This is a genomic window from Bacillus sp. PK6-16 (assembly GCF_056530295.1).
On record NZ_CP096511.1, the window covers coordinates 2,557,538 to 2,672,558 of the forward strand.

Genomic DNA, 115,021 nt, shown 5'->3' on the forward strand with positions numbered 1-115,021 from the left:
CGTATAGTATTTATAATGATGGGATTGAAATTGAAGTTGCGACTGATCACAATCATAGAAGAGGGGGCTTGGCAACTGTAGTAAGTGCAGCTCTTATATTGGATTGCTTAGAAAATGGAAAGTATCCAAACTGGGACGCAGCGAATACTACATCTGCTAAACTAGCAGAAAAGTTAGGATATGAATTTGATAAGGCATATGATACTTATTTTGTGGATAATAGATGAGTGAAGGAGTTACATACTAAAAAATAAATGCGCCCTAGTACGTAAGTCTAGGGCGCATTTATTAGTTGGTAAATATCTTCATAACAATCATATCATATTTCATCTTTTGAATGTTTGGAATTAAAGATATTTATGTGACTTTTTGAAAAAATAAAAGAGCAGCTAGCAAAAGCCAACTGCTCCTCTCTCAGGGGGAATGGAGAAATACAATCATATTATCTATAGTATTGACGGAACATAGAGTTTTAATCAAAGCCCGATTGGTGAGGGGTTTGATTAAAACTCCCACTGGTTAAAGTTTCACTTTATTACATTTACAATTTAAATAGTAGAACGTGTTTATCGTAGTTCTCCAAACACCAATTATATTTTTTTAGAATAATTGGATGGACTGCTTCTGTCGTAGTATCGACTTCAGTATATCCATATTTCTTATAAAAGTTTTCTAATTCCTCAAAAGGAAGACAATATACATTTTGTATTTGTGATTTTTTCGCAGTTTCTACTAAAAATGAAACAAGCTCACCAGCTAATTGAAGCCCTCTAAATTGAGGCAGAATAAAAATCCCGCCCATTTCTAAAGTATCTTCATTTATTTGGACTAATCGGCCAACACCTGCATACTCGTTGTTATATGTAATAATTGCAACTTTATCTCTTTTTAAATCACTTCGTACAAATCCTATTAAGTCATATTGACTATTAATCCATTTTAAATCGTTAGATGTGGCCAATTGAATACTCATATACATCCTCCTTGGAAATACTAGCGCTTTCTTCATTATATAGAACATAAGATACTATATCAAAGGAACCTTGAGGTAGCCCATTTGTTTAAGTTATTAGTTAAAAGTGTGGGGTTGCTGGCATTGAAATGATGGCTTCACCAAACATAGGATAATAATCTTGTGAATTTAGTGTTACATAGTCAAAATAAAAATTAGTTCATGCGTTCGGTAATGCACGATGGTTTAAGTGTAGAGAAGATCATAGGGGTATTTTAATTAGTAGCTACTGTATTCATTGAAGTTATTAAGGAAATGTCGTAATCCCTAGCCTTAGTGATACAAATCATATTATGGTTTAGTAAAAAAACTCTTCCTGAAAAAGAGGGGGATTAAAGATAAGAGCACTTCGAAAAGTGCCCTTCAGTAAACGACTACTTATTCTAAAAAGAAAGGATGCAATATATTATATGAAGTTTAGTGTATTTAAGTATGGGTCTTTTATATAAAAGTTTTATTTTGTTCCGAATAAAAAGGCGGTTGTTTCCGCAACCACCTTTCAGTAAAACAAAGCACTTTTTATGAAATAAATTATGGATGGTCCCTAAAAAAGGTTATAGGATATACCCACATTTTTATAACTAAAGTGACGAACTCAGGTTATAAGGAAGGAACAATTATATTGTATGAAATCTATTCTAGAGTAGTCACAAAGAAAGTTGTCTTCTTATTAGAAGGCAGCTTTTTTTATTAGAAAAAGAAGTAGAAGATTAAGTTACTTGTCCAAACAAATTTTAAAAAAATACATAAAATGCTATTAGTTAGTCAATATTTTAATATTGCTAATTTTTAAGACTAAAAGGGGTGATTTTATGTGTGAATGTGAAGTTTGTAGACGAAAGAAAAATCGGGATCCATTAAACCGGGAGTTTGAGCCGAAAAAACGAGTTCATGAGCCAAAAAAAGAGGATTGTGAGCCAAAAAAAGAAGATTGTGAGCCAAAAAAAGAGGATTGCGAATCATTAAATGATTATTCGTTTAGTAAAAATGCAAATTTTTTAGAGGCAGCTATACAAACAGATGAAATCGATCAAATTTCTGAGGAATATATTGAAATAGTTGATTCAGCAGATGTACAAGTTACTACTACAGATACAAAAGCTGCGCTATCTATCCAAGCGGCATTACAAGCAGCTATCGTAGTTGTAGTAAGTATTTCTATAGCAGATAGTGAAAAGGCAGATAAAATAACACAAGAATTATTTCAAAAATCAGCTATTAAACAAATTAATAGACAAAAAACATTTATTAAAAATTCTAGAAACGTAACCGTAACAACTACTGATACAGATATTGCAGTGAATATTCAAATTCTCCTTCAAATTTTATTAGCTTTATTAGTTAAACTAAACATTTTATAAAGTGTCTATCCTATTGATATTTAGCTATAAGTTTTCACTCTAAGTAAATGTTTTTTGTTGTAATACGTGGTACAAGCTTGGACTTTTTATTATGACTGAATTAATATTCAAGATTAATGGTAAAGCAAGTGTGGAAAACTACAAATAAAGATAAAATACATGATTTAACAGTAATGAAACTTATATTTATGTGAAGTGAAGGAAAGCTGTCTTCTTATTAGAAGTCAGCTTTTGATTTTATTAGCAAAAAGAAGTGAAAATAGAAGATTAAGTTACTTGTCCAAGCAATTTTTATTTCATTACATATAATGCTCGTAGATATTTAAAATTTTTATAGAAAACTGATAGGAGTGAACATTGTAAATGGATGATTTAAATAAATTTTCTTCCTTTAAGTTTGATAAGGATCAAAAGAATATAATTATAGACCTTTTACTCTCAGATATTTTTAATAGGCATGGGATAAATGAAGAAAAATTAAAAAATTTATCACCAGAAAAAAAGCAGCAAATTAAAAGTATTGTTTCTGAAATACAATCACAAGTTAATAATTATTTAGATTGAAAGGGGGTGAACATATGGACAAAACATGTCATTCAGATGAAAATAAAAAGTGGAGTGCATTAGATTCCTCAAATCCTCATCCATCTTTTAAAAATGCTAGCGTTTCAGAAGCAGCTGCGCAAGAAAGTAAAACGTATCAAATTTCTGAAGAATCTATTACAATTGTAGATTCAGCAGATGTAGAAGTTACTACTACAGATACAAAAGCTGCTTTATCTATTCAAGCAGCACTACAAGCAGCTATCGTGGTTATAATAAGTATTTCTATAGCAGATAGTGAAAAAGCTGACCGTGTAGCACAAGAATTGTTTCAAAAATCATCTATTAAACAAATTAATAAACAAGAAACTGTTATTAGAAATTCTAGAAATGTTACAGTTACGACTACGGATACAGACATAGCAGTAAATGTTCAAATTCTTCTCCAAATTTTATTAGCTTTACTAGTAAAATTAAATATTTTATAAAATGTTTAACTTGTTTTTATCTAGTGATTCTTACAGGTGAATATTCACTGTTTTAATTATAGTACAGGCTATAAATATTTATCATAACTGGACTAATATTCAACATCACCAAAGTATGAATGTAAACAAACAATTTGATGGAAAATAAAGTTTGGTTATTTTATGAAAATGTAAAAGCCATTTCCTTTATTGGATTTGGCTTTTACATTTTAAACAGTATGAATTTGAAAAGATTATATTAAGATAAAGAATTAAAATATAATGATACAAAATACTTATAAAATTATTCGTGTTTTAGAAAAATAATAAGAAAAAGGTGTTTAAAATAGAATCATTTTCATTAACAGTTCAAGTTTTGAAGAATAGTGCATACAATATAAAGTGTTTTCCTTTCTTCATTTAAGTTTTACGTATATAATTTAAAAGTACTATTTTTATTTTATTATTTTATATTTATAACAGAATAGAGGTTTAAAAATGGGTGTTAAAATCATTACGGATAGTGCGGCGGATTTACCAGTAGAATTGCTGCAAGCATATGATATTGATTTAATTCCACTCCGTGTATATTCTGAAGCAGAAACAGAGTATTTAGATGGAGTAACATTAGAGTCAGTTACATTATTGCAAAAAATGAGAGAAGGCGCTGTTTATAGAACGTCATTGCCTTCACTTGAAACGTTCCAAGAAAAATTTGTTTCTTATGCAAAAGAAGGTAATCCTTGTATATATTTAGCTTTTTCATCTGAACTGTCTGGTACATATCAATCATCAGTTGTCATTAAAGAGGAAGTAAAAGAAACATATGCTAACTTAGATTTAGAAATTATTGATACGAAATGTGCTTCGCTTGGTCAAGGTCTTGTCGTTTTAGAAGCTGCTAAAATGGCAAAAGACGGCGCATCAAAAGAAGATATTTTAAAGCGTGTTGATTTTCTAATGAGCCATATGGAACATATCTTCACTGTAGCTGACTTACAGTACTTAGTGAGAGGTGGACGTTTAAGTAAAGTCGCAGGATTTATCGGTGGTTTACTAAACATTAAACCGATCTTAAACGTGGAAGAAGGAAAACTTGTACCACTTGAAAAGGTACGAGGGAAAAAGAAAGTATTAAGCCGTATTGTTGATATTATGGAAGAACGTGGTAAAGACCTTAAAGGTCAAACAATCGGTATGACTCACGGTGACGATTTAGAAACAGCTGAAGCATTAAAATCATTAATTACGGAAAGATTTGGCTGTGAAGTATTTATCGTAAATACAATTGGTGCAGCAATCGGTGCACATACAGGACCTGGCGTTATAACGTTATTTTTCTTAAATGAAGTAGAGTAAAGGATTGATCTTTTGATCAATCCTTTTTTATTTTTTAATCTGTGATAATCGGTCGATATGGTATTGATGAAGATAAAATCTTTGAAGTTTTCCTATATCAAATGCAATCTTGTAGAGGGAGTATTTTTTATATGTGTAATGATATTTAATGGTAGAAGAAAAGAGTATAAATAAGAATATATTTATAGGAATTTAAATATTTGAAGATATCAAAATTTTGCCATTTCATATATAATTGTGTGGGGAGAAATATCTGTAACTATTTGTAAAAATAGGAGGCGGCTATAAAAATGCAAGAAAGTGCTAGATGGGATTTAAATCGCTTGTATTTGAATGAGGATATTCTATTTCCGATTTTGGAGTTGAAAGAGCAATATTTTGTAACAAAAGATGTAGAGATTCTTTCAAAGCTTATACAAGCTATTGAAAAAGCAGAATACTATTTGTACGGTCGATCGGTTGAAGAAAGTGTTCCATCTGACCTTACTAAATTGACCGTGAAAGTGAAGGAACTAAAAAGTGAATTACAGCAAGTAATAAAACATAATGAAGTGGAAACTTCAGATAATACTAAGTTAATAAAAGATGAACTTAATGCGTGGGAAAATATGTACATACAATTACGGGATAGGATAGAAATAGAGCACAATAATAAACTATTATCCTTTGGACAAGCAAATACTATTGCAATGAATAGTGATAATGAAAAGGAAAGATTAGAAGTATTCGATTCATTAACATGTGCTTTACATAAGGAAAAAGAAATCTTTGCTACTGTATTAAATCAAGTAGGGAGATTGCGTAATGCAAAGAGTAATGAAATAGAAGATAGAGAGATTTTAACACAATCTTTTCATGCGAATGGCATTTCAGAAACTGTATTATTCCAAATGTGGAATTTGACAGAAGAAAACCTTGATAAATTAGTAAGTGCTTTAAACGTGTATAAGAAAGGGAAAGCTTCGATTACATGGCATGAACTTATGACAGTAAAGGAAAGTAATGAGGTCATGATTCCTTTTTCAGTAGCAGTACAAAACGTTTATGATGCATGTAAGAATATTGATGAAGAATTAGCAGAATTTGCACGTAATGCGATAGAAAGTGGATGGATAGATGCTGAACCGAGAGAGAATAAACCACCAGGTGGGTTTTGTGCTCCATTTTTCAGTGAGAAAGAATCGAGAATCTCCATGCGTTATGATGGGAGTATAGATAGTGTAAGAGTGCTCGCTCATGAATTAGGACATGCTTGGCATTTTTATAATATGAGTTTTGAACAATCTACATCTTTTTTAGATGATTATTTGCCGATGAGTACGGCTGAATCAGCATCTATTTTCTTTGAAACGGTACTCTTAAATTATCTAATTGAAACAACGGATAGTAAAGATATGAAAAAGGTATTGCTTAGCTGGAAAATAAGAAATAGTTTTAATTATGTAATGGCAATACGAGCATCGTATCAGTTTGAAAAAACATTTTATGAAAAATGTAAAGAGGGTCCATTAAGTGCTGATGAAATTGAGAAATTATCTATAATGGCACAAAAAGAAGCTTATGGAAAAGCTTTAAGTGAATACCAGCCGTTTGTATGGATGAAATATATTCAATTTTATATAGCAGATGTTCCTTTTTACAATTATCCATACACGTTTGGATATTTAGTAAGTTTTAGCTTATTAGAAATAGCTCAAGAAGGTAAAAGTACTTTTCATTCGAAATATAAAGAGTTCTTACGAGAAACAGGAAAGGCTCCAGTAGAGGAGCTTATGAAAAAACATTTTGAAATAGATATAAGAAATTATGAATTTTGGAATAAAGCTTTTATTCAAATTTCTAAAGACATTGATGAATATTTGCAGCTTATATAAGGGGAGAGTACAGTGGATCAGCAATTTATAAAAGGTATACCTTTTTCAACTTTAGAATATGCAAAAGCTATAAGTTTATTAAAAGGTTGGTTATATGAACAACAAGAGAAACCAAGGTTTGTAGTAACTGCAAATCCTGAAATTGTTATGTCTGCAAAGGAAAATACGGAAAAATCAAAGGAGTTTAAAAAGATGTTACTATCTGCGGATTTAATAACAGCGGATGGGATTGGTGTCATAATTGGCTCGAAAATATTAAAAGGAACTTTGAAAGAACGTGTTACTGGGGCGGATTTAACTCACGATTTAATAAAATATTGTAACGACAATGAATATCGTGTCTTTCTTTTTGGAGCTGCGCCAGAAAGTAATAAAAAGGCATTAGAAAAATTAAATGAGCAGTTCCCAGGAGCACAATTTAAAGGACAGCATGGATTTGTAAATGGTGAAGAAATAGAAGAAATAAAAATGAAAATTAAGCAATTCAAGCCGCATTTATTACTTGTAGGACTAGGTTCACCAAAACAAGAAGAGTTCATTTATGAAAACATACAAACATTAAACGTTCCGCTATCTATTGGTATCGGAGGAATGATTGATATAATATCTGGTACTGTAAAAAGAGCACCGAAAATAATGAGGGATACTGGAACTGAATGGCTGTATAGGTTACTCTCACAGCCGAAAAGATTAAAGAGACAACTTGTACTTCCGAAATTTTTATTGTCGGTTATGTCAGAGAGGATTAAAGGGATTAATTAATAAAGGGGACTACATACATGAACAGAATCGGCATTATCGGAGCAATGCAAATTGAAATAGATTTACTTTTAGAAAAGCTAGTAATACAAGAAGAACAGACAATAGCGGGAATGCCATTTTATATTGGAGAATTCATGGGAACAGAAGTAATTATTGCACGTTCTGGTGTAGGGAAAGTAAATGCAGCTGCATGTGCGCAAACATTAATTCATAAATTTAATGTAGACTCTATCATCAATACGGGCGTTGCTGGTGGATTACATCCAGATGTAAAAGTTGGTGATGTAGTTATTTCAACGAATGTTACCCATCATGATGTAAGTAAAAATCAAATGAAAAAATTATTCCCGTTTCAAGAGGAGTTTATTGCAAGTAAGGAATTGATAGAGTTAGCACGTAAAGCATGTAACAGTAATAGTTCAAATATTCAAGCTCACGAAGGAAGAATTGTAAGTGGTGAATGTTTTGTTGAAGATTCAAAGTTAAAGGCAAAATTAATAGATGAATACGCACCTCATTGTACAGAAATGGAAGGTGCAGCAATTGGACATGTTGCCTACATAAATGATATACCGTTTCTTGTTATACGATGTATTTCTGACAGTGCAGATGATGAAGCTCAAGTTTCTTATGATGATTTCGCGAAAACTGCTGCGAATTATTGCTCAGAAATTATTATTGAGATGCTTAAAAATATATCTGGTAAAACTATAGTCCAAAAGGAGAGATAGGAATGTTACAAGCATTAATTTTTGATATGGACGGAACATTATTTCAAACAGATAAAATTTTAGAATTATCGTTGGATGATACTTTTGATCACTTAAGATCACTTCAATTATGGGATACGGTAACACCGATTGAAAAATACCGTGAAATTATGGGTGTGCCGCTACCGAAAGTTTGGGAAGCTTTATTACCGGACCATTCTATTGAAATAAGAGAACAAACAGATGCATATTTTTTAGATAGACTAATTGAAAACATAAAAAGCGGAAAAGGCGCTTTATATCCAAATGTAAAAGAAATATTTACATATATAAAAGAAAATAATTGTTCAATTTACATTGCTAGTAATGGTTTGAAAGAATATTTACGAGCAATCGTAACGTATTATGCTTTAGACAAGTGGGTGACTGAAACGTTTAGTATTGAACAAATACAATCGCTAAATAAAGGTGACTTAGTTAAAAGTATTATGAACAAATATGATATAAAAGAGGCAGCGGTAGTTGGTGACCGGCTATCTGATATAAATGCAGCGAAAGACAACGGTTTACTTGCAATTGGATGCAATTTTGATTTTGCGCAAGAAGAGGAACTTGCTCAGGCTGATATAGTAATAGATGATTTAATAGATTTAAAGCGGATACTGCCTGCTGTACAGAAATAAATAAAGTGTGTGCATTTTTTTCGAGTCCTATATGTCTTATTTTATGGAGGGGAATATGCTTAAAAATAATTTTAAAATTAGTAATATTCCTGCGGTTTTATGGGGAGATAAGAGTGAAAAAGTTTTTATTGCAGTACATGGAAATATGTCAAATAAGGAAGATGCAGTTATTCAAATATTAGCTGAAGAAGCCGATCAAAAAGGTTATCAAGTATTAAGCTTTGATTTACCTGAGCATGGAGAAAGAAAGAATGATAACACTCCTTGTAAAGTACAGTTTTGTGTTAATGAATTATCTATAATTATGAACTACGCAAAAGTACATTGGAAAGAAATAAATGTGTTTGCATGTAGTATGGGAGCGTATTTTAGTCTTTTAGCTTATCAAAATGATGTGCTAGAAAAGGCATTATTTTTATCACCAGTAGTTAATATGGAACGAATTATCGAAAATATGATGAAATGGTTTAATGTAACACCGGAGCTTTTACAAAAAGAAATGACTATAGAGACACCTATTGGTCAAAAGTTATATTGGGATTATTTATGCTATGTAAAAGAGCATCCTATTAGTACATGGAATACAGATACATATATTATGTACGGAGCTAAGGATGAACTGTGCGAATTTGAAACTATTAACTATTTTACAAAAAAACATCGTTGTGAATTAGAAGTTATGGAGACGGGTGAACATTATTTTCATACTGAAGAACAGTTAAAAATATTTGAACAGTGGTTACACAAACATATCAATTAACAAATTATAATTTATCTTGAACCTGTTAGAGAAGAATGGGGAATATATAAACTGATAGTATATTTGAGAGAAAATATAAATGTGAATGTATACACTTAAACAAACAGATGCTTTAGTTAAATAAGAATTAAATAACTATATTATCAATTTATATCTAAAGTGAAGAATACACATACTACGAATTGAATAAGATAACAATCATAAAAATGCTCAGAATCAAAAATTCTAGAGCATTTTTATGTATTTTCATAGTAAGGGGGGATTTACTTGAAAGATATATATATTCAACAAATTGAAGATTTAATGATATACGAACACGATTATCTTGTTCAGGAAAGCAAAGACGAAGGATTTTATTTCCTAATAAAACTAATAAGTGAATATGAAAATAAAATAAACACGTTTAATAAAACTGGTGAATGCTTATATGGGATTTTTCAAGGGGAAAAGTTAATTGGAATAGGAGGGTTAAATGAGGATCCATATACAATAAACAATAAGATTGGTAGGATAAGGAGATTTTATATTGCAAAAAAATACCGAAGGAAAGGATTAGGGAGGTTATTATTAGTGAGAATTATAAACGATGCGAAAAAACATTTTAATATTGTTGTTTTAAATACAGATACAGTACAGGGTGACAAATTTTATACTTCGAGTGGATTTGTGAAAGGGACAAAATATATGGGAGTGAGCCATTATTTGAACTTATATAAAAGGATATAGTGAATTATTGTTTACTTATCCATTAGAACTTTTGTTCTGTTTTGTGTAGATTGATGTTATAATTTATAAGAATCTAATATTAGAATGGAGAATTGGATGATGGGAGAAAATAAAATTATTAATGATTTCAATGAATATTCAATTTGGATAAATACATTGAAAGGTATGAAAGAGGAATTGTGGGTGGCACCAATATCAGAGGGGAAATGGACTATTGGCGAAATAATATCTCATATTATGAACTGGGATGACTATCTATTACGTGAGACATTATCATCAGTGAGAGATGGGAAGGGGATGGAGTTCCCTGAATTTGATACATATAATAAACTAGCATCTAGTTATGCCAAATCCGGTATATCTAAGATGAAACTTCTTGAAGAAGCAAAATCTAAAAGAGAGTTACTCGTAAAAGAACTTAGATTACTATCTGCTGGAAATCTAAAGAAACCTTTAACGGCCAATGGAGTATCACATTGTCCTCATACCGGAATGCCATATTCTCTTATATATATTATTAAAGAATTTGTAGATCATGATAACCATCATAAAAGACAGGTTATTCATTTTTTAAATGAAAATAAAATTATTAATTGATAAAGAAAGATCCCGCAAATCATATTTGTAGGATCTTTCTTACATTATAACTTAACCTTCATTTGTTTCAATAATAATCTTGGTTTACCTTTTACATAATAAAAATGCGGATTATTTTCATCATCATAAAGCATAATATAAGGCTTTTCATTTAGTGGGAGCAGTATAAGTACTTCGTCTATTGTAGTGTGTAACCATTGATTAGTAATAGAAACCGGCTTAGATAATGGGATTTTTATCATATAGCCATCTTTTGGAACGACATTTAAGTTTTTAAATGGACCAGTAATTGCTTTAGCGTATTGAACTGCTTCTTTTTGGATTACTGGATCTAAAGATTGTTTTTGAATGACCATTTCTTTTTGACAATCAAATACTTCAATTTGTTGATTTGTATTTGCAAACACATTTGTTGATAATAGAAATAAAAGAAGAGAAATGACCCCGATTTTTTTTATCATAATACAACACCTCAACATTACTATCCCCTCAAAAGCTTTAAATATTTTTCTGTCACATTCATGTAACAAAGATGTTGTATGATACAATTGGTTTTTGTTTAAAAGCAATGGAGGAAAAAATATGAAAGTTTTAATTGCAGATGACGAACAAGATATGTTAAGGATTTTAAAAGCTTATTTTGAAAAAGAAGGATTTGAAGTTTTTTTAGCAAAAGACGGGGAGGAAGCACTTCAAATATTTTATGATGAAAAAATTGATTTAGCTATTTTGGATTGGATGATGCCAAAACATAGTGGTATTACTGTCTGTCAGGAAATAAAAAAGAATTCAAGCGTAAAAGTATTAATGCTTACGGCGAAAAGTGAAAGTGAAGATGAATTAGCAGCGCTTCAAAGTGGGGCAGATGAGTACGTGAAAAAACCATTTCATCCAGGAGTACTAATTACGCGAGCGAAAAAACTTATTCAGCATGATGATATTATTCAAGTACAAGATGTAAAGATAAATTTCGCTAAAAATAAAGTATATAAAAATGATATAGAGTTAGAAATTACAAAAACAGAGCTCGAATTAATAAAATGCTTTTTAAATCATAAAGGAACAATTTTAACTCGTAAAAAATTGCTAGATATTGTCTGGGGATTTGACTATTTTGGAGAAGAGAGAACGGTTGATACACATGTAAGAAGGCTACGTAAAAAAATTGGAGAAAATATTATTAAGACGCATCGTGGGCTGGGTTATAGTTTGGAGGAACAAAGTGAATAAACTTGGGAAAAAGCTATTTCTCAGCATTTCTTTAACCGTTATTCTTATATTTACAATTTCTTTATTATTAATTAACTTTCTCCTGCCGAAATATAATATTTATAAAACACGTGAAAACTTAAATAAATTTACAACTCAAATACAAAATGCGCCAATCAATGATTTAGAAGATGTTATTCATACAATTGAAAGTGAAAATAACGTTACAATTGCGTATACGCCAATTAATCAGTCGGAAGATGCTATGAACGACGCGTTACGCATGCAACTTACGAAAAAGAAAGTAACGTTAAATAAGCTTTGGATTACGAAAGACGAAGTTATGAAAGTGAAGGCGGAAGGGCAATCGAATAAACTGTACGATCAAGGAAAGGTAAAAGCGAGTTTTTTTGCTAAATATATTGCGAAAGATGATACGATAATTTTAATTGGGACTTCCATTGCGAATTCAAATGAAATTATAAATACGTTAAATACATTTTACTTATATATCCTATGTTTCTCGCTCCTTCTTATTATTTTACTTGTGTGGATACTTTCAAAAATAATAACGAAACCACTGAAAGAGTTAAGTGATGTGGCTCAGGATATTTCACATTTGCAGTTTAAAAGAACGAAAGTGAAAACGAATGATGAAATAGGAGAGTTGGCCAATAGTATTAATATCATGAGTGAAAAACTACATGAAGCACATCAAGACTTAACTGATCGTAATGAACATTTAAAACGATTTATGGGTGATGTAACGCATGAATTAAAGACACCGATCGCATTAGTAAAAGCATACTCTATGGGGATTAAAGATGGATTAGATGATGGGACTTATGTAGATACAATTATTAAACAAACAGATCAAATATCAAACTTAATTGAAGAACTATTACGATTTTCTAAACTAGAAAGAGATATTTTACAAAAAGAAGAATTCCCCATTGAACCACTGGTTCAGAGTATATTAGATAAGCATCAGATTGAACTGGATTCGAAAGAAATTAACTTGCAAGTAAATTGTAATGCGGGCGATACAATCGTTTATGCAGATTTAAATAAAATGAGAATGGTGTTTCAAAATTTAATTTCTAATGCGATAAAATATACAGCAAATCAAAACATAATAATTACATTAGAAGATAGAAATAAAAGTATATATTTCCAAATAAAAAATGGCATTCCTACGGATAAAATTAAGGATATCGAGAAAATTTGGGAGCCTTTTTATGTACTAGAATCTTCTCGTAGTAAAGAAAAATCAGGTACAGGATTAGGTTTAGCGATAGTGAAAAGTATTTTAGAAAGGCATGGTTTTGAATATGGAGTTTCCTCTATAGATGGAGAAATTCAATTTTATATAAATGTGAAAAAGGACTAATGAAAATATTAGTCCTTTTTGCAGCTTTAGAGATTAGCGATACAGGATGAATCACTATAATTTTCAAAATTGATGTATTAAATGGAGAATTAGCAAATGTTCTACTTTCATTAAATTCACGTGAAGTTCACAGGAAAACGTTATATTTACATAGTTATATTTGAATTTAATGAAGTGAGGTATTCAGATTTGAAAAGAAAGAAATTAGTAATTGGTAGCATTTTAATGGGTATGACGTTATCTTTATCTGCATGTGGTTCATCAGATAATATTGTAACGACAAAATCAGGAAGCATTTCAGAAAGTGATTTTAACAAAAAATTAAAAGAAAACTACGGTAAACAGAATTTATCTGAAATGGTAGTAGAAAAAGTATTACATGATAAATATAAAGTTACGGATGAAGAGGTAACGAAACAACTAAAAGAATTAAAAGACAAGATGGGCGATAATTTTAATACATATATGGAATCCAATGGTGTGAAAAATGAAGATCAGTTGAAAGAGAAATTAAAGCTTACTTTTGCTTTTGAAAAAGCTATTAAAGCAACCGTAACGGAAAAAGATATTAAAGATCATTATAAGCCAAAGCTTCAAGTTAGCCATATTTTAGTAAAAGATGAAAAGACAGCAAAAGAAATTAAAGAAAAATTAAATAGTGGCGAAGATTTCGCGGCATTGGCTAAACAATATTCAGAGGATCCAGGTTCTAAAGAAAAAGGTGGGGAACTATCTGAATTTGGACCTGGTATGATGGTGAAAGAATTTGAGGATGCTGCGTATAAGTTAGAAGTTGGTCAATTGAGTGAACCTGTTAAATCTTCTTTCGGATATCATATTATTAAGCTAATGGATAAAAAAGAGCTTAAACCGTATGAGGAAGAGAAAGAGAATATTCGTAAAGAATTAGAACAGCAACGTATACAAGATCCTCAATTCCATCAACAAGTTACTAGAGAACTGCTTAAAAATGCAGATATAAAGGTATCTGATAAAGACTTGAAAGATACCTTTAAAGAGTTAGAAAAATAATAAATGGAATGTAAGGCAAGCGATAGAAATATCGGTTGTCTTTTTCTCTATTTATCCCGCTATTTGCCGGGCAGTAAGATCCCACCTCAAAATTCAGCGAAAGCAAAGAAGTGGCCCTGCTGATCGTAAACGCCCAATTGGTGAGGGCTGATTAAAGTTTCACGTTATAAAGAAGGAGGAAGTGGGAAAATACTTTCATACCTGCATTAAATTTTACTTAATAAGAAATCTTTGAGTTTCTCAACTTTTATATAAAATAAAACTGAATTTTCAGTTATTTTGTTATATAGTAAAAGAGAACGAATAAGGGGAGGGAACATTTTGAGTAAAAAGAAAATGGCAATTACACTGTCAGCAATGCTATCTGCAACAATTATACCTAGCTTTACTATGGATGTGCATGCAGAGAAGAAGGAAGAGACTAAAAGTACGAAAATTGAATTAGAAAATGGGATGACAAAACCGATTTATTCTCTCGATGAAGCTATTATCGAAAATTTATATGTAGAGACAGAAGTTGATAGTGATCGAGACGGTAAGAAAGACAGAGTATCGATAAAAGTTATGCGTCCAAAGACAGATCCGAATGTGAAAGTTCCTGTTATTTATGAAATGAGTCCATATCGATCTGGATTAAAAGATGTTCCTGTATATAATGTAGATGAAGAATTGTATGCGTATGAAGGAAAACCGTATGGAGCGGTTAATCTTGGTTCGTATGGGAACTATTACGTGCCAAGAGGTTATGCAGTTATCCTAGGCGAAAGTATCGGTACTGGAAAATCAGATGGATGCCCTACAACTGGAGATGAACAAGAGATACTCGGGACAAAATCTGTTATTGATTGGGTAAACGGTCGCGCGAAAGCATTTACAGAACAGGGTGAGGAAGTTCAGGCAAATTGGTCTACAGGAAATGTAGGTATGACTGGAGTTTCCTATAATGGTACATTACCAAATGCTGTTGCGACTACTGGAGTCGAAGGTTTAAAAACAATTATTCCAATCGCAGCAATTAGTAGTTGGTATGATTATTATCGTGCAAATGGTGCAGTCATTGCTCCAGGCGGATATCAAGGGGAAGATACAGATAATATGGCAGAAGCAGTACTGACAAGGGAAAACCCTGAAGTTTGCGGACAAGTTATAAAAGAGTTAACGGCTGGACAAGACCGAAAAACAGGTAATTATAATGATTTTTGGGATAAACGTAACTATGTAAAAGATGCTAAAAATGTAAAAGCGAGTGTATTTGTTGTTCATGGTTTAAACGATTGGAATGTTAAAACAAAACAGTTCGCGCAATGGTGGGAAGCACTTGGAGAAAATAATGTTCCGCGTAAAATGTGGCTACACCAAGGTGGTCATGGTGGGACATCAAGTAATAGCTGGCAGCAAACACAAAATAAATGGTTAGATTATTGGTTATACGGGATTGAAAATGGAATTATGGATGAACCAATGGTTGATGTGCAAAGAGAAAATAAAACGTGGCAAAAGATAAAAAATTGGCCAGATCCATCAGCTGTACCTTCAAAAATCCGTATGTATTTAAGTAATAAATCAGTCAATTTTCCATTAAGTATGGGATCGGCTAATAAAGTTTTCTCATTCTTAGATGATGCACAAATGAAATCAAACCAATTAGTAGCAAATCCAGAATTAGAAGTAGCAAATCGATTAGTATATACAATGCCTGTACTGCAAAAAGATACGCGTATAAGTGGTACACCAAAGATTTCAATTACAGGAAATATTGATCGATCTGTATCAAATTTAACAGCATTACTTGTTGACTATGGAGGAGCGAAGCCGGAAATCGTAACGAGAGGCTGGATGGATCCACAAAACGTAAAGAGTATAGAAAATTCAACAGCGATTCAAGCGGGCAAAGATTATACATTTACATGGGACATGCAGCCAGATGATTATGTATTTAAAGTGGGGCATCAAATCGGAGTTGTTTTAATTGCAAGTGATTATGATTATACAATTAGACCGAAAGCTGGCACGAAACTTACAGTGAAATTAAGTGAAGTGACATTGCCGATTGTGAAATAAATATTTTTTCTAAAGAGCTTACTAAAGTAAGCTCTTTAATTTGTAGTCTGAATTTTTAATTTTTATATTTCAAATTGGAAGGTTATGTAATACAATATCATTATATTCTATGGAAAGTGAGTGATATATTATGATAGTCAGCTCTTTCGAAATCTCATTAAAATTAGAGGTACAGGAAGATTAGTTGAATTGAAATCTTCCGTACGTAAAAACGGAGGAGAAAATAAATGTTTAGCTTTTATAGTACACTTTGTACGGAACTGTATGATTACACAAAACCAGTCGGTTATTCTTTAAATGGTGATATTGAGTATTACAAAGAACGTTTAAAAGATTGTAGAGGAAGAATCCTCGAAGCTGCAGTAGGTTCAGGGCGTGTCATCATTCCGCTTCTAGAGGCTGGTTTTAAAGTGGATGGGATAGATTATTCACCTGAAATGCTAGATTCTTGCCGTAAGCGCTGTAAAGAGAGAAGCTTACATCCTAATTTGTATGAAGGAAGCTTGCAACAATTTTCACTTCCGCATAAATATGACGCAATTATCATTCCTACTGGATCTTTTTGTTTAATTGAAAATCGTGTGGATTCTATAAATGCATTGAAATGTTTTTATGAACATCTTAATCCAGATGGACAATTAATCGTAGATATTATGCTTCCGCATGACTGGAAGACTGGAGAAATTCATACATCGACTTTCTCTTTGCCGAGTGGAGACGGAATCACATTAGAAAATAAATCAATTGAAATAGATTGGCTGGACCAAGTTACTGTATCATATTTGAAATATGAAAAGTGGAGTAAAGGACAGTTAGTACAAACAGAATTGCAACGCTTTGCGCTGCGCTGGTATGGAATAGAAGAGTTTATACTTCTTTTAGAAAGTATAGGTTTCTCAAACATTACTTGCTCTGCTGAATATGTTTATGAAAAAGAACCGTCAAACGCAAATCAAATGATTACTTTTGAAGCTGTGCGAAAAGAATAGAACTAAAACTATGAATAAAAAATAAGGCAATCGTTTTAAAATCGGCTGTCTTATTTTTTATTTTATGTAATGGTTTATAGAGAAAGATTGGAGGGAAATAAATGAAACTTATATTAATATTTGGCCCACAAGCAGTTGGAAAAATGACAGTGGGACAAGAATTAGCAACATTAACCGGTTTAAAACTTTTTCATAACCACATGACAATTGATTTAGTAAGTCCAATTTTTGATTACAGTACGAAAGAAGCAAAAAGGCTAGTAAGTTTATTTCGTAATGAAATATTTGAAGAAGTATCTAAAAGTGATTTATCTGGAATGATTTTTACGTATATATGGGCATTTGACCTCCAAGAGGATTGGGATTATATACATCATGTAGAAAATATTTTTGAATCAAAAGGTGGGACAGTGTATTTTGTAGAGCTGGAAGCGGAATTAGATGAAAGATTAGAACGAAATAAAAGCCCGAATAGATTAGAACATAAACCGAAAAAAAGAGATATTGAGTGGTCTGAAAATAATTTGAAAGAAACGATGAAAATGCATAGATTAAACTCTCTTCATGGTGAAATTGAAAAAGAAGAGTATATAAAAATTAATAACACGTATTTGAGTGCAAAAGAAGTAGCGGAAATGATTAAAGAGAAGTTTCAATTGTAAAATTCCCGAAGTCTATTTCGTTTCTATTGTCCAAGCATTCTCCTACTAATTACATATACTATTTATGTTAAAATCGGTCACTATTTTAGATGGTGCTATTTTAATATATATAACTATGCAGGGAAGAGGGGAGAATAAATTTGGAAAACGTAGAACAAGATAGAATTGAAAATCAAGTGTATTCAAATCGTGTAGTAAGATCAGAATTTGATTCGAATTGGGAAACTTGTATATCAAAGAGTGGTTATGTAATTTATGTAGCAACAAGTAATAATGCTGAAGTAATAGTGCTTCTTGCAGATGGTTCAAGTAAATTATTAATTTTCGAAAAAGGCGGTAAAGTAGTAGTAGGTGGCGGTGGAACAAGTCATTACAGTAAGCCGCATATTGCAAGAAATATTTAAGATAGAACATGTTGTTAATTAAGAAGAAGCTGGAAAACGGTTGTCATTCATGTTTAGGGCATGATAGACGAACCGTTTTTTTATTTGTTTATAAATTTAGAAGAACTTCATTGATTACAAATACATCGGGATGACCAGCGAAATTAGAAGAAAACTTGGCGGCTAATGGTACAAAATATTATGTAGGTTTGCAAGAATCTTATAAGCGATATAAAAAGTATTTCCTATTTGGGGAAACACTACTTCTATGTTATAGTATAATAGTGTTTTTAGAGGACGCTATTTTAATATATCTATAATTTTGTTATGTATTATTTTCATATTAAATAAGCGTCTAAAGTATTTTTTTATATAAGGAGTAATAATTAGAGAAATGAAAAATATAGACTTTATACTAGAAAGTGACGAGGCATTAAAACCGTCTGAACGATTAGTACTATTATTATTAGAGAAGCATAGAATGTTATATACGAACGATCTATTGGCATTATCAAATTTATCATATAAAACATTAACAGATTCATTAACGGCGCTAGTTTTAAAATCGTATGTGTTAAAGGAAACAGGTAAGGGAAGAAGACAGAATTGCTATAGATTAGTATGATAAGGCAGCTGTTTTAGAGACTTTTACATATGTTTTTTCAATCGTAAGGTGAAAGTGTATTTTTGTTTTCAAACGAAAAACTAACTATAAGAGGGGCTAAAATAGTAGTGTTTCATTTTTGTAAATGTAATTATTTCATCATTGAAAATACGAAAATAAAATAAACAGTATAAAAAAGAAACAAAAAAACAATCCATTCTAAAAAGGGATTGTTTTTTTATTGGAATAATATTATTTGATGCGTCGAAAGCATGAATAGCAGTAATAGACATTACCTGTTTTATTTCATGCAACTGAACAAATATGATGAAAACTATGTGTATAGTTTTTTGCTTGCTTTTTCAGTAACTCTAATGAAATCATGGTCTTCATTGTTTAAAGGCAGTATTTTTAACATTATTGCTATTCAGCATTAAGCACAAAATAAGTGGTATATAATATTGTTATGTAAACTTAAGATTTTAAAAGGAAAATGTAATAATGAATAGAACATGTAGAAGGAGATGCTTAAATATTTTGAAGGATGGGAGATTATTATGGAGTATTTACAATCAATAGCACAAGCTGTGATAAGTGGTAATAAGGAAAAAGTAGTAAAGTTTATAAAGGCGAGTCCAAGTATTGTTAACGAATGTAGTGAAGATGGCTGGACACCACTTCATTTAGCAGCTTATTTTGGACAGAAAGAAATAGCGAGTTTTCTTTTAGAAAGCGGTGCAGATATACATAGTAGAGCGAAAAACGAAAATGAAAATACGCCTTTGCAAGCGGCAATTGCGAACAAGCAAAGTGAACTTGTCGCTTTCTTAATTGAAAAAGGATCAGATGTAAATATTATGCAAAGTGGTGGCTGGACAGGACTCCACGAAGCAGCATTATTAGGAAATGAGGAAATAATTATGTTGCTCCTTAAAAATGGAGCTAATAAGATGATTAAGAAAAGTGATGGAAAAACAGCGTATGATATTGCATTAGAAAAAGGATATGATCACCTTTTACATCATTTGAAACAGGAAGTGAACTTATGATGAATAAATGGAGTGTTGGTATATTTTTATTTAATGAAGTAGAAGTGTTAGACTTTGCAGGGCCATTTGAAGTTTTTTCTGTAACTGAGGTGAATGGAGAAAAACCATTTACTGTTTATACAGTTAGCGAGAATGGGGAAATGATTACAGCAAGGAATGGATTGAAGGTACAATCAGATTATAGTATTGAAAATTTACCACCAGTGGATATTTTAATAATTCCGGGCGGGCTAGGTGCTAGAAAATATGAAATAAAAAATGAAATAGTAATAAAATGGATTCGCCAACAAATGAAAGAAGTAAAGCTGATGACTTCAGTTTGTACAGGAGCGCTATTACTGGCGAAAGCAGGTTTACTAGAAGGTTTAAAAGCAACAACACATTGGGCTAGTATTGAAAAGTTTAAAAATGAGTTTCAAAATGTTGAAGTTATAGAAAATGTAAAGTTTGTAGATGAAGGACATATTATAACATCTGCCGGAATTTCAGCTGGAATTAATATGGCATTTCATATTGTGAAAAACTTGTTAGGTGTGCATGTTGCAGAGGACACAGCGAAGCGAATGGAGTATGATATTAGTTTCCCAAATTAAAAAGCCCGGATTGGGCTTTTTATATTGAATGAATATAGTTAAGCTCTTCATCACTCAACATAGGGCGAACAGATGCATTTGCATTTTCTTGTGCTTGTATTCCTGTTTTGGCACCAGGAATTACAACACTTACTGCCGGATGAGAGAGTACATAGCGAAGTGCAAGTTGCCCTAAGGTCTGATTTTTATTTGAGAGCAACCGAAGTTTCTCTACAGTTTGTAAGTCTTCTTGAAACCAAGTTTCATTTGGCCAATCTTTGCGTAAATCTCCATCCGGAAAAATTGTTTTATTTGAGAATTTTCCAGTTAAAATGCCCATTTTTAATGGACCACGAATAACAGCTCCTAAATTTTTCTCTTGTAAAAATGGTAATATATCTTTTTCTGGTTTTCGATTTAATATATTGTAATCAAGCTGTACGATATCAATTTCGTTGTTGTTATTGAAATGATGAATGTATTGTAAATCATGAGTCGAAACACCGACTGCTCTTACTTTGCCATCACGTTTTAATATGTCAAATGCACGTAGAAATGCTTCTGTTTCCCTACGATTATGCCACCAAATATGACAAAAATAAAGATCAATATAATCTGTTTGAAGACGTTGTAAACTTGTTTCGAATACGGCGATGATTTTTTCGGGAGTATCATATACAGGAACTCCATTAGGGTCGTAGTGGTGTCCGATTAAACCACCTTTCGTTGATAGGATAATATCATTACGATGTCCTTTAATCGCGGTAGCCACCAACTTTTCACTATGTCCTAAACCATACACATCCGCAGTATCAATAAAATTCACACCACACTCAATTGCTTTTTTTATAGCGGTTATAGATTGTTTATCGTTAACAGGTCCCCATTCATCCCCACCGATTGCCCATGCGCCAAAACCTATTTCAGAAACAGTTATTCCAGTTTTACCTAATGTACGGTAATGCATATTCCCCCTCCTTGTAAGCATGTTATAACATGGATATGTGGGGAAGGAATTTTGTGTGTGAAAAAACTCTTCTACAATAGTAGAAAAAGAATTACAGAAACTACTATTTTATAGCAGCATGTATAAAAAAAAACGGTGTAAATATGGAAATGTCGTCGAATGCTATCTTTAATTGGTTAATTTATGGGATATTTTTGTGAAGGAGTTTATTTTATAAGAATAGAATTAATTTAGTAAGAAAACGTGCCGATGGTAGTGAAAAATATGGGTTAGGGGGATTTGAATGAGGAAACTCAAACGAGTAAATGTTCCTAATATACCAGAGCAATTATCACAACCTAGTGACAAGCGTAGGATAAATAAAAAGAAGTTAAGGCGACTTATTTTAATGGTCCTTTTTATTGCAGCAACTACTCTGTACGTTCAATATATTTTAACGAAACAACAAGAAGTAATTGATAAAAAGAAAGATACGATTACGGATCAAAAGAAGCAATTAGTATCTTTAAAGAAAGATAAAGATTCTTTAAAGACTAACATAGAGAATTTAACAGACGATGAGGAAGAAATTTTGAAGTTAGCGAGAAAAGAGTATCAATTTTCTAAGTCAAATGAAACTATATTTGTGATGCCAAAGTAATAAAAAACAGTTAGCCATTGAACTGCACCTCCAATTGTTAGGCAGCGTCTAACAATTGGAGGTGCAGTTTTTTATGTATGAATGTCATGGTACAAGGAACAATCACATATTGTAAAAATGAAGAGTTTAAGCTGTTTTCATAAATATGGAATATGCACTAAAATAAATGTTGTTAAAATTCTGTCAATTATATTATAATACAAGGTAAGCGGATACATTTTTTAATCAACGTTGAGTTCCTCGCTCATACGACTATTAAGAAACCCGTTATCCTCGTATAAGAAAGGAAGATAGCTGTGTACGCTTCAAATACAATTTATATCGTAGGGGATGCGAAAGCACCTCAAAATAATCCCATTACTGAAAAGTTTAAAAGCTATTTCGTAGCATTTATACTTGTTAAGGATACAGGGGAAATTGTAGATGCAGACTGCTCAGCGACAATTGCATTAACATCTCAATTTGTTAAATATTTATTTCTACATAAAAATATAAATGACCCGGCGTTAGTAATGGAAGTAAAGAACCGATATTTCGGTTCTTCTCAAAAAGCGTTACTTGTAGCGCTAAAAGATGCACAGAAAAAATATAATCAGCTTGCTGCTTTGTCTACTCAATCATAGACAAAATCCAGCCGTAAGAATCATTCTTATGGCTGGATTTTTTTATTTCACATTATCGTCCTACATTAAAAGTAAACGAAAATAAAGTAGAGAGATAGGAGAGTAAATGCCCAATGGGTTTACCTAATAATCCGTGGGTATAAATCTCCGGTGGATTAAAATTTCACTTCATTGGAGAACGAAAGGATGAACAAAATGAAAATTACAGATGTAAAAGTAAATCGTAGACGTGTAAAACTGCATACACCGTTTAAAACCGCGCTTCGTACTGTAACCGAAATTGAAAGTATAGATGTTTATATTCATACAGACGAAGGAGTGATTGGTAAGGGGGCTGCAGCCGCAACGCCAGTTATTACGGGGGATTTCACCAGCGGAATGGAAGAAGCGATTTTAGGGCCGATGCGTTCATGTTTAATTGGTCAAAATATCATTCAATTTCAGCAGTTACTACAGCGCATTCAAATGAGTTGTATTGGAAATTCAAGTGCGAAAGCAGCGGTAGATATCGCTTTATATGATGTATATTGCCAATATCAAAATGTGCCGTTATATGCATTGTTAGGCGGGAAGAAAGAAATTCATACCGATATTACAGTGAGTGTGGATGAGCCTGTATTAATGGCAAAAGAAGCGAAGAAACATATAGAAAAAGGATTTCAAACATTAAAGATTAAAGTGGGTAAAGAGGCGCATTTAGATTTGGAACGTATTGAGGCAATTCGAAATGTGGTACCAAGAAATACGACATTACGTTTAGATGCGAATCAAGGTTGGAGTCCAAAAGAAGCGGTCTCTATCATTCAAGAGATGGAAAATCGTAATTTAAATATAGAATTTATTGAACAACCAGTACACGCGAAAGATTGGGATGGGTTAAAGTACGTCAAAGATCGTGTGCAAACGCCAATTATGGCCGATGAAAGTATATTTTCAGCAAGTGACGCATTAAAGCTCGTTCAAGGAAGATATGCAGACTTCATTAATATTAAATTAATGAAATGTGGTGGCATACGTGAAGCATGGCGTATTGCTGATATCGCAGAAACAGCTGGTGTGAAGTGTATGGTGGGCAGCATGATGGAGTCTTCACTTTCCGTTAGTGCTGTTGCGCATTTAGCGGCAGCGCATCCTAATATTCATTATTTTGATCTTGATGCACCGCTTTGGTTAATGGAAGAGCCAGAAGGAATGACTTATTCTGGATCAAAGGTAAACCTTCAATCGACAGTGAATAGTAAATCTTAGGAGAAGAGACAAGTAAACTATCTTTTAAGGGGGATATATATGAAAAAAGTAGGAACTGCATTTTTAACAACTTTATTTATATTTTCATCGTTTACATCGGCAAATGCTGAAGAAAAGAAGGATAATAAAGCATTTATAGATGTATCTGCTGCAACGTTATGGACAGCACCTGATTCATTAAGACCAATCGATACACCGAGTGCAACAAATCCAGTGGATCTATGGAAATGGACGAAATCAATGACACTTGACGAGAAACTATGGTTAACAAATGCAAATAAATTAGAAACACAAGCTTTACTCGGTCAAGAAGTAACTGTTATTGATAAGAAAGGCGAATGGGTGAAGGTATTAGTGCATGGACAGCCAACACCACGAAATGAAGAAGGTTATCCGGGCTGGATGCCTGAAAAACAATTAACATATAATCAAGAATTTGCAGATAAAACAAATGAACCTTTTGTCTTAATAACCAAACCAACAGCGATTTTATATATAAATCCTTCTGAAAAACATAAATCACTTGAAGTCAGTTATAATACAAGACTGCCGCTATTAAGTGAAGACACAATTTCATACCGTGTATTGTTGCCAAGTGGTCAGAAAGCATGGCTACGAAAAAATGATGGAACAGTTTACCGATCTCAAACTGATATTCCAACTCCGGCGGCCGATGATTTAATTAACACAGGGAAAATGTTTTTAGGCTTACCGTATATATGGGCTGGTACAAGTGGTTTTGGATTTGATTGCTCTGGCTTCACACATACGATCTATAAATCGCACGGCATTACAATTCCGCGAGATTCTGGACCGCAATCAAGAGCAGGGGTTGCAGTTGATAAAGAAAATCTACAAAAAGGAGATTTAATTTTCTTTGCACATGATCAAGGGAAAGGTAGTGTCCATCACGTTGCAATGTATATTGGTGATGGCAATATGATTCACTCACCAAGAGCTGAAAGGTCGGTAGAGATTATATCGCTAAATACACCAGGATATATAGAAGAATACGCTGGTGCTCGTCGTTACTTACCTTAAAAATAGAAGGGGGTTTTTAAATGAAAAAAGTTATTCGTTACTCATTAGTTAGTACGCTATTAGTTTCTTCATTTTTAGTTGGTTGCGCAAAAGAAAAAACTGCAACAAAGCCGAAAGATGAGAAGAAAGTATTACAGTTACTAGAAACAGGTGAAATTCCGTCGTTAAATTCAGGGAAAGTAACAGATGCAGTCTCGTTTAACGTTTTGAATAACGTAATGGAAGGACTATTCCGTCTATCGAAAAATGATGAAGTAATTGAAGCCGGTGCACAAAAATATGAAGTGAGTAAAGATGGAAAAACATATACATTCCAATTGCGTGATGCGAAATGGTCTAACGGAGAGCCAGTAACCGCTCATGATTACGTATACGCTTGGAAGCAATTGATAAATCCAGATACTGCTTCTCAATATGCATACATTGCGTACGATGTAAAAAATGCTGAGAAGATAAATAAAAAACAACTAGGTCTAGATGAATTAGGAGTAAAAGCGAAGGATGATAAAACATTCGTCGTAGAGCTAGAACATCCTGTACCGTATTTTACGAAATTATTAATTTTACCATCCTTCTATCCAATTAACGAAAAATATGCGAAAGAGCAAGGTGATAAATATGGATTAGAAGCAAATAAAGCGGTATATAATGGACCGTTTACATTATCAGAGTGGAAGCATGAAGCTAGCTTTACAATGAAGAAAAACGATAAGTATTGGGATAAAAAAGAAGTGAAGTTAGATGAAGTAAACTATCAAATTGTAAAAGAAATTTCAACTGCGGTAAATTTATATGAAACAGATAAAGTTGATAGAGCTGTTATTTCTACAGAATTCGTAGATAAATATAAAAATAATAAAGAGTTAAAACAATATACAGATCCAGTTATGTACTTCTTCCGATTTAATGAAAATGTACCGATTCTTAAAAATAAAAATGCACGTCTTGCGCTAAGTACAGTTTTTGATAAGAAGGGACTCGCAGATTCATTTTTAAATGATGGATCGGTTGCAGCAAACTATTACGTACCAAAAGGATTTTTAAAGGGGCCAGATAAAAAAGATTTTAGAAGTACGGCAGGTGAGTTTAATAAAACTGATGTAAAAAAAGCGAAAGAATATTGGGAAAAGGCAAAGCAAGAAACAGGTACAGATGAAGTGACGTTAGAACTATTAAATTATGACTTGGAAAACTTTAAAAAAGTTGGAGAGTACATTAAAGAGCAGCTTGAGAAAAACTTACCAGGATTAAAAGTGAATGTGAAATTACAACCACATACGCAAAAATTAGCACTTGAGAAGAAGAAAGAATATGAAATGTCGTTATCACGCTGGTTACCGGATTATCCAGATCCAATGACTTACTTAGAAGTATTCCTTTCTGGAAGCAGTGTTAATAATACAGAATATGCAAACCCAGAATATGATGCGTTAATTAAGAAGATTAAAACAGAATTAGGTAATGATGAAAAGGCTCGCTGGAAAGCAATGCAAGATGCTGAAAAAATGCTACTGGATGATGCAGTAATTGCACCGGTATTCCAGCGTGGATTATCTTACTTACAAAAACCATATGTGAAAGATTTATATGTACATCAATTTGGTCCAGCTACAAGTTTAAAATGGGCAGATGTACAAAAATAAAAGAATGGAGAAACAGACTTCATGTATGTGATAGTCTGTTTTTCTTATTTAAAGTTAGAAAAATAGTTCATGGTATAATTTATTAGTCTGTAAACAGTATTTGGAGGGGAAATGATGTCTATGTTTGAAGAAGAGAAAGTAATTTATACAAAAAGATTATTTATGAGGAAACCAATTGTAGAAGATATTAATCAGTTTTATAACATATTAAAAAAAGATACTGTTGGCAAATGGTTGGCTAAATCAAGAGGAATGTCGAAGGAAGAAACAAATGATTATATTGGGCAACTTATCATACATTGGGAACAGTATGACTTCGGGGTATGGTTGTTATTTAATAGTGAAACAGGAAAGCTTTTAGGACATTGTGGTTTAAGAAAGGTAGATGAAACAGGTGCAATAGAAATTATGTATCTCCTTGACCCAGAACATTGGAGGAATGGGTATGCATTAGAAGCAGCAGAGGCTTCCATTAAATATGCAATAGAGACTTTGAATGTAACAAGAATAATTGCTAGAGTTAAAGTAGCAAACGAGAGCTCGAAAAAACTTTTACGAAAGCTCGGGTTTATATATACTCATGAAGTTAATCATAGCGGGCGTTTATTATCATATTTTGAACTTCATACATCATCCGAAGAATTCTAGACATTTCATATGTTTTTTTATTGTTAAAAAATAAAATTATTACTAAAATTCCAGTGTGAAATTTATGTAGAATCTTGTATAATTAACATGTTTCTATGGAAACATTTTCTTGCGCTATTTATATAGGGCTTAATAGAACAAGGAAGGAAATACATACATGTATATAATAGATAAATAGAATGGAACATGTATAGAGACAAAGGAGAGAAAAGATGACGTGTCAAAAACAAGGGTTACAATTTAATAACGATAGAAAGAGGGACAGAAGATGAAAATGAAGCATGCTTTTGGTCCTATAATTTTAGCATGTGTGCTTTTTTTCATTATCATTCTAATCCCATCGAAAAGTTTAGTATCACTTATTAGTGATAAGAAGGTAGAAGATGCGGCAACTTCTTTACAAAAAGAGAAATTACAAAGTGTTTTCTTACAGCAAAAAATGTTAGAGAATTCACAGTATTTACCGATGTACGGTTCATCAGAATTTTTACGAATGGATGCATATCATCCGTCTAATTATTTCAAAGTAAATCCAGCTGGTTTTACACCGTTTTTAATTGGAACTGGCGGTACACAAAGTTTAGCTCATATTTTAAATATGACATCTACTATGGATGAATTAGAAGGTAAAAAAGTAGTCTTTGTTCTTTCACCACAATGGTTTACAAAGACTGGTGTCTCACAAGGGGATTTCACTAATAATTTCTCCAAACAACAAGCATATCATTTTATTTTTAATGATGAGATAAATCCAGAAATGAAAAAGCAAATCGCGAAACGGCTATTAGATTATAAAGTTGTTCAAGAAGATGATATATTAAAAAATTCATTAGAAGGTATTGTATATAATGATACGAAACATAACATAAAAGCAGGTTTAGTTAAACCACTTGCTTATATGCATCGAAATATTTTAGATCATAGAGATTTATTTAACTCTTTATTTAAAATCGAACCGATGAAAGAGAAAACAAATATCGGACTTCGTTCAATTTCTTGGGAAGACGCACGTAAACACGCAGAACAAGAAGGGAAAGCTGAATCTACTACAAATACATTCGGAATTGAAAATCCGTATTATCATAAGAATAATCTGAAGAAAAAACTAAAAGGTTTAAAAAACTTTAGAGCAAATGAAACATATGATGAATCACCAGAATACGGTGATTTACAAATTATTTTAGAGTTATTTAAAGAGAAAAATGTCAAACCACTCTTTATTTCTGTACCTGTAAATGGGCCTTGGTATGATTATACTGGCTTCCCGAAAGAACGCCGCGAAGTGTATTATAAAAAAGTTCGAGAACAGGTTGAGAAAGCAGGATATCCAGTAATTGATTTCTCTGGTCATGAATATGATAAGTATTTCTTAAAAGATACGATTCATTTGGGCTGGAAAGGTTGGATTTATTTTGATGAAGCAGTGCAGAAATTTTATTCTGAGAAATAAAGTACAGAAATCGGAATGGCTATGAGCCGTTCCGATTTTTTTTAGTATAGAGGATTTTGGTGAGGGCAATTTGGGAATGCATGTATATCTTGAATTTGTCTATAATCATAATGTTTCATTGCAAACTGAGCTTGGTAAAGGTATTCATACACATATAATTGACCATCATGCGCTGAACATAATACACCAGAAGTTCCTTGCCCATTTATGAAGGAAATGCCGATAGGGCGTCCGATTAAGTACGGTATTTTTTGCTGCCAATGCATAGGGGAATCACTCCTTTTTGAGATAATATACGAAAGAAATGATTAAATGGTTGCTTATCCATGTAAATGTAGATGGAAAGGTGTTATATAATTCCTGAAGATTAATTCATATATAAATAAAAAACCGCTATAATTCCGAATGAATTTATAGCGGTTTTTATTATATTCTTAAGCGAGATTTTTACGCTTTTTTGTCCATTTTTTTATAACGAAATATAAAAGTATAAGTACGACGCCACCAATTGCGAATGATTTCACATACGGACCAGCAATATCATTTATATTCTCCCAATTTTCACCTAGTTTTTCACCTAAATAAATGAAAATAATAGACCAAGGGATAATCGCAAGTGCTGTTAATGTAGTGAAACGTAGTAATGGCATTTTTGTAATACCAGCAGGAATTGAAATCGCATGACGCACTACTGGAATGAAGCGTGCTGTAAAAATGACGCCAGTTCCGTAACGATTAAACCAATCTTCTGCAGCATCTATTTGTTTTTTATGTATGAAAATATATTTTCCGTAACGTTCTAATATAGGGCGTCCGCCGTATCGTCCAAGCCAATAAATAAAGATTTGAGCAATAACACCGCCAATTGTACCGAATACAACAGCGCCTATAAATGAGATACTTCCATTGAATACTAAGTATCCTGCATAAGCAAGGACAATTTCACTTGGGATAATTTCAATCATAAGTCCAAGCATAATGCCCCAATAACCTAATCCTTCAAAAAACGTTAATACTGAATGAATAAAACTACTTAACATTGTTGCACCTTCTAGTTTATGAATTTTTGAGTATAAGAACCTTTTATTTAATGACGTAAAAGGTTCACTATATGTAGATTATACCTTATTTACATAGGGGATTGCTATTTCAATTCTTTTATGTCTCTCATAATTATTATAGTAAAAGATATAAGCCACGTTTTCATGAAGGGTTAATGAAAAGATTATTAAAAATTTCTCATATATCAATGATAATAGACTGAAAATTAAGTATAATGGTATAGGTCTTTCATTTACAAAAATAGGAGGAGAACGTATGTATATTACAGATCCGATTTATGGACCAATCTCTATTCGTGATAGAGATATCCTTCGATTGATAGATACAAAAGCATTTCAAAGGTTGGCAAATATTAAACAACAAGGACATACTTATTTTTTACATGAGAACGCAATACATACGAGGGAAGAACATTCGATAGGTGTATATGTGCTAGTAAATAAAGTGATAGAACATCTTACTGAGATTGGTGACATACATTTATCGAAATATGAACGAAAGCTAGTATCTACTGTAGCCCTTCTACACGATGTTGGACATGGGCCATATTCACATTGTTTTCAGCAAATATCGGGTGAAGATCATGGTGAGTGGACGGTACGAATCATTCAAGAGGACGAAGAAATACGTACGATTTTAAATCAAACACATAGATTATTAGATGATGTAACGAAAGCTTTAACAGAAGATGGAGTTTTTCCAATTATAGATGAGCTCTTATTTAATTCATTAGGAATGGATCAATTAGATTTTTGGAATAGAGATTTATATTACTCATCGCTTGAATTAGAAGGTTTACAGATAGAAGAATTGATTGCTAACATGCGTTTAATTGACGATAAACTTGTTATTGAAGAATCAGGAATCCCCTTCATCGAACAATTAATGAAAATGAAAGAAGAGCTTTACAATAATGGATTTGGCCACCCGTTTGTGATAGGAAAAGACATATTGCTGCAAACAATTTTAAAAATGATAGAGGAGAAAAATCTTTCGTTCTATACTCCTGAACTTCAAAACTTCTTTCATAAAGGAGAGAAGTTAGAAGTAGAAGACTTTCTTCCTTTACAAGATGAAATGATTTTAAATGAAATAAAGTACTTTGCAAAATCAGAGGACGTACAATTAGCGACGTTAATTCACCTTTATTTTTCAGAAGCCAAAAGTTTATCTTTTGAAAAAGGACTAGAGGGTGATTTTAAAAAGGAAAATAGCACCTTAGCAGTAATAACTGAGAAAAAGGCGTACAGTTCATATGTAGGTGGTATTTACGTCTATAGTGAGGGGCAGTTAGAGGACATTTTAGAGAAATCAAATTTCATTCAAGAGATAGTAAAATTGCCTAAAAAAGAATATGCCTATTCAATTTGATTTGGTTCGAAAATAAAAAATGAATGAGATGGAAACGTAAATTTAGAGGAGGGAATAAAATACATGAAACATAAAATTGCTGTACTGGCAGATGTACATGGAAATGCAACTGCTTTAAAAGCAGTTATCGAAGATTCTATGAAAGAAGGTGTGACTGATTATTGGTTTTTAGGAGATTTAATTATGCCTGGTCCTGGATCGAATGATTTATTTGAAATATTAGAAAGTATTAACGTTGATACTTATGTACAAGGAAACTGGGAAGATAGTTTTCTTGACGTTCTTAATAAAAATATTGATATTGATAACGCAACTGATATTTATGTTTCTAGATTAGTTCAGTATCAATGTGAAAACTTGGATGAAAACTATATTAAGCATGTTAAAAATTTACCATTACATATAACAAAACAGGTTAATGATTTATCAATCAGTATTAGTCATAATCTACAAAATAAAAATTACGGGGGAGATTTGTGGCCCACTAATAATCAGGAACAGTTTGATCGGTTATTTGATCGTGATTATGATATTGCGATTTACGCTCATACCCACCATCAATTATTGTGCTATAGTAGCAATGATCAATTAATTATTAACCCAGGAACAGTTGGACAACCTTTTTACAAGTGGAATAAGCTAAACTCTGACTTACGTGCTCAGTATGCAATTCTTGAAATTGATGAGGCAGGGATTACTGATGTGAGGTTTAAAAAGGTTTTTTACGATGTAGAAAAGGAATATAAAAATGCCATAAATAAAAATCTTCCTTATATTGATTTATATCGTGAGCTGTTAGAGACAGGAAAAACTCATACGCATGATATTGAATTATTACAAGAAATTAATGACAAATATAATTATAAAGATGAAGTAATTAAGTTTATCGAGAAAATCTGATGGGAATTTAATAAAAAGAAATGAACATTGTTGAATGTTAGGTTAGTCATGATTTTTACATAATCAAGAGCTATTGTAGAATGAAACTTAGATGTAAAATGATTTTTGTATTTTATATTGATTGAAAACAAGCATCCCCCTGTACTACGTATATGACGGGGGGATGCTTGTTTTTTACGGCTTCACATCTAAGTTCTGTAAAAATAAAGTTGCTGTTACGTAACGCTTTGCTAACATTTGTACATATGCGGTATGTACAGAAAGGGTCGCAATAATAATAGCGTTACGAATTGCTTCGCGTTGTTCATTATTGATTTGATCGAACTTGCTTGCGATTTTATCAGCTTTTTCTTTTACGATGTTTTCAATTGTATGAACGGTATCTGTTGCATTTAATTGTAAGCAATTCCCTTGATTGAGTTCTTCAAATAGAGAAGAATATGCTACATATAAATGAACAGGATTGATTAAATCATCACTTCGATCGGCTGGGTCATTTACAATAAGGCGTAATAGCTTACGAATGGATTCAAAATCAAGTGCTGTTTTTAAATCTTCGACAATAAATAGTAAGGCTGCTTGTTCAATTGAATATTTTTTCCCTTTTTGAGGAGAGCCAATCATTTCTTTTATATCTCGTTTCACCCAGTTTTGCATAGCAGTTACAGAGAAACTTGTGTTTTCAATCTGATTGCCAAGCGCAACTATTTCATTTAAAGAAAAACCGACATCAGTATCGTCAATTTTAATCAGCTTTTCAAAAATAGGTGAAAGTGCGGTAGTAATAAAAGCTGTAACGCTTTGTCCGCTTTCAATATCTTTTTTATGTGACTTTGCCCAAGCTTCTTGTAAAATACCGAGAGGCTTTTTCGTATTCCATCCTCTTAGTGATAGAAGAAGGGTAGCCATTTCGTTTCGTGTGAGATGAAATGTTTCCATCTTTTCACCTCCAAAATAATAAAAAGTTCTTATGAACTTATAATATGTTTTGTTTCATTTAAAGTCAATTCTGTTTTGCTTAATTTTTCCTTTGTGACCAAACTGTTGAAAGTAAATAATACTTGCATATTTCGACAAAAGTTCATATAATAAGTTCATAAGAACCTTTAAAATGTTCTTAAAAACAAATCTATCATTCTGAATTTACTAGAAAGATAGATTTCACATATATCTATATAAAAGGAGAATGGATATAATATGTTGAAAAAACTTGTAGCAGTAATGACAGCATTCATGGTTATCTTTGGGGCTAGCAGCTTTATGTTCGTAGATCATGCAGCAGCGAAAAGTTACAAATCTGGTAAAAAATCATTTACACCAAGTTCAGGTCAAAAGTCAAAAGTTGATTTAAACAAAAAAGACTCAAATGTAAATTCTCAAAAAACGACTCCAGATTCAAAAACGAAAGCAACAAACACGGCACCAAAAAGTAATAAAGGAAGCTTTATGAAAGGTTTATTACTAGGTGGTCTTGGTGGTTTACTAATGGGTAGCTTATTTGCAAATATGGGAGCTCTTGGTTCTGTATTAGCGTTTATGGTAAATATGTTAGTAATGGCTGGTATCGTAATGTTAGCAGTTCGTGCATTTAAATACTTCAAAGACCAACGTAAGAAGAAAGCAGATGAAGTAGCATGGAAACAATAAAAATTTCTGAACAAGAGCTTATAAATGCGCTTTGCGTATATATAGCTGAAAAAAGACAAGTGGGTCCAGAAGAAGTGTTAGTTGAACTCATGTATGATGACGACTACGGTTTCTCTGCGGAAGTAGAGGTAAATGGTCGCCAGCAAATTTTAATTCAAGCAAACTTAATCGAAGCTTTACGCTTATTGCTTGACAGAGAATATAATGTCAATCCATTCGCAGCGAGATTACAACTTGAATTAGATGATGAAGAAGGCATTTACGCATTAGCGAAATTTAATAACTCAGATGACTAGAAAAAAGAGCTGTTGAGAATAATCTCAACAGCTCTTTTTAGTATGTGCATATGTAGAAGAATAATCACGCCAAATTTCATTCATTTTTCGTCTACCGATATCTAGCATAGGATTAAACTGAATTGTAGCTTTCTGACGAACAAAGTGAACGTTTTGAATGGCGTGAGATAATTGTTGGTCGACTATATCAGGTTTTTTACTTGCATATTTAGCAATAGATAGACCTGCAACTGTTCCTTGCGCCATCGCAATTTTTCCGCTTTCAATGCCTGTAATATTGCCGGCTACAAATAAACCGGGAAGAGGGGTTTCCATTGCTTCAGAATGGAGAGGAACGTGTCCACCTAATTCTGAAATGTAATGGAAGGGACAACCAGCTACAGCTGCAAGTTCGGCAAGTGGGTATAATCCCCCGGCAATACATACAAAATCTGCTTCGTATATTTTCTCTGTTCCATTAATAACATTTCCTTTAGAGTCAATATTAGCAATACGTACACCTTCAACTTGATCTGTTCCGATAATTTCAAGAGCTGCTTTCCGAAGGTGAAGTGGCGTTCCGTTTATTTTCATTCCGTTGTTTGGATAGAATGTTAATCCAGCTTTTCGAATCCAATCGAATTTCATAAAGTGGCTACCTATTCGCAAGAAAGCAGAAGGAGCGAGGTGAGCTGCATTTAAAAGAGAGTTTAAAACTTCTTCAGGTTCACCAGCTTTTTGACTTAACTCGCTTTTCTCAGGGAGTACAATATGATCCACTGTAATTCCCGCTAATTGCAATTCACTTAAAATGGCGAAAGACAAAATGTTAGCACCAATAATAATTCCTTTTTTTCCAACTTGCACGCGATGAACATTTGTCATAACTTGAGCTGCTCCAATTGACATCACTCCTGGAAGTGTCCAGCCAGGAAGGGGAATAGAATATTCCGCAGCTCCAGTAGCAAGTAGTACGAAAGGTGCTTCTAACGTACCGATATTAGTATGTACAAACCAATTGTTTTCATCTCTATCTAAATTATAGACCGAAACACCGCACCTGATATGTACTGAAAGTGATTCTGCTTCTTCATGAAGTCGCTTGGATTCTTCTATTCCGTTCCACCATTCTCCAGTAGGCTCTTGATGCAACTGTCCTAACAATCTCCCGCCCGGCTTCATAAATTCATCAATAACGAGCACTTTTAGTCCGAAACGAGCACAAGAGATAGAAGCAGATAATCCCGCTGGCCCTGCACCTATAATAATTACATCACTCATCGCTTTTTCACCATCTCTCTCACGATATTCGGATGCTGTTTCCCGCTTTCAACAACCATGTTTTCTTCTACAACAGTTAAGCATGCGCGTACATTTGTTTGATTATTTACTGTCACGCGGCATTCGGAACAGTGCCCGATATTACAATAAATACCTCGCGGTGTTCCGCTATCTTCATGAACTCTTAATGTCCTTATTCCATTTGCTAACAGGGCAGCAGCTATCGTTTCATGTTCATATGCTTCGTATTGATGACCGTTAAATTGAAAGGTAATACGCTCACTACTTTGTAAAGTACCTAAAATAGGGTGATGTGTAATTCTACTCATTTACTTTCACCTACTGATCCAAAAGTAACTGCACGTATTGGTGGTTGATATTTTAACGGTAGTTCATTAAGAGTTACGTCAGGATTCACATTTTCAATCATTCGATCTATCATTATTCTGCATGTGCGACCACCGCAAAATCCCATGCCAGCACGTGTTCTTAATTTTAATTCTCTTGCCGAGCAGTTATATTCAGCAATTGTCGATTGAAGTTGCCCATATGTAACCTCTTCACAACGACAAACGATTAAGTTGTTTTTATTTGTCATGTGTATTCCTCCTCTAGTTCGATTTTCACAAATTATATATGCAAAAATCATGCCAATATAGAGAGGTGGTGGCTACCTGTAAACGCCTAATCGGTGCATACTGATTCTTTATTGAAGTCCAAGTTTCTTTAAACGGTTATATAAAGTAGCCCTTGTTACACCAAGTTGTTTTGCGCATTCTAATTTATTCCCATTTAAAATTCGTAAAGCCCTTTCAATAACTTTTTTCTCATGCTCATCCATCTCTTCTTGTAAAGAAAGGATTGTATTATTGTTGCTGAGTAATAGGGAATGAGCTGTATGGTTGTCTAAAGTTTCAGTCGTATGAAATGGTAAATATTCTTGTTTTATAATTCCGTCTGTTGCGAATACCACAAGCCGTTCAACAACGTTTCGAAGTTCGCGAATATTACCTGGCCAATTGTAATGAAGCAGTTCATGCATAATGCTTGAAGGTAGGTCGCGAATTGGTCTGTTGTAGTTGATTGAAAAATCGTTTAAGAAAGAATAGGTTAATTCAATAATATCCTCGCGTCTTTCGCGCAGCGGTGGAATCTGCAAACTAACTACATTTAAGCGGTAATATAAATCTTCTCGGAAAGTTCCTTTTCTCATTTCTTCTTGTAAATCACGATTTGTAGCAGCGATAATACGGAAATCAATATTAATTTCTTTTTCACCACCAACTCGGTAATACTTTCGCTCTTGCAGTACACGTAACAGTTTTACTTGCATATCAAGTGGCATTTCACCTATTTCATCAAGAAATAAAGTACCGCCTTGCGCGAGTTCAATTTTACCTTTTTTTCCTTTACTATTTGCTCCAGAAAACGCCCCACGCTCGTAACCGAATAATTCACTTTCAAATAACGCTTCTGGAATTGCCCCGCAGTTAATCGAAATGAAAGGCGCCTTCGCTGCCTCACTTGCTTCATGAATCGCTTTCGCAAATACTTCTTTTCCAACTCCACTTTCCCCAAGTATTAAAACAGTTGATTTTACCGAACAAACTTTTCTAGCTAATTGTATCGTTCTTTGTATAACAGGACTTTTCCCATTCATCGCAAGGAATGGATCGGATTCATCTTTATACTTTGCCACTTCTTGTTCTAAACGGTGCATTTCATGTGACATATTAAATAGTTTTTCATTTAAAGCGACTTGATTTGTAACATCTGTTTCTGAAACGACTGCTCCTATAATTTCATCATTACAATAAACTGGATTTGAATTAATTAATACGAATAAATCGGGACGAGGTTGATGGAACTGAGCGACTATGCTTTTTCCATCATGTAAAGATTGTAAAATTTCCAAGTCTTTATAATCAAAAAAACGAGTAATCGGTTGCCCAATAATCTCATTATGGTTGACTGAAAATATTTTTTCAGCGCCATCTGTCCAAGTTCGAACGTATTCTTTACTATCAATGACTGTAACAGAAGAGTCAGTTGTTTGTATTACAGTGTCATAAAATGACTGTAGTTCATTGTAGGACTTATAAAGAAATGGAATCATTTGCTGAGAAGTTATACAGCATAGCGGCTCATCGTTTTCGTTAAGGATGATAACAGCTAATTCATAAGAAAAAGCGTCAATTAATGCAGTGAATGAGTCATCTACATAAATAATTGCGCAATTATATTCTTCTGTAGTAGAAGGGAGATAATAAAACCTTTCGTTTATTTTCTTAATGCGATCAAGGCTACATGTATGATTGATTAAAGCGTTTTCCAAAAATTCTTGTATAGTCGGAAATGAAAATTCCATAATGTCCTCCTGTTATGTATAAAAATTTTGACAGTGATAAAAAAATAATACACCTATTCACTATAAATTTAAAATATTTTTACAAATAAAAATATTATTTATAAAAATTGTATATGTACAGAATTGGCACGTCAATTGCATAAAAAGAAAGTGAGAGGGCTAGGAAAGGAGGAGTATATTGTGAGGCACTGCGACGTTTTAATTATAGGTGGTGGAATAATAGGGTGTTCTATCGCTTATTACACTTCAAAATACGGAAGAGACGTAACAATCATTGAAAAAGGGGAATTTGTCAGCGGGACGTCTTCACGGTGTGATGGGAATATTTTGGCCATTGATAAAGACCCAGGATTTGATAGTCAAATGTCTTTAGTAAGTCAAAAATTAGTAACTGATTTAAGTGAAGAATTAGAGCATTCATTTGAATATAGGGCACCAGGAAGTATTCTCGTATGTGAGTCAGACGAAGAGATGGAAGCTGCGCAGCAATGGGTAAATCGGCAAAAAGAAGCTGGATTACCGTTTCGAATGCTTGATAGGCAAGATATAAGGGAAGAGTCGCCTTTTTTTGCTGAGGATTTATTAGGCGGTTTAGAATGTGCGACGGATTCAACTGTGAATCCATATCTCCTTGCTTTCTCGCTTCTGTCAGAGGCACAAAAGTTTGGCGCAAAAGCTTTTAAGCAGACGGAAGTAAAGAGTATGGAAATAGAGACGGATGGTTCATTTGTTGTAGAAACTACGAATGGAACTTTTACAGCACAACAAGTTGTAAATGCAGCCGGTGTGTGGGCTCCTAAGATTGGTCAGATGTTAAATATAAATATACCAATTGAACCGAGAAAAGGGCATATTATTGTAGCTTCAAGGCAACAACACGTAGGATGCCGTAAAGTAATGGAATTCGGTTATTTAATTTCTAAATTTGGCGGAAAACGAAAAGTAGATGCTTTAACTGAAAAATACGGGGTTGCGCTCGTATTTGAGCCTACTGAAAGTCAAAATTTCTTAATTGGTAGTAGTCGTGAATTTGTAGGATTTCATACGAGGATAAATAATGAAGTCATTAAATGTATCGCAAATAGAGCAATTCGCTTTTATCCGAAAATGGCAGATATGATGGTAATTCGTTCTTACGCTGGTTTACGTCCGTGGACAGAAGATCATTTACCGATTATTTCACGAGTGGAACATATTCCGAATTATTTCATTGCCGCTGGACATGAAGGTGATGGGATTAGTCTTGCAGCAGTTACTGGAAAAGTAATTGAAGAGTTATTAAATGAAAAAGAGACAATTATTCCTATTGAACCACTTCGTTTGAGTCGTTTTACAGAAAGGGTGTTAAACAGATGAGGTCACAAAGAGTCTTTACGACGATTGATACACACACAGGTGGGAATCCAACGAGGACATTAATTAGTGGACTTCCAAAGTTGATTGGAGAGACGATGGCAGAGAAGATGTTACATATGAAAAAGGAGTATGATTGGATTCGAAAATTGTTAATGAATGAACCGCGTGGTCATGATGTAATGTCAGGAGCATTATTAACAGACCCGTGTCATCCTGAGGCTGATATAGGTGTTATATACATAGAGACAGGTGGATATTTACCGATGTGTGGTCACGATACAATCGGTGTATGTACAGCGTTAGTTGAATCAGGTTTAATTCCGGTAGTTGAACCGATTACTTCTTTAAAACTAGATACACCGGCTGGCTTAGTTGAAGTAGATATTGCTGTTCAAGATGGAAAAGCAAAAGAAGTATCTTTCTGTAACATACCAGCTTTTTTATTGAAAAATATTACTGTACAAGTGAAAGACATTGGGACTATAGAGGCTGATATTGCGTATGGAGGGAATTTTTATGCCATTATTGATGCGAAATCAGTAGATCTAGAATTAGTACCAGAAAATGCATCTACAATCATCGATAAGGCGATTCATATAAGAAACACAATTAATGAGAAGTTTGAAATCACTCATCCAGAGTATTCGTTTATAAGAGGATTAACACATGTTGAATTTTATACAGATCCTACTCATGAATGTGCGCATGTGAAAAATACAGTTGTTGTACCACCAGGCGGAATAGATCGATCTCCATGCGGTACAGGAACATCCGCGAAGCTAGCTGTATTATACGCTCAGAAAGAAATCGAAATTGGTGAAGAGTTCATTCATGAGAGTATCGTTGGTTCTTTATTTAAAGGATATGTCATGAATACGACACATGTTGAAAATATTGAAGCTGTCATAACGAAAATTACGGGATCAGCTTGGCTTATGGGTATGCATAGATTTTTTTACAATGAAATGGATCCACTTAAAGAAGGATTTTTGCTAATTCCGCCGATGGAACATGAAACGGAGGATATAAAATGAACATTCAAAAAATGTATACAGCAGTAGACGTACATGTAAATGGCGAGGCATTTCGTGTAATGAAAGACGTACCATGCAAATACTACTACAGTTTGGAGCAATTAAATGAACAATTTTCAGGTGAATTAGCAGAAGAGATGAAGCTTTTATTAAATGAACCACGTGGTTTTATCGGTTTGAATGGGTGTATTGTCGTTCCATCTATCCATAATGAAGTGGATGCAGCTGTATTATTTTTTAATCATGAAGGTTCGATTCCGCTTCATTATGGAGGCATTGTTGCAGTAATAACGATGTTACTCGAAAGTGGGTATTTAAAAAAGAGAGAGTCCAATCAATACAAAATTGAAACGTTATCTGGAATATTTTTAGTTCATGCGTATGTAGAGAATGATGAAGTTATATCGGTTTCGTTTGAAAGCAAACTATGCTATTTGATTGAGGAAAATTTACAGGTTGGTAATGTAAGTTATTCTCTCATACAAGCAGATAAAGTATATGCAGTTGTAGAAAAAGGTGCGTATTCGCCAGAAATTCGTGTTGAAAACATTTCAGAATTGAAAAGATGGGGAGAAGCTACACTGCAGGCTATACAAAAACAGTCGCTAATAAAAAGGCTTATTTTAGTAGATCCTTCGCAAAAAGAAAAGAACCATATAAAGTCGATTACATTTCATGAAGATAACTTTATCGTACGTTCGCCAGGTTTTGTTTCTACTATCGTTTCCTATGTTCATGCGTTATTTAAAAATGATTATATGGCGGATAAACCTTTTAAAAATGAAAGTATATTTAATAGTTTTATAACTGTGGAAAAAGTGAAGAAGGAGGAACTAGGATACATTTTCCGTTTTGAAAGTAGAGGATTTATTACAGGAATGCAGACGTTTCTATTAGACCCTACGGATCCATTTCCGGCAGGTTTCTTATTAAAATAAAATGTGATAAGGAGAGATAAATATGCAAAAAATTAAAGGGGCATTTCCAGTATTAATAACACCGATGGATGAATTTCAGGAAATTAATTGGGATGGGGTAAAACAAAATGTAAATTACTTTATCGAACAAAAGGTTGCAGGTGTCATCATTAATGGAAGTACAGGAGAGTTTGTAAGTTTATCAAAAGAAGAACGATTTAAAATGGTAGAAACCGTGTTGAAAGAAATTGATGGCCGTATTCCAGTCATTGTTGGAACTGCAGCAGAGACGACGAAAGAAACAATTGAATATACGAAACATGCAGAAGCGCACGGAGCGGATTGTGCATTAATTATAAACTCTTACTATTGTAAACCGAAGGAAGAGGAGATTTATTTTCATTTTAAAGAAATCTCAAATTCTGTAAATATACCAATTATGCTATACAATAACCCATTTACTTCTGGTGTTGATATGAGTACAAAGCTAATGCTCCGTATTGGAAAAGAGTGTGAAAATGTTACACATATTAAAGAATCTAGCGGAGATATTCGAAAAGCGAGAGATTTAGTAAGACAAAGTGAAGGGGCTTTCCAAGTCTTCTGTGGTTCTGAAGATTTAGTTATGGAATCATATTTAGTTGGTGCTTCGGGATGGGTTTCAGTAGCAGGAAATATCGTTCCCGGTCTCGTTACAAAAATGTATGAGCATTTTCAAAATGGTGAATTAGAAAAGGCGTGGGAAATAAACGATGCTATTTTACCACTTTGCGAGTTTCTTGAAGGATCAGGGAAATATGTTCAAATCGTTAAACGTTCCATGGAATTACATGGGCAAGCGGGAGGACCTTCTCGCTATCCAAGACTAGGATTAACTGTTGACGAAGATCAAAAGCTTCAAACGATTTTATCAAATATTGCAGCTCATGTAGCTGTTTAAATAAGGAGGAGAACATAATGTTAAAGACAAATATTGAGCTGAAACCAAAAGTGGAAGCGTTTTTAAATGAAGAAATTAAAATGTTTATTAATGGCGAATTTGTTGCTGCTATTGGGGGAAAGACGTTTGAAACGTATAATCCAGCTACAGAAGATGTTCTAGCTGTCGTATGTGAAGCGCAAGAAGAGGATATTGATGCTGCAGTAAAAGCGGCAAGATCTGCATTTGAATCCGGTCCGTGGGCAGAAATGACTACTGCTGAAAGAGCGCATCTTATTTATAAATTAGCAGATTTAATTGAAGAACATAGAGAAGAATTAGCGCAACTAGAAGCTTTAGATAATGGAAAGCCATATCAAGTAGCACTTGATGATGATATTTCAGCAACTGTAGAAAATTATCGTTATTACGCAGGATGGGCTACAAAAATTATTGGGCAAACAATCCCAATTTCACAAGATTACTTAAATTACACGAGACATGAACCTGTAGGTGTTGTAGGTCAGATTATTCCGTGGAATTTTCCGCTCGTTATGTCTTCTTGGAAAATGGGAGCTGCACTGGCGACAGGTTGTACGATCGTATTAAAGCCAGCAGAGCAAACGCCTTTATCTTTACTATATACAGCAAAACTTTTTAAAGAGGCTGGATTTCCAAACGGTGTTGTAAACTTTGTACCAGGCTTTGGTCCTGAAGCAGGAGCAGCAATTGTAAATCATCATGACATTGATAAAGTTGCTTTTACAGGATCTACTGTTACAGGAAAGTATATTATGCGTCAGTCTGCAGAAATGATTAAGCATGTAACGTTAGAGCTTGGCGGCAAATCACCAAATATCATTTTAGAAGATGCGGACTTGGAAGAAGCAATTAATGGTGCATTCCAAGGTATTATGTATAATCACGGTCAAAATTGTAGCGCAGGATCACGTGTATTTGTTCATCGTAAACATTATGAAACTGTAGTAGATGCACTTGTGAAAATGGCGAACAACGTAAAACTTGGAGCAGGTATGGAGAAAGGAACGGAAATGGGTCCACTCGTATCTAAGAAACAACAAGAGCGTGTGTTACATTACATTGAGCAAGGGAAGAAAGAAGGTGCTACAGTTGCGGCTGGTGGTGAACGTGCGCTTGAAAAAGGTTATTTCGTTAAACCAACTGTATTCACAGATGTTACAGACGATATGACAATCGTTAAGGAAGAAATATTTGGACCAGTTGTTGTTGTACTTCCATTTGATTCGACAGAAGAAGTAATTGAACGAGCGAACAACTCATCCTATGGCCTTGCTGCGGGTGTATGGACGCAAAATATCAAAACGGGTCATCAAGTGGCAAATAAATTAAAAGCAGGAACAGTGTGGATTAATGATTATAACTTAGAAAATGCAGCTGCACCATTTGGTGGATACAAACAATCTGGTATTGGCCGCGAATTAGGTTCATATGCGCTTGACAATTATACAGAAGTGAAAAGTGTTTGGGTAAATATAAAGTAATAGGGTGTTTTACTGACAAAAATTGAGGGATGAAATAATGAAAGATGCGGACAACTAGAAAGTTTGATAATAGTTGTCCGTTTTCTTATATACAAAATTGCTTTTCCAAAGAATGATAAGGGGGATTTGGATGGAGAATTTAGTAGAATGGTTAGTAGGGCAAGTGTGGAGTATCGGTTTAGTTGTTTTTGCATTAGGGGCAGGCGTATATTTCACGATTGCAACACGTTTTTTGCAAATTCGTTATTTTAAAGAGATGATTAAACTATTATTTGAAGGAAAGAGTTCCGAGACGGGAATATCATCTTTTCAGGCATTTTGTTTAGCCTTATCAGGAAGAGTTGGAATTGGTAATATTGCAGGGGTAGCGACAGCGATCGCTTTCGGCGGGCCTGGAGCTGTATTTTGGATGTGGGTAATGGCTTTGTTAGGGGCAGCGAGCGCGTTTGTAGAATCAACATTATCTCAAGTATACAAAAGTAAAGTAGGGAATGAATATCGCGGCGGTACTCCATATTTCATTGAGAGAGGTTTAAAAATGAAATGGTTTGCAGTCATTGTAGCGGTAGTTGTAACACTTTCATATGGCGTGTTATTACCAGGTATTCAATCTAGTAGTATCGCAGTTGGATTCGAAAACTCTAATGGTATTAGCAAATATATAACTGGTATATTTTTAGTCGTGTTACTAGCAGCAATTATTTTTGGTGGTGTAAAGAGAATTGCTGGCGTTTCTCAAATGCTTGTGCCATTTATGGCAATTGGTTATGTAATTGTTACATGTATCATATTAATTGCGAATGTAACGGAGATTCCAAGTATGTTTGCTTTAATTTTCTCTAGTGCATTTGGTGTAAATGAAATGTTTGGTGGAATTGTTGGTGCAGCTATTGCATGGGGCGTAAAACGCGCTGTATTTTCAAACGTTGCTGGTGTCGGAGAAGCGACGTATAGTTCGGCTGCTGCTGAAGTATCGCATCCTGCAAAACAAGGGTTAGTTCAAGCGTTTTCCGTATATATCGATACAATTGTCGTATGTACAGCGACAGCTCTTATGATATTAATTACAGGTATGTATAATGTTATACCTGAAGGGAAAAGCGCTATTGTAAAAAACATAGGAAATGTGGAAGCAGGTCCAATTTATACGCAACAAGCAGTTGAAACTGTGATGACAGGGTTTGGTCCAATATTTATTTCAATTGCAATTTTCTTTTTTGCATTTACAACGTTACTCGCTTATTACTATATTGCTGAAACGACACTTACTTATTTAGATCGTCAATTGAAGTATGGCTGGTTAAAACCAGTTTTAAAATTTGGATTTTTAATTATGGTTTACATCGGTAGTGTTGAATCAGCGTCGCTTTTATGGAATCTCGGAGATTTAGGAATCGGTAGTATGGCATGGTTAAACTTAATCGCGATTCTATTATTAAGTAAAATCGCATTAAAAGTGTTAAAAGACTATGAAACGCAGAAAAAAGAAGGGAAAGATCCAGTATTTAATCCTAAAAATGTGGGGATTGAAGGATTAACATTTTGGGAAGAAAGAAGTAAAGAGGTTGAAAGAAAAAGTTCTAGAGAAAAAGTTATTGTAGATGATAATTTAAAATTATAATATAAATTAACTGAAAATTCTTAATTTAAAAGAAGGTATATTGCCTCCATTTCATCGCATACTACAATAGGTATGGATAATATGACTGGAGGGAATAAGATGGAACATGAGCAACATAGTTCGATAAATGATATTCTACATCATTATAAAGAAGGTATAGGTAGTTTTACAAATCAAATTCCTGAAATCGCTGAGACATATAATGCGTTCACGCAAGCTTGTTTTCAAGAGGGTGCTTTAACAAAAAGAGAAAAACAACTTATTGCATTAGGAATTAGTTTAGCAACGCAAGATGAGTATTGTACAATTTATCATACAAAAGGTTGTCTTGATCAAGGATGTTCGGATAAAGAGATTCTGGAAGCATGTGGTGTTTCAGCAGCATTTGCTGGCGGAGCTGCGATGAGTCAAGCGGTAACTTTAGTGCAAGAGTGTTTAACAGAACTGAAAAATCAAAAGCATTGAATAAAAAACGTTTTAAACTTTATGTTTAAAACGTTTTTTATGTGAAATTAAATTTGAGTATAAAAATTATCTAGGATGGGTTCAATTTTTATCGTTTTCAATTTGTATGCAATTTAATATTCTATATCTTCATAAATAGATTTTTCTACATCAGGAAGAACTGTGTATATACTCTTACCGATTAAAGCTTCTAATTCTTTCTTAATCGCATAAAACCCTTTCCAATGTAAAGATGTATGAGATGTTGTACCATGACGCAAACCAACAGAAATTAATCTTCTTTCCAGCGTAGTAAAGCCACCCGCATCAGCAAGAGCGTCACAAAGAGTAATTACTTTATTGTATAAGTCGTAGTTACAATGTTCATTTAATATTTCAACTAACCGGCTTCTCATATGGTCAGGAACGAGACTCCATTCCGCTGCGATATCTATATGTTCATTTTTGCATGGGAATGAGTGTGTCACACAAATAACAGCGTTTCCTGTATACCCTAAATCATTCATATACATATAACCATCATAGGAATGAATGACCGATTTGGTAAAACCTTTGTATCTTCCGATATCATGCAAAAGGGCAGCGTTATATGCTATGTCAGCATCTAGGTTATACCCATTTTTAATAAGTTCTATAATTATGTTTTCAGTTGCATGAGCAACATGTAGTGAATGTTCAAACCAAGGGCCCGGGTTTTGTTCATATGCCCATTCGAGTAATTCTTTTGCGTACGTTCTATCTAATATATATTTCATATCGTTATCCTTTCACAAAAAATCATATCTTTCTATAAATTCATCTTATTATTTCATTATTCCTTCTTTAAAAATTGTTACAATGAAACAAAAGGGGGAAAAGTAATGCGAAATTTAGTAATTGAAGAAATTAAGCAACTAGAAAATGATATGGAAGAACTTTCGAAACTTTTAAAAATGGTTGTAAATGATGGGGCATCAATTGGTTTTTTGCCTCCACTGGAACAAAAAGACGCAACAAAGTATTGGCGAACAGTATTAGCGCCAGAAGTGATATTGTATGTGGCTAAAATAAACAACGAAGTAGCAGGGAGTATTCAATTACAATTAGTTACTAAGCCTAACGGAATTCATAGAGCCGAGATTTGCAAATTAATGACTCATCCAAACTTTAGGCGTAACGGTATTGGACGATCGCTTATGCAAAAAGCAGAGGAACGAGCAAAGCAAGAAAACAGGTCTCTTTTAGTATTAGATACTAGAGAAGGAGATCCTTCCAATAAATTGTATAAATCACTAGACTACCAAGAAGTTGGAACAATACCAGGGTATGCAATTTCTCCGAATGGAAAGTTAGATGCTACGGTTATTTATTATAAAAACATTTAAGGTATAATCAAACGGGGAGAGTGCTTAATTATTAGTAAGTGAATAATAAACGACTGTTTTTAACACAGTCTATATTTTTCTGGCGGTGTTAAAATAGTTAATTATAATCTAATTAACGCACTAAATGAATTTGAGAAAGTTTTTAGAGGGTTCTTTTAGTAATGATTCTCGTCTTATAATAAATGTAGAGAAGATGACTAGCCAACTATAGTTATTTTCGCTTTATTATCGGAAGGGGATGAAAGTATGAAAAAGAATAGTTTACAAAAGATGAAGAAAGTTATTTTAAGTGGTGGAGTATTACTTACGGGATTATTAACATTTGGATTTTCAGAAAAGGCTTCAGCTCATGGATATGTAGAATCACCAGCGAGCCGATCTTATTTATGTAAGCAAGGGGTAAATGTAAATTGTGGACCGATTCAATATGAACCACAAAGCGTAGAAGGGATAGGTGGATTTCCGCAACTAGGACCTTCTGATGGACAAATTGCAGGGGCTGGTCATTTTCCCGCTTTAGATGTTCAAACTGTAGATAGGTGGAAGAAAGTTACGTTAAATGGCGGGACGAATACATTCAAGTGGAAACTAACGGCTCCTCATAGTACAAAAGAGTGGAAATATTATATTACGAAAAAAGGTTGGAATCCAAATAAACCTTTAACGCGATCAGATTTAGATTTAGTGCCATTCTATGTGAAAAATGACGGTGGAGCTAGACCAGGGACAACAGTAACGCACGAAGCAAATGTACCAACTGACCGTAGTGGATACCATCTTATTTTAGCTGTTTGGGAAATTGCAGACACTGGAAATGCGTTTTATCAAGTTATAGATGTAAACCTTTTGAATAATGGCTTATCCTCAAATTTCGCTTTTAACAATGTAGTGCAAGCTCCTACACTATTTTAATTGAAACATACATTTCGATCATCTAATTCATTTTAGATGATTTTTTTTATGAAAATGATGAAAAATATAGAAGAAAGTGCAATTATTTATAAAAAAATATGCTTTAAATATTGTCATATTTGCTTCTTTAAGATATCCTTTTCATGAAGAGGTGGAAAACATGGAAAAAGTACTAGTTTTCGGGCATAAAAACCCAGATACAGATGCAATTTGTTCTGCAATTGCTTATGCAGAATTGAAAAAAGAATTAGGAATGAATGCTGAGCCTGTACGTTTAGGCGAAATCAGCGGTGAAACTCAATTTGCGTTAGACTATTTTAAAGTAGAAGGACCGCGTTTTGTTGAGACAGTAGCAAGCGAAGTGGACAACGTTATTTTAGTTGACCATAACGAGCGTCAACAAAGTGCTAACGATATCGAATCAGTTCGTGTGTTAGAAGTTATTGACCATCACCGTATTGCTAACTTTGAAACAAGCGATCCTATATACTATCGTTGTGAGCCAGTTGGCTGTACAGCTACAATCTTAAACAAAATGTACAAAGAAAATGGCGTAACAATTCGTAAAGAAGTTGCAGGTTTAATGTTATCTGCAATCATTTCAGATTCTTTACTATTCAAATCTCCAACTTGCACAGAACAAGACGTAGCAGCTGCTCGTGAATTAGCGCAAATCGCTGGTGTAGATGCAGATAACTACGGCTTAGAAATGTTAAAAGCTGGTGCTGACTTAAGCGGAAAAACAATGGAGCAATTAATCTCTCTTGACGCTAAAGAATTCCAAATGGGTAATGCGAAAGTTGAAATCGCACAAGTAAACGCTGTTGATACAAACGACGTTCTTGTACACCAAGCGGAACTTGAAAAAGTAATCTCTGCAGTAGTAGAAGAAAAAGGTTTAGACCTATTCTTATTCGTTGTAACTGATATCTTAACTAATGATTCTGTCGGTCTTGCGATCGGTAAAGCAGCAAACGTTGTTGAGAAAGCATACAACGTATCACTAGAAAACAACACAGCTACTTTAAAAGGTGTTGTATCTCGTAAAAAACAAATCGTACCAGTATTAACAGAAGCATTCCAAGCTTAATCGTATTGCGTACAGATGAACAGTAAGGACAAGTAGTCAGATTGGCTACTTGTCCTTTTTTAGCTCTAAAAAACAGAAAATTAAAAACGGGAGGATTGTGTATGTTTAATGATTTGGAGAGTAAATTACAGTCACTTTTAGAACGAAATATTACGGCGGTTTCAGAATTAGAGAGCTGGCTCTCGGAGGAGCTACGTTTAAACGCTGAAATACAGAAGTTGCGTTTGACTTTTTAGAAGAAAGGATATAAAGTACTGCAAGGGTCATTCTAAATTTGATTAACGAATTAAAATAAGGATAGCGTTAGCCATCCTTATAATCGTTTATTCGTAAGATTTTTTCTTGTTTATATAAAATGTAATTATAGCAGTAATGAAGAAAATAGGTATCGCATACACTTGCCCAACAAATAACTTCCAGCCGACATAATTATAGCCTTCAGATGCTGGGATGATAACGGAAATAACGCAAACAATAAAATAAACTAATAGTGCAGGGATAATATTTTTCATTTTTATGGACCCCCTTCCTAATTTAATTAATAAATTATAATATTGCAATTTAGTTATAATAATTTGAAGAAAAAAATGCAAAAATTTTTATGGTATTATAATATTTGCAATGAGAGTGATCCATAGTACATATATGGTAAAATGTGTAATTTAAACTTTTCAAAATTATTATATAGTATTTTGAGAGAAAAATGTACAAAATAACGAATTTTATTTACCAAAGTAAAGGGAGTAGAAATATATATGAAAAGGATATGTATAATTCCATGTGGAAAAAAGAAAATTTGGGATAAACATTCAGACTACGGACCGATGGAAGCAAAAGATGTGTATATTAGTCCGTTCGGAAAAGCATGTCAGGCGTACGCAACTATGTTTTTCGAAAACTGGGTTATATTATCGGCGAAACATGGATTTTTAAGACCAAATGATATTGTATTAGAAAACTATGATCTTGCATTTGATTCAAAAAGTGATGAGGTAATAAATATAGAGCAATTACAAAAACAGATGGTAGATAAAAGTTTATTACAGTTTGACGAAATCGTCTTACTAGCAGGGAAGAAGCATAAAAAAGTAGTGACAAAGTTATATCCAGAAGAAATGATTACATATCCGCTAGAGGGGTGTAAAGGGATTGGATATATGTTGCAGAGGTTGAAAGAAGCTGTGAAGGAAGGGGAGGAAATATAGGTGTAGTTTCAGTGATTTTAAACTCTATTTATTTAGGGAGCTGAAAAGTAAAATAGAGTTTTTAGGCATCGCCGAAAGGGTGATGCTTTTTTTGTTCGTGTCGTCATTCATGTAAAAGTAATTTAGAGAATAAATCATTCGATTTATGAAGCGATAGCTTTTTTATATCGAGAACAAATTGCTTCACTTCTAGAAAATGTAGGACATATGGGTACAGTTAAGATTGTAAGTGGGAATAGCAATAAGACAAGTTTTGAATAGGATATTAAGAAAGGAGATGTTGATAAATAATGGCCAGATATAGTTTGCACGGAGGACACAATAGTATTGTTCAAGGTGCTAATTTTGGGAATCGGAAAGAACACGTTTTAGATAGGCAAGTTAAAGATGCTGTGGCGACTAAGTTAAGATCCCTAGGACACACGGTTTATGACGATACGGACGAGGTAGGGGCAACTCAATCACAAAATTTAAATAATATCATTCGGAATAGCAATTCCCATGCTGTGGATTTAGTTATTTCTTTTCATCTTAATGCAAGTGATGGAAATGGACAGGGTGTTGAGGTTTTGTATTATGATCAGAAAGATTTGGCGGCTAAAATCTCAGCTCAACTAGCAAAAGATATTGGATGGCGTGATCGAGGTGCGAAACAGCGTACAGATTTAGCGGTATTAAATGGGACGAAAGCACCTGCTATTCTTATAGAATTAGGATTTATTGACAATGAATCTGATATGGCAAAATGGAATGTTGATAAAATCGCTAATTCTGTTGTATTTGCTCTTACAGGACAAACTGGAGGAGGTGCAGCGGATTTGCTCAAAGTAAAAACTGGTGGTGTAGCATTTAGTAATTTACAAGCTTTGGCTCAAGCTATGGTAGATGCGGGTATTGATGGACAAATTGTCGTTCAGAAAGATGGCATTGGTTATGCTATAACGAATGGCTATCCGTCTGGAAATATCGCTAAATTTACAGCTTGGTTAGATGCACGAAAATGGTACTATGAGTACGTGAGATAAAAATTAGTTTGATTAAAAACTAAAAATTGTCTTATATTTAGTTAACAAGTATATTAAGTAACTAATAATTATGTAACTATAAAAATATGGACAATGTATATGTAAATTAGTAAACAAAACCACCTGTCAGAAAGGTGGTTTTGTTTATCTAGCTATTTGTGGGCAGTAAAATTCTTATCTCAAAATTCGGATGAAGCTAAGAAATTAAGTGGGAATTTCACTGCTCGTAGCCTCCTACTAATTATAGTTTCACTTTATATAGTTTAGAGCTTTGTAAATCTTTACTTGTTAAACCTGTAATAATATTTTGTTTTCTCAATACATAAGCCGAATTTTAAATTATTACCCAATAATATACTACCTCTCATACTATTTATTAGTTGATAATAGCAAAAAAACAAGCTTTGAATATAATAATGAAAAAGGAGATGTTAAATAATGGGTTATATTGTAGATATTTCGAAATGGAATGGCGACATTAACTGGGATATCGCAGCACCACAATTGGATTTCGTAATTGCACGTGTGCAAGATGGTTCAAACTATGTAGATCCTTTATATAAAAATTATGTACAAGCAATGAAAGCAAGGAATATTCCGTTTGGTAATTATGCGTTCTGTCGTTTCGTTTCAGTAGAGGATGCACGGATAGAAGCAAGAGACTTTTGGAACCGTGGTGATAAAAATGCAACAATTTGGGTAGCTGATGTAGAAGTAAGAACAATGAACGATATGAGAGCGGGTGCACAAGCTTTTATTGATGAATTACGCAGATTAGGAGCTAAGAAGGCTGGTTTATATATTGCTCATCATATGTATGCTCCATTTGGAATGGCAAATGTCAATTCTGATTTTGTATGGATTCCTCGTTATGGTGGTAACAAACCGGCGTATTCATGTGATATTTGGCAATACACAGAAACAGGGAATGTGGCTGGTATCGGCAAGTGTGATTTAAATAAGCTGATTGGAAATAAGCCGTTAGCTTGGTTTACAAATCCAATTGTTGAGCCGATAAAAAAACAAGAAGGGATTGGAATTATAGTGAATAAATATAACAAAGTAGTTACTTATGAATTTGGTGTAAATTTAGTTCCTGACATGATTCAAATGATGGATAAGCTTGGATATACTTCTAAAATAATATCTCGTGGAGATAACCAAGGGCTTGTGTATTTCGAAACAGATTATCGTCAAGGGAGCGAACTGGACAAAGCAACAGCTTGGTTAGATACGAAAGGAATTAAATATTTTTATACAAAAGAGTAGTTTGCTAAATAAAAAGCCGTCATGTGACGTTTTTTTATTTTTATGTAATCTTTTAACTCTACTTATAATATGGAGAAAATAGACTAATAAACAAGCCTTTGTATACTTTTAAACATAGAATATGATGAATTCTATTAAGGAGGAAGCAAATTCATGGGGAATACTTGTCATTGTGGGCATTCCCGAAATTGTAATACATTTTGGGATAATTTAATGTTTGGGAGATGTAGATGTAAACGCAATGATTTTCACGAATGTTGTTGCAAAGAGAAACCGAAATGTGAGTGTGAAAAATGTCATTGTAAAACAAAACCGAAATGCCATTGTATTCATGAAGAGGAAGGGTATTAATAATAAAAAAGAGTACGATACGTACTCTTTTTTTGGGTGATTATATTCCATCTTGAACAGATTTCTTTACAATTACCCATGTGTCTTTCTTTTTAACCGTTATAGCTACATTAGTTCCATTAGATTCCTTATAAAAGATATATCCATTGTTTGAGTTTACATATGTTGCTGGTTCGCCTATGCAATCTCGCGAGCAGGATTTGTTGACCAGTTCAATTAGGGATAGTTCACTTGGATCGGTTTTGCTTGCTTCTATAACAGCATCAAGGCTTGTTTTTCGATAACCTTGCAAGTTTATATGAAAAAGCTGCTCTATTTCTCCTGTAATGCTAGTGTTCATTACTTCTACTGAATTCTTTTTTTCTTGAAGAAAGCCGTTTTCATAAAGTAATTTTGTATAGCCAATCCATGCTATTAACACTAGCATGAAAAACATACCCGTCATTTTAAGTATTCGAAGTCGTTTGCTTATAATTGTTTCTGAGTATTTCATTCACTCTAATCCTCCAATGTTTTTAATTTAAAATATGCTTGGATACATACTTTTAGAAGAGGATGAAAGTTAATGAGTTTTCAATAAAAAAGAAAACATCCAGAGTTAGATGCTTTCTTTTTTTGTATTTTTGGCTATCTGTTCGTTACTTGTTTCATAAGTGGTCTTATTTCTTTAACTGGTGGTTTCTTATCATAGGCATCAACGTAAGAAAAGTAGTAGTTTAAGTTTCTTAGAAGACCTTTTCCTATTTTTGCACTTAAGAAAGGAAATACTTGTCCGGTATAATCATCGAGAGATTTACAGTAATATTTTTCATCTAAATATATACTGTATTTACATGTTAGTTCTACTAAAGGATTCCCTTCATCATCAAATACTTCTTTAGAATCAATAATATCTATTAGTGCAAATTTTTCATTTAAGTAAACTTTCTTTTTTTTCTCGTGTTTATTTGTAAGTATAAAAACGAGACCAATTGCGTTAATCAAACTATTTCCTCCTATAAAAAACGGATATTAATAAAATATATCGATATAAGCTAAATGTAAAGAGGAGAGGTGAAATATCATAGAGAGAAAACTAAATAAGCCGATTTATGTTTGGAAATCGACTTATTTTTATCAAGTACTACTTAGTAGTAATACCTACTCTGATTAAAGTTTCACTTTATTGAAATACTTGCGGGAATTGTTTTACGATTGCGTTTGTTATCATGTCGGCCATTTCCAATGCTTCTTTTTCAATTTTATCGTAAAGTTTTACTCCTGCTTCATAATCTTTATTTAGGAAGGCAAGTGCTTCTGCTTTCGTTAGTGCTAAATGTTCATAAAACATTTTTCTAAATTCTTCTTTATCTATATATGGGTTGATACTGTTAAGAAATTCAATAATTTCATCACCATTAGCGTACCATTTTTTCTCTATAGCGGCCGCTGCATTTTGATTACCAGCTTTTGCGGCTTTAACAAGATCCGCTGCAATTACTAAGTGATCTTTAATTAATGCACTATATTTTTTCACTGCATCCTCACCGTAAAATGGTTCAAGTGATAGTCCCATATGTGTTGCGTTTTGTAGAAGTCGTCCAACAGTAACGTTAACATCTGGTAAATTAAAGACTATACTTATAATAGCCAATCTCGTCCAAGCGACGTGTTGTTCCCATAAAGAACGCATATACCCTTTTAAAAAATTCTCATTTTTACTAATTCGGTAGTTCCGTACGGATAAATCATAGTTTACATAAGGGTTATGGTAGGGGGAGTAATACGATTGCCAATAAGAATACATAAATAGTAACACTCCTTTGAACATGTATAACTCAAAGTATGATGAAGATTTATTTTTAGTTACGTGTCCTAGATTATTTTTAGGGAATTTGAAATGGAGAAATTCAATGAATGATGTTGTGGTATATATGAATAAATTGAATATAAAGTAAAAGAGGGTCTGCAAGGGAAGTTGCAGACCCTCAAAAGGGTATTGCCGAGATGTCGGACTCGACTACGTAATGTTATCATAAAATTCTTTTGAAAAACCCTGGTAAATGTGTCCAAATGAAATTAGGACCTTCATACAGTCAAAGGGACCTGCTTCCCGCGGCAGGCCCCAATAACTAGATAATGTCGATGAGCAAAAAACTCATCTGGAGTACTTTTATAGTAACAAGTAAAATGTCTTTTGTGTATTGAGAAAGAAGAATTGCATAATTATATGTGAACAATTTAACTCCCAACAATTCATGATAATCATGAATTGTTGGGAGTTAAATATGGTTATAAAATGGAGAAAAGACTTGGAAGTGAGATCGAGGTACACAGAAGTATGTAATCATGAAAAAGACCTGCTAATATAAGCAGGTCAACTTAAGGGGTTTATCCAACAGATTATTATATATGGTAACAACTGAATTGTAGTAAGTCTATACATTTAATATTGAGAAAAATTCTGTGAATGATATATTTTTTGCGCATATATTAACGTCTAAAAAGTTGAGAAAGAAAATTAAAAAGCTTTTTATAAGAGAATAATGGCTGATACTTATAGTATGATTCATATTTCCACGCATCATTATTAGAGAATTGGAGTTTTTGTGTTTTCGTTTTCGTTTTCGCTGTGATGGAACTCATATTACGATGCTTCATATAGTAACCTCCTGAATTTATATGTATACGATTAGTAGTATTCAAGAAAGGGAAATAAAATGAACATTTAAATTGAAACTCTTTCTTCTTGTGTACTGGATTTACGTTATAAATGTTGTAAAACATATAAAACACGAATGCTAATTCATATTAAATATAGAATAATGAAAAAACAATAAGCGTTTATCCATCCCTTTCAAGTCGCATAAGTGATTGATATAATAGAAGTAGATGAAAGATAAAGAAAAGCAGGTGACTCTTTTTTGTTTACTAAAGCACAAGAACTTTTAGCGTCCTACTTTGGTTATTCTTCGTTTCGAAGAGGACAAGATGAAACAATTAAAAATGTACTAGATGGGAAAGATACAGTTTGTATTATGCCAACGGGTGGCGGTAAGTCAATTTGTTATCAAATTCCGGCATTAGTATTTGAAGGCACGACGTTGGTTATATCTCCTTTAATATCACTTATGAAGGATCAAGTAGATACATTGGTACAGAATGGCATTTCAGCTACATATATTAATAGTTCTATTTCTATTGCTGAAGCAAATCAGCGAATTCAATTAGCGAAACAAGGACATTACAAATTACTTTATGTCGCGCCTGAGCGTCTTGATTCGATGGAGTTTGTTGACCAACTTATCGATATGAAAATCCCTATGATTGCGATTGATGAAGCACACTGTATTTCACAGTGGGGACATGATTTCCGTCCAAGTTATTTACATATACATCGCATATTAGATTATCTTCCAGAAAAGCCGCTTGTATTAGCATTAACAGCAACAGCAACACCGCAAGTACGTGATGATATTTGTAATACACTTGAAATTAATCAAGAAAATACAATTATGACAACGTTTGAGCGTGAGAACTTATCGTTTTCTGTTATTAAAGGGCAAGATCGAAATGCATATTTGGCGGATTATATTCGTCAAAATCAAAAGGAATCTGGGATTATATATGCAGCTACTAGAAAAGTAGTCGATCAGTTATATGAAGATTTAATGAAGGCAGGAGTTTCTGTATCAAAATATCACGCTGGTATGAGTGATATTGATCGAAATGAGCAACAAGAACTCTTTTTACGAGATGAAGTAAGTGTAATGGTAGCAACATCTGCATTCGGGATGGGTATTGATAAATCGAATATTCGTTACGTAATTCATTATCAGCTTCCAAAAAATATGGAAAGTTACTATCAAGAAGCAGGACGTGCTGGTCGTGACGGATTAGATAGTACATGTATATTGTTATATTCTTCTCAAGATGTACAAGTACAGCGTTTTTTAATTGATCAATCAACTGGAGAATCACGTTTTTCAAATGAACTTGAAAAATTGCAAAATATGACCGATTACTGTCATACAGAACAATGTTTACAATCATTCATTTTGCAATACTTTGGAGAAGAACCGAAAGAAGATTGTGGACGCTGTGGTAATTGTACCGACAATCGCGAGAGCATCGATGTGACAAGGGAATCACAAATGGTTTTATCATGCATGATTAGAACGAACCAACGCTTTGGAAAGCAAATGATAGCGCAAGTATTAACTGGGTCGAAAAATAAGAAAGTTATTGAATTTAATTTTCATACTTTACCAACGTATGGGCTTTTATCGAACCGTAGTGTAAAAGAGGTCAGTGAGTTTATCGAGTTTTTAATTTCAGACGAGTTAATTGCAGTTGAACATGGCACTTATCCGACGTTAAAAGTAACTGAAAAAGGGAAAGAAGTATTACTTGGTAAAGAGAATGTTTTACGAAAAGAACGAGTAGAGACAAGACAAATTGTTCAAGACCATCCTTTATTTGAAGTGCTTCGTGAAGTACGTAAAGAAATTGCACAAGGAGAAGGTGTACCTCCGTTCGTTATTTTCTCTGACCAAACATTAAAAGATATGTGTGTGAAAATGCCGCAAAGTGATTCCGAATTGTTGACGGTAAAAGGTATCGGAGAACACAAACTTGTGAAATATGGTTCGCACTTCTTACAAGCAGTTCAGCATTTTATTGAGGAAAATCCAAATTATGCTGAAACGATTAAGACAGAAGTAGTTTCAGAGCGTAAAAAATCAGGAAAAGCGTCCGCAAATTCTCATTTAGAAACGTATGAAATGTATAAACAAGGTATTGATTTGAATGAGATTGCAAAAGAACGTAACTTATCAAGACAAACAATCGAAAACCATTTAATTCGCTGCTATGAGGATGGAATGGAAGTAGATTGGCACAGCTTTGTTCCAGCAGAGTATGAATCTCTTATTGAAACTGCCGTTCAAAATGCAGATGGTGGTCTGAAATCTATTAAAGAACAGCTTCCGAATGAAGTGAGTTACTTTATGATTCGTGCTTATTTACAAATAAGAAAGTAGAGGCATATAAAGGGGATAAGAATTTATGTATCATGTTTTCGTTTATGGCACGTTAAGAAGAGGACAAACGAATGCTCATTATATGCTAGGTGCAACATGTATCGCAGACAGAGCTTGGACATATGGAAAATTATTTGATACGAACGAAGGATATCCGGCCATGACTTATTCGATTGAAGAACAGGTGTATGGAGAAGTTTATGTAGTAAATGATGAGATATTGTGTAAGTTAGATGAACTAGAAGAATATAGAGGCAATGCGGAGACTGATTTATATGATCGAATCACGCAAACAGTATATGTTGCTGATGGGGAAATTGAGGCATATGTGTATATCGCTCAGGATAAAAAGATGTTAAAGAAAGTGATAGACTCTGGTGACTGGCTTATGTATCAAAAAATATAATAAGGTAGTTTTAAAAATTGGAAAGCAGATAATGACGAATTCATTATCTGCTTTTTATTGTGTGAATAATTGTCGTTCTCTTTTTATTCTTATAGTTCTTAGTACGGTTCCAATTCCGAGAAATAAAACAGTAGCAGCGACCCCGCTAGTAGGATTCAACCAAAAATCACTACTGTTTGTAAGAGTAATAATCCCTGTTATTGTAACTAAAACAGTAGGAACAGCATCCTCGATCGCATGCATGATAACACATGGCCAGACGGATTTTGTAAGTCTATATATTTCAACATACATAATTGACCAACAAACCATAAGGATACAGCCAGATAGAAGCATATTTAATCTTGAGATAGATTCAAAATATTCATTTGAAGAGCCTCCTTTACTTTTATTTATCCTACTATTTATGGGCAGTAAAACGCCCATTGATTAAAGTCTTTAATTTTTACAATGTTTTTTAATAGATAAATTAAATAGGAGACAAATAGAAAGAAGTATTTTTTACATGCATCACTATACTATATGTGTATGTGTGTGATTTAGATGTTGCATATTCTTTTTAAATTAGAAAGATGAAAAGTAAGTTTTTTCGGAAAATTTAAATAGAAACTATTGACTTTATGATTGGATTTTTAATACAATGATACTTCGACTGAAAAATTAGAACGGACAGGAGGGAATCGTCGAAATGAGCAACATATTTGAAGATGAGTTACAAAAAATGAAGGATACTTTACATACGATGGATGAGCAATTGGATAGGCTTGAAAAAATCCCGGTTTATTATGGAGAAGATTTTAAAGAGCAAATTCTTGAAAGTATGAGGGAGTCTAATAGACAAAACTTACGTATTGGTGTGCAAGAGCCGTACTTTGGAAGGTTAGATTTTCAGGAAGATGGAAAAGAAGAAGTTATGCCGATTTATATCGGAAAAGTAGGGGTTTCGGATATGGACACGATGAAGCCAATCATTATTGATTGGCGAGCGCCTGTCGCAAGTATGTTTTATTCATTTACCGGTGGAGAAGAATTAGCATTTTATCAATCACCAGATGGGTTAGTAGAAGGTGATGTGTATTTAAAACGAAACATTTCCATTCGAAAAAGAGAACTTGAACGTGTTGTTGATACATATGTAAAAGGAAATGAAGATGTATCACATGCCGATGATTTTCTTCTATATCGATTAGGTGAGAATAAAGATAATAAGCTAAAGGATATTGTTTCAACGATTCAATCGGAACAAAATGATATTATTCGAGCGGAAAGAAATTTACCATTACTTATTCAAGGGGTTGCAGGGAGTGGAAAGACAACAATTGCTTTACATCGCCTTGCTTTTTTAATTTATGAATATCGTGAACAACTAGAAGCAGAAAGAATGATCGTATTTGCACCGAATAGTCTGTTTTTAGACTATATTTCGAGTGTACTTCCTGAATTAGGTGTAGGGAATATTAGTCAAACAACGTTTCCAGATTGGGCATTACGTACGTTAGATGATTCAGTGAAACTAAAGCAGACAGAAGAAAAATTGAAAGAAGCATTTTCAATTAATCGTGATGAAAAGAAGGTAATGCTAGGTAAATTAAAGGGTACGTTGGAATTTAAGACGTTTATTGAAGAGAGAATGATCCAATTTGAAAATGAGTTAGTTCCGACAAAAGATTTTGAGGCGTGGGATAGAGCGATTATTCCAGTAGAAGATATTAAAAAATGGATGCAAGTTGAATATAAACATTATCCTTTACAGAAAAGAAGAGAACGATTAGTAGGACGAATGAAGCGCTGGATTGAAATTGAGCTTAAAAAATTCGGGGAAACAAACGAGAAAAAATTACTAAAAAAAGAAGCGACTAAGAGACTGAACGCATATATGAAGTTTTGGCCGAAAATGAGTGCTCTTTCACTGTATAGTTCAATAGTAAAAAGTAAAGAAATACTTGAGGCATTACCTGAAGAACTTGTTAAAGAAACAGAAAAGAGTTGTCGTAAAAAAGAAGTGTATGTAGAAGATTTACCAGCTTTAATATACATACATCATCGTATAACAGGGATTGAAATCGGGCAGAAGTTTCATCACGTTGTTATTGATGAAGCGCAAGATTTTTCGCCTTTCCAAGTTTATGTATTAAAAGAAATTACATTAGGTAATTCTTTCACTATATTAGGTGATTTATCGCAAGCGATTTATGATTACCAAGGAATTGAAGATTGGAATGCTTTTAAGGAAGTATTCCAAGAAACCGGTTATTATGAATTGACAAGAAGTTATCGTTCTACAAAAGAAATTATTGAATTTGCAAATGAAATAATTAAAAATGCAGAAATCCCAGTAGGACTCGCAACACCAGTCTTCCGCAGTGGAGAAGATGTGAAAGTAATTCATGCAGAAAATCAATTTACTGAAATTGTGAAGACGGTAAAACATTTGCAAAATGCAGATGTGAAAACAATTGCGGTAATCGGAAGAACAGAAGATGAATGCCGTGATATATATGTGAAATTAACAAATGCAGGATTAACGGTCAACGTAATTGAAGCAAACCAAAGTAAATATGAAGGTGGTATATCAGTAGTACCTGTCTATTTAGCGAAAGGTTTAGAATTTGATGCGGTGCTTTTAATTGATGTGGATGAAGAACATTACAAAAACACAAAACATGATGCAAAATTACTATATGTCGGATGTACGAGATCACTTCATGACTTATGGATTTTCCATAGTGGGGAAGCGTCACCTTTAATTAAAGGATTAAAATAAAGTGGAACTATAATCAGTGGGGAGTTTTACTGCAAGCTAATGTGGGATAAATATAAAAAGAGGATTTTCTAGTACAGTATGAAGATCCTCTTTTTTATATTGAAATAGTAGACGTGTAAAATAACAATAAAGTTATTTAATTTTAAAACCAAAAACAAGTATAACCCCGCTCTAAATTTAGGGGGGGGTTAAAACATAGTTATTTAATTTTCGATATAAGATACTTCACTACACCTAAAAATATAAAGTTGTTTCTGTAGTGCTTTAAAAAAGAATGTACTTTTTAATAGACTACATGCTACTAATTTAAGTCTTTAATTTATAGCTGTAGAATAAATAATAATGAATAAAGAGAATGATTAATATATAATTTAATGAGAACTAATGTACATTTATTTTTAAATGTGAGTTCTAAAAAATAAAAGCCTTTTCTCAATATCGAGAAAGTAGGCTCTTTAGCATACACTTTATTTTTCACATTCACAATCATCTAAATAATATACAACAAATATTTCCCGATCTTCATCTATTTCTGATGCACATCTTTTTAATGGCCTCGCCTGTAGAGAAGGATTAAAAATTAAAAGATGAGGTAGTAAGTCAGAAGTACTTTCTTTCTCAAGAACATGAAGCACCTCTCTTTGCGATGGGTCATCTTCATATTTTCGGTATTCAACACATCTAAAGTTGTATTTCTTTGATTGAGTTAGGTAAGTTGTTTCTTCCTCCAACTTTTTAAGTTTAATTCTCACTACATCATCAACCCAAGAGCCTATATTCTCGTAAACTACACCATTACTTACAATGTAATCAGTTATTAATCTCGCAGATAGCTCTTCATTTTTTAAGTTTTTACGTGAAAATAATACTTCTTTCGTTTCAGTAATATATTCGATGGTATTCATTTTTGCATTAGCCTCCTTCACTTAGTTTAAAATTAGCTTATAATATAAATAAGACAGATTTTGTCATATTTTATGAAAAAGGTGATTAAATGTCTAAAACTAAACGTATCATTAGAATTATGCTGGCATTAAACAATAATAATTCCATTACTGCAAAGGAACTTGCTAAATCCGAAGGAGTCTCAGAGAGAACAATCCTCCGAGATATACAGGAGCTAAGTGAAATTTACTTTCCAGTCTATTCAGAAAGAGGTAGAAATGGAGGGTTTAGTACACTAAAAAATAAAATGATCCCTCCTATTTGGTTTAGTGAGGATGAAATAATAGCTTTATTTTTTGCAATAGATGCCATGCAATATGTTGGCGCCACTCCTTTTTCTACTTCATATAAAGTAATTCTAAATAAACTGTTCAATATGATTCCTCAGGAAACTTCCGATACAATTGAGAATACTAGAGACAAAATCTTGATGTGGCAACCAAATATTAAAGTAGATAAAACGGTGCTAAGAAACCTTTATGATGCATCTGTAGAAGAGAAAACTGTTAATATCTTATATGAAACAACTGAAGATGAAATCTATAGAGAGATAGAACCTATGGGCTTATACGTATATAACGGGTATTGGTATTGTCCCGCTTACTGTAGAATGAGAAGAGGCATAAGGCTTTTCAGGGGAGATCGAATAAAAAAAACAATTATTAATTCTGCTTCTCATTCCACTAATGTCCATTTGAATGTTAAAGAATGGCTGTATTCTGAGTGTGAATCTAATCTCATAAAGCTCGAAGTGAGTTTAAGCAAAGAGGGAAAAAGAAAAGCTGAGAGCATATCATGGTTAAGAGATAATATGGAATACAATTCAGATGGAACCGCGAAAATAACAAAGAATATTAACCCTTCAGAAGAGTGGTTTTATGTTGAACTACTTTGGAATATTGGACAAGAAGCAGAAATAATAGAACCTGATTTCATAAAAAATAAGCTTATTGAAAGGGCTAAATCAGTGATAACGAAATATAATAACTTTTAGCTTAATTTGCATTTAATTTTATACTACTAGAAAGGATCACTTCATAGATAATTGTTCCTTTATTCAACTAAAGGGTGCGATTGTGGCATAAAATAGATAAAAAATGATCAAACTTTATTTCAAATCCACAACGGATGATGGTCCTTTTAGCAACGAATTGTATCTATCTTCCTAAGTCTATTAAAACGCCATAATCCTCTACTCGTGGTTTAGAAAGTAGGGGATATTTTTTGTAAAAGATTTATCCTTTTTTATCAAAGCACTACACTACATTTAAATAATGTTCAATTTTAAACGAATAAAGCCATTAATATTAAATTTTGATAGCTATCATCCAATTTTACACCCTTTGCTTTTCTACCCTCTTCAAAGAAGCCTAGATTCTTATATAACTGGATTGCACCTAGATTATCTTCCATTACCTCAAGACAAACTTTTTCAATCTTACTGTTATTTTTAGCCCAATTGATTAACGTTTCTAGAAGAGCTCTTCCAATACCATAATTTCGATATTCAGGTAGTATGGTCATCGCAAAAGCCCCTTGATGACTAATTTTTTCTTTGTTTCCGTTCTTAAAATCTATTGCACCGACTAACTTACCATCAACTTCAGCAATAAACTGTACATAATTTGGATTTTCATGATAAGCTTTTAACGTTTTTTGAATAGCATCGATACGTACCTTTTTTACATCCTCAACCGTACTTAGCATGTATGGAGCGTTTATTAAAGCTTTTGAAGCAGAATCTAGTATTCTTTCTGCATCATGTTCTTTAGCTTCTCTAATTATTACTGTTTTTCCATCCTTAGATTTATAAGTAAAAACATTAGTTGATAAGATACTACACACACCCTTTCGGAATATAATTAATTAAAATTTTCAACTGTTTCGCGATTCTTAAGTAAGAAAAAGTCGTATCACCTTTTTCTGCAATCGTTCTGCTTCAACTTAATAATGATTATTTCAAATATTTCTAATTTTTACAAGGATTCATTCCATTATATAGTCCGATTGTTGAATAACATGACTGGCGTTTTTCAAACAATTTTATTATGTTTTAAACAACTTTATTATCTCTGTACAAGATGAATTAACGACTTGAGCTGTTGTGTAAATAATATACAATGACCATTTCTAATTCCTTAGTTTGTTCTTTTTCCCATATACGAACAGCATCTACTGGAATTTGTGTATGTTTTAACCAATCTAGAATTAAGTGTAGTTGTTCTTGTATTTGACCAATGTTTTGCTCCTTTATGTTCTTATTCTGAATTCTATTAGTTAATTGAAGCATATAGGGAAGTTTTTCTATACATTCGCTTAAATCTCCGCAATAACCTGAAGGGAATTCATGTGTACCAAATTTTAAAGTATTGATGTAATTAGAAACTAGGTATATCATGGCTTCTTGTTCGGTATCACCACCTAATTCAATCGCTTTTCGAAGGGATTTTTCTAAATCGTCTTCTTTATTGCTAGAGTCCATATAAATTCCTATCCATCTAAAAGGCCTTGAATCAAATGGGGTGTTTTCTGTCCATCTATATAGAATGTCAATTAGAAAACTATTTAGTGAGAAAGTTAACACCTCATCTTTTTCGTTTGATGCATCTAAAATAGTAAACAGTGAAATGGCAAACTCCTCTTGATCTTTTGATTCCCATTTCTTTGCATTTGTAATAAATGTCTCTAAATGTTTATAAGCTAATTTTCGAAGTCCCGCTTCGCGATGCTGACAGTAACAAATAAAATCATGCCAATGTTCATTTGTATTCATATGTATAATAATAGTTTGTAATGCAGTGAGAGGTTTATCCATTATAAGTCCCCAATCTATTAAGCACGTGTTGAAAATTTAGTGTTATTATATCATTACATAAATTAAAGTGGGAAGAATTTAAGGTGGATTTTATTGGTCACAGGATCCAATCGATTGGTAATGTAGCGGTTCTAACAGGACTCATTATTGAATTTGAAGATGAAACGTAAAAAAAATTATTATGTTTATCTGAATGTTGAGGGAATACAAGAGTTTTATTTATCTAATTTTTAGAAAACATAGACTATAATATTAATAAATGGTATAATTTCCTTGTTATTGGAATTAAAATGAAAATATTTGAAGAAAAAGGATAGGGTTGGTTTTAATGGGGGATTCTGATCACAAAGAAACAAAGGCAATATTAAAGTTATGGTTTATTTATATACCACTTGCATTTGGAGAGTTTGTCTTTTCGAATATCATAGATTATTTAAAAAAATAAAGATTTTGCATTTGAAAAACAATTAACCTAATTTAATTGTTTTTTTATTTTTCTCTAATAAACCAAACAAAAATAAAGATTTTGAACAAGATGAAGTTTATGAAGGAAATAACGTTGATTAGGTGCTGAAAACGGTGTGAAATCAACAGTGCCTAAAGAATAAAACAGGAATCATTCAACCATGATAATTTTCCGTTTTATTAGCTTCCTATAGTGAGATGTTATGTTCACATCATATGTATACGATAGTTGTCACTTAATATAGCATTACTGGAACTTCAAAATTAGTAGTTAAGGTTGTTACCTTATAGAGTGTTATATATAACTTAGCTAAAAAAGCACAAATCATATAATTTGCGCTTTTCATTATCTGTTTTTGGTAAAAAATTATAGTTTTTGTCACACTAATACTGTACGATACATAGTATAAAACACATACTGTATGACATATAGTAATGGAAATGAGGTGAGTGAATGGATACTTTATTAAACTCGTTAATTACTGAGTTAAGAAGAGGGACATTAACGTTAGCTGTTTTAAGTCAATTAAGAACGCCGCAGTACGGATATTCACTTGTCCAGTTATTGGAGCAATCAGGGATTACAATTGATCAAAGTACTTTATATCCACTACTTCGCCGATTAGAAAAGCAGGAATTAGTGACGAGTAGTTGGGATAAAACGGAGAGTAGACCTCGTAAGTATTATGTTTTAAGTGATTATGGATTAGAAATATTTTTGCAGTTGAAAAAAGAATGGATAAAGGATTCGAAAGAACTTTATAACTTATTAAAGGAGGAAGAGAATGAATTTAATTGATCTCTATATCCAAGAGGTTGCGAAGAGATTACCTGAAAAAAATCGTGAAGATATTACACTTGAACTAAGGTCAACTATAGAGGATATGTTACCTGAAGATTATAGTGAGGAAGATGTAAAGAGCGTTCTCAAAAAATTGGGGAGTCCGGTTTCATTGGCTAATGGTTATTTGGATAGACCGATGCATTTAATTGGACCACGTTATTTTGATGTATATACAACGTTGTTAAAAATAATTATACCAATCGCAGCTGTCATTGCACTCATATCAATGGTTGCAGAAAATTTTATAGGCTATAGTGGTGATCAAGCGGTATTAAATGTTATTTTGCAATTGATAGGTAAAGGCATTGGGGAAATTTTTGAAGTGGGCCTCCATGTATTTTTCTGGTTGACACTTGTGTTTGTTATTTTAGAAAGAACAGATAAAGACAAAGGTATCGAGCCGTTGACGACAAGTTTAAAAAAATGGACACCAGATGATTTGAAAAACATCTCGTATATCCCAAAGAAAAAAGCAATCTCGAAGTTTGAAGTTTTTGCAGGTTTAATGTGGACAGCAGTTTGGGCTACACTTTACTTTTATGCGAATCATCTTGTTGGCGTATATAACGGTACGGCAAATGGACTGAAGTTTGTTTCGCCAACTTTTAATCAAGATGTTTTATTGCAGTACTGGCCAATCGTTATAATTATGATCGTTTTTGAAATATGTATATCCCTTTATAAATTGGTGCAGGGACAATGGACTCAAAGATTGGCGATTGGGAATGCTATTCTTCAAATAGCTGGGACGATAGTATTCATTGTAATTGTAGTAAATCCACATGTATTTAACGCAGGGTTTATTACGTATTTGGCAAATGTATTTACTATTTCCCCAGAAGGATTTAAAACGTGGCTCATTGGGGGAGGAATTTTCTTCTACACATTATCTGCTGCAATAAATATATTTGATGGTTTCCGAAAAGCTAGTATTCGTATGTAGATAAAAATCGGAAATTTCGATAAAATAAAACTATTAAAAAGATAGTGAAATAAGATGAACATGATGAAAGGAAGAAAACAATGATAAGGGAAGCAACGAAAAGAGATTTAGCATACATTTTAGATATTTATAACGATGCGATACTTTATACAACAGCTGTATATGCGTATAAACCTGTAACCCTTGAAAATAGAATAGATTGGTATGAACAAAAAAAGGCTGAAGGGTATCCAATTTTCGTATGTGAATTAGATAATAAAGTAGTAGGATTTGCGACATTCGGCCCATTTAGAGCGTGGCCTGCTTATAAATATTCAGTTGAACATTCTGTGTATGTAGATAAGGCATATAGAAAAAATGGCATTGGGTCTTCATTAATGAAAGAATTAATCAAAATTGCAAAGGAAAGAGAGTATATGACCTTAATTGCTGGAATTGATGCAGAGAATGAGAAAAGTATTGCCTTGCATCAAAAATATGGATTTGTTCATGCAGGAACAATAAAACAAGCTGGTTATAAGTTTAATAAATGGCTAGATTTAGCTTTTTATCAGCTGGAACTTAACGGTCCTGAAAATCCTATAGAAGAATAAATATTTTTCGGTAGCAAGAAAAAATTCATGCTACCTTTTTCTTATTTTAATAGCTAATGAAAAGGTTTTTTACATTCAATGTTGAAATATTAGAAGTTAATATAACGATATAAAAAGAGGGATGGAAATGGAAACTGTTATAAATAAAATAAAATAAAATAAAATAAAAGAGGTACAATCTAATTATGTGGGAATGGCAATTTATTCTACAAAAGATAATCGGATAGTTGCTTCATATAATAATGAATTAAATATTCCGTTAGCATCAGCAGCAAAATTAGTCATTGGATTTGTAGTAACGCAAATGGTGAAGGAAAATAAAGAGGTAGATGAAGCTTTTGCAGCAGTTTTAAAGTACATATACAAAGAATATAGTGAAAGCATGCTAGGAGTGAGCGATTGAAAAAAAACTTAAAGACTTCAACAATCATTATTTTAATTTTAACGATTATTGCTCTTGAAGTTGGAATCGCACTATATGATCACAATTTGTCATTAGATACAATTTACTTTGCAGCGATCCTTATTTGTATTGTATTGCTTTTTGGCACACGTGTTTCTGAAGAGAAAGAAAGTACATCGAAACGAGGACGAAGAAAAATAGCTGTTATATTTTGGCCATCTATTTTATTGTCTATCGCTTGTTTTGCAGTTATAAGTTACATAAGGGTAGGCTATGTCTCTGTACCAGGGATAATTGGCTTTTCATGCTTTGTTACATATGGTGGATTCGTTTTGATTAGTATTTTAAAGGGGAAAAATAAAATGTAGCTTACTAAGTTGAAAGGAAGCAATGTATATGAAACATATAGAGAACGGTACACGTATTGAAGGAGAATACATTAAAAATAAAGTTATTCAATATAATATGTCCATCTTAACAGATGAAGTAAAACAGCCGATGGAAGAAGTAAGCCTCGTAGTAAAAAATGAAGAAGGGAAAATATTTGGTGGTGTAACAGGTACGATGTATTTTTATCATCTTCATATCGACTTTTTATGGGTTGATAAATCAGTTCGTCATGACGGTTATGGTAGCCAACTTTTACATAAAATTGAAGAAATTGCGAAGGAAAAAGAGTGCAGATTAATATTGCTAGATTCATTTAGTTTTCAAGCGCCAGAATTTTATAAAAAGCACGGTTACAGGGAGTATGGTGTCGTTGAAGATCATCCGAAAGGTCATAGTCATCACTTTTTTGAAAAGAGATTATAATAGTATTATGCATACTGGTTGATGGGAGAAAGCATATGTACACGTATAAATTGCAACAAGAACAACCAATCTGTGCAGAAAAAATAAAGAAGCTTTATGATTCTGTCGGTTGGTGGCCAGAAAGAAAAGAAGTCGATATTGAAAAAATGTTAAAGAATAGTATAGGCATTGGAGTATGGGAAGAAAATGAATTAGTTGGATTTGCTAGAGTCGTTTCTGATGGTGTTTTTCGAGCATACATTGAAGATGTTGTCGTACATGAGAGTGTAAGAAATAAAGGTATTGGAGAGAAAATGCTTACAATATTACTTCGAGAAATATCTCATATTGATATTGTTAGTCTATTTTGCGGTGAGAAGCTAATAAAGTTTTACGGTGAGCAGCAATTTCAAGCAACGAAGCAAATTGTGATGCATCGTAATCAAACAGGGAAAGAATAAGAGGTGCCAATTAAAATGAATGCAACAAGAGCGTACTGTTTATCGAAAAGAAAAGCGACAGAAGATTCTCCAGATGGCTGGAGTGCAACATGTATGAGGCTTAATAATAAAATATTTGCGATAGTAAATCATGAAGAAGGCGAAAAAGCTGCGATTACATTGAAGTGTGATCCAGAAGTCGCATTAAGAATAAGAGAAGATTATCCAGAAACAATTATTCCAGGGTATCATATGAATAAAAAACATTGGAATACCGTTTATATTCATAAGGGTATAGAGCAGGAGCAAATTAATAAAATGATTGATTGGTCGTATGATCTAGTATTACAATCATTTTCAAAGAAAAAACAGCAGGAGTTAATGGATTAATATGTATTAGGAGTGTGTGTAATGAAAGATTCGATTAAAGATACGTATGATAAATTAGCGAGTACATATAAAGAAAATCTAGATTTTGCAAATCCATATAACAGTTATTATGAAAGACCGGCGATGATGGAGCTTATTCCAAAGGAACTAGAAGGAAAAAAGATATTAGATGCTGGATGTGCAGCTGGATGGTATACTTCTCAATTCATAGGAAGAGGAGCAAATGTTACAGCAATTGATGTAAGTCCTGAAATGGTAAAAGCAGCAAAAGAAAATATAGGAGAAGAAGCAACGTTCCTTTGTCATGATCTGCAAGAAACATTGCCATTTGAAGATAATACGTATGATGTGATTGTAAGTTCGTTAACTCTTCATTACTTAGAAAATTGGAATCAAGTATTTCAAGAATTTCGTCGTGTATTGAAGCCAGGTGGGGAACTTATTTATTCTATTCATCATCCTTTTATGGATTTCACAAAGTTTCTATGTGAAAATTATTTTGAAAAACAGTTATTAATAGATACTTGGGTTAAACCGAATATTACTATTGAAGTCAAGTTTTTTAGAAGATCATTACAAGACATACTAAATGAAACTACAAATTATTTTGTATTAGAAGAGATAGTAGAACCGAAGGCAATTGAAAAAATGAAAGAAGTAGACGAGAAATCATATTATTATCTAAATACGAATCCACATTTTCTTATCATTAAAGCAACTAATAAATAGCTAGTAAAATAACTTTGTTTTACTAGCTATTTACAGTTTTACATTACATATTAGGTGACTTTAAAATGAATACGAAACGAAATAGAGTAGTATATGCACTATTTACTATAGTTATTATTATTTTAGGTCTTAGCTCAAGAAAGTTCGCTTTTGCACTACCACATCTATTAAATGATTATTTAGGTGATGCTTTATGGGCATTAATGGTTTTTACTGGCTTTGGATTTTTGTTTCCTAAAACAGAGACGAAGAAGTTGGCTTTTATTAGTTTAATGTTTTGCTATGGGATTGAAGTGAGCCAATTGTATCATGCAAATTGGATAGACAGCATTCGTGCAACGACTTTAGGTGGACTTGTGTTGGGATATGGTTTTTTGTGGAGTGATTTAGTGGCATATACAATTGGTGTTGGAGTGGGAATACTGTGTGAGGTTATTTTTCGGAAGAAATAAGAATTGCAAAAGGGGTATTTGTAAATGGAACAAGCACTGGAAATTGCAAAGTTTTGGTTTCAAAATGAACATGTCACAGCTACTGTAATGCAACCAAAAGTAGCGAAGGTTTTATGCAAGAATAAAGAGTACATTTTAAAGAGAACGGGATCGATAAAGCAACTTCTAGTTGAATTCGATGTTTTGAAGCAACTGTATGAAAAGGGAATTAAAGTACAGAGAGTAGTAAAGACAGAAAATGATGAACAATATGTATTATATAAAGAAAAATATTATTGCTTATATGAGTATGTTGCCGGAAGTGTTTTAGAAATAAAAGATACGAATAAGCTGGAAAGGCTAGCAAGTACAATTGGAGAAGAAATAGCTAATCTGCACAAAGCATTACATTCGGTGAATAGTGACCATGAGTTAATAAAAAGAGATTTATATAAGATAGTATTTGAATGGGCTATACCGATTTTAGAAAAGAATGAGTATGTTCATCGAGAGGTAATTCAAAAGATGGAGCGAATGCACGCAGCTTTCAAGGAAACGGTCCATCCATTACCGAGACAAATTATTCATCGTGATATGCATCTATCAAATGTAATCTTTAAAGATGATAAACTGGAAGGGTTTATAGATTTTGAGATTTTAGAAAATAATGTAAAAATATTTGATTTATGTTATTGCTGTACAAGTATATTAAGCGAGCTATTTAGTGATGAAAGATTAAGAGGGAAATGGTTACATATCGTTAGCAAAGTCTTTGAAGGTTATTATAAACAAAATGATTTAACGAAAGAAGAACTAAAAGCTATTTGGTATGTTATGCTTTCAATTCAAATTATCTTTATTGCTTATTTTGTCCAGTTACCAGATTTATTAAAGTTAAATGAAGAAATGTTCTTCTGGATTTTCGCTAATAAGGAAACTATTGAAGAAGTTATAGAAGGTATCGTAAAGGTATGAAAAAAATAATATTAATTGGTTCTGGTGGTTCAGGAAAATCTACATTAGCAAGGCAGTTAGGAAATAAATTAAATATTAAGGTGCATCATCTTGATGCATTATTTTGGAAACCGAATTGGGAAGGTGTTCCGAGAGAAGAACAAATAACAGTTCAAAATAACTTAATTAAAGATGAGAAATGGATTATTGATGGGAATTATGGCGGGACGATGGGTATAAGACTGAATGCAGCTGATACAATTATCTTCCTTGATATTCATAGAACAATTTGTATTTATCGTGCTTTTAAAAGAATTGTAAAATACCAGAATAAAACAAGACCAGATATGGGCGCGGGATGTGAAGAAAGATTTGATTTGCAATTTTTTAAATGGATATGGGAATATCCTAATGCTAAACGACCTACAATTTTAAAAGGGTTAGAGCAATTGCCGGAAGAGAAAAAGGTTATTGTTTTAAAATCTCCAAATGAGGTTCGGAAATTTTTAGAGCACATATAATTATAGAATGTAACACAAAAATTCTTTGTGAATCTTACCGATTAGTTTAATAAAACTAATCGTTTTTTATTATGAAAAATTTAACGCTTTTTGAAAATTCTATTTTGTAATGAGTATATGACTTTAAGTTCATATAAAATGAACGTTTGGAGGAATAGAAAATGACTAACGATTTAATTCAAACAATCGATTCATTAATGGTAAATATTCCAGTTGGAGAGGTAGTATTAAGAGATGATCGAATAAAAAAAGAATGGATAGTGCAAATTCAACCATTTCTTCTTGCAAAGTATGCTGTAACAATGGAACTATATGATGCTATTACAAATAGTACATTAAATAATTTTGATAAAAATCATAAACCAGTTGTCAATATTTCATGGAACGATGCCATTGCGTTTTGTAATGTACTTTCAAAAAAAGCGGGAGTAAAAGAATATTATTCTATTAGTGATGGTGGTCAAATTGTGAAATGTAATTTAGATTCGAATGGCTACCGATTACCATCTGAGGCAGAGTGGCAATATGCATGTAAAGCAAGTACAACCGGATATACATACGGGAAACTCCATGATATAGCGTGGTATAATGAAAATTCAAATGGAGAGATTCATGAAGTTGGCCAAAAAGAACCGAATGCATGGGGGCTTTATGATATGCTAGGGAACGTTTGGGAATGGTGTTATGATTTGTATGATGAAACAGTGTACGGATCATACCGCATTTTTCGTGGTGGTAGTTGGGCTGAAACAGCGAGAGGATGCGGCGCTACTTGTCGTCGTCGAAGCCATCCTACATTTCATATAGATGATCTCGGTTTTAGACTTGCTAGGTCAATTTAGTAGGAACATGTTACGAACAGCTAGGAAAAGAGTATGGAGAGAATCCGTACTCTTGCCAACATAGAAACGATTTAACGTAAGGAGTGTTTATTATGGCGCGTGTTTTATTTATTAACGCTGGATCAGAAGGACATATAAATCCAACTTTACAAGTTGTAGAAGAATTGATTTCTCGTGGTGAAGAGGTCGTTTATTTTTCAATAGAAGCTTTCAGGGAGCGGATTGAGAAGACAGGTGCTACTGTACGAACGATTGATGATCAAAAATTTATAAAAGCGTTTCTATCTGGAGGCAGAAATTATTTACAGGAGAGAATAAATGGCCTTCTACATACAGCGGATATTGTAATACCTAGCGTTTTAGAACAAATTGAAGGTGAACATTTTGATTACATAATTCATGATTCTATGTTTGGCTGTGGACATTTAATTGCTCAAATCCTTAAACTTCCAGCCATAAATTCATGCACATCTTTTGCGCAGGATGAAAAATCCTTTGAGCAAATGTTAGGTCATCTATCAAAAAATATCCCAGTAGAAATTTATGATAAAATACAGAATGATTTTCAAAACTTAACGAAGGGAATTGCTGAAAAATATGGTGTTGAAATAAAATCATCGTATGAAGTTTTCTGTAATCCTGCACCCCTTACTATTGTATATACAATTAAGGAGTTCCAGCCTTTTGGTGATACGTTTGATGAAACATATAAATTTGTAGGACCATCTATCTCTGCACAAATGAAAAACAGAGACGTTGATTTTACTTCAATTGAAGAAAAAAGTCCGATTTATATTTCATTAGGTACTGTTTTTAATGAAGCGATTGACTTTTATAAACTGTGTATGAAGGCCTTTGAGAATAGTGAGCATACAATTGTTATGTCTATTGGTAGTAAAACAAAAATAAGTGATCTAGGCGAAATTCCTAAAAACTTCATTGTGAAAAACTATGTACCCCAAACTGAGCTGCTTACATATACGAAACTATTTATTACACACGGCGGGATGAACAGTGCGCATGAAGGACTGTATAACGGGGTTCCGCTCGTTGTAATACCGCAAAGTGCAGATCAGCCAGTAGTCGCAAAGCAAGTGGAGAGTCTTGGAGCAGGAATAAAATTACAAATGCAAGGATTAACTGCGGATCAACTAAGTGAAAGTGTAGAAATGGTATTAAATAATCCGTCATTTAAAGAAGTTGCTTTGAATTTGAAGAAATCTTTCCAAAAATCAGATGGATATAAGGAAGCTGTTGATGAAATTTTTATATTTGTAGGTCAGTGAAAAAATGAAATTATACATTAGAAAAGCATCTAAATAGGATGCTTTTTATTTAACTTTATAATTCTTATTTTTAATATCTAGTATGGTTAAAACTAAGGCACTGAGAGATATAAGTATAAGAATAAAAGTTAACTAGTTAAATGTATTGTCAATTATGAAGTAAAGATGATAGATAAATATATTCAAATTTTATTTTAAAATGTTAGGACTTAGTTTTACATGTTAGTAATAATTTCACTGTTTTTGCACAACTTCTGCACATGCTCAGGTAATTTCTATGTCATGATATATTCATAAAGTGAAATATTTCACAAGAAAAATATAATTTCACTGCGGTGTATGCATAATTAACACATACATCGGTACAAGTTTGTCTCTTGTTATTCTTTTACATCAAAGCCCACATTCCACTACAAAGTATAACAAGAAGGAGACATGAACATGAATAATCGATTTTTAAAACAACTACAAAATATGAAAATGAACAAAAAAAGTTTAGGAGCTGTAGCATTAACAGCTGGAATTATTAGTACGACACTTATTCCTCAAAATGCTTATGCGCACGGTTTTGTTGAAAAGCCTGGTAGCCGATCTGCTTTATGTAGTCCAACTTATGGTGCGCTAAATGTAAACTGTGGAAGTGTTATGTATGAACCACAAAGTTTAGAAGCTCCAAAAGGGTTCCCACAAGGTGGTCCAGTAGATGGACAAATTGCTTCAGCAGGCGGAAAATTTGGTGGTATTTTAGATCAACAAACAGCAAATCGTTGGTTTAAAAATACAATCACTGGTGGGGAAAATACATTTACTTGGAAGTATACTGCGCCTCACTTAACGAGTAAGTGGCATTACTATATTACTAAAAAAGGATGGAATCCAAATAAAGCGCTAACAAGAGCAGATTTTGAACCAATTGGAACAGTACAACATGATGGTTCTGCAGCTTCAAATAATTTAACTCATAAAATCAATGTACCTACTGATCGTAGTGGATATCATGTGATTTTAGCAGTATGGGATGTAGCTGATACAGCAAATGCATTCTATAATGTAATTGATGTTAATCTTATTAATGATGTGAAACCAGACATAGAAGCGCCAAGTATTCCAAATGGACTTCAGACGCAAAAAGTAACAGCGAATAGTGTAGAACTAACATGGAACGCTTCTACGGATAATGTAGGGGTAAAAGGATATCAAATCTTCCGTAACGGAGAGATGATTGATACAGTACTAGGCACTCATTTTATTGATAAGAAATTACAACCAAGTACAGAATACTCTTATACTGTAAAAGCAATTGATGCAGCTGGCAATGTATCGAAAGAAAGTGCAGCGCTTACAGTAAAAACGACAGTTGAGACTCCTGATACAGAAGCACCAACACAACCAAAAGGATTACATAGTATGGGAACAACAGCGTCAAGTGTGGATTTAATGTGGAGTCCATCTGACGATAATATTGGTGTAGACCATTATGATATTTATAGAGAAACAGAAGGGGCAATGAACAAGATTGCAACATCCAATACAACTTCTTATTTGGATAAAAATCTGCTCGCTAATACTACTTATAAATATGTAGTAAAAGCTGTTGATGTAGCTGGAAATGAATCCGTACAGAGTGATATATTCACAATTACTACAAAAACCGAAAGCGCTTCATATGAAGCGTGGGATGCAAAAAAAGCATATAAAAAGGGAGATAGAGTTCTGCACGAAGGAAAAGTATATGAAGCAGTCCAGAGTTATCAAGGAAATGGTGATCCGAACTGGATTTATGCATTATCATTATGGAAAACAGTGTAAGCTTTACCTAGATATGAACTAAGAGATGATGGGCTTTGATTTCAAAAGAGAATCTTGAGAATTCACTTTTCTATTAATAAAAAAGGGTAGTGTATGAATACATAAGATTCATATACTACCCTTTTTATTATGATAACACTTTCGTCATAAGTATATGCGGAATGCCATCTTCCATAAATATATCAGAAGAAGTTTCATAACCTAATTTTTTATAAAATCCTTCAGCTTGTGTTTGCCCGTGTAGTTTCACTTTTGTAGCTTGTTCGTTACGAGCAATTTCTTCTAACGTTTGAATGATGACTTTACCTAATCCGTATGTACGATAATCTTTTAAAATGCAAATACGTTCTAATTTTCCGACGCCATCAACAAATCGTATACGCCCTGTACCTACAGGAAGCTCATGATAATAAACTAAAATATGTTTACATTGCTCTCCGATTTCATCGAATGTATCGAATTCATCTGTAAGAGGAACACCTTGTTCTTTTACAAATACTTCTTTTCGAATATGAAAGGCAGTTTCTAAATCAGTAAGTTCTGTTATAAGTTTGGATTGCAAAATGTTCAGTCCTTTCTAGTGTAATCAGCTTGTGTTTTCATAGTATATCATAATAATGCACTATAAAGAGAAGAACATACTAAAAAGCCAACTTTAAAAAGTTAGCTTTTATTACAATTCCTTTATCCCATTTTTAGCGCCGATAATTACTTTACTCGTCATACTTATAAACAACCCTGTTTCAACTACACCAGTAATCATTTTTAATTGAGTGTGTAAATGGGCAGGATTAGAAATATGATTAGGGAATATACAATCGATAATCATGTTATTGTTATCGGTTATATAGGTTTCATTATTTTTCAAACGTAATGTTGTTTGACATCCTAAAGACTGAATTTTATTTTCGGTTTGTTTCCATGAAAAAGGGATGATTTCAATAGGTAATGGAAAAGTACCTAAATGTGTTACAAGTTTCGATTCATCAGCAATGATAATTAGTTCTTTAGAGGAAGAGGCAACGATTTTTTCACGAAGTAATGCACCGCCACCGCCTTTTATAAGTTGTAAATTTGAATCAATTTCATCCGCTCCATCAATTGTAAGATCAAGACTTTGTACGTCGTTTAACGAAATTAGGGGGATATTTAGTTGATGTGCTAATGCTTCAGTTTCCTTTGATGTCGGTACAGCTTGAAATGATAATCCTTCTTTTACACGCTCACCTAATTTTTGTATTGTCCAATATACAGTAGAACCTGTACCAAGCCCAATCTTCATGCCATCATTTACAAAGTTAGCGGCATATTCGCCAGCGAGCTGTTTTAAATTCATCGCTTTACTCCGCTGGACGCGGTCCAGCATCAAGACCTGAATTTTCAACTGTAAGTACCGGACGAACGACTATATCTTTATGTACACGCATTTGACAAGATAATCGTAAATGATCTTCAATCCCTTTTTCCGTCATTGCATGTTTCTCATTCGCACTCGCTTCACAGAAATCACCTGCTAGTATTTCTACTCTACAAGTTGTGCAACGTGCATTCCCGCCGCAACGATGAAGAATGTTGACACCGCTATCTTCAATTGCTAATACTAACTTCGTTCCTTCTTTTACATCAAATGTTCCTGCACCTTCAATTGTTAATTTTGGCAAATTTGTTCCTCCTCACGTAAAATTGTACATAACATATTTATGACCGCGAATTATTGAACATAAACATTATTTTTTTATATCCCCGTAACTTTTTTTAATGTTGAATCGTTTATTAAGTAAGCGCTAAAAAGGAGTGGTTATTTTGTGCACAAAAGTAACTCATGTTTTAAAGAACCATATCGATATGAATCATTCAAATATAAACTTTTTAATTGAACAATATGGAGAGTTAAAAAGATACTGTACTTTTTTAACGAAAAACAAATGGGATGGGGAAGATCTCGCCCAAGAAACAGTGTGTAAAGTGCTTCAAAAATATAGAAATAAAGATATTTGTATGACACTCGTCTATAAAATAGCAAGAAATCGTTGGTTAGATCAGATAAAGTCTAAGTCTGTTCATGAAAAAATAAGAGAACAAATCACTTTTGAAGAACCACATGAGAACATTGCAGATTTGCATGAAATGGTGGGGAAAGTATTGTCTTCATTAAATGTACAGCAATCCGCAATTTTATTATTAAAAGATGTTTTTCAATATAGTATCGCTGATATTGCTAAAGTGTGTTCTGTATCAGAAGGGGCAGTAAAAGCTTCTTTGTTTCGTAGTAGAAATAGGCTGAAAACTGTAAGTGAAGAAGGGATTGAGATAGTTGAATTCACAGATGATATGGAAGTTGTAGTAACGTCTATTCGAGAGGAGAGACCGGAATTATTAACGAAACTGCTTCCGACAATAGATTTTACTAAGTTACCATCTAAACAGCCAGTCTTATTATTTAATGCGAAAAAACCTTCTTCCTACAGTTGTATGCTTTTAGCAGCATAACAATTATTGGAGGGATATAAAATGAATGCAATTCCATATGTAGTGGAACAAACGAAATTAGGAGAACGTTCCTATGATATATATTCAAGGTTATTAAAAGATCGTATTATTATTATCGGTTCAGAAATAAATGATCAAGTAGCGAGTAGTGTCGTAGCTCAATTATTATTTTTAGAAGCAGAAGATGCAGAGAAAGATATATTTTTATACATTAATAGCCCCGGCGGATCAACGACAGCGGGATTTGCTATATTAGATACAATGAATTTAATTAAACCAGATGTGCAAACGCTGTGCATGGGCTTTGCGGCATCATTTGGTGCATTGCTATTATTATCTGGAGCAAAAGGAAAACGGTTTGCGCTCCCTAACAGTGAAATTATGATTCATCAGCCGCTTGGTGGTGCACAAGGGCAAGCAACAGAAATTGAAATAACTGCGAAAAGAATATTAAAGTTAAAGCATGATATTAATAAAATGATTGCAGAAAAAACAGGCCAACCGATTGAAAGAGTAGCACATGATACAGAAAGAGATTATTTTATGACTGCAGAAGAAGCGAAGGAATATGGGATTGTAGATGATGTTGTTACGAAAAAATAAGATGAAAAAGGCTAGAGGATATATTAATTCTCTAGCCTTTTTATTAATCCTTTACCCATTCATCAACTAATGCTTGATTTTTTTTAATCCATTTTCGCGCAGCTTCTTCAGGATCTTTTGTTTTATTTAACATGACCATTAACGTACCGAGCTGTTCATCGTTCATTTTCCATTTATCAAAGTATTTTATGATATCCGGGTGATCTTTTTCGAAACCTTTACGAACGGAGTAATAAATGTCATCTTTTTCACCATATACTTTCTTAGGGTCTTTTAAATATTTTAAGTCAAATTCTGAAAAACCCCAATGCGGATTCCAAAGCGTAACAGCGATTGGTTTCTTTTTTGTATATGCTTTCTTTAGTTCACTCATCATCGCAGCTTCAGAAGATTGGACAAGTTTTAGTTTTATATCATATTCTTTCATTGCTTTATTCGTTAAATTCATAAGACTACTACCGGGTTCGATACCGACAATTTTATTATCTAGTTCATCTTTATGAGCATTTAAATCTTCGATACTGTTTATGTTTTTCATATAAGAAGGGACGACTAAACCTAGTCCAGTACCTTCGTACCATTTTGATTTTAAGACAATATCATCTTTATAACGATCGTTTAGCGGTTTATCTGTAACTGGTAGCCATACTTCTAAATTCGCATCAACATCGCCACGAGCGACACCAGTCCAAATTGCGGCTTTTTCTAAATACATGAGCTCAACTTTGTAGCCTTTTTCTTCTAATAAAACTTTCCACATGTTTGCAGTTGCAATATTTTCTTTCCAACTTGTTACACCAAGTTTAATTTTTCCTTTCGAATTTGCATTTGTTGCATTACATGAAGTGAAAATCATAGTAATAAATAATGCAAGGCATATAAACCAAATTTTTTTTCGCATCGAAAACCTCCTAAGTAACGTTTGCCTTATAAAATAAATGTATAAGTAAGCATTCTTATTATGAACGGAAACGAGAATTTTAAAGAAATCTTATGAATGTCATTTTTATGTAATATTTCTTTGTAAAATCGCAACACTATGTGAATAGATGGGTAGAAAAGGAGTAGTGACATGGATAATACAAAGGTGCGTGTTGAAAACGTAACAAAAGTATTCGGGAAACATCCGCAAAGAGCCCTTTCCTTATTAAAAGAAGGAAAAAGTAAATCGGAAATTTTAAAAGAGACAGGAATGAACGTTGGGGTGAAAAAAGCAACGTTTGAAGTTTACTCTGGAGAGATTTTCGTTATTATGGGTTTGTCTGGTAGCGGGAAATCTACGCTAGTTCGTATGTTAAATCAATTGATTAAACCAACTGCAGGTCATATATACATAGATGGTGAAGACATCGCAACGATGGGAAAAGAAGAGTTACGGAGAGTAAGAAGAACGAAAATGAGTATGGTATTTCAGAAATTCGCTCTATTTCCGCATCGTACAGTTATACAAAATGTTGCATATGGTTTAGAAATACAAGGAGTTCCGGTTGAAGAGCGAGAGAAAAAAGCGTTAGAATCGCTACAGTTAGTAGGACTCGATCATCATAAAGATAATTATCCAAGTCAACTTAGTGGTGGTATGCAGCAGCGCGTTGGAATCGCAAGGGCACTAACGAATAATCCAGATGTATTACTAATGGACGAGTCATTTAGTGCATTAGATCCACTTATTCGAAAAGAAATGCAAGATGAATTGTTAGAGTTACAAGATAAAATGGAAAAAACGATTATATTTATTACGCATGATTTAGATGAAGCGCTTCGAATTGGAGATCGTATCGCATTAATGAAAGATGGAGAAATCGTCCAAATTGGAACGCCAGAAGAAATTATGATGAGCCCCGCAAATGAATTTGTAGAAAAGTTTGTTGCGGACGTGAATTTAGGAAAAGTAATTACGGCTGAGTCTATTTTAAAACGACCAGAAACTTTATTGATTGATCGTGGACCTCGTGTGGCCCTTCAAATTATGAGGAATGCAGGCGTCTCAACTGTATATGTTGTAAACAAAAAGTATGAGTTTTTAGGTATATTAACTGCGGATGATGCGAGTAAAGCAGTACAAAAACAGTGGCCGATTGCTGATTTATTACTTAATGATATTCCGCATGTGTACTTGGATACTTTACTGGAAGAGACATATGCAAAAATGGCAGAGATGAAATATCCGTTACCAGTAATCGATGAGAAGAAAAGGCTAAGAGGAATTATTAAACGTGAAAGTGTCATTCAAGCTCTTGCAGGAAACATTGAGGAAGAGGTGAAAGACGATGAATAGTATACCACGTATTCCATTAGGGGAATGGGTCGACTCATTTGTTGCAAGTTTATATGAGCACTTTGAAGGCTTATTCCGAGGATTCTCTTATATTATTGGTGGATTCGTTGATTTACTCACTAATTTTTTAATAATAATACCTGCCATATTGATGATTATTATCTTGTGTTTCTTCATTTGGTACACAACGAGGAAATTATCTTTAGTCATTTTTACGCTTATTGGATTATTATTCATTTTGAATATTAACTACTGGGCACAAACGATGCAAACATTAGCACTCGTACTTACGTCTGTTATTATTTCAATTATTGTCGGAATTCCAATTGGTATATTAGCATCTCAAAATGAGCGTTTCTCAAAATTTTTAAAGCCAACATTAGATTTTATGCAAACAATGCCGGCATTCGTATACCTCATTCCAGCGATTACATTTTTCGGAGTTGGTGTAGTACCTGGAATTATTGCATCGGTAATCTTTGCAATGCCACCGACAATTCGTTTTACTGACTTAGGAATTAGACAAGTTCCAGAAGATTTAATTGAAGCAGCGAATGCGTTTGGATCCACAGCATCACAAAAACTATTTAAAGTACAATTACCACTTGCAACCGGAACGATTATGGCTGGTGTGAACCAAAGCATTATGCTTTCGTTATCGATGGTTGTAACAGCATCACTTGTAGGAGCTCCAGGGCTTGGAGTTGATGTATATCGCTCTGTAACACAAGTTAATATCGGAATGGGATTTGAAGCTGGATTAGCTATCGTAGTAATCGCAATTATATTAGATCGAATTACACAAGGGTTCCATACGAAAAGAAAATAATGACCAAAAAACACACTTTTATAATACAAAGTGTGTTTTTTATTGTATCTAGATTACATATGAACGATAACAGAACCTCCAGCTGGTGCACAAACTTGGTTTTGGTGTTGTTCCATTGATTTGATGAATTGATTATTTTCCTCGATTAATGAGATTAATTTAGTTAATTGACTTTCAAGACTTGCGATATGATGCATCATATATTGTGAATCATGATGCAATGTATTCCTTGCGGGATGGGGGGAATAAACATACTGTTGATTTATATTTGGATTCCAATGAGGATACATTTGAATTGTTCCTCCTTCAATAAATTACGAAGCTTTCTTATAGTAAATGCCTATGTATAATTAATAGTTACTTGAAAATTTTTCAATATAAAAGGAGTATGTACAGAAAATGGAAAATATTATATGTGAAGTTAAAGTACATTTTTTTGAAATGTTCAAGTGAGATAGTGAATATATTAATACATTCAAGTAAGTGTATGTTGTTTAGCGAGAAATGATGGGAGGAGATGCAATTTTGGCTAAAAATAAAAAAAGAAATGATGCTTTGGCAATAGGTATTGGTATAGGAGTTGTAATCGGTGTATTCCAAGGTTATTTTACAAATAATTTAGTAATCGGAATTGGGATTGCGTTTTTGAAGAAATAATGAGGTTTAAATTCATTTCAAAAATTGCTGTATCAAAAGAGTGAATCTTCGGAATATAAATCCTGTTTTTCCTTTTTTTATGATATTATATATGAAAAGGATGGTGATGAATATGTCAACGAACGATCAAGTAAAACTAAACTGTTTTATTTGTGAAAAGCATAAAGGAAATATTATAGTTCCAGGTGGAGCTATTTACGAAGATGAACTGCTTTACGTTGGACATGTCCACTGGGATAGTGAAGAAACATACTTGGGTTATGTAATGATAGATATAAAAAGGCATGTACCTGGCCTCGCTGAACTAACAGATGAAGAAGCGAAAGCGTTCGGACTTATAACAAGTAGAGTAAGTAAAGCGCTAAAAGAAAGCGAAGGTGCAGAGCATATTTACACTTTTGTTTCAGGGAATGGTGTACCACATATGCATATGCATATCATACCGCGTTATGCAAATACACCAAAAGAGTTTTGGTCACCAACCGAGATACCGAAATGGACCGGCGCACCATATGGTGACGCAGCGAAAATCAAAAAACTATGCGAAAGAATACGAGAGTATATGGTGAGTGAATATGCATACAACAAATAATAGACAACATTCATGGGTTGGAAGTAGAGAAATGTGTTTAGACGAAATTTCGGTAAAGCAATATGGTGATATCGTGCTCGGTGCATATGGTGGGAATATTAGTGCCGGAGCAAAAAAGAACGAAGATGGTGCGTTAGTTTGGTCAAATGGTGATTGGGAATTTGCAGCTATATTAGATGGACATAATAGTGCAGAAAGTGTTGATTTAGTAGTAAATACAATCGAAAAAGAATATGAAAATATAAAAGTAATTTTGAATGAATCAATTAATACAGTGTTTCAATCTATTGAAAATCATATACTGACAATTTTTCAGTCATCTTCATTTAAGGAAAAGTGCAAAAAAATTAAAGGTGAAACAGCTTGCTTACTATGTGTAAGGAAAGAAAATTATATATGGTGGCTTTCTATCGGTGATTGTTTAGTGTATGTATTTCATGAAGAGTTACATAAGTTAGGGCAATATGCATTAAATCAACGTCATTTTTACGAATGGATTGGGAATGTAAACACATTCGATTTACCTGTTCCTTGTTATTCATCAGGTATTCGTGAATTACGTACTGGAAAAAACCGAATTGTAATAGTGACAGATGGAGTATTAGAATGCGGGGAACGCCGATATGAAACACCTGTAAATTTGTATAATGCTATGAATAGAAATGATAAAACACTTAAAGAAAATATTCACAATGTTTTAGAACACGTGCATCATCAGTTGGGACGTGATAGTGCGACAATTATTAGTTGGGACGTAGAAAATAAAAGGAATGCTACGTATCCGAGTGATCAGCCGGAGAAAATGCAAGTAAGAAAATAAAAGGATAGGGTTTTCTGTCAATTATAAAAATAACTCTATTAATTTTATCGGTACTATCTATATTCGTTTTTGAAAAAATAGAAAGAAAAAGGATAAACATCCCGAAACAAAAGGGATGGAAATAGATTGTTGTTATACAATACATAAAACATGTTTTGATAAAACTACTATTAAAGAAGGTAAAGAAAATGAATACATTATCTACATATTAAAAAATATATAATCCACTTTGTTACGAAAACATAATTAATTTAATAGGAGGGAATGCAATGGGCAACTCTACTATTTGGATTATGGTTATTATTATGATAATTGGAGGATATTTTTTAGAAAAGTTTTTAAGAAAAAAACTAAATATGCCAAAGGGCAATGCTTGGATATATAAGCATGTAAATAGTTTACATGTAAAATTAGAAATAGGTCTTTTTATCGTATATCTTATAGTAAGTTTTATTTATCTGTTCAAAGTAGAAAATGCTAATATAGGAATTGCTGTACTTACTTATTTCGGAGCAATTTCCTTATTACGCGTATGGATGGAATGGAAGTATAACAGAGAGACAAAGGAATATATTCTTTCTATAATTGGATTCTTTGCATTTGTTTTTATGGTTTCAATGTTACTTTATTTTGATCCTCTTTCTACATACTAATGTCGTTTTGGTTTTTCATGATGAATATTTAAAAAGAGTAGCTACCATTATTTATCTTGATAGTTACTCTTTATATTTACATCTTCTTAAAGCTTCTCAAAACAAGGTATTCCCACAACTTCCAAGGAAGAATCTTCTTCGTAAAAATCATAAATTTCACACCTTTACCGATTGGATATCGTAAATTTGTACGCTTAGATTCAGCAATTTCAACAATTTTATTAGCAACATCTATCGGATTACCAAATGTATTACTACCGCTATTAATATGTTTTTGTATTTTATCCATATACTCTTTGTAAGGAGATGTTGTATCAGATTGGTTTTCAGCTAGTTGTTTCCCAACCTCCCATATGTTTGTGTTATAAGAACCTGGTTCAATTAAAGCAACATCTATTCCGAAAGGTTTTACTTCTAAGCGAAGCGATTCACTCCAGCCTTCTAATGCATATTTTGAAGATACATAAGGAGATAAACCAGGGAATCCAACTTGACCGCTAATGCTGCTTATATTAATGATTTTTCCACTTCTTTGTTTTCTCATATACGGTAAGACAAGCTGGGTAATTGATATAGCTCCAAATAGGTTTGTTTCAAATTGTTTACGGTATTCCTCTACTGGAATTTCTTCTACAAAGCCGCCATTTGCATATCCTGCATTATTAACAAGAAGGTCTACTTTTTGTATTTCTTTTAAAAATAATTGGAAGTTATGTATAGAATTTTGATCGGTTACATCTAATTGTTGAACTTTTATATTTTGCTGTAAGTTAAGTTGAGTAACTTGAGATATTAAGCGCACTTGTTTTTCAAGGTTTCGCATTGTAGCGATAACTAAATAATTTTTTTTTGCGAGTTCGAGTGTAGTTAATAGTCCAAATCCACTTGAGGCTCCTGTAATTATTGCGATTTTTTTATTCATTTTCCGCCAGCTTTCTTTTTCTTTTATCATAACGAGTTATGATAAGAAAATCTATTATTCTTACATTCAGTATGAAATCAATTTGTATGCAAAAAAGGGGATTATAGGGAATGAGCGTATATAGAGTAGTGTATATTAATATGATAATGAAATGAGGGAAGAAAAATGGTCCATGTGAAAGATGTATTAGCAGATCAGTTATTAGCAAATGCGAATGATCCCAGTTGGTATATGCCATTTTCAGATGCAGTTAAGGATTTATCTGAGAGGGAAGCTTTCTGGAAACCGAATGAAGAGTGTAATAGTATAGCCGAAATCGTACAACATTTACTGTATTGGAACTCTACGTGGCAAACTAGGTATAAAGAATCACATGTTAATGCAGTACCCGCTATAGGAGATAATAATAAAAGTTTTATGCTTTCAGATAATCAAACTTTCGATGAATTACGGGAAAAACTACTAGAAAAACTGCTACAATGGCAAACTCTCATAAATGAAGAAAAGGTTGAAAGTGATGTAGTGGGATTTCCTGTTTCTGCAAAATGGTGGGAAGTGTTAGCGAATGTAACAACTCATAATGCATATCATATTGGGCAAATTATTTACATCCGAAAATTACAGCAGAGCTTTGATAATGAATAAGATAATAGTTCTCAAATTAGGTGAACAAAAGTGGACAAAACGAGACAAATGTCTCATTTTGTCCACTTTTTATTATGAAAGAAAAGCGAAAACCTATTAAAGCAAGGATTAGAATTTGGCACGGTACTTGCAATATAAAAGACGAACAAGAAAATAGGAGGGCTGGACATGTTAAAAACAACTGAAAGTAAAGGGAATGAAATTACGAAAGAACAAGCTCGTTGGATGTACGAAAAAATGTTAGAGATTCGTAAGTTTGAAGATAAGGTGCATGAATTGTTCGCGCAAGGCGTTTTGCCTGGTTTCGTTCATTTATACGCAGGTGAAGAAGCAGTAGCAGTTGGTGTATGTGCCCACTTAACGGATAGTGACAGTATTACAAGTACACATAGAGGTCATGGACATTGTATCGCAAAAGGTTGTGATTTAAATGGTATGATGGCTGAACTTTTCGGGAAAGCGACAGGATTATGTAAAGGTAAAGGCGGTTCCATGCATATTGCCGATTTAGATAAAGGAATGCTTGGTGCGAATGGCATTGTAGGCGGGGGTTTCCCACTTGCTTGCGGTTCAGCATTAACAGCTAAATATAAAGGAACAAAAGATGTAAGTGTTTGCTTCTTCGGTGACGGAGCAAATAATGAAGGAACATTCCATGAAGGGGTTAATTTAGCGGCGATTTGGAAGTTACCAGTTATTTTTATTGCAGAAAATAACGGTTACGGTGAAGCAACTACATTTGAATATGCTTCAAGTTGTGATTCTATCGCTGATCGCGCAAAAGCTTATAATATTCCAGGTGTTCAAGTAGATGGAAAAGATCTTCTAGCTGTATATAAAGCTGCTGCAGAAGCAGTGGAACGTGCGCGTAATGGGGATGGTCCAACAATTATTGAATGTATGACATATCGTAATTATGGTCATTTCGAAGGTGAAGCGCAAACATATAAAACATCAGAAGAAAAAGAAGAACATTTAAATGAAAAAGATGCAATTGTGAATTTCCGTAAGCATTTAATTCATGAAGGTTTATTAACGGAATCTGAACTTGTTGATATGGAAAAAGCAGTAGATGATGCAGTACAAAGATCCATTGAATTTAGTGAAAATAGTCCATACCCAGACGATGAAGAATTATTAAAAGATGTATACGTTTCTTACAAATAAGAGGAGGGTGAAAAATTATGACTAGAACAGTAAGTATGTCAACTGCAATTAATGAAGCGATGAAAATCTCAATGCGTCGTGATGAAAATGTAATTTTAATAGGTGAAGATGTTGCAGGCGGTGCACAAGTTGATCATCTGCAAGATGATGAAGCATGGGGCGGTGTTCTTGGTGTTACGAAAGGACTTGTACAAGAGTTTGGCCGAAATCGTATATTGGATACACCAATTTCTGAAGCGGGTTATATGGGAGCCGCGATGGCAGCTGCTGCAACTGGCTTACGTCCGATAGCTGAGTTAATGTTTAATGATTTTATCGGTAGTTGTCTTGACCAAGTATTAAACCAAGGTGCGAAATTCCGTTATATGTTTGGAGGTAAAGCAAAAGTACCTGTTACAGTACGTACGATGCATGGCGCTGGTTTTAGTGCAGCAGCTCAGCATTCACAAAGTTTGTACGCATTATTTACGAGCATACCAGGTATTAAAGTTGTTGTTCCTTCCACGCCGTATGATGCAAAAGGCTTATTATTAGCAGCAATTGAAGATGATGATCCAGTAATCTTCTTTGAGGATAAAACACTTTACAATATGAAAGGTGAAGTGCCAGAAGGATACTATACAATTCCATTAGGAAAAGCCGATATGAAACGGGAAGGTTCTGATGTAACAATCGTTGCAATCGGAAAGCAAGTTCATACGGCGCTTGCAGCTGCAAAGCAATTATCGAAAAAGGGGCTTGAAGTAGAAGTAATTGATCCACGATCTTTATCACCGCTTGATGAGGATACGATTTTATCATCTGTTGAAAAAACAAATCGTCTTATCGTCATTGATGAAGCAAACCCAAGATGTAGTATGGCAACAGATATTGCGGCAATTGTAGCGGATAAAGGTTTTGATTTGTTAGATGCACCTATTAAACGAATTACAGCACCACACACACCTGTTCCGTTCTCACCGCCACTTGAAAAGTTGTATTTGCCAACGCCAGAAAAAGTAATTGAAACTGTATCAGAAATGATTGGAGACCAATCTTTATTACATGTGTAATAAAACGATGAGAAGGGAGAGAGAAACATGGCTGTAGAAGTTGTAATGCCGAAGTTAGGTATGGCGATGAAAGAAGGTATTATTACGAGCTGGAATATTAAAGCAGGCGATAATGTAGCAAAAGGAGAACTAATTGCTAGTATTAATTCAGAAAAAATTGAAACGGAAATTGAAGCGCCAGCTGATGGTACGGTGCTTGATATAGCTGTAAGTGAAGATGAAGGGGTGCCGCCTGGTACTGTAATTTGCTACATCGGTAAACCGAATGAAAAAGTAGAAATGCAGGAAAGCACACATGTGATAGAAGAAAAAACATTTAATATAGAAGTACAAACTGTACAAAATCAAGAACCAAATGGGAAAGAAGTAGCCAAGCAAAGAATTAAAATTTCACCTGTAGCGAAGAAAATTGCAAAGTCTGAAAATTTGGATATCAAGGTATTAGTTGGTACAGGTCCTGGCGGAAGGATTACAAAGGTAGATGTATTAAAAGCACTTGAGGTAAGAGGAATCGTTCCGGAAATATCTGAACAAGAAGAAAGTAACGTGATTCCTGTTACTGGTATGCGTAAAGCGATCGCAAATCGTATGCACGCAAGCTTACAAAATAGCGCACAATTAACGTTAACGATGAAAGTAGATGTAACAGATTTAGTTGCTTTACATAAAGAAATAGCGAAAGTTGTACAAAAAAGATATGATAATAAATTAACCATTACGGATTTCGTCTCGCGTGCTGCTGTATTAGCACTTGGAGAGCATAAAGAAATGAACAGCGCTTATATAGATGATGCAATTCATCAATTTGAACATGTGCATTTAGGCATGGCAGTCGCATTAGAAAAAGGGTTAATCGTTCCAGCTATTCGCTTTGCAAATAATTTATCTTTAGTAGAATTGTCTAAAGAGATTAAGAATGTGGCACAAAAGGCGCGAGCAGGTAGCTTAAGTAGTGATGATATGCACGGAACGACATTTACAATTAGTAATTTAGGTAGCTTTGGTATTGAATATTTCACACCTGTATTAAATACACCTGAGACTGGCATTTTAGGTATTGGCGCAATTGAACATGTTCCTGTATATAAAGGGAAAAAATTAAAAAAAGGTAGTATGTTACCTTTAAGTTTAACATTCGATCATCGTGTACTAGACGGTGCACCAGCAGCTGCATTTTTACGCACAATTAAACATTATTTAGAAGAACCTATAACAATTCTTTTATAAAGAGAAGGTGAGAGAATGAGTAAACTAGTTGTAATTGGAGGCGGACCAGCTGGATATGTAGCGGCAATTACCGCAGCTCAAAATGGCAAAGGTGTCACTCTTATTGATGAAGCTGAACTTGGCGGAACGTGTTTAAATGTTGGTTGTATGCCTACGAAATCACTGTTAGAAAGTGCTGAAATACATGACATTGTGAGAAAAGCGAATGATTATGGAGTTACGCTTAATACAGGAAGTATATCAATTGATTGGGATCAAATACAAGCGAGAAAATCACAAATCGTAATGCAACTCGTCCAAGGAATACAATATTTAATGAAGAAAAATAAAATTAAAGTTGTAAAAGGAAAAGCGAAATTCGAAACGGATCATCGTGTGCGAGTTGTACAAGGAAATAAAGAAGAAGTAGTTGATGGAGAGAGCTTTATTATCGCATCTGGTTCCGAACCTACAGAATTACCATTCGCTCCGTTCGATGGAAAATGGATTTTAAATAGTAGCCATGCCATGTCTCTTGAGAGTGTACCATCTTCATTGTTAATCGTTGGCGGTGGTGTAATAGGATGTGAGTTTGCAAGTATTTATAGTAGACTTGGCACAAAAGTATCGATAGTTGAAATGGCACCGCAATTACTACCTGGTGAAGATGAAGATATCGCGAATATTTTAAGAGAGAAATTAGAAAAAGATGGTGTGAAAATTTTTACGGGAGCAGTTTTAAAAGGATTAAATAACTATAAGAAGCAAGCTTCATTTGAGTACGAGGGAATTACTCACGAAGTAACTCCAGAATTTGTTCTTGTTTCTGTAGGAAGAAAACCACGAGTGCAACAATTAGGATTAGAAAAGGCAGGGGTTCAGTTTTCAAATAAAGGGATTTCTGTGAATGAACATATGCAAACGAACGTATCGCATATTTACGCAGCTGGTGATGTAATCGGTGGAATTCAGCTTGCTCACGTTGCCTTCCATGAAGGAACGACAGCAGCATTACACGCAAGCGGAGAAGACGTGAAAGTAAATTATCACGCTGTGCCCCGTTGTATATACACAGCTCCAGAAATAGCTAGTGTAGGGTTAAGTGAAAAAGGTGCAAGAGAACAATATGGTGATATTCTCATCGGAGAATTTCCTTTTACAGCGAACGGAAAAGCTCTTATTTTAGGAGAACAAGTAGGTAAAGTAAAAGTCATTGTAGAACCTAAATACCAAGAAATTGTAGGGATTTCTATTATCGGTCCTTATGCAACTGAACTTATTGGTCAAGGAACCGTAATGATTCATACAGAAGTTACCGCTGATATAATGAGAGATTATATTGCAGCACATCCAACTTTATCTGAGGCGATTCATGAAGCGTTAATGCAAGCAGTAGGACATGCTGTACATGCTTAAATAGAAATATGATAAACCACTATTCTCTAAATGAAAGAGAGAATAGTGGTTTGAATTTTTATAGAAGAAATTAAATATCTTATTACTATTTAATTTCAATCGCTGAAGTAATATCGTTCCAATCAGCAGCTAAATTAGCAGTTTTACCGTACCAATCAGCATGTTTAAATAAAACGCCTTTTCCATATCCTTGTGTTGAAGTGTGCTCCCAAAGTGTAGTTGAATAACTTGCAGAAGGTGACGCTGTACTTACAGAAGAAATTCTGTCATTCCAGCTAGATGGTAAGTTTTTAAAGCCGCTACTCCAGTAAATATATTGTCCACCTTTATCTTTATGTTCATAAAAATCAGTACTACCAGCACCGCTACCTAAAGGATTAATTTTATTTTTAATTGCTTTTTTATCCTTTTCAATATACGCATCTAATGTTTCACGGCTAGTAAAACCATAAGCTAGCCAATCTCCATTTTCATTTTGCTCTGGTAATACCATAGTAATTTGGATATCTTTCTTATCCTGCTCACTTAATTTTGCAAATGAATTAACATTTTGTTCATCCACTTTTAAATAATCAAATGACTTAATTGTGTTACTTTTTTCTTCAGCACTTACCGCACCTAGTCCTCCAGTTAGTGCAAAACCCGCTACTAATGTCCCTGCTACTAATTTCTTCAACATATAACCATCCCTTTTTGTTTGAATTTTTGTACAGGTGAATCTTGTACAGCTAAAATGTATTCTAATTTTATAATTTTGTAAACATTCTGAAGTTTTAGAAAAAAATAGGCGGAATATTTACAGTTTTACATTTTTTCTTTAGAAAGAATGGTTATTGGAATGATATAATAAGTAGATATATTGTTTTTACTGGATGTAAAGATGTTTTAGGAGAGGTGTCATTGAAATATTTTACAAGAGATTGGTATAAAGAAATGCAAGTTTTAGAATTTGTAAGTTTTATAGATTCTATAAAAGAATGGTCGGAAATGGATATAGAAAGTTTAAAGGAGGAAATTGAGAAAAGGAAAATAGATTTATTAAAGTTCCTTCCTGAATCGATATACTCAATTATACAAAACATCACAACTAATTCAGAATACCCATCAGGTGAACTGAAAAAACGTATGCGAAAGTGGTCAACAGATTATGAGAAAAGAGCGGCACAATTAGATCAATCATACGTAGAATATTTTAATTCCATTGAGAAAAAACTTCCGTCAAATGTCGTTCAGTTACACAAGACATCATTACACGACAGTGTAATTAAAGTAGTAAAGAGAAAGTCAGAAGATACTTTGTCTATCGTATTAGATTGCAGTGGTACTTTTAGTGAATTTGATAAATTTGAAGTAACCTTTATAGGAGTAACAAAGTGTTCTATGCCGGAAAACTTTGAAAATGCTTGGTGGTTATATCATGAAATAGCTCTTACTGAAGATGGTTTTGAACTAGGTGTTTTATTCGACTGTCCATTTAGAGAAGTGACGATTTGTGCGACAGATGTATTACTTGTGAAGAAATAATTTTTTATGGAGCATTACAAACGTTTGACATAATAAAAAAATAAAGTTATTGTAGATACATGAAGTCTACAATAGGGGCTGTACTATGAAATATTCTAAAGCTACAAATTATGCTCTTCATACAATGCTTTTTCTGGCAAAGGCTACACCAAATAAGTTAGTTAGTGTTCACCAATTAGCAGAAATGCAAAATGTTTCACCAACGTACTTGTCTAAAATACTAACTAAGTTGACGAAGGAAGGGATGATACATTCATCATCTGGTCCAAAGGGCGGTTACTCGCTTAGTAAGAATTGGGAAGATATTTCATTTTTAGATATTATACATGCAATTGAAGGTAAAACATCATTGTTTGAATGTTGTTTACATGACAAACCTGGATGTTTAATTAATGAAGTAATGCTTGCAGCAGAAGAGAAAATGGAAGAAGAGTTACGAAATCAAAAAATCGTAGATCTTGCGAAAAAAATAAAAGTGGATTTTTAATCTGCTTTTATTTTTAAATTAATTAAGGATAAAAAGACTCTTTGATATCTTTAATTGTAGTTAGAAAATGATATGAAGAAGGAGAGAAGATGATGACTAAATTTTGGAATGATCGATATAAATCAGATGAATATTTTTACGGGGAAGAACCTAATACATTTATTAAAGAACAAGCATTTCGTTTAGCAAATCACGATAAAGTAATAGCTTTTGCGGAGGGAGAAGGTAGAAATGCTGTATTTCTAGCAAGACAAGGGAACGAAGTAACAGCTATTGATTATTCGGAAGATGGATTAGAGAAGACAAAAAAATTGGCAGAGAAGCATAACGTAAACGTGCATACAAAAAAAGTAGATTTATTAGCTGATAGTTTGCCAGAAAATGAATATGATGCAGCAATTATGGTATTTGGACATTTTCATGATGATTATAAAAAAATGATATTAGGTAAAATGATACAAACGATAAAGCCTGGTGGTTTAATTATGTTTGAAGTTTACTCAAAAAAACAAATAAACTATGGTACTGGTGGACCAAAAGATGTTGATATGCTGTATGATCCAATTGATATCCTTACTTGGTGTGAAGAACATAAGGTAATTCATTTCTTTAATGGCGAACAAGAGCGAATTGAAGGGAAAGGGCACACTGGTTTAGCTGATGTTATTCAAGTTGTTATTAGAAAATGAATATAAGTGTTAATGAAAGTTAAATGTATGAATGTAAAAGACCAGTCATGTAAGACTGGTCTTTCTATTTAGATACTAAATTATCAAGCTTCCAATATGTATCTGTTAACGGCGCTGCTTTGCTATCTATGTATAAATACATATTATTTAAATCTTTTGGTGAAGTTTTCATATTAAATTCAATGTCAGTAGTTAAAGAAAATTCAGATGGAATTTTTTTAGCATTTTCATTTTGTATAACTTTACCTTCGTATTTTTCACCCGTTTTGTCATCTTTTATGAAATATTTTATTTCTGAAAGATCTATCGTTTGTCCGTCAACACGAGCGTTATTTATAGTAACGCGAGCTGTGAGACGCCACTCTTTGTCTATTTTTTCGAATTTAGCATTTTCAACAGTTGCTCTATAGTATTCGTTTTTAAATATTTCCCCATAGTGCATTGCATTCTTTTCGAGAGCGCTCTTTTCTTGTTTTGATGTAGTATTGCTATTACATCCTGTTAATATTCCAGTAAATAATAATGCTGTACATGTCGTTTTGATTAATGGTTTCATAGTAATCCCTTTCTGTATTAAAAAGTAAAACATAGGAATAATTTTACATCAATAGGAAGATGAATGGAAGTATTTTTTGTAATATACAGATATATATTTATTCGGTTGTCAAGTTAACAGGATAGAAAGAGGGAGAAGACTGTATAAAACGGAATAAATAAGAATTGAAAATATTGTAAAACGGAAGAGGCATGCATATAATTAAAATAAAGTTTAAGTTTCTGAATCTTCAATAACGGTGGTGATAACATGTTTACTGAAGAACGTCGAGAGAAAATTTTAGAACTACTTAATACAGATGGAAGAGTAATCGCAAAGGATCTTGCGGAAAGATTTGATATGTCTATTGATTCTATAAGAAGAGATTTGTCTATTATGGAAAAGGATGGTTTATTAAAAAGAACGCACGGAGGTGCAATTGAACTTACGCGAGTGAGAAATTTAGCTGCGGAACCAGCTAAACGTTATAGTGATAGCTCAATATATGAGGACACAATTGCAAGAGTTGCGGTATCTTATATACAAGAAGGTGATTCAATTTTTATTGGTGGGGCTTCCGTTCATAATGCGATGCTGAAATATTTACCAGAAGTATCATTTACGGTTATTACGAATTCTATAGAAATAGCTGGTTATCTACGAGAATATAAGAATATTGATACGTATTTAATTGGCGGAAAAGTAAAACCTTCAGGGAATATTACTGATACACTTGCCTCTGAATTGATAAGTAGATTTTCTATTGATCTTTATTTCTCTACAGGTGGAGGCATTTCATTACAAGGTATTAGTACTGCAACACCTGAAGTTGCTTATTTTAGTAAAAGAGTAAGTGAAATTGCTAGAAGAAATATTTGTTTAGTTCCGCATAATAAACTTGGAATAGATTGTTTTATAAGAGGAGAGTCTCTAAAAGAAATTGACATTATTATAACTGACGAAGAGGCTAGTAAAGAAACTGTTCAGGACTTTGAGAAACAAGGTAAACAAGTTGTAATAGCGCCATTATATTCATTTGAAAGGAGTTTGACATGATTGTAAAAGAGCAAGAGTTTTATATAAATGGATTAACTTATACAATTCGTTCTGCAGCTGAGAAAGATGCTGAGCAGTTATCGAAAATTAGAGTTCAGATTGATGGAGAAACTGAAAATATGGATAGAGATGCTGGAGAGGGATTTATAGATGACCTAGGGTTTCAAAAAATAATAAAAACAGATAGTGAAGAAACGAAGAATCTCTTTTTAGTTGTAGAAGTGCACAATCGAATTGTTGGATTTTCAAGATGTGAAGGATCAAATTTTAAGAGATTATCTCATAAAGTGGAGTTTGGCGTTTGCATTTTAAAAGAGTTTTGGGGATATAGAATGGGGAAGAGCCTATTACAACAATCTATTAAATGGGCTGACGAAAATGCAGTGAATAAAATATCTTTACAAGTATTAGAGACAAACGAGAAAGCTATTCATCTTTATAAAAAATTAGGTTTTGAAGTAGAAGGCATTTTGAAAAATGACAAAAGACTATCGGATGGAAAGTATTATAATACGGTAGTGATGGGAAGGTTTACTGATACTTTTCATAAAAGAGGTGAAGAAGTATGTTTTATAGAAGGAAGTACTATGTAGTGAAAAATGAATTTATAGAAGTATTTAATGATCATTTCAATAATACGAACTTACCTAATCAATTAAAGCATGGTTCTAGGCTAATAGGACGCTGGATGAAAGATAATAAGAATGGTACGTATGAAGTATTTGCCATATGGGAATATGATAGTTATGAACAGTATAATGAAATAGAATCGAAAATTAGAAGTGACGAGAGGCATATTAAAAGAATACATGAATGGTATGAAAACCATGGCGGGAAAGAATATGTTTTACAGGAGTACATAGTAGAGATGAAAAATGAAGAGTTAGTATGTACTGTAAAGTAACAGAGGGGTGAGGGATAATAGAAATTAAAACAAAATTATATTTTAGTTTAGCATCCGCTATTTTATTTGCAATAGCCGTGATTGTTTTCTTTATAAATGGTAATCCACAAAAGTGGTTTTGGTTATGTATTTTCTTTGCGTCCATTATACAAAATATAGTGCTACTAAAAAAGAATAAAGAAGTGCATTAGGATATTCAAATTATTAACATATTTGTGTCGTATTGCTAGTTGTATTGAAAACGCTTTTATTCAGTTTTATAATAAAAGTATGTTTTATAAATCTCCAAAACAATTAAAAGGGAGATGATACAATGTTAGCTTCACCGTTTTACTTACATACATGGAAAAAGTTTGTTAATGAAGGTGTTCTTGATTCAAATCGCATAAATCAAAGAATTTCAGAATCGTGGCATCGATGTAAACAGGCTAATGTTAATCCTCATATGAATAAAGGTCAGAAAGTTTTGTCTTCTAATATTTTTCGAGAACAAAAGAAAAAGAGTGAAATTTTCCTTGATATAGCATTACCCCAAATACAAAATATGAGAAAAACCATTGATGAACTACAAATGATGGCATTATTAATCGATCCAGATGGTTATGTCCTATCCTTAAGTGGAAATAAACAAACGTTAAAGCGAGCGAAACATATTAATTTTATTGAAGGTGTAAAATGGACGGAAGCAGCTGTGGGGACAAACGCAATAGGAACAGCGCTAGAAATTGAAGAAGCTATTATGATAAGTGGTACTGAACATTACTCCGTGGTATCTCATAGCTGGAGTTGTGCGGCTGCTCCCATTCATAACGATGACGGGAAATTAATTGGTATTCTAGATTTCTCCTGTCCAATTGAATTTTCGCATCCATATATGCTCGGTATGGTAACTTCAATTGCACATGCGATTGAACGTGAATGTAGCATAAGAGTTCATCAAAATGAATTACACTTAATCCATCGTTTTTTAGATGTCATTGATAGTGATGAACAAGTAGTTATTTGTAATCATCGTGATGTTATCGTTTCTGCGAGTAAGAGCGTTCGGGAACGAGTAACTAATTGGTCAAGAATGAAACTTGAAGATTTAGTGCACCATGGATTGGAAACTAAATTAGAGATACCGGTATATAGTAATGAAAGAATGATCGGGAAATGTATGTATTTAAAGGAAAACAAACAAATGAATACATATTCTGCTTTCACATTTATAAAAGGAATTACTTTTCCAGGAGTTACCGGGACAAGTAAAGCATTTCAACACACACTAGAAGAAATTAAGCTTGTTTCACCGACTGATGCTAGTGTGTATGTATGTGGTGAGACAGGAGTAGGAAAGGAATATGTCGCGAGAGCGATTCATGAAAATAGTCCAAGAAAAGACGAACCCTTTATAGCTGTTAACTGCGGTTCTTTGCCTAAAGAATTAATGGAAAGTGAATTGTTCGGTTATGCTGAAGGTGCGTTTACAGGTGCGCGACGTCAAGGATATAAAGGGAAATTTGAACAAGCGAATGGAGGAACACTGTTTTTAGATGAAATTGGCGAAGTACCACCAGAGATGCAAGTAGCCTTATTGCGTGTTTTACAAGAACGCACAATAACTCCAATAGGAAGTTCAAAAGAGGTACCAGTAAATATTCGTATTATTACTGCCACACATAAAGATTTACTAAGGTTAGTAGAAGAAGGGAAATTCCGTCAAGATTTATATTATCGTTTGCACGTTTATCCGTTATATGTTCCATCGTTAATAGAAAGAAAAGAGGATATCCCATATTTTATACAACACTTTTGCGAACGGAAGAATTGGAATGTTGTATTTCCAAAGAGTATATACAATCAATTTTTACAACATACATGGCCCGGAAATATTCGGGAACTAGTAAATGTATTAGAACGTATTTACATTTTGTCGCAAGGACGGGAAATATGCGAAAAGCAAGTCGCTTTTTTGATACAAACAATGACGGGAAATCAACAACAACTTGAGTTACAAGTTGAAAATAAAACAGAACATACATTGAATTTTCGCGAAAAAATACAGCGTGATAGCATGATTGAAGCGTTAGAAAAGACGAACGGAAATGTTTCGTTAGCCGCAAAACTGTTAAATGTTCCTCGAAGTACATTTTATAAACGAATGCAGAAATATAAGCTATAAAGTAGATTTTTGTAATCTACTTTTTCTTTGTGGGCTCATGTTCTGTCGGAATGTGCGCTTACCGGGGAAATAATAGAATTGTTAGAAAATAATTCCCGGAAGGGGGACTTATGTGAAGTATATTGAAATTGGCTTCGGAAATAGGTGGTTCGTTCGAACAGAAACCGAAAATAAAGATGGAACTGAATTTGAAGAACGAGGAATTATAAAACCTATTTATTTTGAGTCACTATATGTACGAATGTGGTTTCGGAAAACGTGTTTAATTTTTGATACGAAAGAAGGATTTAAAAAGATTAAGAAGAAGAGGATTGAATATAAATTTATAGTTGGAATTGTAAGTAGACTGAATAAAGAAAAAGTGTGCTAACATACATAGTTATATTGGCCAGGAAATTCTATTGACTTATATCAAACTCATAAAAAGTAATTTTACTAAATATAAATTGTTAATAAACCACTAAGGAAACTTAGTGGCTTCTTTTTTTATAGGAAGGATTTTCATATGAATAGGATCTTAACGATTGTACTTGCAATTATTGTAATGGGGTATTCCATTTATAGTTGGAATGATGTTTCGGAACAGAGTATGCTAATTTTACAAACGCTTATAGGGATTATGTTAGTTAGTTTAGGAGTGCAAAATTTTAAAAATAAAGAAAATAAAAGTATGGGCATCGCTTGACTACTCGTTGCGTTATATTTAATTGTTGTATTGTTAGTAAAACATTTTGCATGAATAAGTATTTAAATTATTTATTCATGATTTTCTTATTACGAAAAACATTCTCGCAATAAAAGTTAAAATTCCACTTGTATTTCACTATATAAAATATGGCATAATGATTTAGTTAAACAGAAATGGATAGGGTATTTGAGAGGGGCAGTATAATGAGTTTTGCAATTGAAATAGTAATAAAAGCACCAATGGATATTGTATGTGACTATATAATAGAAGATGAAAAAATAAAAGAATGGAATACGTTTATAATAGAAAATCGCTATCCTTCAAATATGGATAAAGAGAATCCACGTGTAGGAGATAAATATATTACTGTTCAAAAAGTCGGCAAGAAAATATTCGAGGCTGAAGTAGAAATCCTTGAATACGATGTACCGCATATTATTTCACTTGGTAGTGAAATGAAGCAAGGATATTCAGCAATGACTTATATGTTAGAAGAAGATGAGGAAGGTACAGCACTAACATTAATTTCAGAATATGAACCTAGTAATTTTTATTATAAAATGATGTATAAGTTAACAGGCTGGATATCACGAGGTTTAACTATGGAACAAATGGAGCGTCTAGCAGAATGTGTAGAAGCTGCTTATCATAAAGAAGATTAATATTAAAAATATATTAAGGTAAAAGCGTTACTCAATCTCATGAGTAACGCTTTTACTGTTTGAAGATTTTTCATTGAAAATCTCAATAGCTCTTTCATATATTTCTTTATCAACACAAAATCTTTCTGTTATCCAATAATTAAGTTCAGAAGATGTAATGATTTGTTCTCTTTTCTTACCTTGGAAATATTGTTTTAAAACATTATCATTTATAGAAGTCGGAATGCCATCGATATAACCGAAAATCTGAATTTTAGCACTACCATACCCAGATCATATATTTTTATAGATGTAAAATAACACACCTTACTTATTGAAGGTGTGCTATTTATATAACCCGGTCGTATACATCTCCGTTAACGTATACACAATTTCCTCTAAGTTAATCTTTTTGTCATTTTGCGTAATAGTCCAAAGAAACGATTCATTCATCGCGAACCAACCGCGTGCTACAATCTCTTTATTTAAATTAGGTTGTGCTAATCCACTTTCTTGAGAGTAAGTAATATCCTGTTTAATGCTTGTTATAAAACGTTCCCGAATCTCATCCCATTTTTGCCGTATTTCTCTTGATAATCCTATCGCTTCCTCTACAACTTGCAAAATAGCGCGTTCTTCATCTGCTAATTGCAGAAATGCTCTAACTTGATTTTGGATCATTATACGTGCTTCCTCTTTTGTTTGTGGAGAAAAAGAGCGCTCAGCAATATTATAAAATTGATTCATAACATCTTCCATTAAACTAATTAGGAGATCATCTTTGTTTTTGAAGTATACATATGCTGTTCCGTAACCAGTTTCTGCATGTTTAATAATTTGTGTAATTGTCGTTTTTTGAAATCCATTATTTATAAAAATAGTGTAACCAGAGTGTAATAGTTTCTTCTTCGTTTCTAAGGAGCGGTGTTTTCTTGATGAAAGAGTAGAGTTTTTCAAAGAATCACCTCTTTATACTGAAATATCTGAAAATATAACTGTATTGTAAAAGAAGTTCATATATAAAGTCAACTGACATAATATCATTGACGTTGTATCAATTAAGGTGATATATTTCAATTAGTTAGAATAAAAAGAAAATTAAGAGAAGGTGACACCATGTATAAAGAACCATTTCAACCAACTTATGAGTATGCGCTTGAATGTGATAAACATGATGAACTGAAAGATTTTCAAACTGAATTCTATAAAAAAGAAGGTACTATATATTTAGATGGAAACTCATTAGGGCTACTTTCAAAAAGAGCAGAGAAATCATTACTTACGTTGCTAGATTCGTGGAAAGAGTATGGCATTGACGGCTGGACAGAAGGTGAGCACCCGTGGTTTTTCCTTTCAGAGAAATTAGGTAAACTTACAGCCCCTCTTATTGGTGCTTTACCGGAAGAAACTATTGTAACCGGTTCTACAACTACAAATATACACCAAGTTATTGCGACGTTTTACGAACCAAAAGGAATACGTACAAAAATACTTGCGGATGAATTAACTTTCCCATCAGATATTTATGCACTTCAAAGTCAAATTCGTTTAAAAGGATTAGATCCAGAGGAGCATTTAGTAAGAGTGAAAAGCCGAGATGGTAGAACACTTTCTGAAGAAGATATTATTCATGCGATGGAAGATGATATCGCTTTAATTTTATTACCTTCTGTTTTATATAGAAGTGGTCAAATTCTTGATATGAAACGTTTAACAACGGAAGCTCATAAACGCGGCATTCACATTGGATTTGATTTATGCCATTCAATAGGATCTATTCCGCATCATTTCAAAGATTGGGATGTCGATTTTGCTGTTTGGTGCAATTATAAATATTTAAATGCAGGACCGGGTAGTGTTGCAGGCCTTTATGTAAATAGTAAACATTTTAATAGACTGCCAGGATTGTCTGGATGGTTTAGTTCTAGAAAAGATAAACAGTTTGATATGGAGCATACATTAACAGCTGCTGATCATGCAGGTGCTTATCAAATTGGTACACCGCACGTATTAAGTACAGCACCATTAATTGGTTCACTTGGAATTTTCAAAGATGCTGGTATTGAACGTTTACGTGAGAAATCTTTACATATTACGAGATACATGCTGAATTTAATTGGACATGAATTAAAAGATTTCGAATTTACAATTGGAAATCCATTAGAGGATGAAAAACGAGGCGGGCACATTTATTTAGAGCATGCAGAAGCAGCACGTATATGTAAAGCACTAAAAGCAAATGGAGTAATTCCAGATTTTAGAGCGCCAAATGGGGTGAGACTTGCGCCGGTCGCTTTATATAACACATACGAAGAAGTGTGGAAATCTGTACAAATATTAAAGAAAATTATGAAAAATGAAGAGTATAAGCAGTTTGAAAATAAGCGAGAGGTTGTGGCATAAATATGAAAACATCAGAGTGGATTGATATTTCACAACCGCTAAATAATAATATTGCAACGTGGCCAGGAGACACACCGTTCTCGTATGAAGTTTCATGGTCAAAAGAAGAAAGTGGCTCAGTAAATGTCGGAAAGTTAACGATGAGTATTCATACAGGCACTCATATTGATGCACCATTTCATTTTGATAATGATGGAAAGAAAGTATTGGATTTAGATGTTCAAGTTTATGTTGGCCCAGCACGGATTATTGACGTTTCTAATCTTAAAAGCATCGGGAAAAAGGAATTAGAAAGCTTTCATTTAGAAGGTGTAGAACGATTATTATTACGTACATCTTCACATGGAAAAGCTGAAGAATTTCCAGAGGTGATCCCTCATTTACGTGCAGACATAGCGTCGTTTCTTTCAGAGAAAGGTATTCGTTTAATCGGAGTAGATGTACCATCAGTTGATCCGCTAGACGATAAAGAATTAGCAGCGCATCATCAATTATTTAAACATGGAATTCATATTTTAGAAAATGTCGTACTAGATCATGTAGCAGACGGTGATTATGAACTTATTGCATTACCACTTGCATTAACTGATGCAGATGGAAGTCCAGTTCGAGCCGTTATTAGACCAATATAAGTAGAATCATATAAAAGGGGCGTTTGACTAATATGAAAGAAAATGAAAAAGTAATTATGGAAAAAGGGATTCATACGGATTTTAAAGAGAATATGACGTATGGGGAGTATTTACAATTAGATAGTTTACTAGCTTCTCAAAAAAGATTATCGGACCATCATGATGAAATGTTATTTATCGTTATTCACCAAGCAAGTGAGCTTTGGATGAAGCTCATTTTACATGAGCTAAATGCGGCGATTGAATCTATTAAACAAGATAAATTACAACCAGCTTTTAAAATGTTAGCACGTGTATCAAAAATTCAGTCTCAAATTATTCAATCTTGGGATATTCTTGCGACATTAACACCATCAGAATATATTGAGTTTCGTGATTCACTCGGTCAAGCTTCAGGTTTTCAATCGTATCAATATCGTATGATTGAGTATGCACTTGGCTATAAAACGCCACACGCATTAAAAATTTATGAAAAGGATCCAGAATTACATGCACGACTTCATAAAGCGCTACATGCACCAAGTCTATATGATGTCGCGATTCAAGCATTAGTAAAAGAAGGATTCCCTATTCATAAAGATGTGTTAAACCGTGATATTACGCAGCCTTATGAAGAAGATGCAACAGTAGAAGCAGCATGGTTGGAAGTGTATGCGGATGTGAAAAAATATTGGAATTTATATCAGCTTGCTGAAAAATTGATTGATATTGAAGACTGGCTACAACAATGGCGTTTCCGTCATATGAAAACAGTAGAAAGAATTATTGGACATAAAATGGGTACAGGTGGATCCTCCGGTGTTTCTTATTTAAAGCGAGTACTTGATCAACAATTCTTCCCAGAGCTTTGGAATGTTCGTACGAAATTATAAAAATAAACCTGTCAGTTCATTATGGCTGACAGGTTTATTTTTATTTGAGCACAATTATGTTTAAAATGAAGGAACAAGATATAATAAATGGAGTAACTATTTAAATGGAGGTAAAGTTTTTGGATTTCAAGCAACTAGAAAATAAATTCGAAAAGAAAAAAGTGAATACATTTCTTGTTTATCAAAAAGGGGAATTAACAACTGAGTATTATAAAACACCCGAATGTGCAAATAACTTATATAAAATAAATTCGATTACAAAAAGTATCATATCTTTATTAATTGGTATTGCAATTGATAAGGGCTATATAAATGATATACATACATCAATTACAGAGTGGATTGAAAATGTACCTGGGGAAAAACATGATTTAACGCTATATCACTTATTAACAATGACTACTGGTGAGGACTGGAAAGAGTTTGGGAATGGAGTAGTATTCCCAAATGACTTTGTAGAATCAGAGAACTGGGTACAGTACATATTAGAAAAGCCAATAATTGAAGAACCTGCTACAAAAATGAATTATAATTCAGGTTCTTCTCATTTACTGAGCTATATTATTCAAGAAGCTACTGGAATGTCAACAGAGCGGTTTGCAAAGAAATATTTATTTGATCCATTAAAAATTAACGAATACGAGTGGCAACAAGATCCGCAGGGTATATATGTAGGTGGCTTCGGTATGAAAATGAAATCTACCGATTTATTAAAATTAGGAAAATTATGTTTGCAAAATGGATATTGGAATGAAAAAGAAATTGTATCAGCGAAATGGTTAGAAGAGTCAAGTAGGGCGCAATTTGAAACATATGAACATGTGGGCGCATATGGATATCACTGGTGGGTATTACATAACGAAAGATTTCACATACCGTATTGTATATATTTCGCTATGGGATACGGCGGACAATACATCGTTATCATTCCTCAATTAGAAGTAGTATCTATTATAAGTAGTCATATGCCAAAACGTGGGCTCGTTCCGTTAAAATTATTTATTGAGCATGTACAGGGAAACTCCAATTATATATAAGAAAAGGAGGGAATGTATGAGGGATGAAAAAACTTTATCTTTATTTAGATTCTGTTTAAGTCTTCTAGTATGTAGCGCCATTATTACGCAATTCATAATTAGGGCACAAGTGAAACCGTTCAACCCAGTTAACTTTTTTAGTTTCTTCACTATCGAAAGTAACATTTTAGTTGCATGTATTCTCCTTTTAAGTAGTATCGGAACAGCTACATTTGGTCGCTCAGAACAGTTTGGTATACTTCGTGGTGCAGCAACGGTATACATACTTACGACTGGACTCATTTATTTTTTATTATTAAGAGGGTTAGAAGAATCACTTCAAACGGCAATACCATGGGTAAATACTGTGCTACATTATATCATGCCGATTACAATGCTTTTAGATTGGATTTTAAATCCACCTATTAAGAAAATCACTTGGAAACAAGCTGCAAGTTGGCTTTTATTCCCGTTTTTTTACGTTGTATATAGCTTAATACGTGGTCCAATCGTGAATTGGTATCCATATCCGTTTTTAGATCCGAGAATAGGTGGATATGGTAAAGTACTTTTATACAGTATAGGGATAGCAGTTGTAATTGGTGCTATTTGTATATTGGTAAGATTTTTAGGGAATCGAAACTTTAGAAAAGAATTTTAGAAATGCAAGAACCCCCACTGTGTCTGTTTTTAACAGTGGGGGTTTCACTTTATCCAGCTATTTGTCGGGCTGCCCGTAAAAGTCCGATTGGTGAGGGCTGATGATCAGTGGGAGATGAACAAAACCCCCACTGATTAAAGTTTCACTTTATCTACTCGTCTTCTGAAACGACAGCTTTATAAATTTCTCCGTCTTCGTTTCAAATTCTACATCAACAAAAACACCGTATTCTTTTCCGTTCTCACGTAACCACAATTTAAATTTTTCAACAGTTATTTGAACTGTTTTTGGTTTTCTACCTATATGAAGATAGTCAATAATTTCTGCTTTGGGGTATTGTTCTTTCGTCTTTTCTACGGCAAGTTTACCCCATTTGGCATACGGTGGCTGCGCATGAACAATTGATGAGCCTGTATATATATTTGAACATGTTGTTAGGAACAGAATGACGAGTGCGACGTGTTTTAAAGATTTCTTCATGATGAACTCCTTTTATCCTTTTTTTATATTGTTTACATATTTTTTCAACGATATTAGTTTGGATTTTTTTGTCTTCTTTACATAAAAGCGAGGCTTTTACAAAACATAACCAAGAAATCATTTCCGTAATTAAGGAGGGAAAATTATGCGCCAAAAAGCTATTTTTAAAATAGCAGTTTTACTTGCGTTCATAGGACTGTCTTTAATGGTCAGTAGTATACAACTAAAGAATGTAGAAGCTTTTTCTAATCAAGTTATTCAAAGAGGAGCATCTGGCGAAGATGTCATTGAACTGCAATCTCGTTTGAAATATAACGGATTTTATACGGGAAAAGTGGATGGTGTTTTCGGATGGGGTACATACTGGGCACTTCGGAATTTTCAAGAGAAATTCGGATTACCCGTTGATGGTTTAGCTGGAGCTAAAACGAAGCAAATGCTCGTGAAGGCAACGAAGTATGACAAGTCAACTGCTAATAAAGGGACGACAACAAATAAAGGAAATAGCGGCGGAACTGCACAAGAGAATAAACCACCTCAAAATAAAGGGACAAATGTTCCGAACGGTTATTCTCAAAATGATATTCAGCTTATGGCAAACGCAGTATACGGAGAATCACGCGGTGAACCATATTTAGGACAAGTTGCAGTAGCTGCTGTTATTTTGAACCGTGTTACAAGTGCGTCATTCCCAAATACTGTTTCAGGTGTAATCTTTGAACCTAGAGCATTTACAGCGGTAGCCGATGGACAAATATATTTAACGCCAAATGAAACAGCAAAAAAAGCAGTTTTAGATGCGATTAACGGATGGGATCCAACAGGAAATGCTTTATATTATTTCAATCCAGATACTGCGACTAGTAAATGGATTTGGACTCGTCCACAAATTAAAAAAATCGGTAAACATATTTTCTGTAAATAGAGCGGAGGTGGGACAATGTTACGAGGTATTATCATTGTATTATTAACAGTCGGTGTAGTAGGAACAGGCTATTGGGGCTATAAAGAGCACCAAGAGAAAAATGCAGTTTTAATTCGAGCGGAAAATAGCTATCAACGTGCATTCCATGATTTAGCATACGAAGTCGATTTATTACACGATAAAATTGGCACAACACTTGCGATGAATTCACGATCATCTTTATCACCTGCATTAGCGGATGTATGGCGTTTAACATCTGAAGCTCGCTCGGATGTAGGGCAACTTCCTTTAACATTAATGCCATTTAATAAAACGGAAGAATTTTTAGCGAATATCGGTGATTTTAGTTACCGTGCAGCCATTCGTGATTTAGAAAAAGAACCGTTAAATGAGCAAGAATATAAAACGCTACAAACTTTATATTCAAATGCAGGAAATATACAAGATGAACTAAGAAAAGTACAACATCTTGTTTTGAAAAATAATTTACGCTGGATGGATGTAGAAATGGCACTTGCATCAAATCGTGATCCAGCAGATAACACAATTATTGATGGATTGAAAACTGTAGAGAAAAACGTAACATCATATTCTTCTACAAACTTCGGACCGACCTTTACAAGTGCGCAAAAAAATAAAAAAGGCGGATTTGAAGCGGAAGGAAAGGCAATTTCTAAAGATGAAGCAGCGAAAATTGCCAAATCGTTTTTGAATTTAAAAGGAAATGAAAAAGTAGATGTAGAGAAAAGTGGAAAAGGTGCGAAAGAATCCTTCTATAGTGTGAAAATTAAAGATGAAGCAACGAACAATGAGTTCTATATGGATATTACCGGAAAAGGCGGATATCCAATTTGGGTTATGAATAACCGCGAAATTAAAGAACAGAAAGTTAGTTTAAACGATGCAGGTAGTAAAGGTTTGAAATTTTTAAAGGACCATAAGTTTAATAATATGGAGCTTTATGATAGCTCTCAATATGATAATGTTGGTGTATTTACGTATGTAGTAAATGAAAATGGAGTACGAATTTATCCAGAAGCAATCCAAATGAAAATTGCTTTAGATGACGGTTCTATCGTAGGGTTCTCCGCAAAAGAATATTTAGCGTCACATCAAAAACGAACAGTTCCATCGGCAAAGCTAACTGCAGCAGAAGCAAGAAAGAAAATCAATCCGGATGTAAAAGTTATGGAAGAACGTAAAGCTTTAGTAGTCAATGATTTGCATAATGAAGTACTTTGCTATGAATTTGTAGGCACTTTAGGAAAAGATACGTACCAAATATTCATTAATGCTAATAGCGGGGGCGAGGAAAAGGTAAAGAAAATGCAAGCTGTTGAAAAAATTTATGATTAAACCTTAATAGTGAAGTGGTGAAAATAATGAAAACTCTAATATATATATTGATGCTTTGCTTCGTTATAACTGGATGCAGTATTGGAAAAAAAGACAATCCAAACGAAAAGCCGGAACAAAAAAATGTTTCAATGAAAAATGTTAATTATACGAATAAATCAAATAAGCCAAATGAAAAAGCAGCAGATCATTTAGCATCTTTAGCAGCAAGTGTGCCAGGTGTGAATGATGCAACAGCGGTCGTTGTTGGAAAATATGCTATTGTAGGTATTGATGTAAAAGCAAAACTTGATCGAACTCGAGTTGAATCAATTAAATACTCTGTTGCAGAAAGTTTAAAAAATGACCCTGACGGTGCTAATGCAGTCGTTGTAGCAGATGTTGATACGTATGAACGCCTCAAACAAATCGGAAAGCAAATTAAAAAAGGAAAAACAGGTGAAGGTATACTAGATGAATTAGCCGCTATTGTGGGCCGAGTAATGCCACAAGTTCCAAATGATATGATAGAAAATAGAGAAACGAATCCAATTAAAGATAATGATAAACAATTACCAAAAGATGAAGAACAAGAGTTAAGAAAAGAACAGGATGATCAATCAAATAATCATTTGAATAAATGAAATTAGCCTCGTACTTAATTGTACGAGGTTTTTAAATATAATATTAAATATTCAGTTTATTTTTAAGGGAATATATGGTTTAATTATCATGGGAGGGACAACTGTTATGATGAAAAAAAGCGCATGTATATTGTTTAGTTTATGCTTAGGTTTCAGTATGACAGCGTGTGAACAGAGAAAAGAAGTGAAAAATCAAACAGCAACTTCTTCTACTTTGATGGAAAGGCAACAGAAAGAGTCTATCAATATAAATCATTTCTCGAGTATAAATGAAGGAATGACTTATACAGAAGTGAAAGATTTAATTGGTTTTGAAGGAGATTTACTTATAGAAGAAGGGGTAGAGCATTCTACACAAATTAAACAAATTTTTGCTTGGAAAGGGAACGATCCAAATTCATTTGTTGAAATTACCTTTTTAGATGGAAGAGTGCATTCAAAAGCACAGCAAGGTATAAGTTAATAAGCTAAAAAATGGGAGAGTTTAGCATGAACATACACACAGGGGAAATTCAATTAGCTCCGTATAAGGAGAAATATAAAGAAGTTATACAAACATTTACTTTACCAAGTGAACAAGTTCAGTTTACATCAGATCCAAGCGCATTACTGGAGAAAGCAAAAAGTGATCATACAAAAAATGTGATTGTTATTTTAGATCACAATGGGGTACCGGTGGGTCTTTTCGCATTGGAAACGGGAGATAGAGTAAAGGAGTTCACAGATAATGAGGATGCTTTACTTTTAACATCATTTTCTATTAATCACAATAGACAAAGAAAAGGATTCGCTAAAAAGTCATTGTTATTATTAGAAGAGTTTGTAAAACGTTATTTTCCAATAAAAAATGAAGTTGTACTTGCTGTGAATGAAAGAAATATTCCTGCACAAAATTTATATGCAAAAGTTGGTTTCCAAGATAAAGGTTTTAGAAGAATGGGACCAATTGGCCAACAAATAATAATGCATTTACCTATAATGAAATAATGAGATAGAAAACTTACTCTTGAATATTCAAAATGAAGGATATAAAAAATGATCAAGATAGAAAATGGAATATCGTTGGAGGAAGAGTGATTAAAACTGGGATTGCAGTTTTTCTTACAGTGTTAGTTTGTGATTTTTTTAACATCCCAACTTGGAGTTATAAAAATGATTTAAAAGATTATAAACCAAATCATTATCATCACCATTTTTCAAGTGAATCTATTATTTTATTTGAGGTATTATCTATTCATGATATGTTAGAAGAATTAAAACAAATATCCGAGAAATATGAGTGGGAAAACCGATTCAATTGATAAGTTCATTTTACTGTGGGGGGGGGATAATATGACACTTTATATTGCATTACTAAGAGGAATCAATGTCGGTGGCCATAAAGTAATCAAAATGGCTGATTTAAAACGAGTGTTTGAATCAATAGGGTTAAAACAAGTGAAAACATATATACAAAGTGGTAATATTGTGTTCGAATCTGAGAAAGGTATAAACTTTCTAAAGGACCGAATACAATCTGAAATAAAAAAAGAATTTGATTTCGATGTTCCAGTCATGCTAAGAACACATGATGAATTTATAAATATTATTAAACAATGTCCATATGAAGTTCATTCATTGTTAGAAGGAGAAAGTGTTCATATTGCTTTTTTAGCTAATGTACTTTCTGAAGAAGAGAGTAGTCAATTGCTTACATTTAAAAGTGAACTTGAAGATTGCTATATAGATGAGAAGGTCGTTTATTTATTTTTCAAAAATAGCATTCGAAATTCTAAATTAATGAACCAGTTTCAGAAGTCACATACACTAGCTACAGTTAGGAATTGGCGGACTGTGAATAAATTAAAAGCAATTGTAGAGAGTATGTAAATATAAAAAGATGAGGTTTTCTACATGTAGAAAACCTCATCTTTTTACTTATATTGTTTTGCAACTATGAGTTCGACAATAGGATAAATAAAGAATGAAGAGCAAATTGCGATGAACAGGGGGAGGTTTTTTACTCCATCTAAATTAGCCCCCATAGAAAATCCTTCGGAGAAGATTAATAAAAGGAACATTACAACTACAAGCACAAAATACGCAATTTTAAAGCTTTTATATGTAATTTGTTGTCCCATCTCATCTTGACTTTCTTCTGACACACCGCGGGGATCTCCCCAAGTAATGTGATTAATTAAATTACTAAGTATTAACGAAATAGCAAAAATCGTACCACCTAAAATAGAACCTTCAGTTATGTATTTATATGTGCCATGTACTAGTATTGCAATTAATGCTAAAACAATGATTATAAAAATAGTTTTTTTAGTATTCAATAAATAATTGCCCCCTCGATTGTAAAAAACTTTTTACAAATATAAGTATAAAATTGGAAAAGTATCATGTCAAATACTTTTTACACGAAATATGTAAGTATGCAATATTTTGGTTTTATGATAAATAAAAAATTACAATACATTTGAATGTAAAAGAATGGGCTCGCATATATTTGGAAGGGATGTCAGATTAATTTAGGGGGTAGTTATGTCTATACTTTTAAAAGCTGGTGCAGATGCAGGAAACAACGGTTTGAAGTTAATGGTGAAAGGGCAAGACCCTATTTTTATTCCGAGTATTTATTCTTTATATATAGGTGAGCCTACAGGACTCTTAGATGAGGTAGATGTTTCATTATCTGAATTAGAAAACCACATTGATGTGACTATAAGTTCGCCATCGTTAATGCTAAATAATGTACGATACATCGTTGGAGAAAAAGTTATTCAAGATCAATTAAAAGGTACTGAGGTAGAGAAGAAATCGAATAAGTCAACGGATGAGTTAATGGTTATTACAATACTATCAGGTTTGGCGGTAAGCGCTATGCGTCAAAGTCCAACTTCTAGCCATATTAATATTCGTTATGATTTATCTGTCGCTCTTCCTATGCAGCTTATTACACAAGAAATAGCTGCTGAAAATGCAAAACGTTATATGGGAAATCATAAGGTTATTTTCCATTATCCGAACGGACGCGATGTGACAATTAATGTTTCAATTGAGTATTGTAAATGCCTGCCTGAGGGCGCTTCTGGTACGTGGGGCATTGTATACGATGAAGAAGGAAATGTTGTGAAACATAAAATAGAATGTGAGCAAAATCAAGTTTCTGAAATTGATTTTGTAGATAAAACTCTACTCTCTTTTGATATTGGTGCAGGGACGACAGAAGAAGTCGTTTCATTAGGGGTGAATTTCCGTCCGCAACTAAGTAAAGGTTTATCTTATGGTGTAAAAGAGACGTTACTACAAATCATTACGAGATGGAACCGGAAGTATCCAACTAAAACGATTGATAGTATTACAGAATTCAATCAAATTTATTTAAATGATAAGCATCCGAGAAATACCTTATTAGTTGAGGAATCACAGCCAGCGCTATTAGGTTTAGCAGCACGTGTTGCAACAGATATTATAAATAAAATTGATGATATGAAAGACGATCCATACGTGTTTATTTATGGCGGGGGTGCAGTAATTATTAAAAACAGTTTAAAAATGATTTTAAAGCAAAAAGGACGACTCAAAAATGTAATCTTTGTAGATAATCCGTTATTTACAAATGCACGAGGATTATTAGTCTATACTTGTTCGCCAAAATATAGAGAGCATAAGCAAAAAGAGTTAGGATTTACAAACTTAACGATAAGTTAGTTGGTGGAAGTATGCGATCTAGGCGATATAAACGTGGTGATCGAGTAAAAATCAATATTCATAAATCGGTATCACCTGAAATGCTTGCGTGGCTGAATAAACAATCAAATCCAACTAATTTCTTCTTTTTTGCTGCGCAGCAACTATTTAAACAAGTTGGAGATATTGACGTTTCAAAAGCTTTACCAAGCAGCCATGTTTTCTCATTATATGTGGAGCCTTCATCCTTATTAAAAGTCGAAGTAAACCCTTTTAAAAACATGACACTAGACACAAATACATCCACCGAAAATGCAAAAAAAAAATTATGGGAATCTGTTGATCAATTAGATTGTCCATTTTTTTAAACATAGAAAAATATAAAAAGTCCCCATCACTATACATACGAATACAGTGATGGGTTTTTGTTTGTAACTAGAAGGGGGCACAATTTGTGCCCCCTTCCATTAGTTATTTATCTAAATTTTAGATGTATGTTTAGAAACAGCGTTAATTATGCTTTCCCAGTCATCTGGATGGTTTTCATGGCCTGCCCCTTTAAGGGTTAATAGTACTGAGTTTGGAATTTCATCAATTAGTGCGAGGCCATGTTCAAATGGTAGTGCTGTATCGTCTGTTCCGTGAATAACTAATGTAGGTGCTTGTATGGATTGAAGTACACCTTCATATGCATCATCACCTTGAAGTAAAGCGTGATTAAACATACTTAATAAATTGTTTGCGCGTTCTATTTCTTGTTTTACTTGTTTATAAACTCTATTTTCATCAAATATTCGTTCTGATCCACATAATAGACGAGATCCTGAAACTAAATACTCTGCCACATCATTTTTATTTGCCCAATCTATACTTGTGCCATTTACATGATGTGTTAAAATCCTTTCATCCATTGGAGGTAAATCGCGAGTATTGTCATCAGATCCTATTACACTAGTCGCTAGTAAAGTCAGCGTCAAAATTCTTTCGGAATGTTTTACAGCAGCAATTTGAGCAATCATACCACCTAATGACATACCAAATAGGTGAGCTTTATCAATATGATAAGCATCTAGTACTCCAATTGCATCTTCAGCCATATCTGTTACTGTATAATTGGAAGTTCTAGGTTCATAGGCAACAGAGCGTCCAACATCACGGTTATCAAAGCGAATAACAAACTTCCCCGTACTAGCCAACAGCTCACAAAACTCTTCGTCCCAATAAACCATGGAACATGTAGCGCCCATAATTAATAAAATAGCAGGGTTCTTAGGGTTCCCGAAGCTTTCTGTACATATATCAATACCGTTTATTTTAAATATCTTTTCACTCATAAAGTTAGCCCCATTTCTTTTGAATTTAATTAATAAAACAGTTTTGGATGATTCTAAGATGTGTGTAAGATTCTTTTTGAAATTCATCCCGCTATTTACCGGGCAGTAAGAGCCCAATTGGTGAGGAATGATTAAAGTTTCACTTTATAATGCTTTTTGCATAATTACCCCCAAAAATAAGTATATGGTAATTCAAGGCAAAAAATTTTGAGAAATAATTGTATGTTATTAATATAAATAGCAAGGAGGAGAGGAAATGAAAGCAATTGTTATTGATCAATATGGTAGTGTTGAAGAATTAAAAGAAAGACAAGTTTTAAAACCGATTGTTAAGAATAACGAAAAAGCTCAACAATAAATAATATCCCATACTACATATTGTCATTTCAGACTATTATTTATTGTTGGCTATTGTGATATTGCTTCTAGCAAATACTGTTTCGTATTGTATCGTGTAATTTCTCTAATCCGATTTCCATATCTTTCTCGTTTAACATTGAATAGCTAATTCTTAATTGGTTATCATTTGTTTCGTAATTTAATAGACAAGCTGTTCCTGGTAAAAAAGAGACATCTACTTCATTTGCTTTTTGTAATAAGGTAAAGGGATCTA

134 protein-coding genes and 5 pseudogenes (2 of these 139 cut by a window edge) are annotated in these 115,021 nt (G+C 33.3%); 105 read left to right on the top strand and 34 right to left on the bottom strand.

Going from position 1 to position 115,021, the window contains the following annotated elements; genetic code table 11:
* On the top strand, positions 1-227 hold the 3' portion of the coding sequence (locus M1D66_RS13110; RefSeq protein WP_242555192.1) for a GNAT family N-acetyltransferase. 544 nt of this gene lie to the left of the window's left edge; only the last 227 of its 771 coding nucleotides appear in the window; its start codon lies beyond the left edge, outside the window; its stop codon occupies positions 225-227.
* Between the two features lie 314 nt (positions 228-541).
* Here the strand turns inward: M1D66_RS13110 and M1D66_RS13115 are convergent, their stop codons facing one another.
* A complete protein-coding gene (locus M1D66_RS13115) occupies positions 542-973 on the bottom strand; it encodes a GNAT family N-acetyltransferase (protein WP_242555193.1) in 432 nt (143 codons plus the stop codon).
* A gap of 851 nt (positions 974-1,824) precedes the next feature.
* On the opposite strand from M1D66_RS13115, the gene M1D66_RS13120 reads away from it, so the two are divergent.
* The 11 genes from M1D66_RS13120 (at position 1,825) to M1D66_RS13170 (ending at position 10,854) form a co-directional block, all read left to right on the top strand.
* Positions 1,825-2,373, top strand: a complete 549-nt coding sequence (locus M1D66_RS13120) for a spore coat protein (RefSeq protein ID WP_016122685.1) — start codon at positions 1,825-1,827, stop codon at positions 2,371-2,373.
* A gap of 363 nt (positions 2,374-2,736) precedes the next feature.
* Positions 2,737-2,937, top strand: a complete 201-nt coding sequence (locus M1D66_RS13125) for a spore coat protein W (protein WP_000342253.1) — start codon at positions 2,737-2,739, stop codon at positions 2,935-2,937.
* A 14-nt stretch (positions 2,938-2,951) separates the two neighbouring features.
* Complete coding sequence (locus tag M1D66_RS13130; RefSeq protein ID WP_000361676.1) at positions 2,952-3,404, top strand: spore coat protein; 453 nt, start codon at positions 2,952-2,954, stop codon at positions 3,402-3,404.
* Positions 3,405-3,881: 477 nt separating this feature from the next.
* A complete protein-coding gene (locus tag M1D66_RS13135; RefSeq protein WP_242555194.1) occupies positions 3,882-4,742 on the top strand; it encodes a DegV family protein in 861 nt (286 codons plus the stop codon).
* Positions 4,743-5,032: 290 nt separating this feature from the next.
* A complete protein-coding gene (locus tag M1D66_RS13140) occupies positions 5,033-6,616 on the top strand; it encodes a M3 family metallopeptidase (protein WP_242555195.1) in 1,584 nt (527 codons plus the stop codon).
* Between the two features lie 12 nt (positions 6,617-6,628).
* Complete coding sequence (locus M1D66_RS13145) at positions 6,629-7,378, top strand: WecB/TagA/CpsF family glycosyltransferase (RefSeq protein WP_000372664.1); 750 nt, start codon at positions 6,629-6,631, stop codon at positions 7,376-7,378.
* Positions 7,379-7,395: 17 nt separating this feature from the next.
* Positions 7,396-8,109 carry a 5'-methylthioadenosine/adenosylhomocysteine nucleosidase gene (locus M1D66_RS13150; protein ID WP_001079720.1) on the top strand — a complete coding sequence of 238 codons (714 nt, stop codon included), beginning with the start codon at positions 7,396-7,398 and terminating at the stop codon, positions 8,107-8,109.
* Positions 8,110-8,111: 2 nt separating this feature from the next.
* Positions 8,112-8,771: an HAD hydrolase-like protein gene (locus M1D66_RS13155; RefSeq protein WP_086385739.1), complete on the top strand. Its 660-nt coding sequence runs from the start codon at positions 8,112-8,114 to the stop codon at positions 8,769-8,771.
* A gap of 55 nt (positions 8,772-8,826) precedes the next feature.
* Positions 8,827-9,531, top strand: a complete 705-nt coding sequence (locus tag M1D66_RS13160) for an alpha/beta hydrolase (protein WP_212125733.1) — start codon at positions 8,827-8,829, stop codon at positions 9,529-9,531.
* A gap of 267 nt (positions 9,532-9,798) precedes the next feature.
* Positions 9,799-10,257, top strand: a complete 459-nt coding sequence (locus M1D66_RS13165; RefSeq protein WP_000653181.1) for a GNAT family N-acetyltransferase — start codon at positions 9,799-9,801, stop codon at positions 10,255-10,257.
* Between the two features lie 99 nt (positions 10,258-10,356).
* Positions 10,357-10,854, top strand: coding sequence for a DinB family protein (locus M1D66_RS13170; protein ID WP_000504413.1), 498 nt, complete (start codon positions 10,357-10,359; stop codon positions 10,852-10,854).
* 44 nt (positions 10,855-10,898) lie between these two features.
* Here M1D66_RS13170 and M1D66_RS13175 read toward each other — a convergent pair whose 3' ends face one another.
* Entirely contained in the window at positions 10,899-11,315 is a 417-nt protein-coding gene (locus M1D66_RS13175) for a hypothetical protein (protein WP_000591779.1), read from the bottom strand.
* A gap of 121 nt (positions 11,316-11,436) precedes the next feature.
* On the opposite strand from M1D66_RS13175, the gene M1D66_RS13180 reads away from it, so the two are divergent.
* From M1D66_RS13180 to M1D66_RS13225, 10 genes are all read left to right on the top strand, one after another.
* Positions 11,437-12,084 (top strand): response regulator transcription factor, encoded by a 648-nt coding sequence (locus tag M1D66_RS13180; RefSeq protein WP_000865970.1) that lies wholly within the window; start codon positions 11,437-11,439, stop codon positions 12,082-12,084.
* Positions 12,077-13,453 (top strand): sensor histidine kinase, encoded by a 1,377-nt coding sequence (locus M1D66_RS13185; RefSeq protein ID WP_001037261.1) that lies wholly within the window; start codon positions 12,077-12,079, stop codon positions 13,451-13,453. The genes M1D66_RS13180 and M1D66_RS13185 overlap by 8 nt, the downstream gene beginning before the upstream one ends.
* Positions 13,454-13,642: 189 nt before the next feature.
* The gene (locus tag M1D66_RS13190) at positions 13,643-14,485 is read left to right on the top strand and encodes a peptidylprolyl isomerase PrsA (RefSeq protein WP_002182826.1); all 843 of its coding nucleotides are present in this window, start codon (positions 13,643-13,645) and stop codon (positions 14,483-14,485) included.
* Between the two features lie 321 nt (positions 14,486-14,806).
* Positions 14,807-16,546: a Xaa-Pro dipeptidyl-peptidase gene (locus M1D66_RS13195; RefSeq protein ID WP_086385737.1), complete on the top strand. Its 1,740-nt coding sequence runs from the start codon at positions 14,807-14,809 to the stop codon at positions 16,544-16,546.
* 227 nt (positions 16,547-16,773) lie between these two features.
* Positions 16,774-17,535, top strand: coding sequence for a class I SAM-dependent methyltransferase (locus M1D66_RS13200; RefSeq protein ID WP_000490918.1), 762 nt, complete (start codon positions 16,774-16,776; stop codon positions 17,533-17,535).
* A 101-nt stretch (positions 17,536-17,636) separates the two neighbouring features.
* Entirely contained in the window at positions 17,637-18,197 is a 561-nt protein-coding gene (locus tag M1D66_RS13205; RefSeq protein WP_000767065.1) for an AAA family ATPase, read from the top strand.
* Between the two features lie 140 nt (positions 18,198-18,337).
* Positions 18,338-18,601, top strand: coding sequence for a hypothetical protein (locus tag M1D66_RS13210; RefSeq protein ID WP_000432429.1), 264 nt, complete (start codon positions 18,338-18,340; stop codon positions 18,599-18,601).
* A gap of 373 nt (positions 18,602-18,974) precedes the next feature.
* Positions 18,975-19,205, top strand: a complete 231-nt coding sequence (locus M1D66_RS13215; protein ID WP_000789031.1) for a hypothetical protein — start codon at positions 18,975-18,977, stop codon at positions 19,203-19,205.
* A 536-nt stretch (positions 19,206-19,741) separates the two neighbouring features.
* Positions 19,742-20,233, top strand: coding sequence for an ankyrin repeat domain-containing protein (locus M1D66_RS13220; protein ID WP_000456154.1), 492 nt, complete (start codon positions 19,742-19,744; stop codon positions 20,231-20,233).
* Positions 20,230-20,826, top strand: a complete 597-nt coding sequence (locus M1D66_RS13225; RefSeq protein WP_000981438.1) for a DJ-1/PfpI family protein — start codon at positions 20,230-20,232, stop codon at positions 20,824-20,826. Before M1D66_RS13220 ends, M1D66_RS13225 begins: the two co-directional genes overlap by 4 nt.
* Before the next feature lie 19 nt (positions 20,827-20,845).
* Here M1D66_RS13225 and M1D66_RS13230 read toward each other — a convergent pair whose 3' ends face one another.
* Positions 20,846-21,772 (bottom strand): aldo/keto reductase, encoded by a 927-nt coding sequence (locus M1D66_RS13230; protein WP_000559355.1) that lies wholly within the window; start codon positions 21,770-21,772, stop codon positions 20,846-20,848.
* A 283-nt stretch (positions 21,773-22,055) separates the two neighbouring features.
* Here M1D66_RS13230 and M1D66_RS13235 point away from each other — a divergent pair, with 283 nt between their 5' ends.
* The 7 genes from M1D66_RS13235 to dltD all read left to right on the top strand — a co-directional run bounded on the left by M1D66_RS13235 (position 22,056) and on the right by dltD (position 29,065).
* Positions 22,056-22,412 (top strand): FtsB family cell division protein, encoded by a 357-nt coding sequence (locus M1D66_RS13235; protein ID WP_001228727.1) that lies wholly within the window; start codon positions 22,056-22,058, stop codon positions 22,410-22,412.
* A 296-nt stretch (positions 22,413-22,708) separates the two neighbouring features.
* The gene (locus M1D66_RS13240) at positions 22,709-23,035 is read left to right on the top strand and encodes a DUF3870 domain-containing protein (RefSeq protein ID WP_000271313.1); all 327 of its coding nucleotides are present in this window, start codon (positions 22,709-22,711) and stop codon (positions 23,033-23,035) included.
* A 186-nt stretch (positions 23,036-23,221) separates the two neighbouring features.
* Positions 23,222-24,283: a dipeptide epimerase gene (locus M1D66_RS13245; RefSeq protein WP_001038463.1), complete on the top strand. Its 1,062-nt coding sequence runs from the start codon at positions 23,222-23,224 to the stop codon at positions 24,281-24,283.
* A gap of 39 nt (positions 24,284-24,322) precedes the next feature.
* Positions 24,323-25,324 carry a C40 family peptidase gene (locus M1D66_RS13250; protein ID WP_000755420.1) on the top strand — a complete coding sequence of 334 codons (1,002 nt, stop codon included), beginning with the start codon at positions 24,323-24,325 and terminating at the stop codon, positions 25,322-25,324.
* 20 nt (positions 25,325-25,344) lie between these two features.
* On the top strand, positions 25,345-26,967 hold the full coding sequence (locus M1D66_RS13255) for a peptide ABC transporter substrate-binding protein (protein WP_153595262.1): 1,623 nt from the start codon (positions 25,345-25,347) through the stop codon (positions 26,965-26,967).
* Positions 26,968-27,081: 114 nt separating this feature from the next.
* Complete coding sequence (locus M1D66_RS13260; RefSeq protein WP_000061615.1) at positions 27,082-27,615, top strand: GNAT family N-acetyltransferase; 534 nt, start codon at positions 27,082-27,084, stop codon at positions 27,613-27,615.
* Between the two features lie 268 nt (positions 27,616-27,883).
* Positions 27,884-29,065 carry a D-alanyl-lipoteichoic acid biosynthesis protein DltD gene (dltD, locus tag M1D66_RS13265; RefSeq protein ID WP_242554497.1) on the top strand — a complete coding sequence of 394 codons (1,182 nt, stop codon included), beginning with the start codon at positions 27,884-27,886 and terminating at the stop codon, positions 29,063-29,065.
* A 41-nt stretch (positions 29,066-29,106) separates the two neighbouring features.
* Here the strand turns inward: dltD and M1D66_RS13270 are convergent, their stop codons facing one another.
* Positions 29,107-29,331, bottom strand: a complete 225-nt coding sequence (locus M1D66_RS13270) for a hypothetical protein (RefSeq protein ID WP_000558689.1) — start codon at positions 29,329-29,331, stop codon at positions 29,107-29,109.
* A 168-nt stretch (positions 29,332-29,499) separates the two neighbouring features.
* Entirely contained in the window at positions 29,500-30,105 is a 606-nt protein-coding gene (gene uptA, locus M1D66_RS13275) for an undecaprenyl phosphate transporter UptA (protein ID WP_000952913.1), read from the bottom strand.
* 277 nt (positions 30,106-30,382) lie between these two features.
* Here uptA and M1D66_RS13280 point away from each other — a divergent pair, with 277 nt between their 5' ends.
* Entirely contained in the window at positions 30,383-31,498 is a 1,116-nt protein-coding gene (locus M1D66_RS13280) for an HD domain-containing protein (protein ID WP_000275987.1), read from the top strand.
* Between the two features lie 63 nt (positions 31,499-31,561).
* Positions 31,562-32,398, top strand: coding sequence for a metallophosphoesterase family protein (locus tag M1D66_RS13285; protein WP_139849719.1), 837 nt, complete (start codon positions 31,562-31,564; stop codon positions 32,396-32,398).
* Positions 32,399-32,572: 174 nt separating this feature from the next.
* On the opposite strand, the gene M1D66_RS13290 is transcribed toward M1D66_RS13285, so the two are convergent.
* A complete protein-coding gene (locus tag M1D66_RS13290; RefSeq protein WP_000447231.1) occupies positions 32,573-33,337 on the bottom strand; it encodes a DUF1836 domain-containing protein in 765 nt (254 codons plus the stop codon).
* Between the two features lie 258 nt (positions 33,338-33,595).
* Here M1D66_RS13290 and M1D66_RS13295 point away from each other — a divergent pair, with 258 nt between their 5' ends.
* The gene (locus M1D66_RS13295; RefSeq protein ID WP_000914478.1) at positions 33,596-34,045 is read left to right on the top strand and encodes a hypothetical protein; all 450 of its coding nucleotides are present in this window, start codon (positions 33,596-33,598) and stop codon (positions 34,043-34,045) included.
* Positions 34,033-34,341, top strand: coding sequence for a YxcD family protein (locus M1D66_RS13300; RefSeq protein ID WP_000447758.1), 309 nt, complete (start codon positions 34,033-34,035; stop codon positions 34,339-34,341). The genes M1D66_RS13295 and M1D66_RS13300 overlap by 13 nt, the downstream gene beginning before the upstream one ends.
* 24 nt (positions 34,342-34,365) lie before the next feature.
* On the opposite strand, the gene M1D66_RS13305 is transcribed toward M1D66_RS13300, so the two are convergent.
* The 4 genes from M1D66_RS13305 to M1D66_RS13320 form a co-directional block, all read right to left on the bottom strand.
* The gene (locus tag M1D66_RS13305; RefSeq protein ID WP_001286090.1) at positions 34,366-35,601 is read right to left on the bottom strand and encodes an NAD(P)/FAD-dependent oxidoreductase; all 1,236 of its coding nucleotides are present in this window, start codon (positions 35,599-35,601) and stop codon (positions 34,366-34,368) included.
* On the bottom strand, positions 35,598-35,930 hold the full coding sequence (locus tag M1D66_RS13310; protein WP_000087065.1) for a (2Fe-2S)-binding protein: 333 nt from the start codon (positions 35,928-35,930) through the stop codon (positions 35,598-35,600). The genes M1D66_RS13305 and M1D66_RS13310 overlap by 4 nt, the downstream gene beginning before the upstream one ends.
* A complete protein-coding gene (locus M1D66_RS13315) occupies positions 35,927-36,199 on the bottom strand; it encodes a (2Fe-2S)-binding protein (RefSeq protein ID WP_000182620.1) in 273 nt (90 codons plus the stop codon). The genes M1D66_RS13310 and M1D66_RS13315 overlap by 4 nt, the downstream gene beginning before the upstream one ends.
* Positions 36,200-36,307: 108 nt before the next feature.
* Positions 36,308-37,969: a sigma-54 interaction domain-containing protein gene (locus M1D66_RS13320; protein WP_242554498.1), complete on the bottom strand. Its 1,662-nt coding sequence runs from the start codon at positions 37,967-37,969 to the stop codon at positions 36,308-36,310.
* A 180-nt stretch (positions 37,970-38,149) separates the two neighbouring features.
* On the opposite strand from M1D66_RS13320, the gene M1D66_RS13325 reads away from it, so the two are divergent.
* From M1D66_RS13325 to M1D66_RS13355, 7 genes are all read left to right on the top strand, one after another.
* The gene (locus M1D66_RS13325) at positions 38,150-39,325 is read left to right on the top strand and encodes an NAD(P)/FAD-dependent oxidoreductase (protein ID WP_001215265.1); all 1,176 of its coding nucleotides are present in this window, start codon (positions 38,150-38,152) and stop codon (positions 39,323-39,325) included.
* The gene (locus M1D66_RS13330) at positions 39,322-40,359 is read left to right on the top strand and encodes a proline racemase family protein (RefSeq protein WP_001257540.1); all 1,038 of its coding nucleotides are present in this window, start codon (positions 39,322-39,324) and stop codon (positions 40,357-40,359) included. The genes M1D66_RS13325 and M1D66_RS13330 overlap by 4 nt, the downstream gene beginning before the upstream one ends.
* On the top strand, positions 40,356-41,297 hold the full coding sequence (locus M1D66_RS13335) for a proline racemase family protein (RefSeq protein ID WP_001025560.1): 942 nt from the start codon (positions 40,356-40,358) through the stop codon (positions 41,295-41,297). The genes M1D66_RS13330 and M1D66_RS13335 overlap by 4 nt, the downstream gene beginning before the upstream one ends.
* 22 nt (positions 41,298-41,319) lie before the next feature.
* On the top strand, positions 41,320-42,216 hold the full coding sequence (gene dapA / locus M1D66_RS13340) for a 4-hydroxy-tetrahydrodipicolinate synthase (RefSeq protein WP_001169456.1): 897 nt from the start codon (positions 41,320-41,322) through the stop codon (positions 42,214-42,216).
* A gap of 17 nt (positions 42,217-42,233) precedes the next feature.
* Positions 42,234-43,718, top strand: coding sequence for an aldehyde dehydrogenase family protein (locus M1D66_RS13345; RefSeq protein ID WP_242554499.1), 1,485 nt, complete (start codon positions 42,234-42,236; stop codon positions 43,716-43,718).
* 130 nt (positions 43,719-43,848) lie between these two features.
* Complete coding sequence (locus tag M1D66_RS13350; RefSeq protein WP_242554500.1) at positions 43,849-45,339, top strand: alanine/glycine:cation symporter family protein; 1,491 nt, start codon at positions 43,849-43,851, stop codon at positions 45,337-45,339.
* Positions 45,340-45,411: 72 nt separating this feature from the next.
* Complete coding sequence (locus M1D66_RS13355) at positions 45,412-45,804, top strand: carboxymuconolactone decarboxylase family protein (protein ID WP_001999958.1); 393 nt, start codon at positions 45,412-45,414, stop codon at positions 45,802-45,804.
* Positions 45,805-45,917: 113 nt separating this feature from the next.
* Here the strand turns inward: M1D66_RS13355 and M1D66_RS13360 are convergent, their stop codons facing one another.
* Entirely contained in the window at positions 45,918-46,559 is a 642-nt protein-coding gene (locus tag M1D66_RS13360) for an HD domain-containing protein (protein WP_000875112.1), read from the bottom strand.
* Between the two features lie 105 nt (positions 46,560-46,664).
* Between M1D66_RS13360 and M1D66_RS13365 the strand changes: the two genes are divergently transcribed.
* From M1D66_RS13365 to M1D66_RS13380, 4 genes are all read left to right on the top strand, one after another.
* Positions 46,665-47,168 carry a GNAT family N-acetyltransferase gene (locus M1D66_RS13365; RefSeq protein ID WP_016122672.1) on the top strand — a complete coding sequence of 168 codons (504 nt, stop codon included), beginning with the start codon at positions 46,665-46,667 and terminating at the stop codon, positions 47,166-47,168.
* A gap of 246 nt (positions 47,169-47,414) precedes the next feature.
* A complete protein-coding gene (locus M1D66_RS13370; protein ID WP_000742279.1) occupies positions 47,415-48,080 on the top strand; it encodes a lytic polysaccharide monooxygenase in 666 nt (221 codons plus the stop codon).
* 160 nt (positions 48,081-48,240) lie between these two features.
* Positions 48,241-49,170: a manganese-dependent inorganic pyrophosphatase gene (ppaC, locus tag M1D66_RS13375; RefSeq protein ID WP_000416873.1), complete on the top strand. Its 930-nt coding sequence runs from the start codon at positions 48,241-48,243 to the stop codon at positions 49,168-49,170.
* 101 nt (positions 49,171-49,271) lie between these two features.
* On the top strand, positions 49,272-49,406 hold the full coding sequence (locus tag M1D66_RS13380; protein ID WP_281976109.1) for a hypothetical protein: 135 nt from the start codon (positions 49,272-49,274) through the stop codon (positions 49,404-49,406).
* 87 nt (positions 49,407-49,493) lie between these two features.
* Here M1D66_RS13380 and M1D66_RS13385 read toward each other — a convergent pair whose 3' ends face one another.
* Positions 49,494-49,682 (bottom strand): DUF4017 family protein, encoded by a 189-nt coding sequence (locus tag M1D66_RS13385; protein WP_000789485.1) that lies wholly within the window; start codon positions 49,680-49,682, stop codon positions 49,494-49,496.
* 243 nt (positions 49,683-49,925) lie between these two features.
* On the opposite strand from M1D66_RS13385, the gene M1D66_RS13390 reads away from it, so the two are divergent.
* The 4 genes from M1D66_RS13390 to M1D66_RS13405 all read left to right on the top strand — a co-directional run bounded on the left by M1D66_RS13390 (position 49,926) and on the right by M1D66_RS13405 (position 53,060).
* Positions 49,926-50,375, top strand: coding sequence for a DUF6884 domain-containing protein (locus M1D66_RS13390; protein WP_000820903.1), 450 nt, complete (start codon positions 49,926-49,928; stop codon positions 50,373-50,375).
* Between the two features lie 290 nt (positions 50,376-50,665).
* Positions 50,666-51,400 carry an N-acetylmuramoyl-L-alanine amidase gene (locus tag M1D66_RS13395; RefSeq protein ID WP_086385735.1) on the top strand — a complete coding sequence of 245 codons (735 nt, stop codon included), beginning with the start codon at positions 50,666-50,668 and terminating at the stop codon, positions 51,398-51,400.
* Between the two features lie 438 nt (positions 51,401-51,838).
* Complete coding sequence (locus M1D66_RS13400) at positions 51,839-52,669, top strand: GH25 family lysozyme (RefSeq protein WP_000540606.1); 831 nt, start codon at positions 51,839-51,841, stop codon at positions 52,667-52,669.
* 217 nt (positions 52,670-52,886) lie between these two features.
* Complete coding sequence (locus M1D66_RS13405) at positions 52,887-53,060, top strand: hypothetical protein (RefSeq protein WP_000503004.1); 174 nt, start codon at positions 52,887-52,889, stop codon at positions 53,058-53,060.
* On the opposite strand, the gene M1D66_RS13410 is transcribed toward M1D66_RS13405, so the two are convergent.
* The 4 genes from M1D66_RS13410 to M1D66_RS13425 form a co-directional block, all read right to left on the bottom strand.
* Positions 53,061-53,513, bottom strand: a complete 453-nt coding sequence (locus tag M1D66_RS13410) for a hypothetical protein (RefSeq protein ID WP_000877570.1) — start codon at positions 53,511-53,513, stop codon at positions 53,061-53,063.
* 134 nt (positions 53,514-53,647) lie between these two features.
* Complete coding sequence (locus M1D66_RS13415; protein WP_000606231.1) at positions 53,648-54,004, bottom strand: hypothetical protein; 357 nt, start codon at positions 54,002-54,004, stop codon at positions 53,648-53,650.
* A gap of 178 nt (positions 54,005-54,182) precedes the next feature.
* A complete protein-coding gene (locus tag M1D66_RS13420) occupies positions 54,183-54,806 on the bottom strand; it encodes a hypothetical protein (RefSeq protein WP_000287728.1) in 624 nt (207 codons plus the stop codon).
* Positions 54,807-55,492: 686 nt separating this feature from the next.
* A complete protein-coding gene (locus tag M1D66_RS13425; protein ID WP_016122667.1) occupies positions 55,493-55,660 on the bottom strand; it encodes a hypothetical protein in 168 nt (55 codons plus the stop codon).
* Positions 55,661-55,923: 263 nt separating this feature from the next.
* Here M1D66_RS13425 and recQ point away from each other — a divergent pair, with 263 nt between their 5' ends.
* On the top strand, positions 55,924-58,041 hold the full coding sequence (gene recQ, locus M1D66_RS13430) for a DNA helicase RecQ (protein WP_025709485.1): 2,118 nt from the start codon (positions 55,924-55,926) through the stop codon (positions 58,039-58,041).
* Positions 58,042-58,066: 25 nt separating this feature from the next.
* Positions 58,067-58,447, top strand: coding sequence for a gamma-glutamylcyclotransferase family protein (locus tag M1D66_RS13435; RefSeq protein ID WP_000274907.1), 381 nt, complete (start codon positions 58,067-58,069; stop codon positions 58,445-58,447).
* A 54-nt stretch (positions 58,448-58,501) separates the two neighbouring features.
* Here the strand turns inward: M1D66_RS13435 and M1D66_RS13440 are convergent.
* A pseudogene (locus tag M1D66_RS13440) lies at positions 58,502-58,816 on the bottom strand (CPBP family intramembrane glutamate endopeptidase); the annotation flags it as partial.
* Between the two features lie 319 nt (positions 58,817-59,135).
* Between M1D66_RS13440 and M1D66_RS13445 the strand changes: the two are divergent.
* Positions 59,136-61,211, top strand: a complete 2,076-nt coding sequence (locus tag M1D66_RS13445; protein WP_086385734.1) for a HelD family protein — start codon at positions 59,136-59,138, stop codon at positions 61,209-61,211.
* A gap of 467 nt (positions 61,212-61,678) precedes the next feature.
* Here the strand turns inward: M1D66_RS13445 and M1D66_RS13450 are convergent, their stop codons facing one another.
* Complete coding sequence (locus tag M1D66_RS13450; RefSeq protein WP_001092060.1) at positions 61,679-62,116, bottom strand: hypothetical protein; 438 nt, start codon at positions 62,114-62,116, stop codon at positions 61,679-61,681.
* A 119-nt stretch (positions 62,117-62,235) separates the two neighbouring features.
* On the opposite strand from M1D66_RS13450, the gene M1D66_RS13455 reads away from it, so the two are divergent.
* Positions 62,236-63,150 (top strand): helix-turn-helix transcriptional regulator, encoded by a 915-nt coding sequence (locus M1D66_RS13455; RefSeq protein ID WP_479831939.1) that lies wholly within the window; start codon positions 62,236-62,238, stop codon positions 63,148-63,150.
* Between the two features lie 290 nt (positions 63,151-63,440).
* Here M1D66_RS13455 and M1D66_RS13460 read toward each other — a convergent pair whose 3' ends face one another.
* Together M1D66_RS13460 and M1D66_RS13465 are read right to left on the bottom strand one after the other, a co-directional pair.
* Entirely contained in the window at positions 63,441-64,001 is a 561-nt protein-coding gene (locus tag M1D66_RS13460; protein ID WP_176265166.1) for a GNAT family N-acetyltransferase, read from the bottom strand.
* Between the two features lie 241 nt (positions 64,002-64,242).
* Complete coding sequence (locus tag M1D66_RS13465; protein ID WP_086385733.1) at positions 64,243-64,971, bottom strand: hypothetical protein; 729 nt, start codon at positions 64,969-64,971, stop codon at positions 64,243-64,245.
* A 92-nt stretch (positions 64,972-65,063) separates the two neighbouring features.
* Between M1D66_RS13465 and M1D66_RS13470 the strand changes: the two are divergent.
* The 16 genes and pseudogenes from M1D66_RS13470 to M1D66_RS13545 form a co-directional block, all read left to right on the top strand.
* Positions 65,064-65,138 (top strand): annotated as a pseudogene (locus tag M1D66_RS13470) (DUF6944 family repetitive protein); the annotation flags it as partial.
* A gap of 752 nt (positions 65,139-65,890) precedes the next feature.
* Positions 65,891-66,235, top strand: a complete 345-nt coding sequence (locus M1D66_RS13475) for a PadR family transcriptional regulator (RefSeq protein WP_000380294.1) — start codon at positions 65,891-65,893, stop codon at positions 66,233-66,235.
* Positions 66,222-67,223, top strand: coding sequence for an HAAS signaling domain-containing protein (locus M1D66_RS13480; protein ID WP_001048884.1), 1,002 nt, complete (start codon positions 66,222-66,224; stop codon positions 67,221-67,223). The genes M1D66_RS13475 and M1D66_RS13480 overlap by 14 nt, the downstream gene beginning before the upstream one ends.
* 80 nt (positions 67,224-67,303) lie before the next feature.
* A complete protein-coding gene (locus M1D66_RS13485; RefSeq protein ID WP_006918666.1) occupies positions 67,304-67,816 on the top strand; it encodes a GNAT family N-acetyltransferase in 513 nt (170 codons plus the stop codon).
* A gap of 193 nt (positions 67,817-68,009) precedes the next feature.
* Positions 68,010-68,138 (top strand): annotated as a pseudogene (locus M1D66_RS13490) (serine hydrolase); the annotation flags it as partial.
* A 77-nt stretch (positions 68,139-68,215) separates the two neighbouring features.
* On the top strand, positions 68,216-68,587 hold the full coding sequence (locus M1D66_RS13495; RefSeq protein ID WP_000739873.1) for a hypothetical protein: 372 nt from the start codon (positions 68,216-68,218) through the stop codon (positions 68,585-68,587).
* A 28-nt stretch (positions 68,588-68,615) separates the two neighbouring features.
* The gene (locus M1D66_RS13500) at positions 68,616-69,032 is read left to right on the top strand and encodes a GNAT family N-acetyltransferase (RefSeq protein WP_000680415.1); all 417 of its coding nucleotides are present in this window, start codon (positions 68,616-68,618) and stop codon (positions 69,030-69,032) included.
* Positions 69,033-69,067: 35 nt separating this feature from the next.
* Positions 69,068-69,472 carry a GNAT family N-acetyltransferase gene (locus M1D66_RS13505; protein WP_000288974.1) on the top strand — a complete coding sequence of 135 codons (405 nt, stop codon included), beginning with the start codon at positions 69,068-69,070 and terminating at the stop codon, positions 69,470-69,472.
* A gap of 15 nt (positions 69,473-69,487) precedes the next feature.
* Positions 69,488-69,841, top strand: a complete 354-nt coding sequence (locus M1D66_RS13510) for an MmcQ/YjbR family DNA-binding protein (RefSeq protein ID WP_000994622.1) — start codon at positions 69,488-69,490, stop codon at positions 69,839-69,841.
* A gap of 21 nt (positions 69,842-69,862) precedes the next feature.
* On the top strand, positions 69,863-70,570 hold the full coding sequence (locus M1D66_RS13515; protein WP_000655258.1) for a class I SAM-dependent methyltransferase: 708 nt from the start codon (positions 69,863-69,865) through the stop codon (positions 70,568-70,570).
* Between the two features lie 65 nt (positions 70,571-70,635).
* On the top strand, positions 70,636-71,022 hold the full coding sequence (locus tag M1D66_RS13520) for a ribosomal maturation YjgA family protein (RefSeq protein WP_001093455.1): 387 nt from the start codon (positions 70,636-70,638) through the stop codon (positions 71,020-71,022).
* Positions 71,023-71,046: 24 nt separating this feature from the next.
* Complete coding sequence (locus tag M1D66_RS13525) at positions 71,047-71,976, top strand: phosphotransferase enzyme family protein (protein WP_000434087.1); 930 nt, start codon at positions 71,047-71,049, stop codon at positions 71,974-71,976.
* A complete protein-coding gene (locus tag M1D66_RS13530) occupies positions 71,973-72,476 on the top strand; it encodes a DNA topology modulation protein (RefSeq protein WP_000720558.1) in 504 nt (167 codons plus the stop codon). Before M1D66_RS13525 ends, M1D66_RS13530 begins: the two co-directional genes overlap by 4 nt.
* Before the next feature lie 161 nt (positions 72,477-72,637).
* On the top strand, positions 72,638-73,318 hold the full coding sequence (locus M1D66_RS13535) for a formylglycine-generating enzyme family protein (RefSeq protein ID WP_000180361.1): 681 nt from the start codon (positions 72,638-72,640) through the stop codon (positions 73,316-73,318).
* Positions 73,319-73,410: 92 nt separating this feature from the next.
* Entirely contained in the window at positions 73,411-74,604 is a 1,194-nt protein-coding gene (locus M1D66_RS13540; protein ID WP_000124890.1) for a macrolide family glycosyltransferase, read from the top strand.
* Positions 74,605-75,045: 441 nt separating this feature from the next.
* Positions 75,046-76,413 (top strand): lytic polysaccharide monooxygenase, encoded by a 1,368-nt coding sequence (locus tag M1D66_RS13545; protein WP_001065147.1) that lies wholly within the window; start codon positions 75,046-75,048, stop codon positions 76,411-76,413.
* A 127-nt stretch (positions 76,414-76,540) separates the two neighbouring features.
* Here the strand turns inward: M1D66_RS13545 and M1D66_RS13550 are convergent, their stop codons facing one another.
* From M1D66_RS13550 to M1D66_RS13560, 3 genes are all read right to left on the bottom strand, one after another.
* The gene (locus tag M1D66_RS13550; RefSeq protein ID WP_001190883.1) at positions 76,541-76,975 is read right to left on the bottom strand and encodes a GNAT family N-acetyltransferase; all 435 of its coding nucleotides are present in this window, start codon (positions 76,973-76,975) and stop codon (positions 76,541-76,543) included.
* A 111-nt stretch (positions 76,976-77,086) separates the two neighbouring features.
* Positions 77,087-77,749, bottom strand: coding sequence for a ribose 5-phosphate isomerase A (gene rpiA / locus M1D66_RS13555; RefSeq protein ID WP_001049982.1), 663 nt, complete (start codon positions 77,747-77,749; stop codon positions 77,087-77,089).
* A 4-nt stretch (positions 77,750-77,753) separates the two neighbouring features.
* A complete protein-coding gene (locus M1D66_RS13560; RefSeq protein ID WP_001125388.1) occupies positions 77,754-78,074 on the bottom strand; it encodes a 2Fe-2S iron-sulfur cluster-binding protein in 321 nt (106 codons plus the stop codon).
* Between the two features lie 142 nt (positions 78,075-78,216).
* On the opposite strand from M1D66_RS13560, the gene M1D66_RS13565 reads away from it, so the two are divergent.
* Together M1D66_RS13565 and clpP are read left to right on the top strand one after the other, a co-directional pair.
* On the top strand, positions 78,217-78,903 hold the full coding sequence (locus M1D66_RS13565) for an RNA polymerase subunit sigma-70 (RefSeq protein WP_000337507.1): 687 nt from the start codon (positions 78,217-78,219) through the stop codon (positions 78,901-78,903).
* 21 nt (positions 78,904-78,924) lie between these two features.
* Positions 78,925-79,506, top strand: a complete 582-nt coding sequence (clpP, locus tag M1D66_RS13570) for an ATP-dependent Clp endopeptidase proteolytic subunit ClpP (RefSeq protein WP_000991612.1) — start codon at positions 78,925-78,927, stop codon at positions 79,504-79,506.
* A 43-nt stretch (positions 79,507-79,549) separates the two neighbouring features.
* Here clpP and M1D66_RS13575 read toward each other — a convergent pair whose 3' ends face one another.
* A complete protein-coding gene (locus M1D66_RS13575; protein ID WP_001227614.1) occupies positions 79,550-80,407 on the bottom strand; it encodes a glycine betaine ABC transporter substrate-binding protein in 858 nt (285 codons plus the stop codon).
* Between the two features lie 171 nt (positions 80,408-80,578).
* Here M1D66_RS13575 and M1D66_RS13580 point away from each other — a divergent pair, with 171 nt between their 5' ends.
* Together M1D66_RS13580 and M1D66_RS13585 are read left to right on the top strand one after the other, a co-directional pair.
* Positions 80,579-81,784 (top strand): quaternary amine ABC transporter ATP-binding protein, encoded by a 1,206-nt coding sequence (locus M1D66_RS13580; RefSeq protein WP_000370606.1) that lies wholly within the window; start codon positions 80,579-80,581, stop codon positions 81,782-81,784.
* Positions 81,777-82,613: an ABC transporter permease gene (locus M1D66_RS13585; protein WP_134207500.1), complete on the top strand. Its 837-nt coding sequence runs from the start codon at positions 81,777-81,779 to the stop codon at positions 82,611-82,613. Before M1D66_RS13580 ends, M1D66_RS13585 begins: the two co-directional genes overlap by 8 nt.
* A 53-nt stretch (positions 82,614-82,666) precedes the next feature.
* Here the strand turns inward: M1D66_RS13585 and M1D66_RS13590 are convergent, their stop codons facing one another.
* Positions 82,667-82,903 carry a hypothetical protein gene (locus M1D66_RS13590; RefSeq protein ID WP_242554502.1) on the bottom strand — a complete coding sequence of 79 codons (237 nt, stop codon included), beginning with the start codon at positions 82,901-82,903 and terminating at the stop codon, positions 82,667-82,669.
* A gap of 217 nt (positions 82,904-83,120) precedes the next feature.
* Between M1D66_RS13590 and M1D66_RS13595 the strand changes: the two genes are divergently transcribed.
* The 4 genes from M1D66_RS13595 to M1D66_RS13610 all read left to right on the top strand — a co-directional run bounded on the left by M1D66_RS13595 (position 83,121) and on the right by M1D66_RS13610 (position 85,335).
* Entirely contained in the window at positions 83,121-83,270 is a 150-nt protein-coding gene (locus tag M1D66_RS13595; RefSeq protein ID WP_242554503.1) for a glycine zipper domain-containing protein, read from the top strand.
* 100 nt (positions 83,271-83,370) lie between these two features.
* Positions 83,371-83,862 carry an HIT family protein gene (locus M1D66_RS13600; RefSeq protein ID WP_242284659.1) on the top strand — a complete coding sequence of 164 codons (492 nt, stop codon included), beginning with the start codon at positions 83,371-83,373 and terminating at the stop codon, positions 83,860-83,862.
* The gene (locus M1D66_RS13605; protein WP_006924306.1) at positions 83,846-84,682 is read left to right on the top strand and encodes a PP2C family serine/threonine-protein phosphatase; all 837 of its coding nucleotides are present in this window, start codon (positions 83,846-83,848) and stop codon (positions 84,680-84,682) included. Before M1D66_RS13600 ends, M1D66_RS13605 begins: the two co-directional genes overlap by 17 nt.
* 269 nt (positions 84,683-84,951) lie before the next feature.
* Positions 84,952-85,335 carry a DUF4181 domain-containing protein gene (locus M1D66_RS13610; RefSeq protein ID WP_086388219.1) on the top strand — a complete coding sequence of 128 codons (384 nt, stop codon included), beginning with the start codon at positions 84,952-84,954 and terminating at the stop codon, positions 85,333-85,335.
* Between the two features lie 76 nt (positions 85,336-85,411).
* Here the strand turns inward: M1D66_RS13610 and M1D66_RS13615 are convergent, their stop codons facing one another.
* Positions 85,412-86,257, bottom strand: coding sequence for an oxidoreductase (locus M1D66_RS13615; protein ID WP_242554504.1), 846 nt, complete (start codon positions 86,255-86,257; stop codon positions 85,412-85,414).
* A 165-nt stretch (positions 86,258-86,422) separates the two neighbouring features.
* On the opposite strand from M1D66_RS13615, the gene M1D66_RS13620 reads away from it, so the two are divergent.
* From M1D66_RS13620 to lpdA, 5 genes are all read left to right on the top strand, one after another.
* A complete protein-coding gene (locus M1D66_RS13620; protein WP_006924308.1) occupies positions 86,423-86,902 on the top strand; it encodes a DinB family protein in 480 nt (159 codons plus the stop codon).
* A gap of 168 nt (positions 86,903-87,070) precedes the next feature.
* Positions 87,071-88,069: an acetoin:2,6-dichlorophenolindophenol oxidoreductase subunit alpha gene (gene acoA / locus M1D66_RS13625; protein WP_000921275.1), complete on the top strand. Its 999-nt coding sequence runs from the start codon at positions 87,071-87,073 to the stop codon at positions 88,067-88,069.
* A 17-nt stretch (positions 88,070-88,086) separates the two neighbouring features.
* Complete coding sequence (acoB, locus tag M1D66_RS13630) at positions 88,087-89,121, top strand: acetoin:2,6-dichlorophenolindophenol oxidoreductase subunit beta (RefSeq protein WP_000198906.1); 1,035 nt, start codon at positions 88,087-88,089, stop codon at positions 89,119-89,121.
* 27 nt (positions 89,122-89,148) lie between these two features.
* Complete coding sequence (locus M1D66_RS13635) at positions 89,149-90,348, top strand: dihydrolipoamide acetyltransferase family protein (protein WP_000257761.1); 1,200 nt, start codon at positions 89,149-89,151, stop codon at positions 90,346-90,348.
* Between the two features lie 15 nt (positions 90,349-90,363).
* On the top strand, positions 90,364-91,743 hold the full coding sequence (gene lpdA, locus M1D66_RS13640; protein ID WP_000041216.1) for a dihydrolipoyl dehydrogenase: 1,380 nt from the start codon (positions 90,364-90,366) through the stop codon (positions 91,741-91,743).
* Between the two features lie 85 nt (positions 91,744-91,828).
* Here lpdA and M1D66_RS13645 read toward each other — a convergent pair whose 3' ends face one another.
* Positions 91,829-92,422: a hypothetical protein gene (locus tag M1D66_RS13645; protein WP_000914443.1), complete on the bottom strand. Its 594-nt coding sequence runs from the start codon at positions 92,420-92,422 to the stop codon at positions 91,829-91,831.
* Between the two features lie 221 nt (positions 92,423-92,643).
* On the opposite strand from M1D66_RS13645, the gene M1D66_RS13650 reads away from it, so the two are divergent.
* The 3 genes from M1D66_RS13650 to M1D66_RS13660 all read left to right on the top strand — a co-directional run bounded on the left by M1D66_RS13650 (position 92,644) and on the right by M1D66_RS13660 (position 94,443).
* Entirely contained in the window at positions 92,644-93,267 is a 624-nt protein-coding gene (locus tag M1D66_RS13650; protein ID WP_000873441.1) for a DUF4085 domain-containing protein, read from the top strand.
* Between the two features lie 85 nt (positions 93,268-93,352).
* On the top strand, positions 93,353-93,754 hold the full coding sequence (locus M1D66_RS13655; RefSeq protein ID WP_000877650.1) for an Rrf2 family transcriptional regulator: 402 nt from the start codon (positions 93,353-93,355) through the stop codon (positions 93,752-93,754).
* Positions 93,755-93,843: 89 nt separating this feature from the next.
* Entirely contained in the window at positions 93,844-94,443 is a 600-nt protein-coding gene (locus M1D66_RS13660) for a class I SAM-dependent methyltransferase (RefSeq protein WP_002178251.1), read from the top strand.
* 64 nt (positions 94,444-94,507) lie between these two features.
* On the opposite strand, the gene M1D66_RS13665 is transcribed toward M1D66_RS13660, so the two are convergent.
* On the bottom strand, positions 94,508-94,999 hold the full coding sequence (locus tag M1D66_RS13665) for a hypothetical protein (RefSeq protein WP_000803253.1): 492 nt from the start codon (positions 94,997-94,999) through the stop codon (positions 94,508-94,510).
* Between the two features lie 249 nt (positions 95,000-95,248).
* On the opposite strand from M1D66_RS13665, the gene M1D66_RS13670 reads away from it, so the two are divergent.
* The 7 genes from M1D66_RS13670 (at position 95,249) to M1D66_RS13700 (ending at position 100,452) form a co-directional block, all read left to right on the top strand.
* The gene (locus M1D66_RS13670) at positions 95,249-96,034 is read left to right on the top strand and encodes a DeoR/GlpR family DNA-binding transcription regulator (protein ID WP_006924315.1); all 786 of its coding nucleotides are present in this window, start codon (positions 95,249-95,251) and stop codon (positions 96,032-96,034) included.
* Positions 96,031-96,627 carry a GNAT family N-acetyltransferase gene (locus M1D66_RS13675; RefSeq protein WP_242554505.1) on the top strand — a complete coding sequence of 199 codons (597 nt, stop codon included), beginning with the start codon at positions 96,031-96,033 and terminating at the stop codon, positions 96,625-96,627. Before M1D66_RS13670 ends, M1D66_RS13675 begins: the two co-directional genes overlap by 4 nt.
* On the top strand, positions 96,600-96,938 hold the full coding sequence (locus M1D66_RS13680) for an NIPSNAP family protein (RefSeq protein ID WP_025687589.1): 339 nt from the start codon (positions 96,600-96,602) through the stop codon (positions 96,936-96,938). The genes M1D66_RS13675 and M1D66_RS13680 overlap by 28 nt, the downstream gene beginning before the upstream one ends.
* A 313-nt stretch (positions 96,939-97,251) precedes the next feature.
* Entirely contained in the window at positions 97,252-99,102 is a 1,851-nt protein-coding gene (locus M1D66_RS13685) for a sigma-54-dependent Fis family transcriptional regulator (protein WP_242554506.1), read from the top strand.
* Positions 99,103-99,214: 112 nt separating this feature from the next.
* Positions 99,215-99,472 (top strand): DUF3977 family protein, encoded by a 258-nt coding sequence (locus M1D66_RS13690; protein ID WP_000873828.1) that lies wholly within the window; start codon positions 99,215-99,217, stop codon positions 99,470-99,472.
* Between the two features lie 135 nt (positions 99,473-99,607).
* Positions 99,608-99,787, top strand: a complete 180-nt coding sequence (locus M1D66_RS13695; protein ID WP_001079915.1) for a DUF3953 domain-containing protein — start codon at positions 99,608-99,610, stop codon at positions 99,785-99,787.
* A gap of 206 nt (positions 99,788-99,993) precedes the next feature.
* A complete protein-coding gene (locus M1D66_RS13700) occupies positions 99,994-100,452 on the top strand; it encodes an SRPBCC family protein (RefSeq protein ID WP_000006416.1) in 459 nt (152 codons plus the stop codon).
* Positions 100,453-100,479: 27 nt separating this feature from the next.
* Here M1D66_RS13700 and M1D66_RS13705 read toward each other — a convergent pair.
* Together M1D66_RS13705 and M1D66_RS13710 are read right to left on the bottom strand one after the other, a co-directional pair.
* Positions 100,480-100,707, bottom strand: a pseudogene (locus M1D66_RS13705) (hypothetical protein); the annotation flags it as partial.
* 69 nt (positions 100,708-100,776) lie between these two features.
* Positions 100,777-101,388, bottom strand: a complete 612-nt coding sequence (locus M1D66_RS13710; RefSeq protein ID WP_000798537.1) for a TetR/AcrR family transcriptional regulator — start codon at positions 101,386-101,388, stop codon at positions 100,777-100,779.
* Positions 101,389-101,547: 159 nt separating this feature from the next.
* On the opposite strand from M1D66_RS13710, the gene kynU reads away from it, so the two are divergent.
* The 5 genes from kynU (at position 101,548) to M1D66_RS13735 (ending at position 106,015) form a co-directional block, all read left to right on the top strand.
* A complete protein-coding gene (gene kynU / locus M1D66_RS13715; protein WP_242554507.1) occupies positions 101,548-102,834 on the top strand; it encodes a kynureninase in 1,287 nt (428 codons plus the stop codon).
* 2 nt (positions 102,835-102,836) lie between these two features.
* Positions 102,837-103,466, top strand: a complete 630-nt coding sequence (gene kynB, locus M1D66_RS13720; protein ID WP_242554508.1) for an arylformamidase — start codon at positions 102,837-102,839, stop codon at positions 103,464-103,466.
* Positions 103,467-103,498: 32 nt separating this feature from the next.
* On the top strand, positions 103,499-104,338 hold the full coding sequence (gene kynA / locus M1D66_RS13725; protein WP_000661942.1) for a tryptophan 2,3-dioxygenase: 840 nt from the start codon (positions 103,499-103,501) through the stop codon (positions 104,336-104,338).
* A 119-nt stretch (positions 104,339-104,457) separates the two neighbouring features.
* Positions 104,458-105,375 (top strand): serine hydrolase domain-containing protein, encoded by a 918-nt coding sequence (locus M1D66_RS13730; RefSeq protein WP_242554509.1) that lies wholly within the window; start codon positions 104,458-104,460, stop codon positions 105,373-105,375.
* A gap of 16 nt (positions 105,376-105,391) precedes the next feature.
* Positions 105,392-106,015, top strand: a complete 624-nt coding sequence (locus M1D66_RS13735; RefSeq protein WP_001204113.1) for a Pr6Pr family membrane protein — start codon at positions 105,392-105,394, stop codon at positions 106,013-106,015.
* A gap of 147 nt (positions 106,016-106,162) precedes the next feature.
* Here M1D66_RS13735 and M1D66_RS13740 read toward each other — a convergent pair whose 3' ends face one another.
* Complete coding sequence (locus M1D66_RS13740) at positions 106,163-106,495, bottom strand: DUF3889 domain-containing protein (RefSeq protein WP_000749106.1); 333 nt, start codon at positions 106,493-106,495, stop codon at positions 106,163-106,165.
* Between the two features lie 145 nt (positions 106,496-106,640).
* Between M1D66_RS13740 and sleB the strand changes: the two genes are divergently transcribed.
* The 7 genes and pseudogenes from sleB (at position 106,641) to M1D66_RS13775 (ending at position 111,268) form a co-directional block, all read left to right on the top strand.
* Complete coding sequence (gene sleB / locus M1D66_RS13745; protein WP_001249053.1) at positions 106,641-107,420, top strand: spore cortex-lytic enzyme; 780 nt, start codon at positions 106,641-106,643, stop codon at positions 107,418-107,420.
* A 15-nt stretch (positions 107,421-107,435) separates the two neighbouring features.
* The gene (gene ypeB, locus M1D66_RS13750; protein WP_242554510.1) at positions 107,436-108,776 is read left to right on the top strand and encodes a germination protein YpeB; all 1,341 of its coding nucleotides are present in this window, start codon (positions 107,436-107,438) and stop codon (positions 108,774-108,776) included.
* A 26-nt stretch (positions 108,777-108,802) separates the two neighbouring features.
* The gene (locus M1D66_RS13755) at positions 108,803-109,399 is read left to right on the top strand and encodes a YhcN/YlaJ family sporulation lipoprotein (RefSeq protein ID WP_000854053.1); all 597 of its coding nucleotides are present in this window, start codon (positions 108,803-108,805) and stop codon (positions 109,397-109,399) included.
* A 106-nt stretch (positions 109,400-109,505) separates the two neighbouring features.
* Complete coding sequence (locus tag M1D66_RS13760) at positions 109,506-109,862, top strand: hypothetical protein (RefSeq protein WP_242554511.1); 357 nt, start codon at positions 109,506-109,508, stop codon at positions 109,860-109,862.
* Between the two features lie 11 nt (positions 109,863-109,873).
* Positions 109,874-110,386: a GNAT family N-acetyltransferase gene (locus M1D66_RS13765; RefSeq protein WP_004405598.1), complete on the top strand. Its 513-nt coding sequence runs from the start codon at positions 109,874-109,876 to the stop codon at positions 110,384-110,386.
* A 32-nt stretch (positions 110,387-110,418) separates the two neighbouring features.
* A pseudogene (locus M1D66_RS13770) lies at positions 110,419-110,505 on the top strand (hypothetical protein); the annotation flags it as partial.
* Positions 110,506-110,731: 226 nt separating this feature from the next.
* Positions 110,732-111,268 (top strand): DUF1697 domain-containing protein, encoded by a 537-nt coding sequence (locus M1D66_RS13775; RefSeq protein WP_242554512.1) that lies wholly within the window; start codon positions 110,732-110,734, stop codon positions 111,266-111,268.
* Positions 111,269-111,312: 44 nt separating this feature from the next.
* On the opposite strand, the gene M1D66_RS13780 is transcribed toward M1D66_RS13775, so the two are convergent.
* Positions 111,313-111,717: a hypothetical protein gene (locus M1D66_RS13780; protein ID WP_242554513.1), complete on the bottom strand. Its 405-nt coding sequence runs from the start codon at positions 111,715-111,717 to the stop codon at positions 111,313-111,315.
* 208 nt (positions 111,718-111,925) lie between these two features.
* Between M1D66_RS13780 and M1D66_RS13785 the strand changes: the two genes are divergently transcribed.
* Complete coding sequence (locus M1D66_RS13785; RefSeq protein ID WP_000025622.1) at positions 111,926-113,095, top strand: ParM/StbA family protein; 1,170 nt, start codon at positions 111,926-111,928, stop codon at positions 113,093-113,095.
* Between the two features lie 11 nt (positions 113,096-113,106).
* Positions 113,107-113,442, top strand: a complete 336-nt coding sequence (locus tag M1D66_RS13790) for a hypothetical protein (RefSeq protein ID WP_001257760.1) — start codon at positions 113,107-113,109, stop codon at positions 113,440-113,442.
* A 111-nt stretch (positions 113,443-113,553) separates the two neighbouring features.
* Here M1D66_RS13790 and mleBCA read toward each other — a convergent pair whose 3' ends face one another.
* Together mleBCA and pdxR are read right to left on the bottom strand one after the other, a co-directional pair.
* Positions 113,554-114,408, bottom strand: a complete 855-nt coding sequence (gene mleBCA, locus M1D66_RS13795) for a BCA family alpha/beta fold macrolide esterase (RefSeq protein ID WP_001290775.1) — start codon at positions 114,406-114,408, stop codon at positions 113,554-113,556.
* A 425-nt stretch (positions 114,409-114,833) separates the two neighbouring features.
* Positions 114,834-115,021, bottom strand: the end of a protein-coding gene (pdxR, locus tag M1D66_RS13800; protein ID WP_086385718.1) for a MocR-like pyridoxine biosynthesis transcription factor PdxR. The gene runs 1,246 nt beyond the window's last position; the window shows 188 of its 1,434 coding nt (coding positions 1,247-1,434); the start codon falls outside the window, past its right edge — the gene reads right to left on this strand; it ends in the stop codon at positions 114,834-114,836.

Coding starts and splice junctions, on each gene's coding strand:
- M1D66_RS13445 (WP_086385734.1), top strand. CDS start 59,136: ATGAGCAACATATTTGAAGATGAGTTACAAAAAATGAAGGATACTTTA.
- M1D66_RS13635 (WP_000257761.1), top strand. CDS start 89,149: ATGGCTGTAGAAGTTGTAATGCCGAAGTTAGGTATGGCGATGAAAGAA.
- uptA (WP_000952913.1), bottom strand. CDS start 30,105: ATGTTAAGTAGTTTTATTCATTCAGTATTAACGTTTTTTGAAGGATTA.
- M1D66_RS13220 (WP_000456154.1), top strand. CDS start 19,742: ATGGAGTATTTACAATCAATAGCACAAGCTGTGATAAGTGGTAATAAG.
- M1D66_RS13670 (WP_006924315.1), top strand. CDS start 95,249: ATGTTTACTGAAGAACGTCGAGAGAAAATTTTAGAACTACTTAATACA.
- ppaC (WP_000416873.1), top strand. CDS start 48,241: ATGGAAAAAGTACTAGTTTTCGGGCATAAAAACCCAGATACAGATGCA.
- M1D66_RS13525 (WP_000434087.1), top strand. CDS start 71,047: ATGGAACAAGCACTGGAAATTGCAAAGTTTTGGTTTCAAAATGAACAT.
- M1D66_RS13600 (WP_242284659.1), top strand. CDS start 83,371: ATGGTGATGAATATGTCAACGAACGATCAAGTAAAACTAAACTGTTTT.
- M1D66_RS13250 (WP_000755420.1), top strand. CDS start 24,323: ATGAAAAAAGTAGGAACTGCATTTTTAACAACTTTATTTATATTTTCA.
- M1D66_RS13735 (WP_001204113.1), top strand. CDS start 105,392: ATGAGGGATGAAAAAACTTTATCTTTATTTAGATTCTGTTTAAGTCTT.
- M1D66_RS13480 (WP_001048884.1), top strand. CDS start 66,222: ATGAATTTAATTGATCTCTATATCCAAGAGGTTGCGAAGAGATTACCT.
- M1D66_RS13205 (WP_000767065.1), top strand. CDS start 17,637: ATGAAACTTATATTAATATTTGGCCCACAAGCAGTTGGAAAAATGACA.
- mleBCA (WP_001290775.1), bottom strand. CDS start 114,408: ATGAGTGAAAAGATATTTAAAATAAACGGTATTGATATATGTACAGAA.
- clpP (WP_000991612.1), top strand. CDS start 78,925: ATGAATGCAATTCCATATGTAGTGGAACAAACGAAATTAGGAGAACGT.
- M1D66_RS13420 (WP_000287728.1), bottom strand. CDS start 54,806: ATGTATTCTTATTGGCAATCGTATTACTCCCCCTACCATAACCCTTAT.
- M1D66_RS13675 (WP_242554505.1), top strand. CDS start 96,031: ATGATTGTAAAAGAGCAAGAGTTTTATATAAATGGATTAACTTATACA.
- M1D66_RS13425 (WP_016122667.1), bottom strand. CDS start 55,660: ATGAAGCATCGTAATATGAGTTCCATCACAGCGAAAACGAAAACGAAA.
- M1D66_RS13620 (WP_006924308.1), top strand. CDS start 86,423: ATGGTCCATGTGAAAGATGTATTAGCAGATCAGTTATTAGCAAATGCG.
- M1D66_RS13515 (WP_000655258.1), top strand. CDS start 69,863: ATGAAAGATTCGATTAAAGATACGTATGATAAATTAGCGAGTACATAT.
- M1D66_RS13590 (WP_242554502.1), bottom strand. CDS start 82,903: ATGTATCCTCATTGGAATCCAAATATAAATCAACAGTATGTTTATTCC.
- M1D66_RS13315 (WP_000182620.1), bottom strand. CDS start 36,199: ATGACAAATAAAAACAACTTAATCGTTTGTCGTTGTGAAGAGGTTACA.
- acoB (WP_000198906.1), top strand. CDS start 88,087: ATGACTAGAACAGTAAGTATGTCAACTGCAATTAATGAAGCGATGAAA.
- M1D66_RS13485 (WP_006918666.1), top strand. CDS start 67,304: ATGATAAGGGAAGCAACGAAAAGAGATTTAGCATACATTTTAGATATT.
- M1D66_RS13475 (WP_000380294.1), top strand. CDS start 65,891: ATGGATACTTTATTAAACTCGTTAATTACTGAGTTAAGAAGAGGGACA.
- M1D66_RS13300 (WP_000447758.1), top strand. CDS start 34,033: ATGGAAACAATAAAAATTTCTGAACAAGAGCTTATAAATGCGCTTTGC.
- M1D66_RS13500 (WP_000680415.1), top strand. CDS start 68,616: ATGAAACATATAGAGAACGGTACACGTATTGAAGGAGAATACATTAAA.
- M1D66_RS13230 (WP_000559355.1), bottom strand. CDS start 21,772: ATGCATTACCGTACATTAGGTAAAACTGGAATAACTGTTTCTGAAATA.
- M1D66_RS13115 (WP_242555193.1), bottom strand. CDS start 973: ATGAGTATTCAATTGGCCACATCTAACGATTTAAAATGGATTAATAGT.
- M1D66_RS13615 (WP_242554504.1), bottom strand. CDS start 86,257: ATGAATAAAAAAATCGCAATAATTACAGGAGCCTCAAGTGGATTTGGA.
- dapA (WP_001169456.1), top strand. CDS start 41,320: ATGCAAAAAATTAAAGGGGCATTTCCAGTATTAATAACACCGATGGAT.
- M1D66_RS13545 (WP_001065147.1), top strand. CDS start 75,046: ATGAATAATCGATTTTTAAAACAACTACAAAATATGAAAATGAACAAA.
- M1D66_RS13535 (WP_000180361.1), top strand. CDS start 72,638: ATGACTAACGATTTAATTCAAACAATCGATTCATTAATGGTAAATATT.
- M1D66_RS13120 (WP_016122685.1), top strand. CDS start 1,825: ATGTGTGAATGTGAAGTTTGTAGACGAAAGAAAAATCGGGATCCATTA.
- M1D66_RS13465 (WP_086385733.1), bottom strand. CDS start 64,971: ATGGATAAACCTCTCACTGCATTACAAACTATTATTATACATATGAAT.
- M1D66_RS13665 (WP_000803253.1), bottom strand. CDS start 94,999: ATGAAACCATTAATCAAAACGACATGTACAGCATTATTATTTACTGGA.
- M1D66_RS13130 (WP_000361676.1), top strand. CDS start 2,952: ATGGACAAAACATGTCATTCAGATGAAAATAAAAAGTGGAGTGCATTA.
- kynA (WP_000661942.1), top strand. CDS start 103,499: ATGAAAGAAAATGAAAAAGTAATTATGGAAAAAGGGATTCATACGGAT.
- M1D66_RS13585 (WP_134207500.1), top strand. CDS start 81,777: ATGAATAGTATACCACGTATTCCATTAGGGGAATGGGTCGACTCATTT.
- kynB (WP_242554508.1), top strand. CDS start 102,837: ATGAAAACATCAGAGTGGATTGATATTTCACAACCGCTAAATAATAAT.
- M1D66_RS13170 (WP_000504413.1), top strand. CDS start 10,357: ATGGGAGAAAATAAAATTATTAATGATTTCAATGAATATTCAATTTGG.
- sleB (WP_001249053.1), top strand. CDS start 106,641: ATGCGCCAAAAAGCTATTTTTAAAATAGCAGTTTTACTTGCGTTCATA.
- M1D66_RS13295 (WP_000914478.1), top strand. CDS start 33,596: ATGTTGAAAAAACTTGTAGCAGTAATGACAGCATTCATGGTTATCTTT.
- dltD (WP_242554497.1), top strand. CDS start 27,884: ATGAAAATGAAGCATGCTTTTGGTCCTATAATTTTAGCATGTGTGCTT.
- M1D66_RS13200 (WP_000490918.1), top strand. CDS start 16,774: ATGTTTAGCTTTTATAGTACACTTTGTACGGAACTGTATGATTACACA.
- M1D66_RS13695 (WP_001079915.1), top strand. CDS start 99,608: ATGAATAGGATCTTAACGATTGTACTTGCAATTATTGTAATGGGGTAT.
- M1D66_RS13225 (WP_000981438.1), top strand. CDS start 20,230: ATGATGAATAAATGGAGTGTTGGTATATTTTTATTTAATGAAGTAGAA.
- M1D66_RS13345 (WP_242554499.1), top strand. CDS start 42,234: ATGTTAAAGACAAATATTGAGCTGAAACCAAAAGTGGAAGCGTTTTTA.
- M1D66_RS13365 (WP_016122672.1), top strand. CDS start 46,665: ATGCGAAATTTAGTAATTGAAGAAATTAAGCAACTAGAAAATGATATG.
- M1D66_RS13255 (WP_153595262.1), top strand. CDS start 25,345: ATGAAAAAAGTTATTCGTTACTCATTAGTTAGTACGCTATTAGTTTCT.
- M1D66_RS13455 (WP_479831939.1), top strand. CDS start 62,236: ATGCTGGCATTAAACAATAATAATTCCATTACTGCAAAGGAACTTGCT.
- M1D66_RS13505 (WP_000288974.1), top strand. CDS start 69,068: ATGTACACGTATAAATTGCAACAAGAACAACCAATCTGTGCAGAAAAA.
- M1D66_RS13790 (WP_001257760.1), top strand. CDS start 113,107: ATGCGATCTAGGCGATATAAACGTGGTGATCGAGTAAAAATCAATATT.
- M1D66_RS13235 (WP_001228727.1), top strand. CDS start 22,056: ATGAGGAAACTCAAACGAGTAAATGTTCCTAATATACCAGAGCAATTA.
- kynU (WP_242554507.1), top strand. CDS start 101,548: ATGTATAAAGAACCATTTCAACCAACTTATGAGTATGCGCTTGAATGT.
- M1D66_RS13330 (WP_001257540.1), top strand. CDS start 39,322: ATGAGGTCACAAAGAGTCTTTACGACGATTGATACACACACAGGTGGG.
- acoA (WP_000921275.1), top strand. CDS start 87,071: ATGTTAAAAACAACTGAAAGTAAAGGGAATGAAATTACGAAAGAACAA.
- M1D66_RS13385 (WP_000789485.1), bottom strand. CDS start 49,682: ATGAAAAATATTATCCCTGCACTATTAGTTTATTTTATTGTTTGCGTT.
- M1D66_RS13700 (WP_000006416.1), top strand. CDS start 99,994: ATGAGTTTTGCAATTGAAATAGTAATAAAAGCACCAATGGATATTGTA.
- M1D66_RS13575 (WP_001227614.1), bottom strand. CDS start 80,407: ATGCGAAAAAAAATTTGGTTTATATGCCTTGCATTATTTATTACTATG.
- M1D66_RS13310 (WP_000087065.1), bottom strand. CDS start 35,930: ATGAGTAGAATTACACATCACCCTATTTTAGGTACTTTACAAAGTAGT.
- M1D66_RS13180 (WP_000865970.1), top strand. CDS start 11,437: ATGAAAGTTTTAATTGCAGATGACGAACAAGATATGTTAAGGATTTTA.
- M1D66_RS13355 (WP_001999958.1), top strand. CDS start 45,412: ATGGATAATATGACTGGAGGGAATAAGATGGAACATGAGCAACATAGT.
- M1D66_RS13260 (WP_000061615.1), top strand. CDS start 27,082: ATGTCTATGTTTGAAGAAGAGAAAGTAATTTATACAAAAAGATTATTT.
- M1D66_RS13530 (WP_000720558.1), top strand. CDS start 71,973: ATGAAAAAAATAATATTAATTGGTTCTGGTGGTTCAGGAAAATCTACA.
- M1D66_RS13290 (WP_000447231.1), bottom strand. CDS start 33,337: ATGGAAACATTTCATCTCACACGAAACGAAATGGCTACCCTTCTTCTA.
- M1D66_RS13150 (WP_001079720.1), top strand. CDS start 7,396: ATGAACAGAATCGGCATTATCGGAGCAATGCAAATTGAAATAGATTTA.
- M1D66_RS13785 (WP_000025622.1), top strand. CDS start 111,926: ATGTCTATACTTTTAAAAGCTGGTGCAGATGCAGGAAACAACGGTTTG.
- M1D66_RS13540 (WP_000124890.1), top strand. CDS start 73,411: ATGGCGCGTGTTTTATTTATTAACGCTGGATCAGAAGGACATATAAAT.
- M1D66_RS13390 (WP_000820903.1), top strand. CDS start 49,926: ATGAAAAGGATATGTATAATTCCATGTGGAAAAAAGAAAATTTGGGAT.
- M1D66_RS13755 (WP_000854053.1), top strand. CDS start 108,803: ATGAAAACTCTAATATATATATTGATGCTTTGCTTCGTTATAACTGGA.
- M1D66_RS13760 (WP_242554511.1), top strand. CDS start 109,506: ATGATGAAAAAAAGCGCATGTATATTGTTTAGTTTATGCTTAGGTTTC.
- M1D66_RS13510 (WP_000994622.1), top strand. CDS start 69,488: ATGAATGCAACAAGAGCGTACTGTTTATCGAAAAGAAAAGCGACAGAA.
- M1D66_RS13135 (WP_242555194.1), top strand. CDS start 3,882: ATGGGTGTTAAAATCATTACGGATAGTGCGGCGGATTTACCAGTAGAA.
- M1D66_RS13125 (WP_000342253.1), top strand. CDS start 2,737: ATGGATGATTTAAATAAATTTTCTTCCTTTAAGTTTGATAAGGATCAA.
- M1D66_RS13685 (WP_242554506.1), top strand. CDS start 97,252: ATGTTAGCTTCACCGTTTTACTTACATACATGGAAAAAGTTTGTTAAT.
- M1D66_RS13520 (WP_001093455.1), top strand. CDS start 70,636: ATGAATACGAAACGAAATAGAGTAGTATATGCACTATTTACTATAGTT.
- rpiA (WP_001049982.1), bottom strand. CDS start 77,749: ATGAATTTAAAACAGCTCGCTGGCGAATATGCCGCTAACTTTGTAAAT.
- M1D66_RS13370 (WP_000742279.1), top strand. CDS start 47,415: ATGAAAAAGAATAGTTTACAAAAGATGAAGAAAGTTATTTTAAGTGGT.
- M1D66_RS13400 (WP_000540606.1), top strand. CDS start 51,839: ATGGGTTATATTGTAGATATTTCGAAATGGAATGGCGACATTAACTGG.
- M1D66_RS13775 (WP_242554512.1), top strand. CDS start 110,732: ATGACACTTTATATTGCATTACTAAGAGGAATCAATGTCGGTGGCCAT.
- M1D66_RS13580 (WP_000370606.1), top strand. CDS start 80,579: ATGGATAATACAAAGGTGCGTGTTGAAAACGTAACAAAAGTATTCGGG.
- M1D66_RS13680 (WP_025687589.1), top strand. CDS start 96,600: ATGTTTTATAGAAGGAAGTACTATGTAGTGAAAAATGAATTTATAGAA.
- M1D66_RS13450 (WP_001092060.1), bottom strand. CDS start 62,116: ATGAATACCATCGAATATATTACTGAAACGAAAGAAGTATTATTTTCA.
- M1D66_RS13160 (WP_212125733.1), top strand. CDS start 8,827: ATGCTTAAAAATAATTTTAAAATTAGTAATATTCCTGCGGTTTTATGG.
- M1D66_RS13335 (WP_001025560.1), top strand. CDS start 40,356: ATGAACATTCAAAAAATGTATACAGCAGTAGACGTACATGTAAATGGC.
- M1D66_RS13595 (WP_242554503.1), top strand. CDS start 83,121: ATGGGAGGAGATGCAATTTTGGCTAAAAATAAAAAAAGAAATGATGCT.
- M1D66_RS13285 (WP_139849719.1), top strand. CDS start 31,562: ATGAAACATAAAATTGCTGTACTGGCAGATGTACATGGAAATGCAACT.
- M1D66_RS13660 (WP_002178251.1), top strand. CDS start 93,844: ATGATGACTAAATTTTGGAATGATCGATATAAATCAGATGAATATTTT.
- M1D66_RS13765 (WP_004405598.1), top strand. CDS start 109,874: ATGGGAGAGTTTAGCATGAACATACACACAGGGGAAATTCAATTAGCT.
- M1D66_RS13245 (WP_001038463.1), top strand. CDS start 23,222: ATGAACAAAATGAAAATTACAGATGTAAAAGTAAATCGTAGACGTGTA.
- M1D66_RS13610 (WP_086388219.1), top strand. CDS start 84,952: ATGGGCAACTCTACTATTTGGATTATGGTTATTATTATGATAATTGGA.
- M1D66_RS13655 (WP_000877650.1), top strand. CDS start 93,353: ATGAAATATTCTAAAGCTACAAATTATGCTCTTCATACAATGCTTTTT.
- M1D66_RS13140 (WP_242555195.1), top strand. CDS start 5,033: ATGCAAGAAAGTGCTAGATGGGATTTAAATCGCTTGTATTTGAATGAG.
- M1D66_RS13740 (WP_000749106.1), bottom strand. CDS start 106,495: ATGAAGAAATCTTTAAAACACGTCGCACTCGTCATTCTGTTCCTAACA.
- M1D66_RS13380 (WP_281976109.1), top strand. CDS start 49,272: ATGTTTAATGATTTGGAGAGTAAATTACAGTCACTTTTAGAACGAAAT.
- M1D66_RS13305 (WP_001286090.1), bottom strand. CDS start 35,601: ATGAGTGATGTAATTATTATAGGTGCAGGGCCAGCGGGATTATCTGCT.
- M1D66_RS13360 (WP_000875112.1), bottom strand. CDS start 46,559: ATGAAATATATATTAGATAGAACGTACGCAAAAGAATTACTCGAATGG.
- M1D66_RS13605 (WP_006924306.1), top strand. CDS start 83,846: ATGCATACAACAAATAATAGACAACATTCATGGGTTGGAAGTAGAGAA.
- M1D66_RS13155 (WP_086385739.1), top strand. CDS start 8,112: ATGTTACAAGCATTAATTTTTGATATGGACGGAACATTATTTCAAACA.
- M1D66_RS13270 (WP_000558689.1), bottom strand. CDS start 29,331: ATGCATTGGCAGCAAAAAATACCGTACTTAATCGGACGCCCTATCGGC.
- lpdA (WP_000041216.1), top strand. CDS start 90,364: ATGAGTAAACTAGTTGTAATTGGAGGCGGACCAGCTGGATATGTAGCG.
- M1D66_RS13435 (WP_000274907.1), top strand. CDS start 58,067: ATGTATCATGTTTTCGTTTATGGCACGTTAAGAAGAGGACAAACGAAT.
- M1D66_RS13395 (WP_086385735.1), top strand. CDS start 50,666: ATGGCCAGATATAGTTTGCACGGAGGACACAATAGTATTGTTCAAGGT.
- M1D66_RS13215 (WP_000789031.1), top strand. CDS start 18,975: ATGAAAAATATAGACTTTATACTAGAAAGTGACGAGGCATTAAAACCG.
- M1D66_RS13645 (WP_000914443.1), bottom strand. CDS start 92,422: ATGTTGAAGAAATTAGTAGCAGGGACATTAGTAGCGGGTTTTGCACTA.
- M1D66_RS13350 (WP_242554500.1), top strand. CDS start 43,849: ATGGAGAATTTAGTAGAATGGTTAGTAGGGCAAGTGTGGAGTATCGGT.
- ypeB (WP_242554510.1), top strand. CDS start 107,436: ATGTTACGAGGTATTATCATTGTATTATTAACAGTCGGTGTAGTAGGA.
- M1D66_RS13410 (WP_000877570.1), bottom strand. CDS start 53,513: ATGAAATACTCAGAAACAATTATAAGCAAACGACTTCGAATACTTAAA.
- M1D66_RS13175 (WP_000591779.1), bottom strand. CDS start 11,315: ATGATAAAAAAAATCGGGGTCATTTCTCTTCTTTTATTTCTATTATCA.
- M1D66_RS13320 (WP_242554498.1), bottom strand. CDS start 37,969: ATGGAATTTTCATTTCCGACTATACAAGAATTTTTGGAAAACGCTTTA.
- M1D66_RS13280 (WP_000275987.1), top strand. CDS start 30,383: ATGTATATTACAGATCCGATTTATGGACCAATCTCTATTCGTGATAGA.